88 protein-coding genes, 4 pseudogenes and 1 other annotated feature (1 of these 93 cut by a window edge) are annotated in these 86,745 nt (G+C 45.4%); of the genes and pseudogenes, 22 read left to right on the top strand and 70 right to left on the bottom strand.

Translation table 11 applies throughout. The features are described 5' to 3' along the window. The 13 genes from urtA to ACY3LV_RS00625 all read right to left on the bottom strand — a co-directional run. Positions 1 to 91: the beginning of an urea ABC transporter substrate-binding protein gene (gene urtA / locus ACY3LV_RS00565; RefSeq protein ID WP_464863186.1), read on the bottom strand. It extends 1,166 nt beyond the left edge of the window; 91 of the gene's 1,257 nt are visible here — the first part of the coding sequence; it begins with the start codon at positions 89 to 91; its stop codon lies off the left edge, out of view. Positions 92 to 309: 218 nt separating this feature from the next. Next, positions 310 to 495 carry a CsbD family protein gene (locus ACY3LV_RS00570; protein ID WP_087992681.1) on the bottom strand — a complete coding sequence of 62 codons (186 nt, stop codon included), beginning with the start codon at positions 493 to 495 and terminating at the stop codon, positions 310 to 312. A 70-nt stretch (positions 496 to 565) separates the two neighbouring features. Beyond that, on the bottom strand, positions 566 to 1,045 hold the full coding sequence (locus ACY3LV_RS00575; RefSeq protein WP_333561066.1) for a hypothetical protein: 480 nt from the start codon (positions 1,043 to 1,045) through the stop codon (positions 566 to 568). Between the two features lie 168 nt (positions 1,046 to 1,213). Next, positions 1,214 to 2,347 carry a response regulator aspartate phosphatase gene (locus tag ACY3LV_RS00580; protein ID WP_148962526.1) on the bottom strand — a complete coding sequence of 378 codons (1,134 nt, stop codon included), beginning with the start codon at positions 2,345 to 2,347 and terminating at the stop codon, positions 1,214 to 1,216. A gap of 194 nt (positions 2,348 to 2,541) precedes the next feature. Then, positions 2,542 to 3,567: a GTP 3',8-cyclase MoaA gene (moaA, locus tag ACY3LV_RS00585; RefSeq protein WP_333561067.1), complete on the bottom strand. Its 1,026-nt coding sequence runs from the start codon at positions 3,565 to 3,567 to the stop codon at positions 2,542 to 2,544. A 14-nt stretch (positions 3,568 to 3,581) separates the two neighbouring features. Further along, positions 3,582 to 4,370, bottom strand: a complete 789-nt coding sequence (gene fdhD, locus ACY3LV_RS00590) for a formate dehydrogenase accessory sulfurtransferase FdhD (RefSeq protein ID WP_333561068.1) — start codon at positions 4,368 to 4,370, stop codon at positions 3,582 to 3,584. A gap of 244 nt (positions 4,371 to 4,614) precedes the next feature. Next, positions 4,615 to 4,776 (bottom strand): hypothetical protein, encoded by a 162-nt coding sequence (locus tag ACY3LV_RS00595; protein ID WP_087992686.1) that lies wholly within the window; start codon positions 4,774 to 4,776, stop codon positions 4,615 to 4,617. Between the two features lie 92 nt (positions 4,777 to 4,868). After that, positions 4,869 to 5,543, bottom strand: a complete 675-nt coding sequence (locus ACY3LV_RS00600) for a vWA domain-containing protein (RefSeq protein ID WP_087992687.1) — start codon at positions 5,541 to 5,543, stop codon at positions 4,869 to 4,871. Positions 5,544 to 5,867: 324 nt separating this feature from the next. Further along, on the bottom strand, positions 5,868 to 6,551 hold the full coding sequence (locus ACY3LV_RS00605) for a vWA domain-containing protein (RefSeq protein WP_148962523.1): 684 nt from the start codon (positions 6,549 to 6,551) through the stop codon (positions 5,868 to 5,870). Between the two features lie 395 nt (positions 6,552 to 6,946). Continuing rightward, on the bottom strand, positions 6,947 to 7,978 hold the full coding sequence (gene spoIID, locus ACY3LV_RS00610; RefSeq protein WP_464863187.1) for a stage II sporulation protein D: 1,032 nt from the start codon (positions 7,976 to 7,978) through the stop codon (positions 6,947 to 6,949). Positions 7,979 to 8,172: 194 nt separating this feature from the next. Beyond that, entirely contained in the window at positions 8,173 to 9,483 is a 1,311-nt protein-coding gene (murA, locus tag ACY3LV_RS00615; RefSeq protein ID WP_333517963.1) for a UDP-N-acetylglucosamine 1-carboxyvinyltransferase, read from the bottom strand. A 33-nt stretch (positions 9,484 to 9,516) separates the two neighbouring features. Then, on the bottom strand, positions 9,517 to 10,257 hold the full coding sequence (locus tag ACY3LV_RS00620; RefSeq protein WP_464863188.1) for a YwmB family TATA-box binding protein: 741 nt from the start codon (positions 10,255 to 10,257) through the stop codon (positions 9,517 to 9,519). Positions 10,258 to 10,390: 133 nt separating this feature from the next. Further along, positions 10,391 to 10,621, bottom strand: a complete 231-nt coding sequence (locus tag ACY3LV_RS00625; protein ID WP_003227691.1) for a DUF1146 family protein — start codon at positions 10,619 to 10,621, stop codon at positions 10,391 to 10,393. A gap of 176 nt (positions 10,622 to 10,797) precedes the next feature. Here ACY3LV_RS00625 and ACY3LV_RS00630 point away from each other — a divergent pair, with 176 nt between their 5' ends. Next, positions 10,798 to 11,271, top strand: a complete 474-nt coding sequence (locus ACY3LV_RS00630; RefSeq protein ID WP_087992692.1) for a hypothetical protein — start codon at positions 10,798 to 10,800, stop codon at positions 11,269 to 11,271. Between the two features lie 32 nt (positions 11,272 to 11,303). Here the strand turns inward: ACY3LV_RS00630 and ACY3LV_RS00635 are convergent, their stop codons facing one another. From ACY3LV_RS00635 to spoIIR, 18 genes are all read right to left on the bottom strand, one after another. Beyond that, positions 11,304 to 11,702, bottom strand: a complete 399-nt coding sequence (locus ACY3LV_RS00635; RefSeq protein ID WP_087992693.1) for a F0F1 ATP synthase subunit epsilon — start codon at positions 11,700 to 11,702, stop codon at positions 11,304 to 11,306. A 23-nt stretch (positions 11,703 to 11,725) separates the two neighbouring features. Further along, a complete protein-coding gene (atpD, locus tag ACY3LV_RS00640; protein ID WP_010328918.1) occupies positions 11,726 to 13,144 on the bottom strand; it encodes a F0F1 ATP synthase subunit beta in 1,419 nt (472 codons plus the stop codon). A gap of 25 nt (positions 13,145 to 13,169) precedes the next feature. Continuing rightward, positions 13,170 to 14,033 (bottom strand): ATP synthase F1 subunit gamma, encoded by an 864-nt coding sequence (gene atpG, locus ACY3LV_RS00645; RefSeq protein WP_148962519.1) that lies wholly within the window; start codon positions 14,031 to 14,033, stop codon positions 13,170 to 13,172. Between the two features lie 76 nt (positions 14,034 to 14,109). Next, positions 14,110 to 15,618 carry a F0F1 ATP synthase subunit alpha gene (gene atpA / locus ACY3LV_RS00650; protein WP_148962518.1) on the bottom strand — a complete coding sequence of 503 codons (1,509 nt, stop codon included), beginning with the start codon at positions 15,616 to 15,618 and terminating at the stop codon, positions 14,110 to 14,112. A 16-nt stretch (positions 15,619 to 15,634) separates the two neighbouring features. Continuing rightward, positions 15,635 to 16,180, bottom strand: a complete 546-nt coding sequence (locus tag ACY3LV_RS00655) for a F0F1 ATP synthase subunit delta (RefSeq protein ID WP_087992695.1) — start codon at positions 16,178 to 16,180, stop codon at positions 15,635 to 15,637. Next, positions 16,177 to 16,689: a F0F1 ATP synthase subunit B gene (gene atpF, locus ACY3LV_RS00660; RefSeq protein WP_003221894.1), complete on the bottom strand. Its 513-nt coding sequence runs from the start codon at positions 16,687 to 16,689 to the stop codon at positions 16,177 to 16,179. The genes ACY3LV_RS00655 and atpF overlap by 4 nt, the downstream gene beginning before the upstream one ends. 161 nt (positions 16,690 to 16,850) lie before the next feature. Beyond that, the gene (atpE, locus tag ACY3LV_RS00665; protein ID WP_003151167.1) at positions 16,851 to 17,063 is read right to left on the bottom strand and encodes a F0F1 ATP synthase subunit C; all 213 of its coding nucleotides are present in this window, start codon (positions 17,061 to 17,063) and stop codon (positions 16,851 to 16,853) included. A 45-nt stretch (positions 17,064 to 17,108) separates the two neighbouring features. Next, the gene (gene atpB / locus ACY3LV_RS00670) at positions 17,109 to 17,843 is read right to left on the bottom strand and encodes a F0F1 ATP synthase subunit A (RefSeq protein WP_464863189.1); all 735 of its coding nucleotides are present in this window, start codon (positions 17,841 to 17,843) and stop codon (positions 17,109 to 17,111) included. Between the two features lie 7 nt (positions 17,844 to 17,850). Next, the gene (atpI, locus tag ACY3LV_RS00675) at positions 17,851 to 18,234 is read right to left on the bottom strand and encodes an ATP synthase subunit I (RefSeq protein ID WP_148962516.1); all 384 of its coding nucleotides are present in this window, start codon (positions 18,232 to 18,234) and stop codon (positions 17,851 to 17,853) included. A 418-nt stretch (positions 18,235 to 18,652) separates the two neighbouring features. Beyond that, complete coding sequence (gene upp, locus ACY3LV_RS00680) at positions 18,653 to 19,282, bottom strand: uracil phosphoribosyltransferase (RefSeq protein ID WP_148962515.1); 630 nt, start codon at positions 19,280 to 19,282, stop codon at positions 18,653 to 18,655. Between the two features lie 133 nt (positions 19,283 to 19,415). Continuing rightward, a complete protein-coding gene (gene glyA / locus ACY3LV_RS00685) occupies positions 19,416 to 20,663 on the bottom strand; it encodes a serine hydroxymethyltransferase (RefSeq protein ID WP_087992698.1) in 1,248 nt (415 codons plus the stop codon). Positions 20,664 to 20,870: 207 nt separating this feature from the next. Beyond that, positions 20,871 to 21,413: a TIGR01440 family protein gene (locus ACY3LV_RS00690; protein ID WP_333561072.1), complete on the bottom strand. Its 543-nt coding sequence runs from the start codon at positions 21,411 to 21,413 to the stop codon at positions 20,871 to 20,873. A 12-nt stretch (positions 21,414 to 21,425) separates the two neighbouring features. Next, positions 21,426 to 21,875 carry a ribose 5-phosphate isomerase B gene (gene rpiB, locus ACY3LV_RS00695; protein WP_464863190.1) on the bottom strand — a complete coding sequence of 150 codons (450 nt, stop codon included), beginning with the start codon at positions 21,873 to 21,875 and terminating at the stop codon, positions 21,426 to 21,428. Positions 21,876 to 22,031: 156 nt separating this feature from the next. Then, positions 22,032 to 22,484: a low molecular weight protein arginine phosphatase gene (locus ACY3LV_RS00700; protein ID WP_253268627.1), complete on the bottom strand. Its 453-nt coding sequence runs from the start codon at positions 22,482 to 22,484 to the stop codon at positions 22,032 to 22,034. A 74-nt stretch (positions 22,485 to 22,558) separates the two neighbouring features. Continuing rightward, positions 22,559 to 23,116 (bottom strand): manganese efflux pump MntP family protein, encoded by a 558-nt coding sequence (locus ACY3LV_RS00705; RefSeq protein ID WP_333561074.1) that lies wholly within the window; start codon positions 23,114 to 23,116, stop codon positions 22,559 to 22,561. 78 nt (positions 23,117 to 23,194) lie between these two features. Further along, complete coding sequence (locus tag ACY3LV_RS00710; RefSeq protein ID WP_148962510.1) at positions 23,195 to 24,235, bottom strand: L-threonylcarbamoyladenylate synthase; 1,041 nt, start codon at positions 24,233 to 24,235, stop codon at positions 23,195 to 23,197. A gap of 157 nt (positions 24,236 to 24,392) precedes the next feature. Then, the gene (locus ACY3LV_RS00715) at positions 24,393 to 24,836 is read right to left on the bottom strand and encodes a GNAT family N-acetyltransferase (RefSeq protein WP_148962509.1); all 444 of its coding nucleotides are present in this window, start codon (positions 24,834 to 24,836) and stop codon (positions 24,393 to 24,395) included. Positions 24,837 to 24,902: 66 nt separating this feature from the next. Continuing rightward, positions 24,903 to 25,580 carry a stage II sporulation protein R gene (gene spoIIR, locus ACY3LV_RS00720; protein ID WP_464863191.1) on the bottom strand — a complete coding sequence of 226 codons (678 nt, stop codon included), beginning with the start codon at positions 25,578 to 25,580 and terminating at the stop codon, positions 24,903 to 24,905. 140 nt (positions 25,581 to 25,720) lie between these two features. Between spoIIR and ACY3LV_RS00725 the strand changes: the two genes are divergently transcribed. Beyond that, on the top strand, positions 25,721 to 26,083 hold the full coding sequence (locus ACY3LV_RS00725; RefSeq protein WP_087992705.1) for a UPF0715 family protein: 363 nt from the start codon (positions 25,721 to 25,723) through the stop codon (positions 26,081 to 26,083). A 16-nt stretch (positions 26,084 to 26,099) separates the two neighbouring features. Here the strand turns inward: ACY3LV_RS00725 and ACY3LV_RS00730 are convergent, their stop codons facing one another. The 3 genes from ACY3LV_RS00730 to prfA form a co-directional block, all read right to left on the bottom strand. Beyond that, positions 26,100 to 26,387, bottom strand: coding sequence for a DUF5316 family protein (locus ACY3LV_RS00730; RefSeq protein ID WP_087992706.1), 288 nt, complete (start codon positions 26,385 to 26,387; stop codon positions 26,100 to 26,102). A gap of 61 nt (positions 26,388 to 26,448) precedes the next feature. Next, on the bottom strand, positions 26,449 to 27,315 hold the full coding sequence (gene prmC / locus ACY3LV_RS00735) for a peptide chain release factor N(5)-glutamine methyltransferase (protein ID WP_464863192.1): 867 nt from the start codon (positions 27,313 to 27,315) through the stop codon (positions 26,449 to 26,451). Between the two features lies 1 nt (position 27,316). After that, a complete protein-coding gene (gene prfA, locus ACY3LV_RS00740; RefSeq protein WP_087992708.1) occupies positions 27,317 to 28,387 on the bottom strand; it encodes a peptide chain release factor 1 in 1,071 nt (356 codons plus the stop codon). Positions 28,388 to 28,512: 125 nt separating this feature from the next. Between prfA and gloA2 the strand changes: the two genes are divergently transcribed. Next, positions 28,513 to 28,899 carry an SMU1112c/YaeR family gloxylase I-like metalloprotein gene (gene gloA2 / locus ACY3LV_RS00745; RefSeq protein ID WP_333561113.1) on the top strand — a complete coding sequence of 129 codons (387 nt, stop codon included), beginning with the start codon at positions 28,513 to 28,515 and terminating at the stop codon, positions 28,897 to 28,899. Between the two features lie 121 nt (positions 28,900 to 29,020). Next, positions 29,021 to 29,575 (top strand): chromosome-anchoring protein RacA, encoded by a 555-nt coding sequence (racA, locus tag ACY3LV_RS00750; RefSeq protein WP_464863193.1) that lies wholly within the window; start codon positions 29,021 to 29,023, stop codon positions 29,573 to 29,575. Positions 29,576 to 29,610: 35 nt separating this feature from the next. On the opposite strand, the gene ACY3LV_RS00755 is transcribed toward racA, so the two are convergent. The 11 genes from ACY3LV_RS00755 to spo0F all read right to left on the bottom strand — a co-directional run bounded on the left by ACY3LV_RS00755 (position 29,611) and on the right by spo0F (position 40,142). After that, positions 29,611 to 30,567, bottom strand: a complete 957-nt coding sequence (locus ACY3LV_RS00755; RefSeq protein ID WP_148962504.1) for an AEC family transporter — start codon at positions 30,565 to 30,567, stop codon at positions 29,611 to 29,613. 80 nt (positions 30,568 to 30,647) lie between these two features. Beyond that, positions 30,648 to 32,345, bottom strand: a complete 1,698-nt coding sequence (gene malS / locus ACY3LV_RS00760) for an oxaloacetate-decarboxylating malate dehydrogenase (RefSeq protein ID WP_187441503.1) — start codon at positions 32,343 to 32,345, stop codon at positions 30,648 to 30,650. A gap of 287 nt (positions 32,346 to 32,632) precedes the next feature. Then, positions 32,633 to 33,220 (bottom strand): thymidine kinase, encoded by a 588-nt coding sequence (locus tag ACY3LV_RS00765; protein ID WP_148962503.1) that lies wholly within the window; start codon positions 33,218 to 33,220, stop codon positions 32,633 to 32,635. A gap of 85 nt (positions 33,221 to 33,305) precedes the next feature. Beyond that, positions 33,306 to 33,506, bottom strand: a complete 201-nt coding sequence (gene rpmE, locus ACY3LV_RS00770) for a 50S ribosomal protein L31 (RefSeq protein WP_003151132.1) — start codon at positions 33,504 to 33,506, stop codon at positions 33,306 to 33,308. A gap of 118 nt (positions 33,507 to 33,624) precedes the next feature. Then, positions 33,625 to 34,908 (bottom strand): transcription termination factor Rho, encoded by a 1,284-nt coding sequence (gene rho, locus ACY3LV_RS00775; protein WP_010328939.1) that lies wholly within the window; start codon positions 34,906 to 34,908, stop codon positions 33,625 to 33,627. A 30-nt stretch (positions 34,909 to 34,938) separates the two neighbouring features. Next, positions 34,939 to 35,100: a hypothetical protein gene (locus ACY3LV_RS00780; protein ID WP_141113417.1), complete on the bottom strand. Its 162-nt coding sequence runs from the start codon at positions 35,098 to 35,100 to the stop codon at positions 34,939 to 34,941. Between the two features lie 212 nt (positions 35,101 to 35,312). Then, a complete protein-coding gene (gene glpX, locus ACY3LV_RS00785; protein ID WP_148962502.1) occupies positions 35,313 to 36,278 on the bottom strand; it encodes a class II fructose-bisphosphatase in 966 nt (321 codons plus the stop codon). Between the two features lie 30 nt (positions 36,279 to 36,308). Beyond that, positions 36,309 to 37,598, bottom strand: coding sequence for a UDP-N-acetylglucosamine 1-carboxyvinyltransferase (locus ACY3LV_RS00790; protein ID WP_087992715.1), 1,290 nt, complete (start codon positions 37,596 to 37,598; stop codon positions 36,309 to 36,311). A 376-nt stretch (positions 37,599 to 37,974) separates the two neighbouring features. Continuing rightward, entirely contained in the window at positions 37,975 to 38,613 is a 639-nt protein-coding gene (gene fsa, locus ACY3LV_RS00795) for a fructose-6-phosphate aldolase (RefSeq protein ID WP_148962501.1), read from the bottom strand. A 118-nt stretch (positions 38,614 to 38,731) separates the two neighbouring features. Next, on the bottom strand, positions 38,732 to 39,589 hold the full coding sequence (locus ACY3LV_RS00800) for a class II fructose-bisphosphate aldolase (protein ID WP_087992717.1): 858 nt from the start codon (positions 39,587 to 39,589) through the stop codon (positions 38,732 to 38,734). A 178-nt stretch (positions 39,590 to 39,767) separates the two neighbouring features. Further along, positions 39,768 to 40,142: a sporulation initiation phosphotransferase Spo0F gene (gene spo0F / locus ACY3LV_RS00805; RefSeq protein ID WP_003227621.1), complete on the bottom strand. Its 375-nt coding sequence runs from the start codon at positions 40,140 to 40,142 to the stop codon at positions 39,768 to 39,770. Positions 40,143 to 40,307: 165 nt separating this feature from the next. Between spo0F and ACY3LV_RS00810 the strand changes: the two genes are divergently transcribed. Then, positions 40,308 to 40,829 (top strand): DUF2529 domain-containing protein, encoded by a 522-nt coding sequence (locus ACY3LV_RS00810; protein ID WP_148962500.1) that lies wholly within the window; start codon positions 40,308 to 40,310, stop codon positions 40,827 to 40,829. Between the two features lie 83 nt (positions 40,830 to 40,912). Here ACY3LV_RS00810 and pyrG read toward each other — a convergent pair whose 3' ends face one another. From pyrG to ACY3LV_RS00830, 4 genes are all read right to left on the bottom strand, one after another. Next, positions 40,913 to 42,520, bottom strand: a complete 1,608-nt coding sequence (gene pyrG, locus ACY3LV_RS00815) for a glutamine hydrolyzing CTP synthase (RefSeq protein WP_464863194.1) — start codon at positions 42,518 to 42,520, stop codon at positions 40,913 to 40,915. Between the two features lie 238 nt (positions 42,521 to 42,758). Further along, on the bottom strand, positions 42,759 to 43,286 hold the full coding sequence (gene rpoE / locus ACY3LV_RS00820) for a DNA-directed RNA polymerase subunit delta (protein WP_148962498.1): 528 nt from the start codon (positions 43,284 to 43,286) through the stop codon (positions 42,759 to 42,761). Positions 43,287 to 43,468: 182 nt separating this feature from the next. After that, positions 43,469 to 44,608 carry an acyl-CoA dehydrogenase gene (locus tag ACY3LV_RS00825; RefSeq protein ID WP_464863195.1) on the bottom strand — a complete coding sequence of 380 codons (1,140 nt, stop codon included), beginning with the start codon at positions 44,606 to 44,608 and terminating at the stop codon, positions 43,469 to 43,471. After that, complete coding sequence (locus ACY3LV_RS00830) at positions 44,605 to 46,722, bottom strand: heterodisulfide reductase-related iron-sulfur binding cluster (protein WP_464863196.1); 2,118 nt, start codon at positions 46,720 to 46,722, stop codon at positions 44,605 to 44,607. The genes ACY3LV_RS00825 and ACY3LV_RS00830 overlap by 4 nt, the downstream gene beginning before the upstream one ends. A 154-nt stretch (positions 46,723 to 46,876) precedes the next feature. Here ACY3LV_RS00830 and cls (ACY3LV_RS00835) point away from each other — a divergent pair, with 154 nt between their 5' ends. From cls (ACY3LV_RS00835) to ACY3LV_RS00845, 3 genes are all read left to right on the top strand, one after another. Then, complete coding sequence (cls, locus tag ACY3LV_RS00835) at positions 46,877 to 48,073, top strand: cardiolipin synthase (RefSeq protein ID WP_464863197.1); 1,197 nt, start codon at positions 46,877 to 46,879, stop codon at positions 48,071 to 48,073. Positions 48,074 to 48,085: 12 nt separating this feature from the next. Then, positions 48,086 to 49,048 carry a UV DNA damage repair endonuclease UvsE gene (gene uvsE, locus ACY3LV_RS00840; RefSeq protein ID WP_464863198.1) on the top strand — a complete coding sequence of 321 codons (963 nt, stop codon included), beginning with the start codon at positions 48,086 to 48,088 and terminating at the stop codon, positions 49,046 to 49,048. A gap of 79 nt (positions 49,049 to 49,127) precedes the next feature. Next, positions 49,128 to 49,400 (top strand): hypothetical protein, encoded by a 273-nt coding sequence (locus ACY3LV_RS00845; RefSeq protein ID WP_010328953.1) that lies wholly within the window; start codon positions 49,128 to 49,130, stop codon positions 49,398 to 49,400. Between the two features lie 147 nt (positions 49,401 to 49,547). Here ACY3LV_RS00845 and ACY3LV_RS00850 read toward each other — a convergent pair. From ACY3LV_RS00850 to ACY3LV_RS00890, 9 genes and pseudogenes are all read right to left on the bottom strand, one after another. Beyond that, a pseudogene (locus tag ACY3LV_RS00850) lies at positions 49,548 to 50,031 on the bottom strand (dihydrofolate reductase family protein). 9 nt (positions 50,032 to 50,040) lie between these two features. Further along, positions 50,041 to 51,768, bottom strand: a complete 1,728-nt coding sequence (locus ACY3LV_RS00855) for an ABC transporter ATP-binding protein (protein WP_464863199.1) — start codon at positions 51,766 to 51,768, stop codon at positions 50,041 to 50,043. A gap of 87 nt (positions 51,769 to 51,855) precedes the next feature. Continuing rightward, positions 51,856 to 53,358, bottom strand: coding sequence for a cardiolipin synthase (cls, locus tag ACY3LV_RS00860; RefSeq protein WP_464863200.1), 1,503 nt, complete (start codon positions 53,356 to 53,358; stop codon positions 51,856 to 51,858). A gap of 91 nt (positions 53,359 to 53,449) precedes the next feature. Then, positions 53,450 to 54,079 (bottom strand): YitT family protein, encoded by a 630-nt coding sequence (locus ACY3LV_RS00865; protein WP_464863201.1) that lies wholly within the window; start codon positions 54,077 to 54,079, stop codon positions 53,450 to 53,452. Between the two features lie 137 nt (positions 54,080 to 54,216). Further along, positions 54,217 to 54,888 carry a respiratory nitrate reductase subunit gamma gene (gene narI / locus ACY3LV_RS00870; RefSeq protein WP_333561086.1) on the bottom strand — a complete coding sequence of 224 codons (672 nt, stop codon included), beginning with the start codon at positions 54,886 to 54,888 and terminating at the stop codon, positions 54,217 to 54,219. Further along, a complete protein-coding gene (gene narJ / locus ACY3LV_RS00875; RefSeq protein ID WP_333561087.1) occupies positions 54,885 to 55,439 on the bottom strand; it encodes a nitrate reductase molybdenum cofactor assembly chaperone in 555 nt (184 codons plus the stop codon). Before narJ ends, narI begins: the two co-directional genes overlap by 4 nt. 26 nt (positions 55,440 to 55,465) lie before the next feature. Next, positions 55,466 to 56,929 (bottom strand): nitrate reductase subunit beta, encoded by a 1,464-nt coding sequence (gene narH, locus ACY3LV_RS00880; protein ID WP_087992730.1) that lies wholly within the window; start codon positions 56,927 to 56,929, stop codon positions 55,466 to 55,468. Continuing rightward, a complete protein-coding gene (locus ACY3LV_RS00885; RefSeq protein WP_464863202.1) occupies positions 56,919 to 60,605 on the bottom strand; it encodes a nitrate reductase subunit alpha in 3,687 nt (1,228 codons plus the stop codon). The genes narH and ACY3LV_RS00885 overlap by 11 nt, the downstream gene beginning before the upstream one ends. A gap of 218 nt (positions 60,606 to 60,823) precedes the next feature. Next, a complete protein-coding gene (locus ACY3LV_RS00890) occupies positions 60,824 to 61,300 on the bottom strand; it encodes a Crp/Fnr family transcriptional regulator (RefSeq protein WP_333561089.1) in 477 nt (158 codons plus the stop codon). 143 nt (positions 61,301 to 61,443) lie between these two features. On the opposite strand from ACY3LV_RS00890, the gene ACY3LV_RS00895 reads away from it, so the two are divergent. After that, entirely contained in the window at positions 61,444 to 62,163 is a 720-nt protein-coding gene (locus ACY3LV_RS00895; RefSeq protein WP_333561090.1) for a YwiC-like family protein, read from the top strand. A gap of 32 nt (positions 62,164 to 62,195) precedes the next feature. Here the strand turns inward: ACY3LV_RS00895 and fnr are convergent, their stop codons facing one another. The 4 genes from fnr to ACY3LV_RS00915 all read right to left on the bottom strand — a co-directional run bounded on the left by fnr (position 62,196) and on the right by ACY3LV_RS00915 (position 66,429). Continuing rightward, positions 62,196 to 62,912, bottom strand: a complete 717-nt coding sequence (gene fnr / locus ACY3LV_RS00900; protein ID WP_087992734.1) for a fumarate/nitrate reduction transcriptional regulator Fnr — start codon at positions 62,910 to 62,912, stop codon at positions 62,196 to 62,198. 99 nt (positions 62,913 to 63,011) lie between these two features. Beyond that, a complete protein-coding gene (narK, locus tag ACY3LV_RS00905; protein WP_464863203.1) occupies positions 63,012 to 64,199 on the bottom strand; it encodes a nitrate transporter NarK in 1,188 nt (395 codons plus the stop codon). 134 nt (positions 64,200 to 64,333) lie between these two features. Continuing rightward, positions 64,334 to 66,004 carry an arginine--tRNA ligase gene (argS, locus tag ACY3LV_RS00910; RefSeq protein WP_464863204.1) on the bottom strand — a complete coding sequence of 557 codons (1,671 nt, stop codon included), beginning with the start codon at positions 66,002 to 66,004 and terminating at the stop codon, positions 64,334 to 64,336. Then, positions 66,001 to 66,429 carry a YwiB family protein gene (locus ACY3LV_RS00915; RefSeq protein WP_464863205.1) on the bottom strand — a complete coding sequence of 143 codons (429 nt, stop codon included), beginning with the start codon at positions 66,427 to 66,429 and terminating at the stop codon, positions 66,001 to 66,003. Before ACY3LV_RS00915 ends, argS begins: the two co-directional genes overlap by 4 nt. 308 nt (positions 66,430 to 66,737) lie before the next feature. Between ACY3LV_RS00915 and sboA the strand changes: the two genes are divergently transcribed. The 9 genes and pseudogenes from sboA to ACY3LV_RS00960 all read left to right on the top strand — a co-directional run bounded on the left by sboA (position 66,738) and on the right by ACY3LV_RS00960 (position 73,666). Continuing rightward, the gene (sboA, locus tag ACY3LV_RS00920; RefSeq protein WP_087992738.1) at positions 66,738 to 66,869 is read left to right on the top strand and encodes a subtilosin A; all 132 of its coding nucleotides are present in this window, start codon (positions 66,738 to 66,740) and stop codon (positions 66,867 to 66,869) included. Further along, a pseudogene (locus ACY3LV_RS00925) lies at positions 66,826 to 66,977 on the top strand (bacteriocin-like protein SboX). Before sboA ends, ACY3LV_RS00925 begins: the two are co-directional and overlap by 44 nt. Before the next feature lie 24 nt (positions 66,978 to 67,001). Continuing rightward, positions 67,002 to 68,340: pseudogene (gene albA / locus ACY3LV_RS00930) on the top strand (subtilosin maturase AlbA). A gap of 12 nt (positions 68,341 to 68,352) precedes the next feature. Then, positions 68,353 to 68,514: an antilisterial bacteriocin subtilosin biosynthesis protein AlbB gene (albB, locus tag ACY3LV_RS00935; RefSeq protein ID WP_148962483.1), complete on the top strand. Its 162-nt coding sequence runs from the start codon at positions 68,353 to 68,355 to the stop codon at positions 68,512 to 68,514. Next, positions 68,511 to 69,230: an ATP-binding cassette domain-containing protein gene (locus ACY3LV_RS00940; RefSeq protein WP_087992741.1), complete on the top strand. Its 720-nt coding sequence runs from the start codon at positions 68,511 to 68,513 to the stop codon at positions 69,228 to 69,230. Before albB ends, ACY3LV_RS00940 begins: the two co-directional genes overlap by 4 nt. Beyond that, the gene (albD, locus tag ACY3LV_RS00945) at positions 69,223 to 70,533 is read left to right on the top strand and encodes an antilisterial bacteriocin subtilosin biosynthesis protein AlbD (protein ID WP_333561094.1); all 1,311 of its coding nucleotides are present in this window, start codon (positions 69,223 to 69,225) and stop codon (positions 70,531 to 70,533) included. The genes ACY3LV_RS00940 and albD overlap by 8 nt, the downstream gene beginning before the upstream one ends. Continuing rightward, complete coding sequence (locus ACY3LV_RS00950; protein ID WP_333561114.1) at positions 70,523 to 71,683, top strand: pitrilysin family protein; 1,161 nt, start codon at positions 70,523 to 70,525, stop codon at positions 71,681 to 71,683. The genes albD and ACY3LV_RS00950 overlap by 11 nt, the downstream gene beginning before the upstream one ends. Before the next feature lie 4 nt (positions 71,684 to 71,687). Further along, positions 71,688 to 72,968, top strand: a complete 1,281-nt coding sequence (locus ACY3LV_RS00955) for a pitrilysin family protein (protein WP_333561095.1) — start codon at positions 71,688 to 71,690, stop codon at positions 72,966 to 72,968. Then, positions 72,965 to 73,666: a bacteriocin biosynthesis protein AlbG gene (locus ACY3LV_RS00960; RefSeq protein ID WP_464863206.1), complete on the top strand. Its 702-nt coding sequence runs from the start codon at positions 72,965 to 72,967 to the stop codon at positions 73,664 to 73,666. The genes ACY3LV_RS00955 and ACY3LV_RS00960 overlap by 4 nt, the downstream gene beginning before the upstream one ends. A 5-nt stretch (positions 73,667 to 73,671) precedes the next feature. Here ACY3LV_RS00960 and ACY3LV_RS00965 read toward each other — a convergent pair. Both ACY3LV_RS00965 and ACY3LV_RS00970 read right to left on the bottom strand, forming a co-directional pair. Continuing rightward, a pseudogene (locus tag ACY3LV_RS00965) lies at positions 73,672 to 75,047 on the bottom strand (YncE family protein). Between the two features lie 39 nt (positions 75,048 to 75,086). Next, positions 75,087 to 76,448, bottom strand: coding sequence for a YncE family protein (locus ACY3LV_RS00970; protein WP_464863207.1), 1,362 nt, complete (start codon positions 76,446 to 76,448; stop codon positions 75,087 to 75,089). Positions 76,449 to 76,674: 226 nt separating this feature from the next. On the opposite strand from ACY3LV_RS00970, the gene ACY3LV_RS00975 reads away from it, so the two are divergent. Further along, a complete protein-coding gene (locus ACY3LV_RS00975) occupies positions 76,675 to 77,820 on the top strand; it encodes a response regulator aspartate phosphatase (RefSeq protein WP_148962477.1) in 1,146 nt (381 codons plus the stop codon). Beyond that, positions 77,804 to 77,923, top strand: a complete 120-nt coding sequence (locus tag ACY3LV_RS00980; RefSeq protein WP_014665774.1) for a PhrC/PhrF family phosphatase-inhibitory pheromone — start codon at positions 77,804 to 77,806, stop codon at positions 77,921 to 77,923. Before ACY3LV_RS00975 ends, ACY3LV_RS00980 begins: the two co-directional genes overlap by 17 nt. Positions 77,924 to 77,991: 68 nt before the next feature. On the opposite strand, the gene speB is transcribed toward ACY3LV_RS00980, so the two are convergent. Both speB and speE read right to left on the bottom strand, forming a co-directional pair. Next, a complete protein-coding gene (speB, locus tag ACY3LV_RS00985; RefSeq protein ID WP_464863208.1) occupies positions 77,992 to 78,864 on the bottom strand; it encodes an agmatinase in 873 nt (290 codons plus the stop codon). 60 nt (positions 78,865 to 78,924) lie between these two features. Continuing rightward, the gene (gene speE, locus ACY3LV_RS00990; protein ID WP_464863209.1) at positions 78,925 to 79,755 is read right to left on the bottom strand and encodes a spermidine synthase; all 831 of its coding nucleotides are present in this window, start codon (positions 79,753 to 79,755) and stop codon (positions 78,925 to 78,927) included. 201 nt (positions 79,756 to 79,956) lie between these two features. On the opposite strand from speE, the gene ACY3LV_RS00995 reads away from it, so the two are divergent. After that, positions 79,957 to 82,032 carry a transglycosylase domain-containing protein gene (locus tag ACY3LV_RS00995; protein WP_464863210.1) on the top strand — a complete coding sequence of 692 codons (2,076 nt, stop codon included), beginning with the start codon at positions 79,957 to 79,959 and terminating at the stop codon, positions 82,030 to 82,032. 319 nt (positions 82,033 to 82,351) lie between these two features. Here ACY3LV_RS00995 and ACY3LV_RS01000 read toward each other — a convergent pair whose 3' ends face one another. Both ACY3LV_RS01000 and ACY3LV_RS01005 read right to left on the bottom strand, forming a co-directional pair. Beyond that, positions 82,352 to 82,870 carry a YwhD family protein gene (locus tag ACY3LV_RS01000; protein ID WP_464863211.1) on the bottom strand — a complete coding sequence of 173 codons (519 nt, stop codon included), beginning with the start codon at positions 82,868 to 82,870 and terminating at the stop codon, positions 82,352 to 82,354. Positions 82,871 to 82,882: 12 nt separating this feature from the next. Beyond that, complete coding sequence (locus tag ACY3LV_RS01005; protein ID WP_464863212.1) at positions 82,883 to 83,542, bottom strand: site-2 protease family protein; 660 nt, start codon at positions 83,540 to 83,542, stop codon at positions 82,883 to 82,885. Between the two features lie 108 nt (positions 83,543 to 83,650). Here ACY3LV_RS01005 and ACY3LV_RS01010 point away from each other — a divergent pair, with 108 nt between their 5' ends. Continuing rightward, entirely contained in the window at positions 83,651 to 83,839 is a 189-nt protein-coding gene (locus tag ACY3LV_RS01010; RefSeq protein WP_003222038.1) for a 2-hydroxymuconate tautomerase, read from the top strand. A gap of 42 nt (positions 83,840 to 83,881) precedes the next feature. Here ACY3LV_RS01010 and ACY3LV_RS01015 read toward each other — a convergent pair whose 3' ends face one another. Both ACY3LV_RS01015 and thrS read right to left on the bottom strand, forming a co-directional pair. Then, a complete protein-coding gene (locus tag ACY3LV_RS01015; RefSeq protein ID WP_148962473.1) occupies positions 83,882 to 84,301 on the bottom strand; it encodes a MarR family transcriptional regulator in 420 nt (139 codons plus the stop codon). A 119-nt stretch (positions 84,302 to 84,420) separates the two neighbouring features. Then, entirely contained in the window at positions 84,421 to 86,337 is a 1,917-nt protein-coding gene (gene thrS / locus ACY3LV_RS01020) for a threonine--tRNA ligase (protein ID WP_464863213.1), read from the bottom strand. Between the two features lie 52 nt (positions 86,338 to 86,389). After that, positions 86,390 to 86,611 (bottom strand) — a binding site (T-box leader). Between the last annotated feature and the right edge of the window lie 134 nt (positions 86,612 to 86,745).

Raw genomic sequence — 86,745 nt, forward strand, 5'->3', positions numbered from 1 at the left:
ACACTTTCTTCGGCGCAGCGCATCCCGTCATCAGAACCATGAGCAGAAACAACAGAAAAACAACCTGTATTCCAACCCCTTTGTTTTTCATTCAAAACCTCCCTTTGTGTGATTCCACCAGCTTATGTAATAAAAGTTAACATTTCATGTCATCATTATATAGAAGAGGGCCAATAATTCAAAGAATATTTTTAAAATTTAGATACTTTAACCAAATTGATTGCTTTTTTTGTTACATTTATTAACACATCCAAACAAGCGCACAAAAAAAAGGCAAGAAACATATCGTTTCCCGCCTCTTCCGTATGATTAATCTTTATTGAATTTATCCTTCGCTTCCCCGATATCCTTTTGGATCTCGCCTTTTGCCTTATCTTTTTTGCCTTCAGCCTGCATATCCGCTTTATCGGTCATATCTCCGACTTTATCCTTCGCTTCTCCTTTGGCTTTATTGAAGCCGCCTTTCATTTTATCTTTTACACTATCGTTACCCATGTTGATTCTCTCCCTTCATATCTGTGTACTTGTTACCTTCCCGATCTAAGAGGCGGTAAACATTTGAATGTTAATTATCGATCTCATAGCGCTCTCCGTAGCGAAGCACCTTATAAATCGCCAGCCCGTCTGATGTCTTTTTCTCAGAATATCGAACCGGCAGCAGGGCGAAGAACACATAATACGTAGAAAAATAGACAAACTGATAGAAAAACAAATTCGGTTTTAATACACTGTGTATAATCAGCAAATTGACCGCGAAAATCGTTATCAGGTTAAACAGGCTGCCCCCGGCATACACGAGTGCATGTGAGAACCGATTGTCGGTTTTCAGCTCACCAAACCTGCAAAAAGAATCGATGAAATAAATCGCTCTGATCCGTATCGGCCCAATCTTAAACAGCGTTTTGCCCATCCCAATATCCAATGATCCTTTTCCGCCAAAAATAAAAGCCATAAAGCTGTGCCCTGAAACATGTATGATCTGTACAAGCGGCAGAACAATGAGGAAAGACCATAAAAACTTCACCATATCATTGAAACCAAACATCGAATTCCCCCTCACGCTTGTCAATGACTCAGGCACCATCTGAACCCGGCCATTTTAAGTTGTTCAAAAGCATATGTAGCGATTTTTCCTGTTTCGTCCGGAAATAAACGTTCGGATACTCTCCTTATTTTGTATATAAAAAACCATCTGGCAGCAGATGGTTTCGTCTTACACTTGATATAAACAGTCGTTCCTTTGGATCATCTCTCTCATGCTGACCGCTTTTTCATAAAAATACACCGCTTCTTTGTAATGTTCGCGATGACTGAAATAGGCGGCAGCATCCAAAGCGAATTCTTCAATATATACATACAGGGCTTTTTCTTCCATATAGTCAAATACTTCATGAATCATATCCACATTGACACATTCCACATATAAAGCCTGCAGAAATTTATATTTTGCCAGACTGAAGAAATCGTTTCGTTTTTGAGCGATGGCAATCCCTTTTTCATAGTACCGCATCGCAGCTTGGGCATCTTCTTTTTTGAAAAGAACGCGAGTCAGGCTGAAGAGCGCTTTCGGAAGCTGTTCCAGCTGATGCTCCTCAAAGACAGGCAGCGCTTTTTCAAAGAATGCCGCAGCTTGATCCAGCTCGCCTTTATCGTCATAGCAATTCCCCATATTGTAGAGGGCAGATCCGATCAAACGGGGCTGTCCTTCCAATAAAGCCAGGCGATACGCGTCATCCAAATGCTCAAGCGCCTTTTCATAATTTCTGTAGTCAATGTAGTTTCCTGATATCACGAAATGGCATTGAATTCTTCTGACTCTGTAAAAATCGTGATCCTTGTATGTCTCAAGCGCCTGTATGGCATGGTTCATGGAAAAGTGTGTCTGCTTCATGACATAAAAAACTTCAGCCACTTTAAAATGATATTCCGCTCTTTCAATTTCATCTTCCACAAACGCAAGCATCTTTTCAGCTTTCCGATAAAAGGATATGGCTGAAATATAATTGTTCTGTTCAAATTCGTACATTCCCCTGAACAAGTGAAAATAATACTCAGATAACCCGGAGATACTGTTCTGATTGCTTTCCAGCGTTTTGATCAATTCACGATATTGAAGCTGAGATTCCTCGTGCAGGTCAGGTTTTACATAATCCAGCATAATTTGGTGACGGTAACTGATCAGCTGATAATACAGCAGAAGCAGCTGATCCTCTTCCATATGTTCGATGTTCTGATCAATCTCTTTCTTCAGCTTAACGGCATCAGCCACTTGAAATGCTAAAATGTGCTTATACCACTTATTGATTTTCACTCCTACTTGAGATGACGGGATCTCGTACGCGGCCATGCCCCTCCAACCCTTTCTATTTTCTAATTGGTTATATTTTATCATAATGTATGGCATTGGAATTAAAAATTCTTACAATGATTCCTTCTTTATGCCTATCCTTATATATTTCGGTGTTTGTAACTATTTTTTGCCCTTGGAATCTTATAAAAAAAGCTTACCGGACAGTGCCGATAAGCTTTTTCACATGAAATTCAGCCGCCAATATAAGACATTTCCACTTTCTTTTTGCCTAATGCTTTTGATAGAGTACGATCGACCGAATACTGATCGATCCGATTTTTCCATACTGTGCCGATCATCTCCGCCAGTTCATCATCATTTAACTCCTGCCGTACCGGCGCTCTGAGGTCAAACCCGCCTGCAGCGAATAAACAGGTAAACAGCTCCCCTCTCGCAGAAAGACGGGCCCTGTTGCATGATCCGCAGAACGCATCAGATACAGATGATATGACGCCGATTTCTCCTGATCCGTCCAAGTAGCGGAATCTGGAAGCCACTTCGCCTATATAATTAGGCGCTATCGGTTCTACCGGCATGTGTCCATTGATCAAATCAATGATTTCCGCCTTTGTCATGACGTCCTTCTTTTCCCATTGGTTGGTGTTGCCCACGTCCATAAATTCGATGAATCTCAGGATATGCCCTTTTTCTTTAAAATAACGCGCCATAGGCATTATATCTTTTTCATTTACGCCCTTTTGGACGACCATGTTGATTTTAACACCGAGCCCCGCTTGCTTCGCCGCTTCAATGCCTTCCAGCACCTTGCTGACAGAAACCCCGCGCCCGTTTATCTTTTTAAACCGCTCGTCCTCTAAGGAATCAAGGCTGATCGTGACCCTTTTCAGCCCGGCTTCCTTGAGCCTCTCCGCATAAACAGGCAGCAGTGATCCATTTGTCGTCATCGCAATATCACGGACACCCGGAATGCGGGCCAGTTTTTTGATTAATTCGGGCATATCCTTTCTCATGAGGGGCTCTCCGCCGGTTAAGCGGATTTTTTCAACGCCGAACCTTGTGACAAACAGCGTCGCAAGCCGTTCCAGCTCCTCAAATGAAAGCAGCTCCTCTTTCTTTAAAAAAGGATAATCCGGGCCGAATAATTCGGCGGGCATACAGTACGTGCATCGGAAGTTGCAGCGGTCTGTAACAGAAATGCGAAGGTCTCTCAGCGGCCTGTTCCTTTTATCCAACATCTGACGCGATTCTGTATTCATAGCTACAGCCCCTCCTATCCCCCGATTCTCTCAGGGTGTGTATATACATTAAATGATCCGTTCCTGACAAATCCGATCGCTGTGATATTTAATTCTTCCGCCATTTGAATCGCAAGCTCCGTTGGGGCCGATTTGGAAATCACAAACGACACGCCGATTTTTGCCGCTTTTAACAGGACTTCTGATGAGATTCTGCCGCTAAACACAATCAGTTTGTCGCGGACAGATATCCCGTTCAGCAGGCAGTGTCCGTATAATTTATCAAGCGCATTGTGCCGGCCGATATCTGCGCGCATCAGGAGCAGCTTCTCTGTGTCGCAAAGCGCCGCATTGTGGACGCCTCCCGTATCCTGAAACGTTTCGCTCCCTTTCTGTAAATCTTTCATAAGCGCCAGACATGCTTCAGGCGATATTTTCATTTGGCTGACAGCCGTTTTTGCGGTTTTGACATCCTGCTGAAAATAAAAATGACGGCCCTTTCCACAGCATGAGCCGATCACCCGTTTTGTATAATCCTTTTGATCCAATGCCTCAGGATGAATGAGATCGACATAAACAAAACCGAGACTTTCATCTATTGTAAACCTTTTAATCTCTTTTTGAAATCGTATAACACCCTCTGATGCGAGAAATCCGATGACAAGCTCTTTGATATGCTCCGGCGTACAAACGAGTGTCACAAATTCACTCCCGTTCAGTATCACTGTCAAAGGATATTCCGTCACTATCCGGTCTTCAATTTTGCTTATTTCCCCTTGTTCATAGCGCCATACATCCCTGACCGCAGTTACTTTATCGTTCAATTTCTCTTCCCCTCCGCAATGTTCCTGCCTTTATATTTTTTCATACTCCCCGGATTTTGTCGAATTCTGAGACATAAAAAGAGCCCTCTATATAAAGGGCTTTCACAGGATGTGTTGACGGCGGTGTTTAGGCAGGACGCCTAAGCATTTAGCCGCCGTTCGTTTCATAACACGTGAGCACCGAGGTGCGTTGACAATAATGCGGGGTTTGTCGACACGCTGAGAGCCCTCTGTATAAAGGGCTCTATGTTTGATTATGCTGATTCTTTTTCACGATCACAAACAGCACAACAGCTGCGATCAAGGTGAGAATGCTGACAAAAAAGAAGGCTGCCAGTTTTAGAAAAACACCGAGCAAGACAAACGCCACGGCGGCTATAAGAAAAATCATTCCTAATAATCTCATATGTTCAACCCCTTTTAAGGGTATCTTTCCCGCACAGATCGTTTTTAAACCAATAGAAAAAGGCGCCTGGGGGAGCGCCTTCATACAAGCGATTACTCAGTAAATTTTTGTGCTTCTTTTTCCCAAGTCTGTTCGAACTCATCCGCGCTGTTCGCTGAAATATATTCTCCACCGCCAGCAACAGCCGCCTGTTTCATCTCTTCGTTTCCTTTCACATCAAAGTTAAATCCAATAATGTTTACAATCGTATCCACATTCGCTTCACGAAGCTTTTCAATTTCAGCCGCTGGATCTCCGCCGCACGTTTCTTCACCATCAGTGATTAAATACACCACGTTTTTTCCGTCTGCGTCAAATGCTTCAAGTTCTTTTCTTGTATCTGAAAGTGCTTTGGCAATCGGCGTCCAGCCAGTTGGCTTGATCTCGCTCAATGAATTGTCAAACAGTGATCCTTCATATGGATGAAGGCCGTAAATGGTTTCCGTCGTGCTGCATGAAAGAGCTTTTCCGGACAGTTTATTGTTTCCAGCATGTCCGAAAACGCGCAGCATGAGATTTGTATCCTTCGGAAGCAGCTCGGCAAAAGACTTGACGGAATTTTTGGCAATATCTATTTTGCGCTCTCCTCCTGTTTTTTGAACCATGCTTCCGCTTCCGTCAAACAAAACAGCCACATTTGTGTCCGCCTGTTTCTCAGCGGCAAAAGACGGGGAGGCAAAGGAGACAGTCAGCAATCCAATGATACCGGCAGCCAGCAATTTTTTCACGTTTAATCTTCCTTTCTTTATCATATTTTCCAACTTTATGTTGGATTATCCTTTATGCTAGAATATGAAAATGCAAAAAGATATAGGGCAAGCTGCCTTTTGTACCGCTTTCACTTTCTGTACAAAATCGCTTGATATGCCGGTGATTTTTAGCTATTTTCGCCCATAAAGTATATACAGACTGTAACACCATTCATTCTTTTTTCTCCTTGGTCAAGAAAGAGAAACGGAAATCTGCTACTATGCTACAGGCTGACAGCGAATCACATTTGAACATTTTGTTACATACAAAAAAGAGGCTGACCATTATCAGCCTCTTTTTTCTTATTCAGATAACATCAATGATTGCTGAGTGAAGATTTTCTCAACATCTTTTTGAGTATACGCAGGGAAGTATTCACCGCCGCCTACTTTCGCAATCGCGTTCAGCTGGCCTTTGTATCCCTCTTTATAATCAAAACCGATCACATTAACAGTGATATTGTCTTTGTGCAGTTCTTTTGCTGTTTTAATCGGATTTCCTCCGCACGTTTCCTCACCGTCTGTCAGCAGATACACTACTTTTTCTCCTTTCGTATCAAGCTGATCAAAAGAAGACTTCGCCTCGTTCAGCGCTTTGGCAATTGGCGTCCAGCCAGTCGGCCCGATTGCATTAAGAGAATTGAGGAAGCTTTGTTCGTTAAAGCTTTGGAAGCCGTATACGTTGCGGATAGATTCACATGACTGAACCTTTCCGGAGTTTTTATTGTTTCCTTCTGAACCAAACACGCTCATTTTCACCTGAGTGCCTTCCGGCAGTGAGCTTGCAAACTTTGAAATTTCTTTTTTAGCTGAATTAAATTTAGATACACCGTCTATTCTTTTCGCCATACTTCCGCTGGCATCAAGCAAAACTGCCACGTTTGCCGGAGCTTCAGCCTCCGCTTCTTTCTTTTCAGCTGCAAAAGCAGGTGAGGTTAATCCAAATAACAAGCCTGTCATCATGATCAGTGAAAATCTTTTCTTCATGCTCGTACCCCTTTACAAGTTTGTTTCTGCGTGCAGATGTTCAACGCTGAACATCATTAATCGTAATCGACAAAAACAGAGAAATAAATAGGGCGGGCTTCCCCATTGCTGTTGTTTACTTTTGCATAGAAACCTTTGTTTTTATTAGTGATTTCCGCCTAACACTATTAAGAAAAAAGAAGATTGTCGGCCTTTCGGCTTTCGTTATATGAGTCTGTCGAAGTCTGTCGATATATGTGGATTACTTTACCACAATCTCAAAGTGAGCAATCAGGAAAAAGGAACTGATTCCCTTGTCGCCCTAAAGGCTGTCAGGAGCTTCTCTCAACCATTTCAACCGCTCTTAGATAAAAGATATTTAAGAACAGAAAAAGACGCTCAATGAGCGTCTTTTTCTACTTCTTCGCCATATATTTATTCAAAAACGAATCTGCTTCAGAAATTTGTGTACCTTGATAATAGTACTTCACAATGTCATCAACCGTTTTTCCTTCTTTCGCCATAAAATTCGCGCCATATTGGCTCATCCCGACACCGTGGCCAAATCCTCTCGTCGTGACTGTAATCGAGTCTCCGCTTCGCTTCCATTCAAAATCGGCTGAATTGAGGCCCAGTTTTTCGCGTATGTCTCTTCCTTTCAGCGTCTTGCCGTTAATAACGGCTGTTGCGACCTGGCGGCCCGGTGTTTCTCCGGTAATCTGTCCGACTGTGCCAGACCCATCCAGCTTGACGCCAAGCTTTTGCTCAAATTCTGAGGCTGTAAAGGTTTTCGTTGCCTTATATTTAGGAGACTTTTTATCCCAAGCGCTTTTGACGCTTTTTAAATATGGTATGGCACTTGTCCAATAGGCTTCAGCATTTTCTGTGTAGCCGTTGCTTGTGGAGAAAAAGGAGGCTTCAATCGGCTGGTTGTTGTACGTTAGGATTTTGCCTTGCGTGCTGGCAACCGCATCTGTGATTTTCTTCAGCTTTCCCTCATAGCTCGCGCCCCACTGTTTTTTCAGCTCCGTTTTGCTTTTATACACCTGAAACATCTGTGTATCATCCACCAGTGAACCTTTAGGAGCCTCTACCGCTGAATTTGAGACCATCAGTCTGACAATAAACGTTCTGGCGGCGAGAGCCTGAGCTTTCAGCGCTTCAGATTCAAAGGTTGCCGGCATTTCGGAGGCGACGACTCCAATCACATACTCTTCAAGCGGAATGTTTTCTACGGATTGATTTGCGGTTCGATAGACGGGAATAGAAACAGGCGATGCTTTCAACGTTTCCGCTCCTTTTGATGCCGATTTCATGCTGACTGCTGTCTTTCCTGATTCTACACTGGCCCCCGCCTCTTTGTTATGCTGGAATGGTATGACCAAGAGTGTGGGAACCAAGAGAATCAATGCACATAGTATGGATAGTGTGATTACGAATTGTTTCATATTCAGCTGCCTCCTGCTCGGAATTCGACTCTAGTCTAGTCTATGGGCAGGGACAAGCTAATATGACTCTCGTTTTGGACAGAAACTTTATTTGTCATTTACGTATTCTTTTTTGCTATTTTGCGCATAATGATGATAATACACGAAAAATAAAAACCAGTATGCCAAAGTGACATACTGGTTTTTAGGTAAGTTTATGCGTTTAAGTCAGAAACGACTTCTTTGTTCTCTTGCTCAGAAGCAGACTCATCATTTACACGTTCGATGTCTGCGCCAATACCCTCAAGCTTCTTATGGAAATCGACGTAACCGCGGTCTAAGTGCTTCAGTTCAGTAACACGCGTATGACCTTCAGCCACTAACCCCGCAAGAATCAGCGCTGCACCTGCACGCAAGTCAGTCGCTGCAACTTCAGCTCCCTGAAGCTGTACAGGACCGTTAATGATGACAGAACGTCCTTCAATCTTGATATCACCATTCATACGGCGGAATTCTTCCGCATGCATAAAACGGTTTTCAAAAACAGTTTCTGTAATCATGCTTGTGCCGCTTGCACGAAGCAGAAGCGCCATCATTTGTGACTGCATATCAGTCGGGAAGCCCGGATGAGGCATCGTTTTAATGTCAATCGGTTTGAGTTCTTTCGGGCCGATGACACGCAGGCCTTCACCTTCATCCTTAATCGTTACACCCATCTCTTCCATTTTTGCAATTAAAGAGGTGAGGTGTTCAGGAACCGCTCCTTTAACTAATACGTTTCCTTCAGTGATTGCAGCAGCAACCATAAATGTGCCCGCTTCAATGCGGTCAGGAATAATATGGTGTTTTACGCCGTAAAGCTTTTCGACACCTTCAATTTTGATGGTGCCGGTGCCAGCTCCGCGGATTTTTCCGCCCATGCCGTTGATATAGTTTGCTAAATCAACGATTTCGGGTTCTTTCGCCACGTTCTCCAGCGTTGTTGTTCCTTCAGCCAGAGCGGCTGCCATAATCAGATTCTCAGTAGCTCCTACACTTGGGAAGTCCAGATAGATTTTTGCGCCTTGCAGACGGCCGTTTACTTCAGCTTCGATGAATCCATTGCCGACTTTGATTTCTGCGCCCATTGCTTCAAAACCTTTTAAATGCTGATCGATCGGTCTGGAACCAATTGCGCATCCGCCCGGAAGCGCAACTCTTGCATGACCTGTACGCGCAAGAAGCGGCCCCATAACAAGCACGGACGCACGCATTTTACGAACATATTCAAAAGGTGCTTCAGTTTGCAAAGCGTATGAAGCATTTACAGTCACTTCATTATTTTCAAAATGCACATCTGCTCCTAAATGACGCAACACTTCGTTAATTGTATATACATCGGAGAGCGTAGGTACATCACAAATTACGCTTTTTTCTTCACTTGCTAATAAAGATGCAGCGATAACAGGTAAAACGGCATTTTTAGCGCCTTCAACTTTGACTGTGCCGTTTAACTTTTGACCGCCGCGGACGATGATTTTTTCCAAGGTATTCCCCTCCGCGTCCCTAAATTCTCTATATTAATATTCAGTCGTAACGATTGGTGTGCCAACCGTAACGGTATGTTTTCCGCCCATTCCTGCACTTCTAAGTGCAATTTGCAAATTCATTTTATGTTTCGAGGTCATGATGGACTCTTTCCACTCATCTGTAAACGCAGAAATAGAAACGAAATTTGGCTCAACTACATGTTCTACAGTTCTTGCTTGAAATTCATTTAATAACTGATTTGCTTTTTTTTGCAAAACAATATTCATATTATCATCTAAATGACCATTTAGACAAGTAAAAATAACTACTTTTTCTTGGAATATCCCGAGTGACTCACGTTCAAACTGTTCATATGTATCATTCCAGCTATTCGGTGTCTCAAGACTCATTTGCTCATATAATAAATACGAAGTTGGGTTGTGTTTTTTGAGGGTTGTGACAAGCTGCAGCCTAAAAGAAGTGCGATTTTTTTTGTCAGTATATGTGCCCATTGCCTTTACGACCTTATCTTCCTGTGCAAGTGTCCAATCATATTGACGATATTTTGTTTTTAAACGTTGCACTTTTTGATAAAATTCTTTTTCGGTCAGCGATATGTTTTGTTTGGCATGCAATGTCCATTTATCTATTGACACATCTTGGCGTTTCATCCCCTCAGCGATTTGCGCTAACGGCGTTAACTCACTCGCATGAATGGTATGAAAAAAAGCTATGACGAAGCTTAACATCACGGAAATGATAATGGCGCGGCTTACTTGTTTTTTGTACATGTTCATCTCTCCCCCTTATCCCCAGTTTTACCGGAGGCGAGAGGCGCCATACGTAAAAATCTTCGTCAAAACTCGAGCTATTCGCTTATACCCCTTCCCCAACCATTCCCGTGATTATGATGTTCAAAACCTATTAAAATAGATAGGGAAGCTGCTGTGAATAATTGAGGTAATCTAAAAAGAAATTTGCAACGGCCGTTCCAATAGCGATTGTCAGCAAAATCATCAGGAGTCTAGCCTGCACAACTTTGCCTTTTTTGATTAACGGATCGATATTGACGGCTTGCAGTGCCCACCAAGTCACCGCTATAAAAATCAAGTGAACGACAATGCCGATTGCAGCCTGCTGTCCTAATACACTCATCTATTCCACTCCTTTCATCCTTTCTCCGCGTTTTACCCTTTCTTATTATATAAGAAGCACAGATAAAGATGATACCTTTTATACAGAACGGAATAATCAGCCAAATCTAGGGTTAATCCCCGCTTAAAGTACGATTCTCTTACATGGTATACTTTGTTGGAAAGGAGCTGGCAAACGTGAATCATTCTTTTTTTCAGCCTGAAAAGCAATACGGTGAGGATCTGCCAATTTTTGAACAGGAATGGGAAGCAATTGCATTCTATTATGATTATAGACAGTCACAGATTGAAGAACTGAATGAATTGTGTCAGTTTTATAACATTTCTCTTACCTATACGAGAGAAAGCCTTGAAGAGCTTGAAAACCTTTATTTTCAAAGTATACAAGAGCTTTTGCTTGCTGATTGGAATCTTCCTATTGAAGAATTCGAGAAAATGATCAGTGTGTATCTTATAGATTGCGTGATTGCCCATCATGAAGATGCGGAATGGATCGTAAAGCCTTACCCATACACAGACGGCGCTTATACAATGGGTTTCAGAAGACATCGTAAATCATGGCATACCGTGAATTGCTGTGATCGTTTATACTTGCGGCAAAAAGAGAGTCAGCCGCTGCTGTCGCTGTTTGATTCTCTTATGCGGTCATAAAAAAATCCTTCTCATAAAGAGAAGGATTTTTTCTATTTCCCTGCTACATCCAATCTGTTCAAAGCCCGCTGTAACGCAAACTCAGCCCGACGAATGTCAGTATCACCTGATTGAGAATTCAAACGCTCCTGCGCCCGCTGGCGTGCAGCTTCAGCGCGCTCTTTATCGATGCCTTCCGCTGTCTCCGCAGTTTGGGCAAGGATGGTCACATGATCAGGACGGACTTCTACAAACCCGCCGCTGACGGCAACCAATTCAGTCTGTCCGTCTTTTTTCAGACGGACAGCGCCAATTTTAAGAGGAGCCACGGTTGGAATATGACCTGGCAAAATACCGAGATCGCCGCTTTCGGCTCTCACACTCACCATTTCAATATCCGCATCGTATACTGGGCCGTCGGGAGTAACGATATTGACTTTAACGGTCTTCATGCTTTTACCCTCCTAGGACCAGATTAAACTTCTACACCCATTTCTTTTGCTTTCTCAACAACTTCTTCGATACGGCCTACAAGACGGAACGCATCTTCAGGAAGATGGTCGTATTTGCCGGCTAAGATTTCTTTGAAACCTTGAACCGTTTCTTTTACAGGCACGTAAGAACCTTTTTGTCCAGTGAACTGTTCAGCCACGTGGAAGTTTTGAGAAAGGAAGAACTGAATGCGGCGTGCGCGTTGAACGACAAGCTTGTCTTCATCACTCAATTCATCCATACCGAGAATCGCAATGATATCTTGAAGCTCTTTGTAACGCTGAAGCGTTGATTGTACTTCACGGGCAACTGCATAATGCTCTTCTCCGACAATTTCAGGAGCAAGGGCGCGTGATGTAGAAGCCAACGGATCAACCGCGGGGTAAATACCCATTTCTGTTAGCTTACGCTCAAGGTTTGTTGTCGCATCCAAGTGAGCGAACGTTGTTGCCGGCGCCGGGTCAGTGTAGTCATCGGCAGGCACGTAGATCGCCTGGATAGATGTAACTGATCCAACGTTTGTAGACGTGATACGCTCTTGAAGCTGACCCATTTCAGTCGCAAGCGTCGGCTGATAACCAACCGCTGAAGGCATACGGCCAAGAAGGGCTGAAACCTCGGAACCCGCTTGTGTGAAACGGAAAATGTTATCGATGAAGAACAGTACGTCCTGTCCTTGTTCATCACGGAAGTGCTCAGCCATTGTAAGGCCTGTCAAAGCAACACGCATACGGGCGCCCGGCGGCTCGTTCATTTGTCCGAATACCATGGCTGTTTTGTTGATTACGCCAGAGTCGCTCATTTCGTAGAACAGGTCGTTCCCTTCACGAGTACGCTCCCCTACACCGGCGAATACAGAGATACCGCCGTGCTCTTGCGCGATGTTGTTGATTAATTCCTGGATTAATACGGTTTTACCTACACCGGCACCGCCGAACAAACCGATCTTACCGCCCTTGATGTATGGAGCAAGCAAGTCAACAACTTTAATACCTGTTTCAAGAATTTCAACTTCTGTTGAAAGCTGATCAAACGAAGGCGCCTGTCTGTGAATCGGATCCTTTTTCGCATCCGCGGAAAGCGGCTCATTCAAATCAATATTTTCTCCGAGTACGTTAAATACACGGCCGAGTGTTACATCACCAACTGGTACTGAGATTGGCGCTCCTGTATCAATAGCTTCCATTCCGCGCTGAACACCGTCCGTAGATGCCATTGCGATTGTACGGACTGTATCATCGCCTAAATGAAGAGCGACCTCAAGCGTTAAATCAATACCTACTTCGTTTTCACTTGCTGGCTGTGAAACTTTAATCGCATTATAAATTTCAGGCAAATGACCGTCTTCAAAACGCACGTCGACGACCGGCCCTAATACCTGGCTAACGCGTCCTTTCTTCATCGCTATCCCTCCTGACAAAATCTTTCTATTCTAAAGCGGCTGCTCCGCCGACAATTTCCGTAATTTCTTGTGTGATGGCTGCTTGGCGAGCGCGGTTGTAAGAAAGCGAAAGTGAATCGATAAGTTCCTTCGCGTTGTCTGTCGCGTTTTTCATCGCCGTCATTCTTGCAGCGTGCTCACTTGCTTTACTGTCAAGAAGTGCACCGAAAATTAAGCTTTCCGCGTATTGAGGAAGCAAAACCTCCAGAACCTCCTCTTCAGACGGTTCAAATTCATAAGACGCCGTTCTTTTACCGCCGCCGCTGCCCAAATCAGATAACGGCAGAAGTTTTTTCTCCGTTACTTCTTGAGAAATGGCGCTGACAAAATGGTTATAAACAAGGTGCAATTCATCATACGCACCATCTGTAAACATTTGGATCGTTTGTCGGGCAAGATCCTTAATTTGTGTAAACGTTACTTCATCTCCAAGCCCTGTTAACTCGGAAATGATCGGAATTTCACGTTTCTTAAAGAAATCACGGCCCACTCTTCCGATGACGATCACCGCGTACTCATCCTTAGACTGATGACGTTCTTGCATGGCCTGATAAGCACTTCGTAAAACCGAACTGTTAAAAGCGCCGGCAAGACCGCGGTCAGACGTAATGACTAGGTATGCTGTCTTTTTCACTTCTCTGCTGACAAGCATCGGATGCTTCACGTTGCCGGAAACTCTTCCGACGTTTGACACAACCTCTTGGATCTTATCCATATATGGCACAAATGATTTTGCATTGTTTTCAGCACGATTCAGCTTAGCCGCAGATACCATCTGCATGGCTTTTGTAATCTGGCTTGTTTTTTTCGTTGACGTGATCCTTGACTTAATATCGCGTAATGAGGCCAAAGATTTCACCACCTTTTCTCTTCATCTGCGTAAAAAGAGAGAAAAAGAGAACCTTTTTCTCTCATCAGCATTCGAGTTAGTTGCTTGGTGCAAATGTGCGTTTGAAGCCTTCGATTGCAGCTTTGAAGTCTTCATCAGCAGGAAGGTTTCCTGTTTTCGCAATTCCATCAAGCAGTTCTTTATGGTTTTGGTCAAGGTACATGTAGTACTCTTCTTCAAAACGTCTGATGTCCGCTACAGGAATATCATCAAGATGTCCTTTTGTCAGCGCATAAAGAATGGCTACTTGCTTTTCAACCGGAAGCGGCTTGTTCAGGTCCTGCTTCAGCACTTCAACTGTACGCGCACCGCGGTTCAGTTTCGCCTGAGTCGCTTGGTCGAGGTCAGATCCGAATTGAGCGAATGCTTCCAGTTCACGGTATGACGCAAGATCAAGACGCAACGTTCCTGATACTTTTTTCATCGCTTTGATTTGCGCTGAACCGCCGACACGGGATACAGACAATCCGGCGTTGATCGCTGGACGTACGCCTGAGAAGAACAAATCAGATTGCAGGAAGATTTGTCCGTCGGTGATAGAGATAACGTTCGTCGGAATATAAGCAGAGATATCTCCGGCTTGTGTTTCTACGAACGGCAGAGCTGTAATTGATCCTGCGCCTTTCGCGTCGCTAAGCTTTGCTGCACGCTCAAGCAGGCGGGAATGAAGATAGAATACATCCCCAGGGAACGCTTCACGGCCCGGCGGACGGCGAAGAAGCAAGGACAGCTCACGGTAAGCAGCCGCTTGTTTAGAAAGATCATCGTATACAACAAGAACGTGCTTGCCGTTGTACATAAATTCTTCTGCCATTGTAACCCCCGCATACGGAGCCAGGTACAGAAGCGGTGCCGGCTGTGACGCAGACGCCGTTACAACGATTGTATAATCAAGCGCGCCGTGCTTACGCAATGTTTCTACTACGCCGCGGACTGTTGATTCTTTTTGACCGATCGCAACGTATACGCAGATCATGTCTTGGTCTTTTTGGTTCAGGATCGAGTCGATCGCAACAGAAGTTTTACCTGTTTGACGGTCACCGATGATCAGCTCACGCTGGCCGCGGCCGATTGGGATCAGTGCGTCGATCGCTTTAATACCTGTTTGAAGCGGTTCATGAACGGATTTACGGTCCATAACGCCTGGTGCATTGCTTTCGATCGGACGTGTTTTGCTTGTCAGGATCGGGCCAAGTCCGTCTACCGGCTGACCTAATGGGTTCACAATACGGCCGATAAGTTCTTCACCGACAGGAACCTCCATGATGCGGCCTGTTCTTTTTACTTCGTCTCCCTCACGGATCTCACTGAAAGGCCCTAAGATAACGATACCTACGTTTGATTCCTCAAGGTTTTGGGCCATACCCAGAACGCCGTTTGAAAATTCGACAAGTTCACCGGCCATACAGTTGTCAAGACCGTGCACACGCGCAATACCGTCACCGACTTGGATGACTGTACCTACGTCTTGAACTTCAATATCAGATTGATAATTTTGTATTTGCTGTTTTATCAGCGTGCTAATCTCTTCAGCTTTGATGCTCACTTAGGTTTCACCCCTTCTATCGATTTTCCCCGGCTAGTTGACGTTCAATGCGCTGAAGCTTTCCGCTTACGCTGCCGTCAAAAATCCGGTTTCCAATGCGGACTTTAATGCCGCCTATTAAATCCGTCTGCACTTCATTTTTGATTCTCAGTGAAGCGACTCCGGCTTTTTGTGCAAACACTTGTGATAATGATGAAATTTCCGTATCCGTCAGCGGTTTCACTGAATATACGATTGCGTCTTCTGTTTGACGGGCCTCATTTGCGAGTTTGATAAACTCATCTGTGAGATCAGGCACAATCGCTGCCCGATGGCGGTCAATCAAAAGAAAAATCGTATTGAGCACGGTCTGTGACAAAGAGCCAAATACATTTTGAATCAACTCTTTTTTCTTCGCAGCCGGCACCTTCGGATGGTTTAACACATCATTAAGCGCTTTTTCATTTTGAAATACTTCTTTTACAACGATTAGCTCTTCTTCTACTTGATTCAGCTGAGCGGACTCATTGGCAATATCAAAAAGAGCTGACGCATATCGTTTAGAGACAGCTGATCCACTCATCGGCTTTCTCCTACCTCTTTAAGATAGTCCTGAATCAATTTCTCTTGAGCCTGTTCATCCAGTTCTTTTTCGATTACTTTCGACGCAATCATGACAGATAGAGACGCTACTTGCTCACGGAGAGCAGAAACCGCCTGTTCTTTCTCCTTCACGATTTCAGTTCTTGCTGCTTCTTTCAGACGTTCAGATTCTGCACGTGCAGCCTGAATAATCTCTTCTTTTTGCTTATCTCCCAGTTTCTTTGCGTTTTCGATAAGAGTTTGGGATTCCTGTCTTGCTTCTTTTAAAAGAACGCGCTGCTCTTCAATCAGCTGCTGCGCTTCTTTATTTTTTTCTTCAGCAGACGTAATTTCTCCAGCGATATGGTCTTCACGCTGTTTCATTATGTTTAATAGCGGCCCTAAAGCGTATTTCTTCAGAAGCGCTAATAAGATTAACATAGCTAACAGTTGGAACAGAATATCTCCGCCGTTAAACGACAATCCTAGTTCAAGTGGTAATTGAGACATCTACTACGGCAACTCCCTTCTGCAGGTTTTCTTTGCTGATCCAGCAGCCGCACTTGTCTCTTTTCAGCCGGCAAGGCGGGATGCTTATCAGACATAAAGCAATGGCGAAGGTTCTCTTGGAATGATCTTCGCCATTTTTAGTTCATATAAGGCTTTTATGCTTAGCCAAAGAACGCTAAGAATGCGATAACGACAGCGATAATTGGAAGGGCTTCAACTAATGCGATACCCATAAACATAAGAGTTCTAAGTTCTTTACCTGCTTCCGGCTGACGGGCAATCCCCTCTACCGTACGTGAAACAATCAAACCGTTACCAATACCTGCACCAAGTGCGCCTAAACCAATTGCAATTGCAGCTGCTATTAAATTCATGAAAAAGTTCCTCCTTTTAAATGTTATCCGTTTGGATATAATGTTTTAATGATCATGACTGATTTTATGAGACATGTACACCATCGTGAGCATTGTAAAGATAAAAGCTTGGATGGCACCTATAAATAAACTGAATGCTTGCCATGCCAGCATCGGCAGAATAGCGCCGATTGTACCGACAAGACCGAGAGCCACGCTTTGCGAATAATGGCTTGTCGCTAAACCCGCAAGCAGGCCGAGAAGAATCTCACCGGCGAAGATGTTACCATAAAGCCGCAATCCGAGAGTCAGCGTATTCGCAAACTCTTCGATAATTTTCATCGGGAGCATGAATGGAACAGGTCTTAAATATTCTTTGGAATATTCCTTGAGCCCTTTCATCTTCACACCATAGTAGTGGGTTAAAGCGACAACCATCACGGCTAGCGTTAATGTAATGGCAGGGTCGGCTGTCGGAGATTTCCACCAGAGCTCATGTCCGATTGTAATAGAGAACGGCAGCCCCAGCATATTCGACACAAATATGTACATCAGCAATGTGACACCAAGTGCCAAGAAGTTAGCCCCTGTTTTCAAATCCATTGTACTGCCGATAATATTGCGGACGAAATCCACAACCCATTCCATAAAATTCTGGGCTTTTCCGGGACGGATCGAAAGCGTTCTTGTCGTTAATATCGCAATCAATAAAACAATCACACTCGCCACAGTAATCATCAGAATGTTTGTCAGATTAAAAGTAAGACCTAGAAATTCAATAGTTCTGTATTCATGATTCAAAGGGTTTTCACCTCTCTTCCATTGATGAACGTTTAAGCTGGATAATAGAATCTATCATAATGACAGGATATATTGTCATTAATCCAATAATTGTACTTGCCATATGAAAATGCTCGGGATATTTATAGGCGACAGCCACAGCAAGAATCGCATTGCACCACCGCGCTGCGCTCCCCAAAGATCGTATGGACTTTCCTTTCTCAACAGCTCTGTCAAAAGCGTTCATTCTTCTGATGAGCAGTAACAAATTAAACAAACTGAAAACAGTTCCCAGAATAAGGCCTAAAAAAACGGTTTTATACGCTGTTAAACCATAACCCAGTACATACACTGCCAAAATGCATAATAGATATTTTCGTTGTCTGCTAAATGTAAGCTTGGGATCGTCCATCAACTATCTGTCTCCTGATGAAAAAATAATGTATTTCTTAGATACGGCAAAATCAGCGGTTAACCCTAGTAGAAGACCTTTTTTGACCGACAAAACGGGCCTGTTCGAAAAAATCATTCATCCGCAAGCCTTGCAAGGATGCTGTTTCATTCGCTTAAATAAATCCTCATAATACGGGTTTACTGAGAGGATTTATATTGAGGATGAGGACTATAATGAAAGCTATGAAAACCTTCTCATAATACCCTCGTTTAGCATACAATAGCCCCTAACAAGTGTCAATCTGTTTAAAGTTAAAAAACTTTTTATACCGTGAGCCTCCACAGAATGTTCACATTTTCACCTATAATTGTATACGAATTGACCGAATATCAAATAACTGGATAAAAAAAGAAAACCCCTTTCGGGAGTTTTCCTTTTATTTTGTTCCAAACATACGGTCTCCCGCGTCTCCGAGACCGGGAACAATATAACCTTTTTCATTTAATTTTTCATCAAGAGCCGCGATGTAAATATCCACGTCCGAATGATGCTTCTGCAATTCTTCCACACCCTCCGGCGCCGCTACAAGGCACATGAAACGGATATTTTTCGCACCGCGTTTTTTGAGGCTGTGAATCGCTTCTACAGCAGAACCGCCTGTAGCCAGCATCGGGTCAACCACGATGAATTCACGCTCTTCCACGTCAGAAGGAAGCTTGACATAGTATTCCACGGGTTTTAAGGTTTCAGGATCACGGTACAGGCCGACATGTCCCACTTTTGCTGCAGGAATCAGCTTTAAAATGCCGTCAACCATTCCCAATCCCGCTCTGAGGATAGGAACCACTCCAAGTTTTTTTCCTGCGATGACTTTCGATTTCGCAGCCTGAACCGGTGTATTGATATCCACTTCTTCTAAAGGAAGATCGCGGGTAATTTCAAACGCCATAAGAGTGGCTACTTCGTCTACAAGCTCTCTAAAATCTTTCGTACCTGTATTTTCATTCCGTATATATGTCAGCTTATGCTGAATTAAAGGATGATCAAATACATAAACCTTTCCCATACTGTGTTTCAGCTCCTTTTTTATTGTCCCATCAACAATTACACACTTCTATTGATTCTACAAAAAAAGACATTGAGTTTCAAGAACATCGTCAAAAAACCCGCCGGCCAAAGCCGAGCGGGTTTTTAGGATCTTAGTAATCTAATTCTTTATATAAAGGAAATTGATCAGTCAGAGCAGCTATACGCTGTCTTGCTTCTTCAAGTTTCCCTTCATCTTCGTGGTTCTTCAATGCAAGCGCAATGATGGAACCGACTTCATCCAATGCATCTCCGTCAAAACCGCGGCTTGTCACAGCAGCTGTACCAAGACGGATACCGCTTGTCACGAAAGGTTTTTCTGGATCGTATGGAATCGCGTTTTTGTTAGACGTAATACCGATTTCATCAAGCACGTGCTCCGCAACCTTACCTGTCAGTCCGAGAGAACGAAGGTCAACAAGGATCAGGTGGTTGTCAGTTCCGCCTGAAACGAGCTGGATGCCCTCTTTCGTTAACGCTTCAGCCAGACGTTTTGCATTTGAAATGACGTTTTGCGCATATGTTTTGAAATCGTCCTGCAATACTTCGCCGAATGAAACAGCTTTTGCGGCAATAACGTGCATCAGCGGGCCGCCTTGAATTCCAGGGAAGATCGATTTATCAATTTTCTTGCCGAACTCTTCACGGCAAAGGATCATACCGCCGCGAGGTCCGCGAAGTGTTTTATGTGTTGTTGTTGTCACGAAATCAGCGTAAGGAACCGGGTTTGGATGAAGGCCTGCCGCAACAAGTCCTGCGATATGCGCCATATCCACCATGAAGTAAGCGCCGACTTCATCAGCAATTTCACGGAATTTCTTAAAGTCGATTGTACGAGGATACGCACTTGCTCCTGCTACGATAAGCTTCGGTTTATGGGCAAGGGCTTTTTCACGCACGTCATCGTAATCAATATATTGAGTTTCTTTATCTACGCCGTACTCAACAAAGTTATATTGAACACCGCTGAAGTTGACTGGACTTCCGTGTGTTAAATGGCCGCCGTGGGAGAGGTTCATCCCAAGTACAGTATCGCCTTGCTCCAAAATCGTGAAGTACACTGCCATGTTTGCTTGTGCGCCTGAATGCGGCTGAACGTTTACATGCTCCGCTCCAAAGATCTCCTTCGCGCGGTCACGAGCGATATCTTCAACGACATCGACGTGCTCACATCCGCCGTAGTAGCGTTTGCCCGGATATCCTTCAGCGTATTTATTTGTCAAAACAGATCCTTGTGCTTCCATAACCGCTTCACTTACAAAGTTCTCAGAAGCAATCAATTCGATCTTAGTCTGTTGGCGTTCACGCTCATTTTTAATGGCGTTAAACACTTGTTCATCTTGCGCAGGTAAATGTTTCATCAGCGAGATCCTCTCCTATCCGTATCCTGTTCTTTGTTTTTACCATCACTATTGTACATGGTTTTTTAGGCCGATGTAAAAGATTATTTTTAAAAAATCAAAATTTTTATTGGTAAAAACGAATATTGATAACTTAAATTTAAGTTAAAGTTCGGGATTTATTTTACTGCCTTAAAAATAAAAGAAAAGACTGGCCACGCAGTCCTTTCATTCACATTCATAAATCGCCCGCACTCCGCCGATCAGTTTCGGCCGCGTACGCGCTAATGTCACATGTGCTGCCCCGAGACTGTTTTGAGGCACACGCACAGGTACAGCTACCGGCTTCAGATGCATGCCGATAAACGTATCGCCGATGTCGATTCCGGCATCAGCCTGAATGGTTTCGACAAGAACAGGAGACTTCATCTGCTTAAACGCATAAGCAGCCATCGCCCCGCCCGCTTTTGAAACGGGTACGGCAGAAACAGTTGGAAGCCTGAACAGCCGGGCCGTTTCTTCCTCGACGACAAGCGCTCTGTTCAAATGCTCACAGCATTGAAACGCGAGATGGATTCCCGTTTTTTCCTTAAGCTCGGCAAGTCCGCTGTAGATGCTTTCCGCGATGTCTGCACTGCCCGATGTTCCGATCCGGCTGCCGGCCACTTCGCTCGTGCTGCATCCAAGAACAAAGAACTGATCCTGTTTCAATCCCGCTTGTTCCTGAAACTCAGACAACATCGTATTCCACGTTTGCTTGATCTCATTCATTGAACAGCACCCCTACAGGTTTTTCTCTTCATAATCTGAGATTTTTCCAATACGGGTTTGATGTCTTCCGCCGGTAAACTCAGTGGTCAGCCAGATTTTCGCGATTTCACGCGCCAAACCGGGGCCGATGACCCGTTCACCCATCGCGAGGATGTTTGTGTCATTATGCTCTCTCGTTGCCTGTGCGCTGAATGTATCGTGCGCCAGCGCGCAGCGAATGCCTTTGACCTTATTAGCGGAAATACTCATACCGATGCCTGTCCCGCAAATTAAAATGCCTCTGTCAACTTCGCCGCTAACGACTTTTTCGGCCACCGGAAAAGCATAATCCGGATAATCGACAGATTCGCTTCCGCAGTCACAGCCCATATCAATATATTCAATTTGCAATTCGTCCATTAACTCTTTGATTTCATTTCGAATGTGAACGCCGCCATGATCCGATGCTATGGCTACTTTCATCAGCTTTTCCTCCCAGCGTGTGTGATGCGGCCCGCCCGCTTTGTTGACCGTGCAGCCTGTCCGCTCTTAGATTCACACCATATGATGTGCTTTTCACTATATTCTACTCCTTCACGAAGGATTTGCAAATGACCTGTTTGCAGATTTTCTGACAACTTACCTGCCGTCTTTTTTCAGTTGTTTTGCCAGCTGCTGAAGAAGCTCTTCAAGCTCATCTCTCGTTTGTTTATAGATATCAATTGTGCCGCCGAACGGATCGATGACATCCCCGCGGCTGTCTGTGACATATTCTTTTAGCGTAAACACTTTATCACGATAACGTCCGAATTGGCTGGCAATGATCTGTTTGTGCTGCTGGGTCATAGCCAGAACCAAATCAGCCGATACCATATGTTCTTCAGTCAATGGAGAAGACAAATGATTAAGGGCAATATGTTTTTCAAACAGCGCTTCGACAGCATGAGGCGTCGCTCTCCCATTAGGCGAAGCAAACACACCTGCCGAGCGGACACTGACATTCAGCCCTTCCGTTTCTGCAATTGATTTAAAAAGCGCCTCAGCCATGGGGCTGCGGCACGTATTTCCAGTACAGACAAAAATAATGTTCATGTCAGTCACCCCTTATTTTCTCTATTATATATGAAGAAAAAAGAAACGGCGACTTCGTTTCTTTTATTGGTTTATTAAATTGGCAAAAGCAGCTTTAGGCCGAATGCGATTAATATGATGCCCCCGAGCGCTTCACTGTATGTGCCAAGCCACGACTGTACTTGTTTTCCGATCAGCAGGCCCAGCCATGTCAACATCATGCTGAACAGCCCGAACAGGGTAATTGTGAGGAGCGGATGCGAGCCGTATATCCCCAAGCTCAAGCCGACGGAGAAGCTGTCAAGGCTGACGCCGACGGCAAACAGCAATAAGCCCGGTCCTGCCGGCGACATGAGTCGTTCTTCTGACTGTTTAAAAGAAGACATAAGCATTTGAACACCAAGAACAAAAAGCAGCGAACCCCCGATATAAACCGCTAACACGCCGAGGAGCCCCGACAGCATGTTACCGGCCGCCATCCCTCCGAGAGGCATGATGACGTGAAAGAGGCCGATGATGAAACCAATATAGAATATCTGCTTTTTTGTGAGTTTGATCATGCCCATTCCGAGACCGACAGAAAAAGCATCCATCCCTAAAGCAAACGCCATGATGCTTAATGTAATCAGTTCGCCTATAAACAAATCCGACATACATGAATAACCCCCTTGGACACGCCCCGCTTTTTTAGCCTATGCGTGTCCAAAAAGGGTTAGAACATCTGACTGCGTTCAGCGAATCACTCTTCCTCCAGCGGCTTTCATCAGCCTGTTCATAATGGCGAGTCCGACGCCCGTGTCCGGAAAGGATTCCGCGATAATAAAATCCACCTTCTTCTCATCAAAGCTGCGTAAAGCATCATATAGCCCTGCCGCAACAGTCTCAAGCTGAGCCCGTCTGCCGCAGCTCTTCACGTAATCAGCGGAATACACGTCCGCATTTTCTTCTGTCGTCAGGACACCGACCCGTCTTCCGTCCTGTTGATATTCTTGAATGAGGTGCTGAATGCGCTCAGGGCTGCCTTCGCAAATGGCAAGCGGCGCTGTCGGCGCATAATGTGTATATTTCATCCCTGGAGAAATCGGCTTCTCATTTTGATCACTGAGCCCTTTATCCACAAGGATCGGTCCAATCTCCGCTTCAATTTGTTCTTTCGTAATGCCGCCCGGGCGCAGGAGAACGGGGATGTCTCCCTCACATGAAAGGACGGTCGATTCGACCCCAATCCCGGTAGGGCCTCCGTCCATCATTCCAGCTATGCGGCCATCCAAGTCGTGAGCCACATGTTCCGCCTTTGTCGGACTTGGCTTGCCTGATAGATTGGCGCTCGGTGCCGCAATCGGCAACCCCGACGCGCGAATCAATGCAAGGGCAAGCGGATGATCCGGCATCCTAATGGCAACCGTTTCAAGCCCTGCCGTTACACGAGGTGAGAGCGCACCAGATTTGCAAGGCAGGATGAGCGTAAGTGCTCCCGGCCAAAACCGGTTCATCAATGTTTTCGCCTTTTCTGGCGCCGGTCCTGTTAAATCGTCTAGCTGGCTGATGTCCGCAATGTGGACAATCAGGGGATTATCACTCGGACGCCCTTTTGCTTCATATATTTTTTTGACAGCATCTGTGTCTTTCGCATTTGCGCCGAGGCCGTATACCGTTTCTGTCGGGAACGCAACGACCTCATTTTCCCGGAGCAAAGCGGCTGCTTGTGCAATTTGTGGATCATTTGTGGATAACTGGTCAGTTGCGTCCACAAACCATCTTTTCGTTTTCATTATCTGACCAAACTCCTTATTCACAACAATAAAACGATTGTTTTACGCGTGTAATTCTTTTGAAAGTATAAAAGATGTCCTGTAATAAAACAAGCGTTATCCACAAATTGTGGACAACGCTAATGAAGAAGTGGATAAGTATGTGTATAAATCACACTTATCCAGACGCTTTTTTCATCAAGACAGCCCCTTCTGTTTGCCGGGATTCACGGAAATGGCCGGAAGAAAACAGCTCTTCAGGTACACTTTCAGCTGGTTCAAACCCCATAGCCGTCAGGAAATCGGCAGAAGAATGCTGATTCGCAATTAAATATACTGTTTTGATCTGATGCTTTTCACACAGCAGCTCCATACTCTGAAAGAGCGTCACAATATGGCCTTGGTGAAGCTTGTCCGATATCACAAGTGATCGCAGCAGCCCTTGGTCACAGCTTATTTTTTCAATTCCGAGACAGCCGGCAATGTTTTTCTCACTGTCCTCCAGCATCAGAAACTGGGTGAAGCCTTCTTTCACGCCTTCATGATTGGTTTTCGCCTGTTTTAAAAATTCCTCGAGCACGTCTCCGTCTTTTTCCCTTGCCACCCGCAGTTGATAAAACATCCGTTCACCCCGTTTTTGCATTCTTTCTTCCAATCTATGAGGCAAATCTATTTTTAGACCAGGTGATTAGGAAAAAAGGCCGGAAATCCATTCGACTAAAAAGAATTTCACTTCTGTGCCGCCGTCTTCCTTCTCTTCTTTATCTTCTTTTGTGGCTTTTTCCGCTTTAGCGGTTACGTCCTCAAGCACTTTTTCAGTCTGCTTTTTTGAAGCTTCTTTATCTTCTTGTTCTTTTACGGCTTCCCCGTTAGAAAAATCGAGAAAACAGAGCGGCGGGAACAGCACACACCACCAATTGGCGCCGTCGCCGTTTCCAAGCGCAATCAGAATCGCTTCATATTCACCAGCGGGATATACCATGTTGCCGTAAAGCTTTGTCGGAAATGAGATTTTGTCAAAATCAACGGAAATCGACTGGTTCGCTCCTTCTTTCTCCATTGTTTCCTTTGCAATTTCTTTGATTTCGGGCAGCTTTGAGCGAATCACACGCCGCGCTTCTTCTATAGAAGTAATATCCTCTACCCAAGTCGTGATTTCTTTATTGACCGCGTCTCTGATATGCCGTTTTAATTGCTGGTCCTGATCCCTATCGCTGTTTGCCAATATTCTCAGGCGGATCGCCTCGTCCGGAATCACCACCGGCTGATTTTCTGATTGCTGCGCCGTCTCTTCTGTTGCCAGCCCTACAAGCGCACCGGATAATAAAAGAAAGATATATATACAAATGATTACTGTTTTTTTCATCGGTCCCCACCGTTCCTCTCCGTGCTTTGTTTCTAGCCCTATTATGGACAAGAAGAGCCTGGGGTAAACGTGCAGGGTGAAAAAAATCTAGCAAGCTGTTAATCTTATTTATGGTACGATAGTGTTTTAGGAGGTTTAAGATGAAATATAATTATACAGTGCTGTTATCAGCATTCACGATGTCGGTTCTTTATTCGATGATTTATATTCATTCATTTATCATTGCCGCTCTCGTAACGATGGCATTTTATTTTCTATTTCCTTATTTGATATTCGCACTTCCGCTTCAGTTCATGATGAATAAAAAGCCGAAGCGGTTCAACCCTTTGTATCTGCTGTATTACTTTGCCGCGTCTATTGTTGCCAACGCGATTATTTTCGGCTTGCTGCAGCCTTCGGGACAATCCCTGTTTCAAAATAAAGCCTTCTATCTTTTCGCTGTATTAACAGCTCTTGTCTATTGGATATGGGATTCTGTGTTACTGCAAAAAAAGGAAGCCTAGGAGGCTTCCTTTTTCATTAGAACAAAATCGTCAGCAGATAACAAAGAATAGAGGGTATCCCCGCAACAAAGAAAGCTGCCGCCATTTTCATGCGGGATGTACGGCCTTCTTTCGTTTCTGAATGGTAGTTTGCCCGCTGATCGCTTCCGCTTACGGCCAAACCCGATGTGATGATCGCGAGCCCAATCAAAATAAGAGACGCAATGCCAAAAATCGACTCAAATGGAAGTGCCTGCGGAACAATGGTGCCGATCATACTTTCAATCGCAATGAGCAAGATTCCTGCTGCCAGGGCCTTTTTCATCTTTCACATCCCCTTTGCTGGTGTTAAAACAGCTTGATTCATCAACTCGCCAGCAAGCTGCTTATATATTTTTATGAATCACAGCGCATATGGTTCTGTCTTTTCCATTAATATCTTTCAGCACTTCCACTTCCGCACCCTTAAACGTCTTGAGGATCAGTTCTTTGACCGCTGCTCCCTGATTCCATCCGATTTCAAAAACGACAAACACTTTATTCTTCATGACAAGCGGGATGTCTTCCATAAACCGCTTATAAAATTTGAGCCCGTCTCCGCCATCGGTGAGAGCGTGCAGCGGCTCATGAAAACGGACAATCTCTGATAGATCAGCCATTTCTTCTTCTGAAATATAAGGAGGATTCGAGACGATAATATCCGCTTTTTTTCCTGCTGTAATCAAAGGCTCAAGCAGATCGCCCTGATAAAAGCGCACATCAGCTCCAAGCTTTTCCGCATTAGCAGAGGCGACTTGCAGCGCCTCTTTTGAAATATCGACCGCCGACACAGAAAAATTTTTGTTTTCAAGCGCAAGCGTGACGGCTATCGCACCGCTCCCTGTACCGACGTCAACGACATCAACCCGGCCGTCTTCCGAAAAGACACGCCGATATTTTTCAAGCAAATGATAGACAACCTCTTCTGTTTCCGGCCGCGGAATCAGCACATCATCATTCACCATAAATTCCCGCCCGTAAAAAAACTCTTTTCCTATAATGTACTGAACCGGCACGCCCTCTTTATGCATCTCAACGTGACGCTGAAAGCGATACAGTTCGTCTTCGCCAATCGGTTCCTGTAAGCTGGCGAGCAGCTTGCTTCTGTCCATTCCGGTATCATAAAGCAAAAGAAGCTCGGCAGCGTTTTCTTCTCTTCCCGCTTCGGTTAAATAAGAAGAAGCCCATTTCAGGGCTTCAAATATCGTCTTCATCTTAACCTTCCGACTGTTGAAGCTTGCTTGCCTGATCTTCAACGATCAGTGTTTCAACCACTTCGTCAAGTTTTCCTTCAAGAATCTGATCAAGCTTTTGAATCGTCAGGCCGATTCTGTGATCCGTCACACGGTTTTGCGGGAAGTTGTATGTGCGGATACGCTCAGAGCGATCACCTGATCCTACGGCTGATTTCCGTGTTTGATCATATTCAGCCTGGGCTTCCTGCTGAAATTTATCATAGATTCTGGCACGGAGAACCTTCATTGCTTTTTCTTTGTTCTTGATTTGAGATTTTTCATCCTGGCATGATACCACAACACCTGTCGGCAAGTGCGTCAGACGCACGGCAGACATTGTGGTGTTCACGCTTTGTCCGCCCGGTCCGCTTGAAGCAAACGTATCAACTCGGATATCCTTCTCGTGGATGTCTACCTCTACCTCTTCCGCCTCAGGAAGACACGCTACTGTTGCAGTCGATGTATGGATACGGCCGCCTGATTCTGTTTCCGGAACACGCTGTACGCGATGGGCGCCGTTTTCATATTTGAGTTTAGAATATGCGCCGCTCCCCGTAATCATAAAGATGATCTCTTTGTAGCCGCCCGTTCCGGTTACACTCGCTTCCATGACCTCTGTTTTCCAGCCTTGAAGCTCAGCGTAACGGGAATACATTCTGTACAGGCTGCCCGCGAATAAAGCGGCCTCTTCGCCTCCCGCAGCTCCGCGGATCTCCATAATAACGTTTTTGTCATCATTAGGATCTTTCGGGATCAGAAGCACTTTGAGGCGTTCAGACAGTGTTTCCGTTTCCTTCTGGAGTTCAGAAATCTCTTCCTTCACCATCTCGCGCATTTCAGCGTCCAGCTTCTCTTCAAGCATCGCTTTTGCATCAGTCAGCTGTTCTGACGCATCTCTGTATTGTCTATATACGTCAACTGTTTCTTGTATATCAGATTGCTCTTTTGAATATTCTCTTAGCTTTTTCGGATCGTTGACTACTTCTGGATCGCTTAAAAGCTCATTTAATTTTTCGTATCGTTCTTCGATTGACTTTAATCGGTCTAACACGGTCTTCACCTCTGTTTTCCTGTGCGTAACATTCTCATTATAGTATAGTGATTAACCCCAGTCAAAAGCATTTCAATCCGAGTTGGAAATGCCTCCTCTGCTATACTGGGAATCGAGGAGGGATCATCATGCTAAAATCCATACATCATATTGCAATCATATGTTCAGATTATGAAAAGTCGAAAGCTTTCTACGTACATAAGCTTGGTCTTCAAGTCATTCAAGAAACGTATCGAGAAGAGCGGGGCTCCTATAAGCTTGATTTGTCACTTAACGGCACGTATGCTATTGAGCTGTTTTCGTTTCCCGATCCGCCCGCACGCCAAACCCGGCCTGAAGCGGCAGGCCTGCGCCATCTCGCCTTTACAGTCAGCAGCTTGGATGAAGCGGTTCAAGAGCTTCATAAAAAAGGAATCGAAACAGAGCCCATCAGAACAGATCCACTGACCGGCAAGCGTTTCACCTTCTTTTTTGATCCTGACCAGCTTCCTTTAGAACTGTATGAACAATAACGGTTTTTGAAGAAAAAAAGAAGATACCCACTTTCTTTGCCGAATCTTTTCTTGTTTTGTCTAACAGGAAGGGAACCGCATTCTATGGTCGAATACCTAGCTAAAAAGGAGGTATGGGATCATGAATACAAATATGGTAGCAAGTGAACTCGGCGTCTCCGCAAAAACGGTGCAGCGGTGGGTTAAGCAGCTGAATCTTCCGGCCGAACGCAATGAGCTCGGACACTATTCGTTCACGGCAGAAGACGTGAAGATTCTAAAATCTGTACAGAAACAAATCTCTGAAGGCAAGGCGATTCAGGATATTCATGTGCCTCAAAGCACTAAAAAGCGCACAGGCATCCTTATTCAAAATACAAATGGCGACACAGAACGAAGAATCGAGCAGCTCGAACAGAAGCTGAACACCCTATTACTGCAAAAGCAGGACGAAAACGAACTGCTGGCAAGGATCGAGGAACTGGAACGCCAGCTGAAGCAAAAAGCGGATGAGGGTGTATCTTATCAGCTGCTTCAGCACCGCAGGGAAATTGATGACATCCTTGCAGACATGCAATCACTGACCTCACAAATGAAAGAATTCACCGCCCAGCCGATCCCCGAGACCGCTGCCGCTTCCGAAAAAAACAAAACAAGAAAAAAACCGCTGCTGTCACTGTTCAAATTTCAAACCTAATATAAAAAGCTCCCCGTAAAGGGAGCTTTTTTGATTTACGCAGTAAGCGCAATAATAATTGGAAGTGAAATCAATGACAGAATCGCACTGATTACAAATGCAGAAGCCGTTTCTTCCTCTTGTTTTTCGAAACGAGTTGCAATCATGGCTGCTACGGCAGAACCAGGGAATGCAACAAGAAGGATCGCTTTTGTCATTTGGTCAGCTGGAAGTCCGACTGCAAGAGCAATCAAGAACATTAACGCAGGCTGAACCGCAACTTTGAGCAGCGCAATACCAAATGCCGGTACGCTGAGTTTGATACTGCGGATACCAACAGTAACACCGACAGCAAAGAGAGCCACACCAGATGTTGTGCTTCCAATCTGGTCAAGCATTTTAACACCCAGCTCAGGTAGAGTCACACCGCAAAGCACTAAGATCATACTGATTAACGGAGCAGCTGCAAGCGGCTCAGAAAGACCGTGCAGGATTGATTTTCCTGTCATCTTCCAGAAGTTGTCGCCGCCCTCTTCGTTTTTCTTAGAAGACACACCGACAGTAGCGACAATAATCGCAAGCGGATCAAGAATCGCATTAACAACAATACCTGTAACCGCGATCGGAATCGCAACCTCTTGCGCACCGAACAAGCTTCCCAGTACAGGAATTCCCATAAATGCGAATGTCGGCTGTGCAGAGTTCAAAGAAAATACGGATGAGTTCGTTAAATCATATTTAAACACAAATCTGCAAAGCAATAAAATAACAATATAGAAACCAACAATCCCAATAATTAAAGAAACCATTAATGGAATTTGAGATAAAAATTCACTTCTGGAAGTAGTCAAAATACCAGCGATAAAGTGAGCTGGAAGTGCGTATTTCGTTACTAACGTACTTACCCCTTTTGCCGACTTGGCATCATAACTTCCAAAATGTCCTGCAAACCATCCCAGCACGATAACAAAGAAGATCGGTGCCAGGAGGATTAAGATATCTAAGATGCTCAAAATATTCTCCTCCAAATCCTATGTCCGTATACTTTAGCTTTCCAAAAAGCTTTCCCTCGGACGATGTATTTAATCGCTAATTATTTTGCGATGACTTTTTTGTATTCCGGTGTCCACATTGCATCAAGAACCGCTTGTTTCACATCTTCAGGCTGACGATTTGCTACGCCTTCTTTAATAGCTGCTTCAGCAACGGCAATCGCAACTTGAATAGAAACTTCTTGAAGCTTATCAATGCTTGGAAGCAATCCTGCTCCAGGTGTTTCAAAATCAACCATTTCAGCAATCGCATCAGCAGTTGCAGCAAACATAGCAGGCGTAATCACACGCGCTTCAGCTACAATTGAACCAAGTCCAAGACCAGGGAACGCAAATGCGTTGTTAGATTGTCCGATTTCATAAGAAACACCGTTGTATTCCACATTTTCAAACGGGCTTCCTGTTGCTACAAGCACTTTTCCGTCAGTCCATTTGAATAGATCTTCAGGAGTCGCTTCCGCAAGGTGAGTCGGGTTTGACATCGGCATGATCACCGGACGGTCTACGTGAGATGCCATTTCTTTTATAATTTCCTCTGTAAACGCGCCTGATACGCCTGAAGTACCGATTAAGATCGTTGGTTTCGCTTGGCGAACCACTTCATCGAATGGGATTTGGCCTTTTTCATCGCGTTTCCAATCTTTCACTTCATCTACACTGCGAAGGTAAGGTTTTTGGAAATCAAGGATGCCTTCGATTTCTTCAGTCAGCAAGCCTCTGTAATCAATTGTGCAGAAGCGTTTGTTCGCTTCTTCTTCTGATAATCCCGCAAGCACCATTGTGTCACGGATTTGGTCGGCGATTCCGATACCTGCGGAACCTGCACCGAAGACAACAACACGCTGGTCTTTAATAGATGCGCCTGTTTTCTTCATAGCAGCAAGCACACCAGCAAGTGTAATCGCGCCTGTACCTTGAATATCATCGTTGAATGTCAGAATGTCGTTGTTGTATTTCTTCATGATATTACGCGCGTTTTTATTACCAAAGTCTTCCCAGTGAAGAAGTGCTTTAGGGAAGAATTTCAGCGCAGCTTTTACATACGCATCAACGAATTCTTCATAACGTTCATCTGAAATACGCTCATGATGGTTACCGATATATAAAGGATCATTTAAAAGTTTTTCGTTGTTCGTACCGACATCAAGCACAACCGGGATAACACGGCTTGGGTCAATACCAGCTGCTGCAGTGTAAACAGCCAATTTACCGATCGCGATGTTAATACCGCCTACACCCCAGTCACCGATTCCGAGGATGCTTTCAGAGTCAGTTGCAACAATAAGATCAATATCGCCTGCTGTCGCATGAAGGTTTTCAAAAGCTTTTTCAATACCCTCAATATTGTCGATTGACAAGTAGATACCTTGAGGTCTTCTGTACTCATGGCTGTATTCTTGAATCGCTTCGCCGACTGTCGGTGTGTATACAACAGGAAGCATTTCGCGAAGATGGTTTTTCAGCAATTTATAGAAAAGAACTTCGTTACGGTTTGCCAAATCATTTAAGTAAACATTTTGACGAAGGCGGTCTGGCTGAGCTTTAAACTGCTCATATGCGCGTTTTGCTTGTTGATCTAGAGAAAGTACAGTTGGCGGAAGAAGTCCTTCTAAACCAAGTTCTTGTCTTTCCTCTAATGAGAAAGCAACACCTTTATTTAAAGTAGGAATAGATAAAACTTCTTTTCCTCTAAGAGTTGTTTCTAAATGGCCTTCCTTCGTTTTTTTTATGTTATTCAAGCAAATCTCCTTCTTTCTTGAAATAGTTAACAAAGTTAAGTAATAACCCATCTTGAAAATCCGATCATGATCTTTATGCGACTTTATGACAATTATTCGAACAATGTCTAAAAACTATTTACATTACGTAAGCTATTGTATGCCTGTGAAAATCAAAATTCAAGGGAAGAAAATTACTTAATTTTTTAATACACTTAATTAAATTTTTTAATTAATTATTATCAGAATATAAAAAAAACACCGGTGTTTTTAGCCGGTGTTTTCTATCTTTATACCCATGCTTCGGGCTATTTTTTAGATTTCCCTGGAACTTCGTGATGGTGTCTGCATCTCGCTTCATACGATTCGGATGCGCCCACCAAAATGACCGGATCATCGTAGGAAACAGGTTTGCCGTCAATCAGACGCTGTGTTCTGCTCGCCGGCGATCCGCAGACGGAACAGACGGCTTGCAGCTTCGTCACACTTTCCGCAATCGCCATAATATCCGGGACGACACCGAACGGCTCTCCTCTAAAATCCATATCAAGACCCGCTGCAATCACACGGTAGCCTTTATCGGCAAGGGATGATAAAACCTCCACAATTTCCTGGTCGAAAAACTGCACTTCATCAACCGCAATCACATCCGTACGCTCACTGATATGGTCCCAAATATCTGCAGCAGAAGAAATGGCATAGCTCTTCATGGATGTTCCATTATGGGAGACAACAGCATCTTCGCTGTATCGATTATCAATCACAGGCTTAAATACCCTGACTTCCTGCTTGGCGTAAGTCGCTCTCTTCACTCTTCTGATCAGCTCTTCAGATTTCCCCGAGAACATGCTGCCGCAAATCAGCTCAAGCCAACCGCTTTGTTTCATTATGTACATAGGCTCTGTTCCCCTCTTTCTGCCAGCTGTGTTTTAGACAATATAAAAAACAGGCAAGACTGCTTGCCTGTTGAAAAATCTATTATTACTTAAGACCGTATTTTTTGTTAAAGCGATCAACACGACCATCAGCAGAAGCGAATTTTTGGCGGCCAGTGTAGAATGGGTGGCACTCAGAGCAAATCTCAACGCGTACCTCTTCTTTTACTGAGCCTGTTTCAAATTCATTTCCACAAGCGCATTTAACTGTTGCTTTTTTGAAATTAGGATGAATTCCTGCCTTCATTGTATCCATCTCCTTCCGCCCTGAATCCAGTGTGGAAACAGAGTTATTATTTCGGAGCATTGTCCGAAACGCATATAAGAAAATTATATCAGTGATTTACTTCTTTTGCAAATACTATTTACCTTCTTGCAGATGATAGATTTGCCTGTTTCCATTCTTGATTGAGAATGTCGAAAAATTCTTGGTTTGTTTTGGTTTTTTTCATTTTTCTCATGAATTTTTCCGCAAAATCAGGTGAATCAGACATCGTTTTGCGGATCGACCATAAACGATCAAGATGCTCTTTAGGCACAAGCAGCTCTTCCTTGCGCGTTCCTGAACGGCGGATATCGATGGCCGGGAAAATGCGGCGCTCAGCCAAAGAGCGGTCAAGGTGAAGCTCCATGTTGCCTGTTCCCTTGAATTCTTCATAAATAACATCATCCATACGTGAGCCTGTATCGACAAGAGCCGTAGCAAGGATAGTTAAGCTTCCGCCCTCTTCGATATTTCTCGCAGCCCCGAAGAAGCGTTTCGGACGGTGGAACGCCGCAGGGTCAATCCCCCCGGAAAGCGTTCTTCCGCTTGGCGGAATCACTAAGTTGTAAGCTCGGGCAAGGCGTGTGATGCTGTCCATCAGAATGATAACATCTTTTTTGTGTTCTACAAGACGCATCGCGCGCTCAAGCACAAGCTCGGCCACTTTGATATGGTTTTCCGGCACTTCATCAAACGTTGAACTGACGACATCCCCAGCCACAGAACGCTCGATATCAGTTACTTCTTCCGGTCTTTCGTCAATCAAAAGCACGATGAGCTCTGCTTCTGGCTGGTTCGCTGTAATACTGTTGGCAATTTCCTTCAGCAACATTGTTTTTCCGGCTTTTGGCGGTGCAACAATCAAACCGCGCTGTCCAAATCCGACCGGCGCCATCATATCCATAATTCTTGTAGACAAGAAGTTAGGTTTTGTTTCTAGCACCATTTGACGGTCTGGATAAAGAGGTGTAAGAGCCGGGAAATGCACACGCTCTTTTGCAGATTCGGGATCATCCCCATTTACCGCTTCAACGTGCAAAAGTCCATAGTAACGCTCATTTTCTTTTGGCGGACGAACCTTGCCTGATACTTTGTCTCCGTTTCGCAAATCGAAACGGCGGATTTGGGAAGCTGAGATGTAAATGTCTTCTGAGCTTGGAGAGTAGTTGATCGGTCTCAGGAAGCCGAAACCTTCAGACTGGATGATCTCAAGAACGCCTTCCATAAACAGCAGATCTTCTTGTTCTGCATTTGCTTTCAGAATGGCAAAAATGAGTTCTTTTTTTGTCAGTTTGCTGTAATAGGAGATTTTATAATGTCTTGCAAGTTCATAAAGCTCTTTCAATTTCATATTTTCCAAAGAGGAAATAGATACGTTTTTCATAAAAACACCACGCTTTTCATAGTCAATATCTTACTCTGTACATATAACCTGCTGCTTTTGCACAACATCCGCCAAAGCACATTCTTTTTTTAACATAAAGGAACTTCTATCGGTAACACTTCCACCCATGATCGGCGCTTTTGTTAAAAGGATTGTCTTAATGAGTTTTGAAGGAAGCGAGGACAAAAACATGAGAAGATCAATACTTATATCGTCTGTATGCGGTAGAAATTAAAACTTTCCCAGTGCTTAAAAGAAGGAATTACGCAGTAAAATTCGCAGCACTCTTTATTTTTACCTTATTTCAGAAAATTATTCAACTGAAATAAGGTTTTGACACTGAATTGATAGAGTTGACTCTTTTTTGCAAAAGAAAAGCAGGCTCACACCCGCTTTTCTGTTTGTTATGGACGGATTACAAGATTTGGTTTCTTTTTCAAGCTGTGTCTGCCGTCAACAAAGCGGACAGTGCCTGATTTTGCACGGATCACTATGCTTTCAGTTGTGCCGACAGAACCTTTAAATTGAACACCTTTTAACAGCTCGCCGTCAGTTACACCGGTAGCTGCAAAAATCGCGTCATCACCCTTCACAAGGTCTTCCATACGAAGGACTTTGCTTAAATCAAGGCCCATCTTGTGACAGCGCGTGATTTCTTCTTCATTTTGCGGAAGGAGTTTACCAATTATTTCTCCGCCCAGCGCTTTTAGCGCAACAGCAGAAAGCACACCCTCAGGAGCTCCGCCTGATCCGAACAGGATGTCAACGCCCGTGTGGTCGAAAGCCGTATTGATGGCGCCTGCGACATCGCCATCATTGATCAATTTGATTCTGGCGCCTGCCTCACGAAGCTCAGAAATAATTTTCGCGTGTCTTTCACGGTTTAAGATAGTGGCAACAACGTCCTCAACGTCCTTGTTTTTCGCTTTTGCCACCGCTTTAAGGTTATCAATGGCAGGTGCTTCAATGTCAATGCAGCCCACCGCTTCCGGGCCTACTGCGATTTTTTCCATATACATGTCAGGGGCGTTCAGAAGCGTGCCGTGGTCTGCGACCGCAATAACCGTCAGCGCGTTCCAGCCGCCGCTTGCCACGATGTTTGTGCCTTCAAGAGGGTCAACTGCGACATCCACGCGCGGACCGTACCCGTTTCCGAGTTTTTCCCCGATATACAGCATCGGCGCTTCGTCCATTTCCCCTTCACCGATCACAACGGTTCCTTTCATCGGAACTGTATCAAAAACATCTCTCATTGCGCTTGTTGCCGCTTCATCAGCCTCGTCTTTTTTTCCCCGGCCCATCCATCTTGCAGATGCCAATGCCGCAGCTTCGGTCACACGTACCAATTCCATTGATAAACTTCTTTCCATTTCAACACGATCTCCTCTCACAAGAAACCATTATGAATTTTGAAGCTGTTCTATTTCTTCGTCAGTCATTCTTTCACGCCAGATTGTCGCTCCAAGCCCCTCAAGCTTCTTCTCAAGGGTGCTGTATCCGCGGTCAATGTGCTCCAGGCCCGTAATTTCCGTGACGCCGTCAGCCATCAGGCCGGCTACCACCAGACAGGCTCCGGCACGCAGGTCGCTCGCCTTCACTTTTGCACCTTGAAGCTCGACAGGACCTGTGATGATGGCGGATCTGCCTTCTACTTTCATATTGGCACCCATCCGTCTCAGCTCATCAATGTGCTTGAATCTTGCCGAGTAAATGGTGTCCGTTACGACGCTTGTCCCTTTTGCTCTTGTCAGGAGCGCCGTCATCGGCTGCTGCAAATCAGTCGGAAAGCCCGGATATACGAGGGTTTTGACATCAACCGGCTTTAAGTGTTTCTGCCCGCCGACAATGAGAAGCTGGTCATCGCTTGTTTCAATATGATAGCCCATTTCTCTCAGCTTTGCTGTTAAGGACTCCAGATGAGTGGGAATCACATTATCGATCATGACTTCCTTGCCCATTGCAGCAGCCGCAATCATAAATGTACCTGCCTCAATTCTGTCCGGAATGATTGTGTGTTTGCAGCCGTGCAGTTCCTTCACGCCGTCGATTCGGATCACATTGGTTCCCGCACCTTTGATTTTGGCGCCCATGCTCGTAAGCAGTGTCGCAACATCAATGATCTCAGGTTCCTTCGCAGCGTTTTCGATGAGCGTTTTCCCTTCTGCCAAGACAGCGGCAAGCATAATGTTAATGGTTGCCCCTACACTCACGACATCTAAATAAATGCGTGCGCCTCTCAGCCTTTCAGCACGCAAATAAATGGCGCCTTGTTCATTGGTCACTTCAGCTCCAAGCGCTTCAAAGCCTTTGATATGCTGATCAATCGGCCTGGGGCCTAAGTGGCAGCCGCCGGGCAATCCGATGACGGCCTGCTTGAAGCGGCCGAGCATCGCCCCCATTAAATAATAAGACGCGCGAAGCTTTTTTACTTTTCCGTTAGGAAGCGGCATGCTGATCATCGACGTGGGGTCAACAACCATCTCCCCATTCTCGAAATGCACGTTGCCGCCGATTTCCTTTAACAGGTCACGCAGCGTTTCAATATCTGAAATCTCTGGAAGCCCTTCAATTGTCACCTCGGAATTTGCCAAAATGGTTGCAGGTATTAATGCAACAGCACTGTTTTTAGCGCCGCTGATATGTACTGTACCGTTTAACGAGTCACCGCCGGCAATATTCAACTTTTCCATGATAGTCTCCTTCCATAAGAAGATAGCTGCGGAGCTAAATAAAATGTCATTTTATTCTGTCTCTGCAAATAAAGCTCATGTCCAAAATCTAGCCAATTCGAAGAGAAAGAATACAACACATTGTAAAATATCAGGAAGAAAATAGCGAAGCTTTGCGGGGCACAGGTTTCGAAAATGCACAGAGACCCGCCGGCTTGAAAAACAACGTCGTCATCCGGCAAAAGCAGTACGCAAACACTTCATTCCGATATCAGCTTCTGCAGCCCAATGATTCCTTCTCTGTAAAGCGGCGTCAGCATCTGAAGGTCCGCTGTATCAGGACGGTGAAAAACAAAGGCCGCGGCAAACAGGCATAAGCTGTTTGCCGCCCTTTGAATTATTTATTCCAGTCTGCCAGGAATTGTTCAATTCCTTTGTCTGTTAACGGATGCTTAGTGAGTGAATGAATGACTTTCAGCGGCATGGTGCCGATATGAGCCCCTCTTAGAGCGGCTTCTGTCACGTGCTGCGGATGGCGGATTGACGCCGCAATGATTTCCGTGTCAAGACCGTGAATGTCAAAAATCTGCTTGACTTCTGAAATCAGGTCAAGTCCGTTGTGGCCGATGTCATCTAAACGTCCCAGGAAAGGAGATACATACGTTGCCCCTGCTCTGGCAGCAAGAAGCGCCTGGTTTGCATTGAAGATCAATGTGACATTTGTTTTGATGCCTAATTCAGTAAGTGCTCTTACCGCTTTTAGACCGTCGGACGTCATCGGGATTTTCACCGTGATGTTCGGAGCGATTTTCGCCAGTTCTTTTCCTTCCTCGATCATCTCTTCAGCTTTTAAAGAAATAACCTCAGCGCTTACAGAACCTTTCACAACGTCTGTAATCTCGCGAAGACGGTCGTGGAATGATACGTTAGCTTCTTTTGCTACTAAACTAGGGTTCGTCGTTACACCGGCAAGAATTCCTAATTCATTCGCTTCTCTAATTTCATCGATATTGGCTGTATCAATAAAAAATAACATGTTCAAAAAGCCTCCTTGAGTAAGAATTTTTCTGAATTGCGAATATGATTGCGCTTTCTAAAGATAGACGGAAAACCGCCTGTCAAGCTGTCAGGCGGCTATAAAAGTTCCAATTAAATTAAGCTTGGTTTGAAGAACCAAATTCACGCATTTTACCGATAACTGTTTCTTTAATCGCTTCACGAGCAGGTCCAAGGTATTTACGAGGATCGTATTCGTTAGGCTTAGCTGCCAATGTATCGCGAACAGCTTTTGCAGAAGAAATTTGGTTTTCAGTATTTACGTTGATTTTAGCTGTACCAAGTGAAATTGATTTTTTGATGTCAGCAGTCGGAATTCCAGTACCGCCGTGAAGAACCAATGGAAGACCAGTTGTTTTACCGATAGCTTCCATTTCCTTGAAACCAAGGTTTGGTTCGCCTTTGTAAGGGCCGTGAACAGAACCTAATGCAGGTGCAAGGCAGTCGATGCCAGTGCGCTCAACAAGTTCTTGGCACTCTTTAGGGTCAGCGTAGATTACGCCTTCAGCGATAACGTCATCTTCTTGTCCGCCGACTGTTCCAAGCTCAGCTTCTACAGATACTCCGTGGAAATGAGCAAGCTCAACAACTTTAGAAGTTGTTTCAACGTTTTCTTCAAATGGATGGTGAGAAGCGTCGATCATGACAGATGTGAAACCTGCATGAATCGCTTTCGCACAAGATTCAAAGCTTGAACCGTGGTCTAAGTGAATCGCAACAGGAACTGTCACTTTGTACTCTTCCATAAGTGCTTTTACCATAGCTACGACTGTTTTGAAGCCGCCCATGTAGCGTCCCGCACCTTCGGAAACACCAAGGATCACTGGAGATTTTTCTTCTTCAGCTGCTTGTAAAATCGCTTGAGTAAACTCAAGGTTGTTTAAGTTAAATTGTCCTACAGCGTACCCTTTTTCTTTAGCTGTATTCAACATTTCCGTCATAGAAACTAAAGGCATGTCGAATGTCCTCCTTATGTAGCCTGATTGTCTTCTAGCGAAAAAAGCTTTCCACCCTAGCATGACCCATATATTGCTGTCATATGTAAATACTCAGATCGCTTTTTCTCCATAACTAGAATACCAACTTTTCGACAAATGGGCAACACAATGACATCATTCATTTGTATCTTCTTTGTTAATTAGACTTCAGGGGCAGATATTTTTTCACGGCATCTCTGATTTCATCGATATCAAAAGGCTTCGCAAAATGCGTCAAAGCGCCCAGTTCCTTTGATTCCTGGATCATGTCGAGTTCTCCGTATGCCGTCATGATGATCACCCGAATGTTTTCGTCAATGACCTTCATCCGTTTTAAAATTTCAATTCCGTCCATCCCGGGAATTTTCATGTCCAGAAGCACAAGGTCGGGCCGTTCTTTTGTCACGATGTCAAGCGCCTGCAGGCCGTTTGCAGCCTGAAACGTCTGGTAGCCTTCTTTATTGAATACTTCGTTAAGCAAAATACGTATGCCGTATTGATCATCAACGATTAAAATTTTTTCATTCATCATTTTACACCCCAATATTATGATTTTCGTCAAAAGTAAGCAGTAGTGTATGTATTCTGTTTGATTTTCCTATTTCCTTTAATTATAATAGTCTACTTTACGACATTTTCTGAGCATTTTCTCTTTTGTTGTATAATGATATTGTACGTTATAAAGGAGGATTCACTTATGTTGAAAATATTTACGACGCAGTTAACAGGTATTTTTTCCCGCATTCAGGATAAGGAATCTGACGCGATTGAAGATGGGGCACGGCTGCTTGCTCAAGCGGTGATCAGCGGGCATTCCATATATATATACGGAGCAAATGAGCTTCAGGGCGTCTTATATGAGGCTGCCGAAAGCACAGAGCCGCTGCCTTCCGTCAAACCCTTTCCAGAAAGCGCTGATGAAGTGACAGAAAGCGACAGGGTGCTGATGTTTTGCTCAGGGGCGGGCACTGCCGAAGAGCAGGCGCTCGCGAAAGAGCTTTATGAAAAGGGTGCGGGAGTCGTATGCGTATCGCCGGCAGCTAAAGACAGCGCGGGAATTGAACAATATTGTGATGTGCATATTGATTCTAAATTAAAAATGCCGCTCGTTCCCGATGAAAACGGCACCCGTTACGGATTTCCCTCTTTAATGACGGCACTGTATGTCTACCATGCTTTATCGTTTACATTAAAAGAAATTTTGCAAGAGTATGCATAATACCTTATTGTACATGCTGTATCTTGCCGGAAACAAATAAAAAAGACTTGCCCGCTTTTAATAAAAACGGCAAGTCTTTTTTATTACTTCTGATTTGCAGCTTCGACAGACGCTCCGATGAAGCCTTTGAATAGAGGCTGAGGTCTTGTCGGTCTTGATTTGAACTCTGGGTGGAACTGAGATGCCACGAACCAAGGGTGGTCTTTCAGCTCGATGATTTCAACAAGGCGTCCGTCAGGGCTTGTGCCTGAGAAAACGAAGCCTTGGTCTTCCATTTGCTGTCTGAATTCGTTGTTGAATTCATAGCGGTGGCGGTGGCGCTCGTACACCACTTCATCCTGATACACTTCATAGGCTTTTGTGCCTTCTTCAAGCTTACAAGGGTAAAGGCCGAGACGAAGCGTTCCGCCGAGATCCTCAACATCCTTCTGTTCAGGTAGAAGGTCGATGATCGGGTATTGAGTTGACGGATCAATTTCCGCTGAGTGAGCGCCTTTTAAGCCCAATACGTTTCGTGCGTATTCAATAGACGCAACCTGCATGCCCAGGCAAATGCCCAAGAACGGAATGTTGTTTTCGCGCGCGTATTTAGTTGCGATAATTTTGCCTTCAACACCGCGGTCTCCGAATCCGCCCGGCACGATGATGCCGTCCGTTCCGCTTGTAAGCTCTTCAATGTTGCTTTCTGTTACTTCTTCAGCGTTGATCCATTTCACTTTTACATCTGTGTCGAACGCATAGCCCGCATGGCGGAGTGATTCAACGACAGAGATGTACGCGTCAGGAAGCTCAACGTATTTACCGACAAGGCCGATCGTGATCGTTTGAGACAGATTGCTGACCTTGTTAACAAGCTCTTTCCACTCGGACATTTCCGCTTCTTTGCATTCCAATCGCATGTGCTCGCAAACAAGCTTATCAAGCCCTTGTTTTTGAAGCTCAAGCGGAATGGAGTAAAGGTTGTCCGCATCCTCACACTCGATAACAGCTTTTGTATCAATGTCGCAGAATAGCGCGATTTTATCTTTCATATCTTGAGAAATCGGCATTTCTGTACGAACGACGATGATGTTTGGCTGAATGCCCAAGCTGCGCAATTCTTTTACACTGTGCTGTGTCGGTTTTGTTTTTAATTCGCCCGCAGCTTTAATGTAAGGTACAAGCGTACAGTGGATGTACATGACATTTTCACGGCCGATATCGCTCTTCATTTGGCGGATCGCTTCAAGGAATGGCAGTGATTCGATGTCCCCGACAGTTCCGCCGATTTCTGTAATAACGACATCTGCGTTTGTTTCTTTCCCCGCGCGGTAAACACGGTCTTTCAGCTCATTTGTGATGTGCGGGATAACTTGTACAGTTCCGCCAAGGTAGTCTCCGCGTCGTTCTTTTTTAAGAACTGTTGAATAAATTTTACCTGTTGTCACATTGCTGAATTTATTCAGGTTAATATCGATAAAACGCTCATAGTGACCAAGGTCCAGATCTGTTTCAGCGCCGTCATCCGTTACGAATACTTCACCGTGCTGATACGGGCTCATTGTTCCCGGGTCGACGTTGATGTATGGATCGAATTTTTGAATTGTCACGTTCATTCCGCGGTTTTTCAGCAAACGTCCTAATGAAGCTGCTACAATACCCTTTCCAAGTGAGGATACGACTCCCCCTGTTACAAAAATATATTTCGTCATTTCGTTTGCTCCTCTCTTCGCTCTTGGCTACATTTTTAAAATGTACTGTTTTATAGAAAATCATTTAGCCTTTTAAATGATTTATTAAGAAAAATGAGGGGTGAAAATAAGAAAGCTCCCTTTCAATTTCTTGAAAGGGAGCATAAACGCACTATGTTCTCTCTTCGTTTTTGAAGAGCCCAAAATACATACTACATAGTTCGACTTTGAAAGTCAAGATTGTTTTAAAGATGAGCTTTTACGATTTGAGATCCTTATCGTCGTCTTCTTCTTCGTCTTCTTCATCTTCATCAACCAGGTCTTCTTCGATCTCAAGTTCGTCGTCGTCTTCATCAAGATCTTCATCGTCAAAATCATCGGTATCAAGATCAAGTTGTTCCTCGACTTCATCCAAATCAATGTCGTCTTCGTCGATCTCTTCAAACTCGTCAAGATCAAGATCTTCTTCGACTGCTTTCTTCGCTTTTTTCTTTTTCGCTTTTACGGTCGGCTGCGTTTCTTCGTCAAGCTGATCATACGGATACCAGCTGCGAAGCCCCCAAGTCTGGTCAGAAAGCGCGAGGAAGCGGCCGTCAATGTTTAAATCTGTATAAAATTGAGCGATGCGGTCTCCAAGCTCTTCTTTTGTCACGCCGAGCAAAGATGCAATTTCATTTAAAAGCTCCTGAAAAGGAACTGGTTTTTTATGTTCTTCAAATAATTCGTGAGCGATTTCGACTAAAGCCATTTCCTTTAGCTCTTCCTGTGAATATTGTTTGATACCCAAGGTCGGACACTCCCTTTCTATTACTTATATGTATCTGTTTTATCAATAATGAAAGCGTTTTTGTATCGTTCTTATACAAACCATACCTCTCATTATAAACAAAATAAAACAGAATATGCTACCCTTAACAGCGTTAATTTAAATAATTTTACAAGAGTGATCCGCCTGACAGATGTTTTGCGTCAATCCGCGAGCATTCTGGAGATGACCAGTCTTTGAATTTCTTGAGTGCCTTCATAGATTTGCGTGATTTTCGCATCACGCATATAACGTTCAACCGGATAATCCTTTGTATAGCCGTAGCCGCCGAAGATCTGCACGGCTTCGGTCGTCACCTTCATCGCCGTATCCCCCGCCAGCAGTTTGGACATGGCGGAAGCTTTTCCATATGGAAGGCCTGACGATTCAAGCCACGCCGCCTGATAGGTCAATAGCCTTGAAGCTTCTGTCATTGTAGCCATATCCGCGAGTTTAAAAGCGATGCCCTGATGCTCGGCGATCGATTTGCCGAATTGCTTTCTCTCTTTTGCATATTGAACCGAGGCATCAAGCGCCCCCTGAGCGATGCCTACGGCTTGAGCGGCAATGCCGTTTCTGCCTCCGTCAAGCGTCTTCATGGCGATTTTGAAGCCTTCCCCTTCTTCTCCAAGACGGTTTGCTGCGGGCACAACACAATCTTCGAATGTGATTTCCGTTGTCGTAGACGAACGGATGCCCATTTTCTTTTCTTTCTTGCCTGCAGAAAATCCTTCGAAATCCTTTTCTACAATAAAAGCGGAGATGCCTTTTTTCTTTTTCACGGAATCCGTGACTGCAAAAACAATGTAAATATCCGCGATACCGCCGTTTGTAATAAACACTTTGGAGCCATTTAACACATAGTCATCACCGATTCGTTCAGCAGTTGTTTTCATGCCGCCGGCGTCAGAACCGGACCCCGCTTCAGTCAAAGCGAAAGCGCCGATCTTCTCTCCGAGGGCCAGCTGTGTTAAGTGCTCTGCCTTCTGTTCTTCCGTCCCAAAGGCAAAGATCGGCCAGCTGCAAAGAGAGATATGGGCGGAAAGCGTCACACCAGTGGAGGCGCACACTTTTGACAGCTCCTCCACCGCGATGATGTAGGCCAGATAGTCACTTCCGATTCCTCCGTATTCTTCAGGCCATGGAATTCCCGTCAGCCCTAAATGCGCCATCTCCCGAAACAGCTCGCGATCGAAGCGTTCTTGTTCGTCGCGTTCTGCGGCTGACGGGGCCACCTCATGCTTCGCAAAATCGCGCACCAATTTCCTTATCATCTCGTGTTCTTCTGACAATGAAAAATTCATTGCTTCTCCCCCATTTTCATATCAGCGCCTAAGACAGATTGGGCCAGAAGCTCTGCGACATCATACGTTTTGACCCGGTCTTCGGCTTCTTTTGCCTTTGTGCCGTCCCCAAGCATCGTGAGACAGTACGGACAGCCGGAGCTGATCACCGATGGGGTGACCGCGAGCGCTTGCTCTGTCCTGGCGACGTTAATCCTGTTGCCCGTTTCTTCCTCCATCCACATTAATCCTCCGCCGGCGCCGCAGCACATGCCGGTTTCCCGGTTTCTCTCCATTTCAATCAGCTGCACGCCCGGAATGGCTTTCAAAATCTCCCTCGGCGGATCATAGACTTCGTTGTACCGTCCCAAGTAGCACGAATCATGGAAGGTAATCGCCTCTTGAAGAGGATGCTGCGGTTTTAATTTCCCGTTCTTCACCAGATCAGCCAATACTTCTGTATGATGAAAAGCCTCGCCTTCAAAGCCGAAATCCGGATATTCATTTTTAAATAAATTGTATGCGTGCGGGTCAATCGTAACGATTTTTTTAACATGATTTTTTTCAAATTCAGAGATATTCTTTTCAGCCAGCTCTTGGAACAAAAATTCATTTCCGAGGCGGCGCGGCGTATCCCCTGAATTTTTTTCTTTATTGCCGAGGATCGCGAAGGACACACCCGCGTGATTGAGCAGCTTGGCAAAGGAGACCGCGATTTTCTGGCTTCTGTTGTCGTAAGACCCCATGGAACCGACCCAGAAAAGGTACTCAAATTCCTTTCCCTCTTTTTTCATTTCTTTTACAGTCGGAATCTCGGTATCCGGCGCCGCGTCACGCCAATTTTCACGTTCCTTGCGGTTGAGTCCCCACGGATTTCCCTGCCGCTCGATACTGGTCATAGCGCGCTGTGCGTCACTGTCCATTTTCCCTTCTGTCAGCACAAGGTAGCGGCGGAGGTCGATGATTTTATCCACATGTTCGTTCATGACCGGGCATTGATCCTCACAGTTTCTGCAAGTCGTGCACGCCCAAATTTCTTCCTCTGTGATGACGTCGCCGATCAAGCTCGGATGGTATTCAAGCGCGGCGGCGGCTTCCTGCGATCCGCTTCCTGATGAGGCCGCCGCCAGCTGATTGCCTTTCGTGTGCCGGAATGCTGCCGCGGGCACCCATGGCGAGCGTGAGGTGACGGCGGCGCCTTTTTCTGTGAGATGATCCCTGAGACGCAAAATCAAGTCCATCGGCGACAGCATTTTTCCGGTGCCTGTTGCCGGACACATATTGGTACAGCGGCCGCACTCAACACACGCGTACAGATCAAGCAGCTGGGACTGCCTGAAATCTTCAATTTTTCCCGCGCCGTAGCTTTCTTTCGTTTCATCGGTAAAATCGATTTTTTCAAGCTTTCCGGCAGATTCCATCCTATTGAAAAAGACATTGGCAGGGCCGGCGATTAAATGGGCATGCTTTGACTGCGGCACGTATACCAAAAAGCTCAGCAAAAATAGAAGATGCATCCACCATGCGATATAGAAAATCACCGCCGCCCCTGTTTCTCCGACTCCGCCAAGCAAAAACGCAATACCTGATGCAATCGGCTCGCTCGATGAAAGCCCATGCCCATGCCAGATCAGATTCATCCCGTTTCCAAGCAGAACCGTCAGCATTAATCCTCCGATAAAAATGAGAACAAGTCCTGCTTTGAAGCCGCGTTTCAGCCTGACGAGTTTTTCAATATAACGTCTGTAGAATGCCCAGACCACAGCGATTAAAATGAGAAACGTAACGATTTCCTGAAAAAAGGTGAAGGCGGGATAGACAGGGCCAAGCGGCAGATTCCGATCGGGAGCCAGTCCTTTAATAATAAAGTCAATTGCTCCGAACTGAACCAATATAAACCCGTAGAAAAACATGACATGAATGATTCCGCTTTTCTTGTCCTTCAGCAGTTTTTTCTGTCCGAATACATTCACCCATATGGCGTGAAGCCGTTCCCTAATCCGTTTATCAAAATGTTCTTTCTGCCCGAGTCTGATGTAGGCCAGTCTCGTTTTAACCAAGTAGACAAACAAATAAACAGCGTAAGCGGTTACAACCAGAAATAACAATGCATTTGCGATGAGAAAGCCGCTCATTCCAATTCCCCCTTTTTACTGATAAAGACCGCGATCCCCTACCTCCGAATCTGTATAAGATTATCTTTATGATAAATAATGAATGAGTGTTCAGTCAATAATTAAATTCCCGCTGTTAGGGCACACTACCCTTACTACAGAAAGGAGTGCCGGGATGAAGATATTTTTCGTGATTCTTATCATTGGCATTATACTATTGGCTTTCATACTGCTTGATATCTTCATGGGGCGTGCCGTTTACAAAAAAAACGCGTACGAGCCTGTTTTTTCAAAAAAGAAGAGTGATATCGAATTGATCCACTGCGGTGCTGATCTTGTGGAACGGATGATGAAAGATATCAGCCAGGCCGCTTCCTCTGTTCACGTGATGTTTTTTATTATGAAAAACGATGAGGTCAGCCACAATATGTTTACGCTGCTGAAAACAAAAGCCCAAGCCGGTGTTTCAGTTTATTTGCTGCTGGACTGGTCCGGCTGCCAAAAAATCAAAAAACCGGCGCTGGAGACGATGAAAAATGCCGGGGTTCATGTGCATTTTCTGAACAAACCTCGTTTCCCTTTTTTCTTTTTTCATATGCAGAAACGGAATCACCGGAAAATCGCTGTGATAGACGGAAAAATCGGTTATATCGGCGGGTTTAACATCGCTGAGGAATACCTTGGAAAGAAGGCGAAGTTCGGCAATTGGGAGGATTATCATCTGCGTATGAAAGGAGAAGGGGTGCATGATCTTCAAACGCTTTTTGCTTCCGATCTGAAACGAAATACCGGAATCGAACTTTGCACGGATGTTTGCCCGGATCTTCCGCAAGGGAATATCTCTCATAAGATTTATGCGACTGACGGTTATTCTCTTGAAAAAACGTATTTGGCAAATATCGCGCAGGCAAAAGAGCGCATTACCATTTGCACACCTTATTACATTCCGACAAAACCGCTTCAGCAGGCCTTGGTCAAAGCCAGAAAAAACGGTGCAGCCGTTACGATCATCGTGCCGATGAAATCAGATCATCCGCTGGTCCGAGAAGCAGCTTATACCTATTATTCGGAGCTCTTGGATGCCGGCTGTCTGATCTACCGTTTTTATCAGGGGTTTTATCATGTGAAAGCCCTGATCATTGACGATCATTTCAGTATCATCGGAACCGCCAATTTTGATCAGCGAAGCTTTTTTTTAAATGAAGAAGTGAATGTTGAAATCGATAATGAGGCATTTACAAAAGAAGTCTATGCCACGATTGAAGAGGATATGAAAAGGTCGGAGCTGCTGACAAAGGACAATTTCAAAAAGCGCACGTTCAGGCAGCGTCCGGCGGAATGGCTTGGCAGAGCATTATCTTATTTTTTATAAAGGAGAGTTCCTATGATTTTTAGATTCGGGTTCGTTTCAAACGCGATGAGCCTTTGGGATGCGTCTCCCGCTAAAACACTGACATTCGCGCGTTATTCCAAGCTTGCAAAAGATGAAAGAAAAGAAGCCCTGCTGTCCGTGACAAAAGCCAATTTACAAAATACACTGAGAACCCTTCACTATATCATCGGCCACAGCATTCCTTTGTACCGTTTTTCCAGTTCGATTGTGCCGCTGGCCACGCATCCCGATGTCATGTGGGATTTTGTAACACCGTTTCAAAAAGAGTTTCGGGAGATCGGAGAGCTTGTCAAAAGACATCATCTGCGAACAAGCTTCCATCCAAACCAATTCACTCTGTTCACGAGCCCGAAGGAAAACGTCACAAAAAATGCGGTAACCGATATGGCCTATCACTACCGCATGCTTGATGCCATGGGCATTGCTGATCGCTCTGTTATCAACATTCATATCGGCGGCGCTTACGGAAATAAAGACACCGCCACTGCACAATTTCATCAAAATATAAAGCATCTGCCAAAGGAGATCAAACAGCGGATGACGCTTGAGAATGATGATAAAACATATACGACGGAAGAAACGCTTCAGGTTTGCGAACAAGAAGATGTTCCGTTCGTCTTTGACTTTCATCATTTTTACGCCAATCCAGATGATCACGCCGACCTAAATGAAGCACTGCCACGGATGATCAAGACGTGGGAACGGATCGGACTGCAGCCGAAAGTTCACCTGTCCTCTCCAAAATCGGAGAAAGCCATACGCAGCCATGCCGATTATGTTGACGCCAACTTTTTGCTGCCGCTCTTGGAACGCTTCAGGCAATGGGGGACCAATATTGATTTTATGATTGAAGCAAAACAGAAAGACAAAGCGCTTCTCCGCCTGATGGATGAATTAAGCTCCATCCGCGGCGTCAAACGCATCGGAGGCGGCACACTGCAATGGAAATCATAAATGTGCATTATCAGGTTTAAGGTTCGTCCGCCCTGGGAACATACGCTATATAAGACAACAATGATGGAGGAGAAAGAACATGAAAAATATCAAGTCTCTAAAAGTAGCCGCACAGGCATTTACTTTAAGAAATTTGATTCATCTTTATAAAATGTGCCATTCCGGCAGCCACGAGGTCTATATTTATTCGAAGAAAACGATGTGCAAAATCAAAAACTTAATTGAGCTTGAGACGTTCCGCATGGCTCATGATGAGAAAGAATATCTCATTGTAGTAGAAGGCACAAAAGCGTCCCAGCTGGTTGAAAAGTTTCAAAATATCATCGAGCCTGCTGAAAAAGAAGCGCTCTGACTTACATATAAAAAGGATAGACATGTTTTTGTCTATCCTTCAGATTGTTGATAAAATCCTAAAACAGTTTTCGTTTTAGGATTTTGTCATCTTTTCAGCGTGATTGAAAACCCTTGAAGTCTAGGAAAGGAGAGCATCGGAGCACAGCTAATGTTGAAATTCGTGAGCACCGAAGCGCAGCCTTGACAACGAATGCGAGGGTTTGTCGAAACGCTGAACCGCCTGTCCAAATTGTTTCAGCCCTTTTAACCGCAGCTTTTTTTCATTCGTCAGCTCGTGAAACAGCGGAATGCCGCTCCCTAAAACGACTGGAATCATGGTAATGATGAATTCATCGATGGCGGCTTCTTTCATAAAGGCATTCACCAGCTCTGCCCCGCCGGCTATCCAGATGTTTAAGCCTTTCCTGTTTCAAACAGTCAGTGAAGGCCTTGGCTTCCTCATTGATAAACGTCACGTGTTCATATGTGCTCCGGCCTAAGATGACGGTATCAACAGTCTGATAAAACCCCGATGTATCCGTTATCGCCTTCACCTTCAAATTCATCCAGCCAATCGATGCTTCCATCTTCTCTTGCGATCATCCCATCCAATGAAACAGCAATGTGTACAGCACATTTTTTCGATCCATATTCTTCTCCTATTGCTGTACCATTTGCCCGAATTGCGCCTGATGCAGCCTGCTGTAAAGACCGCCGGCTTCAATCAGGTCATGATGGCGCCCTTGCTCTTCAATTCCGTTCTTTGTGACAACCACAATTCTGTCCGCGTCTTTAATCGTCGCCAGCCTGTGAGCGATGACGAGCGTGGTGCGCCCCTCGGACAATTCTTCCAGCGCCTTTTGGATCGCCGCTTCTGTTTCTGTATCAAGGGCCGAGGTCGCTTCGTCGAGAATCAGGATCGACGGATTTTTCAAGAACATCCGCGCAATTGACAGACGCTGCTTTTGCCCGCCGGAAAGCTTCACGCCCCTTTCGCCGATGAGGGTATCCAATCCATCCGGCATGCTATGGACGAGCTCTTCCAGATGCGCCTGCCTCACAGCCTGCCAAATGTCTTCTTCTGATGCGTCTAATCGGCCGTAGGCGATATTTTCTCTAAGCGTGCCAGAGAACAAAAAAACGTCCTGCTGCACGACGCCAATTTGCCCGCGCAGCGAAGACAGCGTCATGTCTTTAATACTGATGCCGTCGATCGTAATGTTGCCCTCCGATGCTTCATAAAAGCGCGGAAGCAGACTGCAAAGCGTTGATTTCCCCGCACCTGACGGACCGACGAACGCAACTGTTTCCCCCGCTTGAATGGATAGGTTTATGTCATCGAAAACACTGTGATGGTCGTCATAGCCAAACGAAACATGTTCATAGCGGATATTGCCCCCCAGAGCGGAAACGTCTCTCGCATCAGGGGAATCCTGAATATCCGGCTCTGTCTCCATCAGTTCCATATAGCTTTTGAAACCGGCGATTCCCCTTGGATACATTTCGATAATGGCGTTAATTTTATCAATAGGCCTGAACAGCACGTTCGTCAGGAGCACAAACGCCACGAATTCCCCGTACGATAAGGAGCCGCGAATGACAAACCATGTTCCGCACAAAAGGACAAACAATGTGACAAACCGAGTCAGCATGTAGCTGATTGAACCGTTTTTCGCCATGATTTTGTATGAGGAAAGCTTTGTGATACGGAAACGCTGATTGTTGACGGCGAAGCGTTCTTTTTCAAACGCTTCATTGCCGAACGCCTGCACGAGCCGGATGCCGCCGATATTATTTTCCACACGCGCGCTGAAGGCTCCGATATCTTTGTTCAGCGCGGTAAACGCTTTGGTCATTTTTTTGTTGAAATAAAGCGCGAGCCATATGACAATCGGCATGATGATAAACGTTAGTAATGCCAGCTGCCAGTTAATAAACAGCATCACCCCGAACGCCCCGAGAATGGTCATGATGGCAATGAATAAATCTTCCGGGCCGTGATGGGCAACTTCGCCGATGTACATTAAATCGTTCGTCAGCTTCGACATGAGCGTTCCCGTCTTGTTGTTGTCGTAAAATTTGAATGAGAGCTTTTGCAAATGGTCAAAAAGCGATTTTCTCATATCGGTCTCGATATTGATCCCGAGCATATGCCCCCAGTATGTCACGATATACTGGAGAGCCGAGCTGAGCGCGTACACCGCAAATAAGCCGATTGAAGTCGCGATGATCAGGCCCCAGTCCCTGCCCGGAAGCAAGGTATCAATAAAATAATTGACGATCAAAGGAAAACTCAGCTCCATTAAGCCTCCCGCGATCGCCGAAAAAAAGTCGAGAAAGAACAACGTTTTATATGGTTTATAGTATGAAAAAAATTGCCGCAGCACCCTATCTTCCTCCAATGCATAAATAACTGATAACTTTTCTCAATTATACTATACACTGTCTGTATTTAAAGATCAGATTTCTTTTTCTTACAGAACGCCTGAAAATAGACGGGCAAAGGATTCTTTTGTCCGGTCGGTCACCCCTCTTTTGTAAAAGGCGACAGGGGTGAGTTTTTCACTGTCCAGCATATCCTCTTCAAAATGGTCTTCAAGGGTGCGTATCGCTTCGGCATCCGTGAAGAACACGTTCACTTCAAAGTTGAGCTGGAAGCTGCGCATGTCCATATTCGCTGTGCCGACCGAGGCGAGATCGCCATCAACAATCATCACCTTTTGATGCATAAAGCCTTTTTGGTAGGAGTACACTTCAATGCCCTCAAGAAGCAGCTCCGGGAAATAGGATCTCGACGCGTATTGCGTCAAAAAGCTGTCGTTCGTCTCCGGCACCATGACCCTTACTTCTACTCCTTTTGTCGCCGCTGCTTTCAGCGCCGTGCGAATGGACTCATTCGGGACAAAATAAGGCGTGGCGATCCAGATTGATTTCTGGGCTGAAGTAATCATTTCATAATAGAGGTCGCTCATGCTTTCCTTCATGTCAGGGCCTGTCGCGACAATTTGATATATGCCACCTCCCTCCACGGGAACCGGCGTATTGTACTCCTCTTGATCTATTAACACTTCATCGGAGACGTATTCCCAATCCAGCATAAAGATGGCGTGAAGCGTTTGCACAATTTCTCCTTCCAGCCGGAGGTGAGTGTCTCTCCAAAACCCGATATACGGATCTTTGCTGATATATTCCTTTCCGACATTTAATCCGCCCACAAAACCGATTTTTCCGTCGATGACCACAATTTTCCGGTGATTTCTGAAATTCAATTTCTGGTTGAAAAACCCGTATTTCAGCGGAGAAAACGGAACGATGTCCACTCCCGCTTGTTTCATTTTTATGATATCTCTTCTTGCCAGCTTGATGCTTCCTGCGGCGTCGTATAAAAACCGCACCTCGACACCCTGACGCGCTTTTTCCATCATAATGTCCATCATGCCGCGGCCGAGCATGTCCGACTTGAACATGTAGTATTCAATATGTATATAAGATTCCGCTTTCCGCATCGCTTTGAAAATATCGGGAAAGGTTTCTTCGCCGTTTTTCAGCACTTTGATATCGCTTTTCGTATTGATATTCATATGGGCAGCCCTGATGGAATACGTAAAGAACCTTTCCTGATTGTCTTTAAGACCTGTCACTTCAGGCGTTTCCTCCCTGTCAAACAGCTTCCTGAGCTTTTCCCGGTTGTACATTCGTTTTGTTTTAAACAGCTTTCCCTTCACATAAAGCTGTCCGGAAAACAGGTAAAACATGTAACCGATGATTGGAAAAAAGACGAGAATGTGGATCCATAACAGCGTGTGCTGCGAGGTGCGGTTTTCAAGAATTAACGAATAGATGCTGAACAAAATAATGCTTACATAGCAAAGCAATCCTCCGTAAAACTCAAACCTGGAAACCGGAAAAAACCATATGATATATGCCCCGATGAGCATGATATATAAAAAGAAAAATTCCAGTCTCCTTTTCAGCATCCTCACTCTCTCCAATCTGATTCGATTACCTCCGTATTACCTCTTTTTTCTAGTCTGTAAACCTTTAGCCCCTCCGCAAGAAGCGGAAGGTTTATGATGAGGCTTCCTGAGATTGGCCGGGTGTGATGTTCCGGAGTAACCCGGGCTTGAGTGAATAGCTGCTTTTGATTTTATTTTTGAAGAAGCCGACGATCAAACCCGTCGTCGCAATCGACACTATGGAGAAGAGGCCTTCCAGCAATCCAACGGAGAAAATGCCGGCCAGCACTACGCCGAAATCGAAGAGAAAATTAACTGTACCCGGATTCCATCCGTAGCGCTTTTGCAGAAATAAAGCGAGGATATTGGCACCCCCGAGCGATGCCTGATGATAAAACATGAGCGACAAGCCAAACCCGATCAGCGTCCCGCCGCAAATCGCCCCGGCAAGCAGTGAAAATGAGACAGACGGCAGCCAATGATCCGCGCTTGTAAACAGAGTCAGCGCTGTGACTGCAAATACAGTGGATAAGGTGAATTTGATGCCCATTCTGATGAGAGAAAATACATAAAACGGAATATTGACCAGAAAGAAGATCATGGCAAACGAGGAATGAAACAAGTATGACAGGCTTAGTGACAATCCGGCTGTGCCGCCGGTTAATACGTGAGAATGTCTGAGTGTCAGGACTCCGGCGCTTGTCATAAGACAAGCAGTTAAAATGAGTAAAATTCGTTTCATTCTTCACTCTCCTTTTTAGATGATGTCATTTCCACCTACAAACATAACAGGATACCCGGCCGCCCAGCCATTACCTTGGCAGAAAACATCTTATGTTTTTATGTTTTCAAAAAATCCCCCTCTTTCAAGGGGGATTTTCACGAGCGTTTCCGATACACGACAAAGCTTCGTGTCAGATATTTGAGCGGGAGACTGAACACATGAACCAGTCTCGTAAACGGCCACAGGATAAAAACGACGTATCCGATGATGATATGAAGCTTAAACCATAGCGGGACATTCTCCATCAAAGAGGCGTCAGGCCTGAACAAAAAGATCTCCCTGAACCACGGTCCGACTGTTGTCCGGTAGTCAAATCCTTTCGAATCAATGTTGAGAAATGTGGCGGCAAGACCCGACAGCATCATAAACAGCAGCAGAATAAGCGTAAGGATATCCGATGGCGAGCTCGTTTTGCGGATTCTTTTGTCAAACAGCCTTCTGTACGTCAGGATGAAAAGTCCGGTACATGCCGCGATTCCGGCAGGCAGGCCCGCGCCAATCGCCATTTTGTGATACACATGCTCTGAAATGCCAATGGAAGCGTACACGGCTTCCGGGATCAGAATGCCCATGACATGCCCGCCGATAACGCACAGCATGCCCCAGTGAAAAAGGGTGCTGCCTGCCGCAAGTTTTTTCTTTTCTAACAGCTCGCTTGATTTCGCCGTCCAGCCAAATTGGTCATGCTGATAGCGGTAAATATGGCCGCCGATGAAGATCGTCATGACAATGTATGGCATCACGCCCCACAGGATCTGCCCGCTCATGGCTGAACAGCCCCTTCAACGCCTTCACGTACGCCGATGTTTTCCAGCGCGGCCAGCAGCACGTGCAACAGCTCCGCATAGATACTGTCATTTTTTTCGAGGCGGGTTGCCAGCTCCCTCACATTGGACAAATATTTTTCAAACACGCTATTCGCAGCTTCAATCTCCGCAACCGCGGCAAATTCCAGCATAAGCGGGAGATAATCAGGCAGCTCTTTGTCTGTCGGCAGGAAACCGGATTGCTGGTAGGTGTTTTTTAAATGCAGCAATTCAATACCGCGTTCCCTTTGCTCGCCTGAGTTAAAGTAGGTGACGTACATATTCGTTTTTTTCCCGAAGTCGAACGTATAGACATAGTGTTCAATTAGCGCTTCATGAGAAAAGCTGGCTGACGCCTCGAAAAAGTGCAGCAGCAGCTCCCGGATTTTCCGGTTGCCAATTTCATGGGTAAGAGCCTTCCAATCGGGAAGCTCGGCTCTCCACTCTTCGTCTGGATAAGACAGAAGACAAGAAAGAGCGGAGAACGTGATTTGCCGGTCTATGGTGTTCATCTAGTTACACCTCGTTTATCTAAAAATTAAAAACAAGAGCCGGGGCCGCCTGAAAATGATAAGCCGCAGCTCCCTTGTTCAGCGTATAAATCAGACACTTCTTCTCGGTGGCTGCTTGGAATCACAAAGCGATCATCATATTTTGCGATCGCAAGCAGCCGATACATGTCTTCAATTTGCTGTTCTGTTAAGCCGACGCTGGAGATCAGTGCCGGGTCGATGGATTTATTCGTCTGGACCGCTCTCATATACTGCCGCATGACAGACATTTTCTTTAACGTTGACCGAATATGATCCGTATCACCAGCCGTTAAAAGCTGCGCCAAATAGTCAATCGGAATTCTCATTTGGTCGATAGCCGGAAAAATATCTTCCGCAGATTGCTGGCTGCCTTTTCCTTCAAAGAGATTCATAATCGGGCTCAGCGGCGGAATGTACCAAACCATCGGCAATGTGCGGTACTCAGGGTGAAGCGGCAGCGCAATCTTCCAGTCAATGATCATTTTATAGATCGGCGATTGCTGAGCAGCCTCTATCCATTCAGCCGGGATGCCTTGTTCTTTTGCCAGCTTGGCAACCTCAGGATCATTCGGATCCAGAAAAACGTCCAATTGGGAATGGTAGAGATCCTTTTCATTTTCAACAGATGCCGCTTCCTCCACTTTGTCCGCGTCATACAGCATGACGCCGAGGTAGCGGATTCTGCCTACACACGTCTCGGAGCAGATGGTCGGCAGTCCAGCCTCCAGGCGCGGAAAGCAGAGGGTGCATTTTTCAGCTTTGTTCGTTTGCCAGTTAAAATAAACTTTTTTATAAGGGCAGGATGAGACGCAATATCGCCATGAACGGCACGCGTTTTGATCCACAAGCACAATGCCGTCCTCCTCGCGTTTGTACATGGCGCCCGATGGACAAGAAGACACGCACGCCGGGTTGATGCAGTGCTCACAAATACGCGGCAGATACATCATAAAGACCTCATCGAATTCTGTTTTGATTGATTCCTCCATCTTTTGCACGTTTGGATCTTCAAGCCCTGTAATATGGCCGCCTGCGAGGTCATCCTCCCAGTTCGGGCCCCATTCGATATTCATGAAATCCCCCGTCAGCGACGATTTCGGGCGCGCCACCGGCTGGTGTTTTTTCTGCGGGCTGTTTGTTAATGTTTCATAATCATAGTTCCAAGGTTCATAGTAATCATCAATCGACGGCTGGTTTGGATTATAGAAAAGGCCTGCAAGCCGATTCGTTTTCGGGCCGGATTTCAGCTCGAGCTTTCCTTTTTTCAATGTCCAGCCGCCTTTATATTTGTCCTGGTCTTCCCATTGCTTCGGGTAGCCGATGCCCGGCTTTGTTTCTACATTATTGAAGTACATATATTCCGCACCGGCACGGTTTGTCCACGTGTTTTTGCAGGTGACGCTGCACGTGTGGCAGCCGATGCATTTATCCAAGTTCATGACCATACCGATTTGCGCTTTAATCTTCAAGCCAATCGACCTCCTTCAGCTTGCGGATGACGACATTCAGGTCGCGCTGATTCCCTGTTGGACCGTAATAGTTAAAGCCGTAGCTGAGCTGGGCATAGCCCCCGATCATCTGTGTCGGCTTGACGTGAATCCTTGTCGGGCTGTTATGGGTGCCTCCGCGGTTATTCGTCAGTTTTGTGCCGGGTACGTTGATGTGGCGGTCTTGGGCATGGTGCATAAACGCCATTCCTTTAGGAATCCGGTGAGACAGAACCGCTCTCGCGACGACAACGCCATTTCGGTTGAAGCATTCAATCCAATCGTTGTCCTTGATATCCGTGTCCTCAGCATCATCTTTATTCATCCACACGGTCGGCCCGCCGCGGAACAGCGTCAGCATCGGTAAAGAATCAAAATACATGCTGTGGACGGACCATTTATTATGCGGTGTCAAATAATTAAGGACGATTTCTTTGCCCTCTTGATCTGGCCGCTTGCTTAGAAACGGACGATGTTGGAGGATCGGTTTAAATGTTGCCATCGTTTCACCGAATTCCATCATCAGTTCATGATCGACATAATAAGATTGTCTGCCGGTCAGTGTTCGCCACGGGATTAATTTTTCTACGTTTGTCGTAAACGGCGAGTACCTGCGTCCCCCTTTTTCCGAGCCGGTAAATGCCGGAGACGTGATGACCGTTTTTGGCTGAGCTGTAATTTGTTCGAACGTAAAGCATTCTTCCTCTCGTTCTTCCGCCAGGTCTTTCAGCTTCAGGTTTGTGATGTTTTCAAGTGATTCCCAGGCTTTCACAGCGACTTTTCCATTTGAAGTGGATGATAAGGTTAAAACTGCCTCTGCCGCCTGCTTCGCTTCACTTATATTCGGACATCCCTTGGCAACGCTGTCCGTTGTGATTTCTCCCAGTCTCTTTTTGAGTGATTCATATTCATCGGCTATCGACCAGCTCATCCCTTTTGTTCCGCTCGGTTTTAGGGCGGCTTGAGGACCCAGCGCTGTCATTTTGGCGAAAATTTGTTTATAGTCCCGCTCAACAACATGGATGTTCGGCATCGTTTTTCCCGGAATGGCTTTGCATTCGCCCTTGCTCCAGTCATTGATTTTGCCGAACGGCTGGGCCAGTTCCTGCATGGTGTCGTGAAGGAGCGGCGTCGCGACCACTTCTTTCACCGGCTCCATATCGACTTCTTCTGCCAAATCTGAAACGGCTTTTGACAGTACTTTGAAAATATCCCAGTCTGACTTCGATTCCCACGGGGCCGAGATGGCCGGAGCGAAAGGATGAATGAACGGGTGCATATCTGTGCTGCTGAGATCGTGTTTTTCATACCATGTCGCCGCCGGCAGTACGATATCAGAATAAAGTGCCGTACCAGCCATTCGAAAATCAAGATTGATTAACAAGTCGAGTTTACCTTCCGGTGCCTGCTCCCGCCATTTGATTTCTTCAGGGCGGATGCTGTCGCTGTCGTCATTCATTAATCCATTTGTCGTCCCCAGCAGATGCTTGAGAAAATATTCATGCCCTTTTCCTGAACTCGAAATCAGATTTGCCCGCCATACGAAGAGATTCCTCGGGAAATTGGCTTCATTGTCTGGATCTTCAATCGCGAATTTCAGCTTTTTCTCTTGAAGCTGTGAGGCCACGTACGCCCCAACGTCTTCAGGTATTGCTGCCCCCGCTTGTTCAGCTTCTTTGTATAGGTCAATTCCGTTTTGATTGAATGTCGGATAAGACGGCAGCCACCCTAATCGCGCTGCCAGCACATTGTAATCGGCATGATGCTTGTAGCGGGATGACGCAGCGATCGGCGAAGCCAAGTCACTGATCGGCTGGTCCTCGTATCGCCACTGGTCTGTTGCAAAGTAGAAAAATGAGGTGCCGTTTTGCAGCTTGGGCACGCCCTCCCAGTCCTTTGCATTTGCAATCGTCTGCCACCCTTCAGCAGGGCGGAGCTTTTCCTGCCCCACATAGTGAGCCCAGCCTCCGCCGTTTACACCTTGGGCGCCTACCAGTAAAACAAGATTTAACACCGCCCGGTAAATCGTGTCGGAGTTGAACCAGTGGTTAATCCCCGCTCCTACGATAATCATGGACCGGCCGTCTGTATCGATCGCATTTTGGGCAAACTCTCTGGCAATCTTCATGACGGCTTCTTTTTTGATTCCTGTCATCTTTTCCTGCCAGGCAGGCGTGAACGGCTCAGGATCATCATAGGAGACAGCTGATTGTTCTCCGATGCCCCGGTTCACGCCATAGTTGGCCAGTATCAAGTCAAACACGGTCGTGACACAAACCTCTTCGCCGTTCAGGTTCAGTTTTTTTATAGGAAGATCCCGCTTAAGCACTTTGTTTCCGTCATCTGAAAAATACGGGATGCGCACCGTGCCGATTTCGTCCTCTATTCCGAGTACGGAGAGACGGGGTTCTATCGGTTCCCCGGTTTCTTCATCGATCATGTGCAGGTTCCATTTCTGCTGCCCGTCCCAGCGGGAGCCCATTGTTCCTTGCGGTATGGCAAATGTGTTTGTCTGTTCATTCCAGACCGCAGGCTTCCACTGGTCATGCTCTGCCTTGCGGCCAATGTCCTTCGCATGCAGAAACCGCCCCGCTGTGTATGCGCCATTTTCTTTCGACAGGGTGACGAAAAATGGAAAATCCGTGTATTGCTTTGCATAGTCAATGAAACGTTCTGTCTCTTGGTTCACGTAAAATTCCTGCAAAATGACGTGACCCATGGCCATTGCAAGCGCCCCGTCAGTCCCTTGGCGGATACTCAGCCAGTCATCCGCGAACTTTGAGGATTCCGCAAAATCCGGACTGATCGAAATGACCTTCGCGCCTTTATAGCGGGCCTCAGCCAAAAAATGCGCGTCAGGTGTTCTTGTTAACGGAACGTTGGAGCCCCATGTGATGATATAGCCTGAATTGTACCAATCACTGCTTTCCGGAACGTCTGTCTGGTCACCCCAAATTTGCGGGGATGCCGGAGGAAGATCCGCATACCAATCATAAAAACTGAGCATAGGGCCGCCGATTAAAGACATAAACCGGGAGCCTGAGGCGTGGCTGAGCATGGACATGGCCGGAATCGGAGAAAAGCCGACATTCCGGTCTGGACCGTATTTCATGACTGTATAGAGCAGAGAGGCTGAAACCAGCTTCAGCACCTCCGGCCATTCAGCGCGCACAAAACCGCCTTTCCCTCTTGCTTGTTTATAAGACTTCGCTTTTTCAGGGTTTTCAACGATTGATTTCCAGGCTTCCAATGGATTTTGATGAGCCTGCAGAGCTTCCCGCCATAAATTGATCAGCACACCGCGCACGTATGGATATTTCACACGGAGCGGGCTGTAGATATACCAAGAAAAACTGGCCCCCCGCGGACAGCCTCTCGGTTCAAAATCAGGCATATCAGGGCCTGTTGATGGATAATTCAAGTTTTGTCCTTCCCACGTGACAATTCCGTTTTTCACATATATATTCCAGCTGCATGACCCCGTGCAGTTGACACCGTGGGTGGAGCGCACGACTTTGTCGTACTGCCATCTGTTTCTGTATACATTCTCCCAATCGCGATCTTCGCGGGTGGTTTGGCTATGTTTATTTGAATGGTGTTCGATAGGAGAGAAATAGTTTAATCTCCTAAACAACGGACTCATTTTCTTTTTCTTCATGAGCGTTCACTCCTTCCGAGTCAGGTGATGCTAAGTTCACTATAAACAGAGACAGCGTGTTTTCTTGTGAACTATGTCACACACTCTGCTTTTTTCACAAAATGTTCACACTGAGAAGAAGGAACAGACTTTCACAGGAAGTGATGAGGGCGGCGTTCAGGCAGGACGCCTGAGTCATTAGCCGCTTTTCATTCAAAGATCAAAAAAACCGGTTCTTTTTAAGAACCGGGCTCGGCGTTTTTATCTTGTGATGTATGCAGATAACGCAAAAATAGTTGATAGGAACAAAAGACATTTTGCTGAAGTACCGCCAAAAAATTCATTTGCAGCTGTGGGTTGTAAGTCATCATTTTTTTAAATATATAAAAAGGGATTTTGAGAATAAGAATGTCCGAAGAGGCATTGACTGAGATAAAAGGCGATAAATACAGCCCGCCTTTTTCATCAATCGGAAACACATCGCCTTTTTCCCACAGCGCAACGGTTTTCGATCCTTCAGGGAGCCTGCTGTCCATAAAACGGACACTGCCTTTTAATACAATATAAACGGATTGAGAATGAAGAAAGGATGAAGCCAGATCAGATGAGCCGCCGATAAACGTCCCGTTTTTCAGCAAAGTTTCGACAATGGATAGAGGCACTTCATTAAACATAGGGAGTTGTTTCAGAAACAATAAATAGTCACACTGATTCATAGGAAAGCCTCCTGTGCTAAGGATAGCTTTAGTGTAACTCGATTGAGCCTGTACAGCAGTGATGTATTTCACAGCCTGTATGATGTATGTCACTTATCGGGAGAGTGACTGTATTTATAATGAAATAAAAAAGGAGGATTTCGATGAAGGCACTGATTCCGAAGCAGCACGGCGCATGGGCGATGCTGCTGATTCCATTTTTGCTTGGGATGGTCAAGGGAGGTCCCGTTTTCTGGCATCTTCCGCTTTTCCTAGGCTTGCTTTTCCTTTACTTGATGGTCTACCCCATCACACTCGCCATGAAGAAGAAACAGATTAAATCCTATCAAAAGTGGATATGTTATTACGGTGTTCTGGCCTGCTGCTTTTTGATGATCCCTGTCTTTTATAAGCCTGCGCTCATCTGGGTTGGCGTTTCTTTATTTCCGCTTTTTCTCATTCATACGTATTATGCCCGCCGAAAAAACGAACGAGCACTAGTGAATGATATTGCGGGTGTCTTGTTCTTTTGTTCAGGCGGGCTTGCGAGCTGCTGGCTGGGGGCGGGAACCCTTGACGGCTGGGCTTGGTTTATTTTCTTGCAATCTGCTTTATTTTTTATCGGGAGTTCTTTTTATGTAAAGTCGGTGATCCGGGAGAGAAAGAACAGGTTTTTTGCATACTGTTCTTGGGGATATCATCTGCTGCTCCCCTTTTTATCCGCTCTTCTCGGAGCAGGATGGGCATTTCTTGCTTTTATCCCAAGCAGTTTGCGGGCATGGTTTTTTCACGGAAGGGATTGGCCCGTTAAAACGATCGGCATTCTGGAAATCGTGAATGCCTGCTTCTTTTTTGCCGTCATGTGTTTGTTTATCACTAGATAAAAACCAAGGACCGCCGGCGGCCCTTGGTTTTTTCAGTCAATATTGCAAATCTCCAGCGGACAATTTTCACACTCAATCTCGCATCGTAAATAGTCCCGCTTGTGCAAAATAATTTTTCCGGATTCGTCTATCGAAATCACCCCTTGTTTGCGGAGGTCTCCGAGCATACGGTTGACGCTTTCCCTTGCCGCCGCGCAAAACTTTGCTAAATCTTGATTTGTCAGCGCGATGTTAATCAGAATGCCGTCGCTTCGTTCCACCCCGTAGCTGTTCGATAAACGGATAAGAGTGGAGTAGAGCGCCCCCTTTTTGCCGTGAAGAAGCAGATCCCTGATTTTAGACTGGATTTTCCGGAGGTGGGTGCTCATCCATTTCATAAATTCAAATGTCAAAGCACCGTTTTGGATGAGTTCCTTTTCCAGCTTGTTTTTATTAATGACGAGCACCTCGCCATCCTCTAGCACCTTTGCACTGAGCATATATCTCGGTTCTTCAGTGAAAAGTGTTAATTCCCCGACAATATCATTTTTTTGGCAGATTCTAAGGGTCAGATCTTTTCCGTCAGATGTCAGTTTGCCGATTTCAATGAGTCCTGATTGAATAAGATATAGCTCTTCTGCATCCATTCCTTCCCGAAACAAATACGTGTGTTTTTCCATTTTTCTTTTCGTACTGATCGATTCCAGCAATTCATGCAGATCGCTGGAAATAAGATCACTATCAGATGGTCGGACAGAGAGAAAATTCATGAGCTCACCTCGAAGAAAGTCACGTTGCGTATGTTTATTGTAACGTGAATTGTTTTGCACCCATCGAGAAAAAACTAACAATCTTGTGAATGACCAGTGTTAGCTGACGCTCTGACTGTTTCTCTCCGTGTGCATTTTCATTCTTTCCTGCCAATACATCCAAATGACAAGGACAAAGCTGGCTAACGCCACTTCCGAAAGCGCCATAAAGCCGATCGCGTATTGGCCTGTTGCCTGAAATACACTCGCCAATATCAGCGGAGGGAAAAAACCGCCTAATCCCCCCATGGCAGACACAATACCATTGGCAATCCCCGCTTGCTTTGAAAAATAGAAAGGCACCAGTTTAAAAACGGTTCCGTTTCCTATACCTGAGCAGACCGCCACCGTTATTGACCCAAACGTATAAAGGCCGATCGTCGGCGAGAACGATAAGATAATGCCTGATAATGTAAGTCCCGCAAAAACGAACATCAGGATGCGGAGCGGGCTCAATTTGTCAGCCAAGAATCCGCCCACAGGCCTGAGCAGCGTGGAGACGGCAATAAAGCCGGCCGTCCGCAAACCGGCGTCCGCAGGATTAAGACCAAAGTGCGCTACCAGAAAGTTCGGGAGATAGATGGTGAAGGCGACAAAGGCGCCAAACGTAATAAAATAAAACAGGCTTAGAAACCAGAGGACGTGATTTCGGTAAACGGTTTTGATTTGAGCTTTTACGGAAACATTTACTTTCTTCTCATGCCGGTCGCCAAACAAAACGTGCAGCAATGCGAAAACAGCCAGCAGAACCATATACATCTGCACGGTTGCTTTCCATCCCGCAGTCTGGGCGATAACCGGCGCCGCAAATGTGGTAATCGCGGTTCCGATGTTTCCGGCACCGTAAATTCCATTGACGAAACCGTGCTTTTCTTTCGGATAATACTTCGGAAGGGATGTCACCCCAATGGAGAATACTGCCCCCCCGATCCCTAAGAAAAAACCGCCTGCGATTAAATCAAACAAAGAATCCGCGATACTGATCCAAAACACCGGAAACAAAAGCAGGATGAAGCTGATCATAAACATCAGCCGCGCACCAAACCTATTCGTTAAATACCCTAAAGGAATGCGGAGAAGCGACCCGAGGATCACGGGAATCGCCGTCACTATAGAAATCTCGCCTTTGCTTAAATGAATATCTAATGTGATTTGGCTAATGAGTGATGAAATCAGCACCCAAACCATAAACCCTGCCACCAAGCTTAATGACTGTAACGATAATTGAATATGTTGACGGTTGAACATTCGGCTTGCTCCTTTCAATGATTCAATAATCAGTCCTATCATACAAAAACTCGGCAAACAGGTTTGTGAATTACATCACACGTTTCACATATAAAAAAAAGACAAAGCCCGAAGACTTTGTCTTTTCATCATGATTACATTTTTTCCGGAGCCGATACGCCGATCAGCTGAAGCGCATTGTTCAGCGTAATTTGCGTGGCCTTCATTAAAGCCAGGCGCGCGCGGCTCTTCTCTTCATATTCAGGATCGATGACTTTCTCTGCGTTGTAGAAGCTGTGCAGAGCAGAAGCCAGATCATAAATATAGTTTGTGACACGGTGCGGAATTCGTTTTTCCGCCGCTTCCGCCACTGCCTCTGGGAAGCCGCCGATCGTTTTCAGCAGGTCATATTCTTTTTCTGATTGAATATGGCTGAAATCAAGATCTGCCGCCGGCTTTAGTCCCTGCTCTTCCCCTTGGCGAAGCATGCTGCAAATACGGGCATGTGCGTATTGCGCGTAATACACAGGGTTTTCGTTAGATGTTGATACAGCTAGATCTAAGTCAAAATCCATATGCGTATCCGCACTGCGCATTGCAAAGAAGTAACGCACGGCATCCAAGCCGACTTCTTCAATGAGATCGCGCATCGTTACCGCTTTACCCGTCCGTTTGCTCATTTTCATTTTCTCGCCGTTTTTGTAAAGGTGAACGAGCTGAATGATTTCTACTTCAAGTGTTCCTTTTTCATAGCCCAGCGCTTCGATCGCCGCTTTCATGCGCGGGATATAGCCGTGGTGATCGGCTCCCCAAACGTTGATCAGCTTATCAAAGCCGCGATCAAGCTTGTCCTTATGGTATGCGATATCAGGCAGAAGGTACGTGTACGTGCCGTCCTTCTTGATCAATACGCGGTCTTTATCATCGCCAAACGTCGTAGAGCGGAACCAAGTCGCACCGTCTTCTTCATAAACATGGCCTTTTTCGCGGATCGCTTCAAGCGCCTTGTCGATTTTTCCGTTTTGATACAGTGACGTTTCGGAATACCACACATCAAACGGCACACGGAAGTTTTCCAAGTCCTTGCGAAGCTTTTCCAGCTCGTATTTCAGACCGTATTCACGGAAAAACGCGAGGCGTTCGCTTTCGTCTTCATTAACGAAACGGTCGCCGTATTCCTCAGCGAGACGCTTTCCGATCGCAATGATATCCTCGCCGCGGTAGCCGTCCTCCGGCATCGGTTTTTCCAAGCCGAGCGCTTCAAAGTAACGGACTTCAACAGAAAGCGCAAGATTGTTGATTTGATTTCCCGCATCGTTAATGTAGTATTCGCGGCTCACATCGTAACCCGCTTTTGAAAGCACATTGCACAAAGAATCGCCGACAGCCGCACCGCGCGCATGGCCAAGGTGAAGGTCTCCCGTCGGATTCGCTGATACGAATTCGACCTGAACTCGCTCACCGTTTCCGATATTCGTTTCCCCGTACGCTTCCCCTGCTTTTAACACAGATGGAATCAACTTCGTTAAATAGTGATTGTTCATATAGAAATTGATAAAACCCGGACCGGCGATATCCAGTTTTTCAATCGAAGCCTTTCCTTTATCAAAATGAGCGACAATCTCTTCAGCGATTTGGCGCGGCGCTTTTTTTGCGACTCTCGCCAGCTGCATCGCCATATTTGTTGAATAATCGCCGTGTGTTTTATCTTTCGGTGTTTCTAAAACGACATTCGGAATCTGGCTTTCTTCAGCCAGCCCCGCTTTCAGAACGGCCGCTTTGATTTCTTCTTTCAGCACGTCCTTCATTTGTTCCGCAATGTTCATGCTTGAGTTCCTCCCTCATACGTGATCGTCATATGATGTAAATGCTGCTGCTCGTCTCCGACATGCATGTCATATGCGATGCTGATACGGCCTTTTTCTTCACCGAGATCAGATTGAATTGATTTTGTGCTTGTTTTCAGCTCAAGCTCACCAAATGACATTTTATATTTGGCAATTGTGGAAGCTCCCGTTACGAAACGCTGATTCATTTTGACCGCGCCTGACCTCATGACCAGCACTTCGCCTTCGCTTACTTTCACAATCGTTTTTACTTTGCCTAAGTCGTGTTCTTCATAATAAGATAGATACACTTTATTTTGTTTAACATAGTAAAATCCGGTGGTGCGGAATTCGATGACTTCCTGGTTTCCGTCATCCCCGATCACAGACTTCACATGGAGTGTTATCGGTGTCTCTTGCTTCATTTTGACACGTCCTTTTCATCATTCCACTTTGACTTGAATAGTATAATCATTCGGTTTGTAAACTTCAACTGCTTCTATCTTACCATCATTGCTCATCAGATTTGAAGATAAACCTCATAAAAGCATTTCCTTAATAGAAGAGAAAATCATATTATTAGTTACCTTTAGGAAATGTTACACTTTTCCGAAATCTACCGTTTCTATTTCACATTTTCTTCAATATATATGTATTGAATTGGTAATTTATTAGTTTTATGATAAAAGTACAACATAGATCTGCTAGAAAAACAAAAAGGGAGGATCCAATGATGAAAAAAGCAGTCATTGTAGAAAACAAAGGTTGTGCGACATGCTCGATCGGAGCCGTTTGTCTAGTGGACGGTCCTATCCCTGATTTTGAAATTGCCGGTGCTACAGGTCTATTCGGTCTATGGGGATAAGGTTCTCCAAAAGGGCATAGTCTTTCTGCTATGCCCTTTTTAAGTAAATTACAATTTTTAACTAAAATATACCTCTTAGTTATACATACAAAATCGTTTTTCATTTGAATCATATGTATAGGGGATGGTATTTTGTTTACAGAGCAAATATTTCCATTTATTAATGAAAGTGTAAGAGTTCACCAGCTTCCTGAGGGCGGCGTGCTAGAAATCGACTATTTGCGGGATAATGTCTCCATTTCTGACTTTGAATATTTGGATCTTAACAAAACAGCTTACGAGCTTTGCATGCGAATGGAGGGGCAAAAAACAGCTGCTCAGATTTTGGCGGATCAATGCGCAGTGTACGATGAATCACCGGAAGACCATAAGGACTGGTATTACGACATGCTCAACATGCTCCTCAACAAGCAGGTCATCCAGCTTGGAAATCGGCCCAGCAGCCAAACCATCACCACGAGCGGAAGCAACGAATTTCCGATGCCGCTGCACGCCACCTTTGAGCTGACGCACCGCTGTAATTTGAAATGCGCCCACTGTTATTTGGAAAGCTCGCCGGAAGCGCTCGGCACCGTGTCGATTGAGCAATTCAAGAAAACGGCTGATATGCTGTTTGACAACGGTGTATTGACATGCGAAATCACGGGCGGAGAAATTTTTGTCCATCCGAACGCCAATGAGATCCTTGACTATGTGTGCAAAAGGTTCAAAAAGGTCGCTGTCTTAACGAACGGAACACTCATGCGAAAAGAAAGCCTCGAGCTTTTGAAAGCGTATAAGCAAAAAATCATTGTCGGCATTTCTCTCGATAGTGTGAACTCCGAGGTCCATGACTCCTTTAGAGGGAGAAAAGGCTCTTTTGCCCAAACTTGTAAAACGATAAAATTGTTGAGTGACCACGGTATATTTGTCAGAGTCGCCATGTCCGTTTTCGAAAAAAACATGTGGGAAATCCACGATATGGCCCAAAAGGTTCGGGATCTTGGGGCGAAGGCGTTTTCTTACAATTGGGTTGATGATTTCGGAAGAGGCAGAGATATTGCCAAAAGATGCCGAGCAGCACCGCAAATTTATGGAATACGAGCAACATGTCATTGATGAGTTTAAAGAACTGATTCCGATTATTCCTTATGAGAGAAAACGAGCGGCAAATTGCGGCGCTGGCTGGAAGTCCATTGTGATCAGCCCGTTCGGAGAAGTACGTCCATGCGCGCTCTTTCCGAAGGAATTTTCATTGGGAAATATTTTTCATGATTCATATGAAAGCATCTTTAACTCCCCTCTCGTCCATAAACTGTGGCAAGCGCAGGCGCCGCGGTTCAGCGAGCATTGCATGAAAGACAAATGCCCGTTTAGCGGCTATTGCGGAGGCTGTTACTTAAAAGGGCTGAACGCTAACAAATATCACCGGAAAAACATTTGCTCTTGGGCGAAAAATGAACAATTAGAAGACGTGGTCCAGCTTATTTAGGAGGGAAACGATTTGTCACCAGCACAAAGAAGAATTTTACTGTATATCCTTTCATTTATCTTTGTCATCGGCGCAGTCGTCTATTTTGTCAAAAGCGATTATCTATTTACGGTGATCTTCATTGCGATTGCCATTCTTTTCGGGATGCGCGCGCGGAAGACTGATTCGCGATGAGCATTTTGGATATACACGATGTATCCGTTTGGTATGAACGGGACAACGTCATCTTAGAACACGTGGATTTACACTTAGAAAAAGGCGCCGTTTACGGATTGCTTGGGGTAAACGGCGCCGGCAAAACAACACTGATCAATACACTTACAGGAGTGAACCGCAATTACAGCGGGGGCTTTACGCTGTGCGGCATTGAAGCGGAGGCCGGTATGCCGCAGAAAACATCAGATCAACTGAAGATTCACCGTTACTTCGCCGCCGATTATCCGTTGCTGTTTACAGAAATTACGGCGAAGGACTATGTGTCTTTCGTCCATTCGCTTTATCAAAAGGATTTTTCAGAGCAGCAGTTCACCAATTTGGCTGAAGCCTTTCATTTTTCAAAATACATCAACAGGAGAATTTCGGAGCTGTCCTTGGGAAACAGGCAAAAGGTTGTGTTGATGACAGGCTTATTGCTGCGGGCTCCCCTGTTTATTTTGGATGAGCCGCTCGTCGGTTTGGATGTGGAATCGATAGAGGTCTTTTATCAGAAAATGCGCGAGTACTGTGAGGCAGGCGGAACCATTTTGTTTTCTTCCCATCTGCTCGATGTTGTGCAGAGATTTTGTGATTATGCGGCCATTCTGCACAACAAACAGATCCAAAAGGTCATTCCGATTGGAGAGGAGACCGATCTGCGGCGGGAATTTTTCGAGGTGATCGGACATGAATAACTTATTCCCCATCATGTCTTTGCTGTTCAAACAGCTGTATAGCCGGCAAGGGAAAAAGGACGCCATCCGCATTGCCGCAGGGCTTGTGATTCTCGCTGTGTTTGAAATCGGGCTGATCCGCCAGGCCGGTATTGACGAATCGGTATTGGGAAAAACATATATCATACTCGCGCTTCTCTTGATGAACGGATATATGGTGTTTCTTTCCGTGGCATCTCAATGGAAGGAATCTTATATGAAGCTGAGCTGCCTGCTGCCGATTTCTTCACGAAGCTTTTGGCTCGCCCAGAGTGTCGTTCTGTTTGTGGACACCTGTTTGAGAAGAACGTTATTCTTTTTTATTTTACCGCTGTTCTTATTTGGAAACGGAACGCTGTCAGGGGCGCAAACATTGTTTTGGCTCGGCAGATTTTCGTTTTTTACCGTTTATTCGATTCTATTCGGTGTTGTGCTGAGCAACCATTTCGTCAAAAAGAAGAACTGGATGTTTCTCCTGCATGCGGCGGTATTCGCCTGTGTATGCCTCAGCGCCGCTTTTATGCCGGCCGTCACGATCCCGCTATGCGCGGTTCACATGCTATGGGCGGTGATTATTGATTTTCCTGTCTTTCTGCAGGCGCCTCCGCAGCAGAGCAAGATGTATTCTTTTATGCGGAGATCTGAATTTTCGTTTTACAAGAGAGAATGGAACCGATTTATGTCTACTAAAGCAATGCTGTTAAATTACGTGGTGATGGCGGCGTTCAGCGGCTTCTTTTCGTTCCAGATGTTGGACACCGGCATCTTCAATCAGCAGGTGATTTATATTGTGATTTCCGCCCTTCTGCTGATCTGCTCGCCGATCGCCCTTTTGTACTCTATTGAAAAAAACGATCGGATGCTGCTGATCACGCTTCCGATTAAACGGAGAACGATGTTTTGGGCAAAATATCGCTTTTACTCAGGCCTATTGGCAGGCGGATTTCTCCTTGTCGCTATGATTGTGGGCTTCATCAGCGGCCGCCCGATTTCAGCCCTCACTTTTATGCAGTGTATTGAATTGCTGCTGGCGGGAGCGTTGATCCGGTTAACCGCTGATGAAAAAAGGCCGTTCTTCGGCTGGCAAACGGAGCAGCAGCTCTGGAGCGGATTCTCAAAATACCGGTCTTATCTATTTTGTCTTCCCCTTTTCTTAGCCACATTAGCCGGCACCGCTGTCTCCTTGGCGGTCATTCCGATTGCCGGGCTGATCATAGTCTATTACCTGCAAAAACAGGATGGTGGTTTCTTTGATACAAGCAAAAGAGAACGGCTTGGAAGTTAATCTGCTGAAGACTCATCAATTTTCAACAATCTCAATCGCCGCCAGCTTTCTGAAACCGATCGAAAGCGCGGCGGAACCAGAAGAAGAAACGATTTATTTTTACGGCGCCGCCGGACACCTGAAGCAGCAAATCATTGACGCTTTCGGTTATGCTGCCGGAAGCCGCTTTATGTATTCAGCAAATCTCTTTTTTGATCAGCAGCTGAAAACCTGCGGAACCCGTTTGATTCACCCGCTATATAACAGGAATCTTCATGTTGATGCCCTGTTAAAAACATTTGCAGACATGTCCCTCCCCTCTTCTCTTTCAGCCGCCGGCGTTGAAAAGGCAAAGAGTGAGCTGCTGCTGAAAATCGAAAAGAAATTCGCAGATCCCTTCTCCTACTCGGCGGCCCGTTTGGTCGAGGAGACCTTCGGAAACCCGATGTACGGCACAAGCATGTTTGGCAGGAAAGACAAGATACAGGCGATCCATCCTAAACGGTTTCTCGACGCAACGGACTTCATCATTAATTTATTGTCCCAGCAAAAACAGCTGAACATATTGGGAGATATACAAGCTTGTGATATTCCGGGACATGCCCCGCAAGCGTCTGCCGTGACAGCCGGAAGAATACCCGTGAACCGGCATGTTTTTGAAACAGAAACACGCAGCGCAGCAGGTCCTTCCGTCTTGACACTCGGGTTTAACTGCGGAGAGCTGAAAGATAAGAGCGATTATATCAACATTCAGCTGCTAGACGGATTGCTCGGAAAGTACGGGCATTCCGCTTTATTCAAGCATTTCCGCGAGAAGGATCTGGCAGTCTATCATGTCATTACCCGTTACGACATCATGAACAATCTGCTGCTCGTTTCAATATGTACGAACCAGCTTCATGAAAAAGAAATTCCCCCGCGCGTTTTGGAAGCTGTCTCACATTTTCAAACGGATGAGCGGGAACTGGAACAGGCAAAACAATTTTTACGCAATGAAATGCTGCTGCAATTCGATTCTCCCGAAGGGCTCTTGGCCTATATGGAGATCCTGCGCCGCTTCTCCTGTGAAAAAGAAGACTTGCTGGATGGCATCTCCGCGGTTACGTGCCGCGATCTATTGCAATTCATAGCAAATATCAATTATATCGGAGCTCATGTAGTAAGGGGATGAAGAGATGGAAAAGAAAGCATTCTTTCAACAGCTGGATGAACGAACCGATATCAGATACACAGACAGCGGGCTGAAAATATTCAGATTGAAATTCCCCCGCGCCCATCTGCGGCTGTGCAATGTGAAAATTGATTTTGGAAGCCGTGATGTCTGCTTACAAGAAGATTCTGGCGACAAGCTGCTCCCGTATGGCACAGCGCATTTTTTAGAGCATCTTCTCTTCTGGCATAATGGCCGCAATCTGTATAGTGATTTTTTTGCGCATGGCGCGCTTTTAAATGCATTCACCACCTACACTGATACTAATTTCATGTTTACCTCATTGCCGGATCGGCTCACGCAGACAGTCCCCATCCTGCTTGATGCGTTATGGAATCACTCATTCGACAAGAGGATTGTCACTCAGGAAAAAGCTGTGATTACAAGCGAAATTGAAACAGCACACCTCAATCATCAACTCTCTTACCGTTATCAGCTGATCAGCATGCTTTCTCCCGCCTCACCTGCTGCCGTCTATCCCGCAGGCAGAATCGAGGACATTGAGGCGATGACCATCCGTGATTTACAGAAAGCCTACAATGCCGCTTACCAGCCCGAGCGGATGACGTTGTTTTTGATTGGAGGCTCAGAAGATACGGAAGACCTTTTGCCTTCTCACCATGGGCTGAAAAAACGTTCAGTTCATAAAGCAGAAAGGAAAATGATACCCGCGTCCCCTCCAACCCTCTCACAAAAAGTGGTGCTGGGTGATGAGAAGCGGATGGAAGACACATGGACCGGCTTGCAGATCGGCGCACTTCCCGGGCAAAACGATCTGTTGACGGTAAAGCTTTATTGGGACATTGCGTCTCGAATTCTATTTCAATTAGATTCACCGTTTTTTCAAGAGATTCAGCAGACGTACCGGCTGGAAATCAATCGCTTGTCAGCCGAGGCTCACCTGTATGAGGATGGCGGTTTTTTGATGCTACACAGTCAAGGGGTTCATTCTTCAGCTTATATCGATGTCGCTTCCTACTACGTCACACAGCAGAAAGAACAGATTGCGGCCTGGCTCCAATACGGCAAGGGCTCTTTGACGGATGCGATCATCTATGACAGCGATTATGCGCGTAAATGCTTCGAATGGGCGGCCGAGTGTGACAGGTGCGATTGCACGTTTCTCGACGTTTACCGCATCATTCGCGATATGAATAGTCAGGATTTCTTGTCTCTCATTGATGTATTGGCATCTTCTAAAAAAGCGGTCATTCACGTTTCACAGAAAGAGGCGATCGGACAATGAAAAAAAGCACTGTCTTTACCGTGTTGTTGCTGCTCGTGGGTATGGCGGCTTATTCCTTCGGCTGGGTTCAGGCCCTCGCCAAAGCCGCGGCCCAATATGTACAGATGATCGACAATGATGCTTTGCGGCTCGGACTGCTGGCTTGTATTGCTTCCGTTCTGATGCTGCCCGCTTTTCTCTACCTACACTATGTCACCCAATCCGTAAAAAACATGACAGCAGCTTTTCAGAAACTCACACAGTCCCATCAAAGCTGCTGTGACTTCCAGCATCACAGATTGTGCAGCCGCTATACAGAAGATGTCAAAACGCTGCGTGACAGCTATAAAAACGTCCGCCAAACATATGTGATGGCTGCTGTATTATGCCAAGTCACCATATTCGGCTGCATGTTCGAAATCGTCAAAGCCGTCCCTTTCCGCCTTCACACGCCTCCCGCTGTTTCAATAGGACTTGCGGTGTTGCTGATTTTGTATTTATTGTTTTACATGCGAACGTACTTGCTGCAGCTTTTCCAGCATGGCACCCTGTTCAAAAAAATGCTTACGGGAGTGCTGACAGGAGCCGGGATTTGGTGGATGCTCAGTTTTACCATAAGTGAACTGTTGTTTCTGATCATTCTGGCTGCGATCCAGCAGATCGGATCATTTATTTATAACCGATTCTCTTATCGCAGCACCGCTTCTCTTGATCTATAAAATAGCTACATCGCAATCGCAGACGGACCCGTACCAACCGGAATCACCGTCACGGCTGCATAATCACTCGTGCGGTACACAGTCACAGTATTGTCGTTGGGCTGTGCCGCATAAATGTACTGATTGTCGGGTGTTACTGCGAGGTCAAAGGCGCCGGGCACAGAAACACTCGCAATAATTGCGTTTGTGGCTGTATTGACGACAGTGAGATTATGAATGAGAGACGGATCAAAATATGGTTCTAGAAAATAAGCTCGTGTACTGTCAAATGAAAATACAATTGTCCTCAAAGTTTCAAATAAACGATTAAAGTCACCTTCTCTGCTCAAGGGTGACAAACTAATCTCCGCTACACCCTTCGGCCATAATTCACCAGTCATCACATACGCAAAGTCTCCGGCATATGGCGTTTCAATTAAACTTGGATATTCAAACTGATTCACGAGGCTGTCAACAAGCTGGCCTGTATTCACATCATATTGATCAATTGACCAGAAAATTGTATTAGCAGTAAAGACAAATTGCCCGTTCGGATCAAGTGCAAAGTCTGCGGCGTCGGGTACTGAAAAAACATCACTGACTGCCTGAAGCGCAAGATCAATGATATAAATAGAGCCAGAAGCCATCACGTACGCAAACTCTCCTGCAGGATCAAATTGAATCTTTCTCGGCCCAGTGCCGACGGTTATTGTATTTGCCACGGTTAATGTTTGATTATCAACCACAGAAACTAGATTAGTATTTCCATGGAGGACATACGTATAAGCTTTATCTAGCGTGACCCCCAGATCAGTTGGCACAGACGTAAAAGGAATAGTTGCAACAACAAGGTTTGCTGCCGCATCAATAACCGAAACTGTGCTGTCCCCTGAATTCGCTGTAAAGACATACGATTGAGGATCTGGCGATGGTGGGAAAACGATTGTCCCGGTCACAGTGAGCGGACTTTCGTAGAATGGCGGAACAATGAGAAGATCTTCCACTGTCATTTGACTGAAATCAGGACAGCGGTCAGACTGTGCTGCATAATAAACAACTTGATCAATCTCTTCAGTATGAATCACAGAAACCGACCCATTCCCTTGTCCATATTGATTTCACACAGGCGACACACTGACAAGAAGCGGAACGGCCCCTTGTATTCTCACAGCATATCGAACACCGATATCTTCTGTTTCCGGTCCAGTCTGGATTAAGCAAGCTCACTGATACATGATAAATGATCTGTACTCCATGTAACCGCCGCAGCTGCTTCGGCAGAATCAACAGTGAACCCCTCGGGAATGTCAATCGGCACTTGAAACGGCGCTTCTCCGCTGATTTCCTCATCACAAAAACAGAAACAATTTTCCTGTAAAGCAGAAAGATCATTCTTTTTCATGATTTCACGTCCTTTTAGAAATGCACAGCATGCAGTTGATTAAATCGCAATAGCTCCCGGTGAAACCCCAAGAGATATGACAGTCTCCACAGAGTAATCATCCGTGTTGTAAACAGTGATGCTCTGCTCTAGAACATGAGTTGTATACAGAAATTCGCCATTCGGGGTAAACGCATAGTCTCTTGCTGATTGTGGAACATTTCCTATAACGCCTGCTCCATTCGGACTGACAGAATATAAATTGCCAGTGAAGCTGTCATGTAAATACACCTCTGATCCACTCGTAAACATTACATATTGGCCGTCAGGCTCCAGCTCTTGGGTATTGCTGAGCGTAAACGAATTTAAATCAATAACCGTCAGATAATTGAATAAGAATTCTTGTTCTAATACATACGCATACCGCTCCGGAGAATCTGTTTCTATGGATGATACGATAAGCTCTCGTTCAATCGTTCCTATGACTTCACCGGTGGATAGGTCCACTTTTTGCACTATACCAAAATTAAGAACATAGGCGAATAACCCATTGGGATCAATTGCAACATCATACCCTTCCACAGGAATCGACCTATCCACAGCTAACGTATCAATTCCAATCACATAAATCACAGTACCGGCGAAAACATAAGCAAATTCATGATTAGGGATAAATCTAATCGATCGAGGCGGCTGATCCAGCAAAATAGATGCTGTTACTGTTAATGTGTCATAATCGATGACAGAAATCACATTATTGTTGGGATGTAAGACAAACACAGAGCTTTTATCTGGAGTTATTTCAATACCTGTCGGCCGGTACGGAAGAGCAATCGTCGTCACAACAGTATGAGTGTTTGTATCAATCACAGAAACTGATTGATCACTTGGATTCGCTGTAAACGCATAAACGGGTTCGGGTTCCGATTCCGGTACAAGCACAATCGTTCCCGTCACAGATAAAGGACTGCCGTAAAAGGGCGGAACAACAACAAGGTTCTCGATCGTGATGTCACTGAAATCCGGGCAATCCTCCGGTTCATCAGAGTAATAGACGATTTGGTTGATCTCCGCATTGTGAATGACGGAAACAGCCCCTTCCCCTTGTCCATATTGATTTCGCACAGGCGACACACTGACAAGAAGCGTAACAGTTCCCTGCAGGCGTACTGCAAATTGAACAGCGATTTCATCAGGCTCAGCCCCCGTCTCAATTAAGCAACGTTCACTGACACAAGAAAGGCTGTCTGCATTCCACGTGACATTTGCAACAGCTTCAGCCGGATCAACGATAAACCCCTCAGGCAATTCAATCGGTGCTTGAAACATTGCTTCGCGGCTTGTTTCTCCCTCACAAAAACATAAACATTCTTCTTGTGCGGCTCCTGCTTTTTCTTTAAAGGAAAGCTTGTTTTTTCTCATACCTTCACTTCCTTTTTAGAAATACACTGCTCACGCAGATATAACAGAATATGGAAAGATGTTGTGTTTGCTTGTACAAATTGCCGAGGGTAAAAGCTTCTTTTTGAAATATATCCCAACATGCGGGGTAACGAAAGAAAAGATTGCGGTTTTTTTGCGCTTCTCATAAGAATGATGATGATAAAATATGACATATATAGAATAATGAAGGGAGGGATTTGCAAACGTGACAGGTGTCATATCTTCTTCTTCCGTCGGAGAAAAGATTAACGAATGGTATATGTACATACGCCGATTCAGCATACCCGATGCAGAGTATTTACGAAGAGAAATCAAACAAGAGCTGGACCAAATGGAAGAAGATCAGGATCTTCATTTGTACTTTTCACTGATGGAATTCCGGCACAACCTGATGCTTGAGTATCTTGAACCACTAGAGAAAATGCGGATCGAGGAACAGCCGCGGCTGTCTGATTTGCTGGTTGAGATTGATAAAAAACAGGCTCGTTTAACTGGGCTTCTTGAGTACTACTTTAACTTCTTCAGAGGCATGTATGAGCTGGATCGCCGTGAATATGTATTAGCCATTCAATTTTTTAAAAAGGCAGAGAGCAAACTGATTTTTGTGAAAGACAAAATTGACAAAGCTGAATTCTTTTTCAAAATGTCAGAAGTCTATTACTATATGAAACAAACTTATGTCTCCATGGACTATGCACGTCAAGCATTCGAACTCTACAGTGAACAGACTACATATGATATCAGAATGATTCAATGCCAGTCCTTATTCGGAGCCAATTTTTTGGATCTAAAACAATATGAGAAAGCCATTGCCCATTTTCAAAAAGCTTATATACTTGCCGAAGCAGAGCAGCAGCCTCAATTAATGGGAAGAACGCTTTATAACATAGCGCTTTGCAAGCAAAATCAAAATAGTTTTGAATCAGCGATAGAGTATGTAAAAAAATCTATTCAAGTATTTGAAGGATCTAAAATGATCCCTTCTCTGCCACAAGCCTTTTTCCTCATTACACAAATTTATTTTAAATTAGGTAAGATGGATGACGCTTGTGAATATCATAAAAAAGGAATAGAATATTCAGCAACAGCGGGAGACACCGTGTACTTAACGGAGTTTGAATTTTTGGAATCTTTATACTTATCTGGACCAGATGAGGAACGGATAGAAAAATGTTTTGTTTTTCTTGAAAGTAAAATGATGTATGCTGATATTGAAGACTTCGCACTTGATGTTGCTAAGTATTATCATCAGAAGGAAAATTACAAAAAAGCATCTCATTACTTTTTAAAGGTTGAAGAAGCAAGACAGCACATTCAAGGGGGGGTGAATTTATATGAAATGGAAGTATAAATTATTACTCGCTTGTTTAGCTGTGAGTGCTGTATTTATCACAGTCGAGGTATCAAATTCATCAACAGAACATTTTGATGTTGCACAACGCGCCATGATCTAAAACCGCCGTCCATCGGCGGTTTTTTTTTTCACAATAAAAAAACATCCAGACAAGGTCTGGATGCTTCCTTATTTCACAAACCCAAGCAGCATCTCACGGATGACTTTACTGGCTGTGTTTGCCGTTTGTTCTGAGTGGTCGTACACCGGTGCGACTTCCACTAAATCAGCGCCCTTCACGTTTACTCCTGAACGCGCGATTTCATGGACGGATGCAAGCAGTTCTTTAGACGTGATGCCGCCGGCGTCAACCGTTCCTGTTCCCGGTGCGTGCGCAGGGTCTAATACGTCAATGTCGATTGTGACGTATACCGGACGGCCCGCAAGCTTCGGAAGCACTTCTTTCAGCGGTTCAAGCACTTCAAATTTTGAAATGTGCATGCCGTTTTCCTTCGCCCATTCAAACTCTTCCTTCATGCCGGAACGGATTCCGAAAGAATATACATTTTGCGGTCCGATCAATTCTGCCGCTTTGCGGATCGGCGTGGAGTGAGAAAGCGGTTCTCCCTCATAATCAACGCGAAGATCTGTATGTGCGTCAAAATGGATAATCGCGAGGTCTGGGTATTTCTTGTGCATCGCTTTTATGACAGGCCATGACACGAGGTGCTCCCCGCCCATGCCCATTGGGAATTTCCCTTTTTCCAGGATGCTGTCCACGTATTCCTCAATCATATCAAGGCTTCTCTGCGGATTTCCGAACGGCAGCGGAATGTCGCCGGCGTCAAAGAAGTTCAGATCAGCCAGATCACGGTCTAAATACGGGCTGTATTCTTCAAGGCCGATTGACACCTCGCGGATTCTGCTCGGGCCAAAGCGTGAGCCCGGGCGATAGCTGACCGTCCAGTCCATCGGCATGCCGTAAAGGATGGCGTCCGCCCCTTCCCACTCGGGACGGCTCGCGATAAATACTTTTCCTGAATATGCTTCATCAAATCTCATCTATAATACCCTCGCTTTCCTGTAAAAAAGCGCAAGATTCGCTCCTGCGCCATACCCTCATTATTTAATCAGGTCACTCACAAATTTCGGCAGAACAAACGCCGCTTTATGAATATCTTTTGTGTAATATTTCGTCTCAATATCGAAGAAACGGCTGTCTTCCACTGCAAGCGGATCATATTTTTTCGATCCGATTGTAAATGTCCACAAACCGCTTGGATATGTCGGAATGTTCGCCGTATACAGCTTCGTAATCGGGAAGATTTCCTTCACGTCGCGCTGTACATTTGTGATTAATTCCGGCGTAAACCATGGGTTGTCCGTCTGAGCGACGAAAATTCCGTCTTCTTTCAGCGCTTTTGCGATTCCTGCGTAGAATCCTTTTGTAAACAGGTTTACAGCCGGTCCGACAGGTTCAGTTGAATCCACCATGATCACGTCGTATTGATTTTCAGATTTCGCAATGTGCATAAATCCGTCATCCACCTGCACGTCAACGCGCGGATCGTCCAGTTTGCCCGCGATAGAAGGAAGGAACTTTTTAGAGTATTCGATAACCTTGCCGTCAATATCAACAAGTGTCGCTTTTTTCACGCTCGGATGCTTCAGGATTTCTCTGATGACGCCGCCGTCACCGCCGCCGACAACAAGAACGTGCTCCGGTTTCGGGTGTGTAAACAATGGGACATGCGCCACCATTTCATGATAAACGAATTCGTCTTTTTCAGATGTCATGACCATGCCGTCCAAAAACAGCATGTTGCCGAACTCTTCCGTTTCCACCATTTCTAAATGCTGAAACTCCGTTTGTTCTGTATGTAATGTTTTATTAACCTTCATCGTAATGCCAAAGTTTTTCGTCTGCTTCTCTGTGTACCAAAGTTCGCTCAATTGTCATCTCCCTTTCAAGGCTGTATTCATGTATTGTAAGCGTCTTTTCAGCTTTTATTCCCGGTTGAAATCTCTTTTTCACCTAAGGAAAAAGTATAGAGGATGGCGGGAAAAAAGTAAAGATGCGTCGTGTTCTGCGATGTTTAAAAACGGTCTTTTTTCCTCATAATAGTAGAAACATAAAAAAAGGGGGAACCCATTGTGGATGCAATGACAAATAAACGGCTGAGACTGACGCTGAAAACCGTCCGCGCCTGTATCTTTTTAGGGGCTCTTGCGGCCTTAGCGGCAGCTGCTGTGTTTATGACTGTCATTTTGATAGCCAAATACCAAGGCGCTCCCTCCGTGCAAGTGCCGCAATCCACGATTTTGTATGCGAGTGACGGCTCAAAGCTCGGGGAAACGAATTACGGTGAAAAGCGCTATTGGGTCCCCTTAAAGGACATGAATCCGACAATTGTAAAAGCGACAGTGGCGGTTGAAGACCAGAATTTCTACGATCATCACGGCTTTGATTATAAACGCATGGCCGGTGCGGCGCTTGCTGATTTGAAAGCATTTGCCAAGGTTCAGGGCGCAAGCACCATCACCCAGCAATATGCGAGAAATTTATACCTTGAACACGATAAAACGTGGAAACGAAAATGGAATGAGGCGTTCTACACGATCCGTTTGGAACAGAACTATTCTAAGGAAGAGATTTTAGAAGGCTATTTAAATACGATTTACTACGGCCACGGCGCCTACGGCATTGAAGCCGCTTCCCGCCTGTATTTCGGCAAGCATGCGAAAAACCTGACGGATGCGGAGGCCGCTTTATTGGCGGGGATCCCAAAAGGCCCTTCCGGCTATTCGCCGTATATCAATGAAACGAAGGCCAAGGAGCGCCAGAAAACGATTGTGCGAATGATGGAAAAGCAGAGGATGATCAGCCAGAAAAAAGCGAATGAACTGATCAAGGAACCTCTTTCCTATCAGCCTTTGAATAAACAAATTTCCAAGAGAAAGGCCCCTTATTTCTATGACAATGCGATGAGAGAGGTGGAGAAAAAGCTCGGCATGACGCGGGAGCAAATTGAAACGAGCGGATTAAACGTCTATACAACGGTAGATAAACGGATGCAGCGCATCGCCGAGGAGACCATTACCGAAACAGTTAACGCCGGCTCTAACATTCAAGTCGGGTTTTCAGCCATTGATCCCCGCACAGGAAGTGTTCTGGCCCTTGTCGGCGGCAGGGATTATCAAAAAAGCCCGTTTGACCGGACGACACAGGCGAAACGCCAGCCCGCTTCGACGATTAAGCCATTGCTGTACTACAAAGCGATTCAGAGCGGATTTACGCCAGTCACCTTGATGAAAAGCGAAGAAACCGAGTTTCAGATTGATGCACAGGGAGAAACGTATTCTCCAAGCAACTATAACGGATACTACGCCAACAAGCCGATTACGCTTCTGCAGGCGCTGGCGCTTTCCGACAACATTTACGCTGTGAAAACACATCTCTTTCTCGGCATGAACAAGCTCGTACAGGCGGCAAAAGAGTTCGGCATCACTGCTCATTTTCAAAAACTGCCGTCCCTGGCACTCGGCACCGAACCCGTGCGCCCGATTGAGATGGTCAACGCCTATGCCATGCTCGCAAATGGCGGGAAGCAAATCGAACCGACTTTTATTTCGAGGGTCACGGACGCGGCGGGACATGTGCTGTACGAAAACCCGAATCAGCATAAACAGGTGCTTGATGAAAAAGCCGCTTTTGTCACGGCAAGTATGATGACAGGCATGTTTGATACGGATTTAAACGGCTATACGTCGGTAACCGGACGGACGATCGCCAACCGCCTGACAAGAACGTATGCAGGAAAATCAGGAACCACCAGCGCAGACAGCTGGATGATCGGCTTCAATCCACAGCTGGCCGCAGGTGTTTGGACGGGCTATGACAAAAACAGCACCATCGACTCGGTCGAAGAAAAAAGCTACGCCAAAACGATTTGGGCTGACTTCATGGAGGATGCGCTCAAAGGAGAACCGGAAACTGCTTTCAAACCGCCAAAAGGCGTAACCGGCGTGTACATTGATCCGGCAACAGGCTACACGTCCGGTCCCGGCTGCGCAGCCAAGCACTACACGTATTTTGTGAAAGGCACTGAACCGTCGAACGTGTGTTATGGGGCAGAACCTGCAAAACCAACAAAAGACCGGCTTCCAGCCAAAGAAAGCCCCGCTTCCCCGAAGAAGTGGTGGGACAAATGGCTGGGGCGGAATCATTAAAAATAACCCGGCTCCTCGGAGGCCGGGTTATTCGTATGGTTTCTTCATAATCCATGGAAGCAATGTGACGCAATCAAGCTGAACAATCGGTTTCGGGAATCTTTCGGGGATAAAGTGGTCACTTCGCGTTTATTTCATCGGCTTTAATCACCCAATCACCGACTCGAATGGTTTCGTACATCCTATCACCCTAAAAATGAAAAACCCCGAGTCTTGGTTCGGCTCGGGATTTTCCATGTCCTATTTCTGTATCATCAGTTTACTCAATGTTCACGAAAAATAGTACTAATTTTCTAAAAGTTCACATAACGTCCACAAACTAATTATCTTCCGGAAAAAGGCCTGTTTTTAATTCATCTGGTGACCGATCCCATAGTCCCTGATCATGATTTTTCAGAAACTCGCCGAGCACACGCTTCGAGCTGTCGTCCATTTTATCAATGATAATGTTCCGTTTCATGGATTTATCCATCAGATTCACATGCTCAGGCAGCGATTTGTAGCCTCTTCTGATGCTTCTGTCGACCGTCAGTTCACAGGCAGTCACACCAGCGTAATAAGGCCCCTCTTCTCTTCTGTCAATCGTCACCCAGACAAGCCAGTATGGTTTGCCGTTCGGAACATCTTCTTTGTTCGGCAGAAATTTAATTCCTTTTTCAACGGTGCTGCGGGCGTGCATGGCGCCGATGTCAACGAACGCTTCTTTTTCCTCTACATCGACGAATACGGGGGAAATGTTATCTAAGCTGAGTGCCCCTACGCCAAAACCGCCGTGTCCGTCTGTCGGATCACTTTTGATAATATTAAACCCGATTGATTTTTTCTTTTTTTCTTCCATGAGTTCTACCTCCTACAAAAGCGGTTGAAATATCGCTGAAAACAGCTGTAAAATCTGATCTCTTCCGGCGTTGAGCATCGGCCAAAGCACGTAAGATCCGAGCGGTGTCACAAACAGAACCAAAAAGACAATAAAGCCGTAGCTCTCCGCCTGCGTCATCTTGGCACGAACCCCCGGAGGGACGAGATCTTCAATGATTCGATAGCCATCGAGCGGAGGAAGCGGCAGCAGATTAAATAAAAACAAGACAAGGTTCAGCTGAATCCAAATGGAAAAGAACTGATCAAGTCCCGTGCTGAATGCCGCAAGCTGCTCCATTCCGTATGCATGCATCAACACTAACAAAAAGAAACCGATAAACGCAAGAATCAGGTTACTGACGGGTCCGGCAATAGATACGAGCACGCCGGCAAGCCGAGGTTTCTTAAAGAAGCGGCGATTGACAGGAATAGGGCGCGCCCATCCGAAGCCTGCCACCAGAATCAAAATGGTTCCGAACGGATCAAGGTGTTTAATAGGATTCAGTGTCAGTCTTCCTTGTCTTTTCGCCGTATCGTCACCGAATTTGTATGCGACATAAGCATGGGCAAGCTCGTGTATCGTAAACGACACAATTAACGTGATGACGAGGTATGGCATTAAAGATAACGGATAATATAAAAAACGGTCCAAGTGAGATATCCCTCTTTCTAAAAATGCAAGAATTTACTTTATTCAGTATACTATAAGAAGCCTCTTTTTCTAAAGAGAGGAAACGAGATAAAGGAGGATTCAGCACCCATGCCATACGTAACCGTCAAAATGCTCGAAGGCCGTACAGACGAGCAAAAACGCAATCTTGTCGAGAAAGTAACAGAAGCGGTAAAGGAAACAACCGGTGCTTCTGAAGAAAAAATTGTTGTGTTTATAGAAGAAATGAGAAAAGACCATTATGCCGTCGCAGGCAAACGTCTGAGCGATATGGAATAATCTCTATAAAGCCGGCGCTTCGCGCACCGGCTTTTTCTATCCCTATTGGGTCAGCTTCGCAACAATCGCTAAGAACGTCTTTTTCTCTTCGGCTGTTACACGTTCAAACATGCCGTCAATCAGCTGCTGGCGGTTTTCGATCATTTGCTCAGCCGCTCCCCGGCCCGACTCAGAAAGCGTAATCCATACAGTGCGGCGGTCATTTTTATTTCTCGATCTCTCAATAAAACCCTCCTGCTCTAAATGATTGAGGGCGGTGGTTGTCGCAGAGGGAGACAGTGTGACCTCCTTTAGTATATCCTTTATGGTGCAGCTCCCATGTCTGTATATGATCCGCAGAATAAATCCTCTTACATTATTTACGTGTTTCGGAACGGTAGCTTCATCTATTTGCTTCGTGGTTTTCAAGTATTTTGTAAGTGCGTGATCCAGCAAATTTGCTTCCAGTTTGTCATGGTCCATGTCAATTTCCCCATTTCGAGATGCATTCATAACATACGAACGATATGATTTACTTATTATTTTACTGATTCCGGATAGGGAAAGTCAAAAAAGCAAAGTGAGAATCCGCAGCTTTTCTCCTACATGCCTCGATTTTTCACCTGTTTGACAAGTTTATCTTTAAAAATTTGAAAAGAAACGTGTTTATTCTCTTGATGCCCGAATTGGCGAACGTTTACCGCATCCTGCTGCTCTTCATGATCTCCAAGCACAAGCACGTATGGGATTTTCTGTACCTGCGACTCTCTGATTTTGTATCCAAGCTTCTCATTGCGCTCATCAATGCCGACTCTTATCTCCACCTGTTTAAGCTCTGCCTGCACCTTTCTGCAATAGTCCAAGTGAACGTGTGAAACCGGTATGATTTGAACCTGAATCGGTGCGAGCCAGACTGGGAACGCCCCGCCGAAATGCTCGATCAAAATACCAAAGAAACGGTCGATCGAGCCGAATATCGCTCTGTGTATGACAACAGGACGAACCTTTTCATTGTGTTCATTGATATATGTTAAATCGAATTTTTCCGGCATTTGAAAATCAAGCTGAATTGTCGCACATTGGTGGCTTCGTTTCAGGGCATCTTTTATGTGAAAATCAATTTTTGGTCCGTAAAACGCCCCGTCGCCTTCATTTACCTCATAAGGCAGGCCGAGTTCCTCAAGGACATGTGCTAAGGCGCGTTCCGATGCTTCCCAAAGGCTATCATCGCCTAATGAATCCTCCGGGCGAGTCGAAAGCTCAACCGAATACTCAAAGCCAAATGTGCGATATACCTCGTCAATCAGCCCAATCGCTTCTTTGATCTCGCTCTCAATCTGATCCTCCCGAACGAAGATATGCGCGTCATCCTGGCAGAACGTCCGGACGCGAAGCATGCCATTTAAAGCGCCGCTGTATTCGTGGCGATGGACCTGGCCGAACTCCGCCATTCGAATCGGCAGATCACGATACGAATACAGGCTGTTTTTAAAGATGAGCATATGTCCAGGACAATTCATCGGCTTCATTGCGAATCTTGTCTCATCCACTTCTGAAAAATACATATTGTCGCGATAATGATCCCAGTGGCCTGACTGCTCCCATAACCGCTGATTCATCATAAACGGTGTACGCACCTCATCATAGCCGGCATTTGTTTGCAGCTCACGCGAGAAGCGTTCCAGTTCATTGCGGACAATCTGCCCTTTCGGCAAATAAAACGGCATCCCCGGCGCTTCTTCAGAAAACATAAACAGCTCTAACTGTTTGCCAAGCTTGCGGTGATCACGTTTTGCCGCTTCTTCCAGCATATGCAGATGCGCATCCAAATCTTTTTTCTTGTGAAACGCAACCCCGTACACCCGCTGCAGGACTTCATTTTCATTGTCTCCGCGCCAATAAGCGCCCGATACTCTTGTCAGTTTGAACGCCTTGATCATCCCTGTAGAAGGAAGGTGCGGCCCCCGGCACAGGTCAACGAATTCTCCCTGCTGGTACAGCGTGATACCCTCTCCGCGCGGAATATCCTTCAAAATCTCCAGCTTAAACGGCTCGCCTTTTTGAGCAAACAGTTCTTCAGCCTCTTCGTAAGAAACCTCAATTCGTTTAATTTCAAGGTTTTCATTTATAATGTTCTTCATTTCTTTTTCGATGGCTTCTAAGTCACCTGATGTCAAACTGTGCTCCAGCTTCATGTCATAGTAGAAGCCGTCTTCAATCACTGGACCTATCCCCAATGATACTTCTCCATACAGGCGTTTCACAGCTTGAGCCAATACGTGCGCTGATGTGTGGCGGAGCACCTGCAAGCCTTCTTGTGAATCAAGTGTGATAATCGAAAGCTCAGCATCCTCTTCCAGCTGAAAGCCAAGATCAACGAGCTTGCCGTTGACCTGACCCGCAGCCGCCTTCTTTTGCAGACTGGAACTGATAGAACCAGCCGCTTCTTTGATTGTAATACCTTTCGGATATTCCTTGATCTGTCCGTCTGGAAGCTGAATGTGTACATGTTTACTCATTTTAAACACTCCTTATCAATTGTTGTATATAAAAAAACACACCCATCCCTCTGAAAGGGACGAGTGTGTGATTAACCCGTGGTTCCACCCAAATTCCCGACAAACGCTATGTTGTCGGCTTGGTGCTGTAACGCAGCATAGACGGCATTGGATACTTCAGTTCCCCAATGCTGCTCCAAGGCGGTAAATGATCATCCTAAGCTGGGAAGCTCTCACCTTTTCTTCCCTCTCTGAAAACCGTAACGATCATTCATGTCCTTTTCTTCGCATGTATTCAATTCATATAAAAAAACACATTCATCCCTATAAAAGGGACGAATGTGTTTATCATCCGTGGTTCCACCCAAATTCCCGACAAACGCTATGTTGTCGGCTTGGTGCTGTAACGCAGCATAGACGGCATTGGAT

Source organism: Bacillus sp. 11C, assembly GCF_055486375.1.

Bases quoted from the DNA above. Each gene is read 5' to 3' on its own strand.
- sboA (WP_087992738.1), top strand. From the start codon at position 66,738: ATGAAAAAAGCAGTCATTGTAGAAAACAAAGGTTGTGCGACATGCTCG.
- ACY3LV_RS00890 (WP_333561089.1), bottom strand. From the start codon at position 61,300: ATGAATCAGTGTGACTATTTATTGTTTCTGAAACAACTCCCTATGTTT.
- albD (WP_333561094.1), top strand. From the start codon at position 69,223: ATGAATAACTTATTCCCCATCATGTCTTTGCTGTTCAAACAGCTGTAT.
- racA (WP_464863193.1), top strand. From the start codon at position 29,021: ATGAATACAAATATGGTAGCAAGTGAACTCGGCGTCTCCGCAAAAACG.
- argS (WP_464863204.1), bottom strand. From the start codon at position 66,004: ATGAACATTGCGGAACAAATGAAGGACGTGCTGAAAGAAGAAATCAAA.
- spoIIR (WP_464863191.1), bottom strand. From the start codon at position 25,580: ATGAAAAAAACAGTAATCATTTGTATATATATCTTTCTTTTATTATCC.
- ACY3LV_RS00955 (WP_333561095.1), top strand. From the start codon at position 71,688: ATGGAAAAGAAAGCATTCTTTCAACAGCTGGATGAACGAACCGATATC.
- ACY3LV_RS00725 (WP_087992705.1), top strand. From the start codon at position 25,721: ATGAAATATAATTATACAGTGCTGTTATCAGCATTCACGATGTCGGTT.
- narI (WP_333561086.1), bottom strand. From the start codon at position 54,888: ATGAGCGGGCAGATCCTGTGGGGCGTGATGCCATACATTGTCATGACG.
- ACY3LV_RS01000 (WP_464863211.1), bottom strand. From the start codon at position 82,870: ATGGAAGAAAAAAAGAAAAAATCAATCGGGTTTAATATTATCAAAAGT.
- atpF (WP_003221894.1), bottom strand. From the start codon at position 16,689: ATGTCTCAATTACCACTTGAACTAGGATTGTCGTTTAACGGCGGAGAT.
- ACY3LV_RS00940 (WP_087992741.1), top strand. From the start codon at position 68,511: ATGAGCATTTTGGATATACACGATGTATCCGTTTGGTATGAACGGGAC.
- ACY3LV_RS01015 (WP_148962473.1), bottom strand. From the start codon at position 84,301: ATGGACCATGACAAACTGGAAGCAAATTTGCTGGATCACGCACTTACA.
- cls (WP_464863197.1), top strand. From the start codon at position 46,877: ATGAAGATATTTTTCGTGATTCTTATCATTGGCATTATACTATTGGCT.
- narJ (WP_333561087.1), bottom strand. From the start codon at position 55,439: ATGAACACCATAGACCGGCAAATCACGTTCTCCGCTCTTTCTTGTCTT.
- ACY3LV_RS00845 (WP_010328953.1), top strand. From the start codon at position 49,128: ATGAAAAATATCAAGTCTCTAAAAGTAGCCGCACAGGCATTTACTTTA.
- glpX (WP_148962502.1), bottom strand. From the start codon at position 36,278: ATGGAAAGAAGTTTATCAATGGAATTGGTACGTGTGACCGAAGCTGCG.
- ACY3LV_RS00895 (WP_333561090.1), top strand. From the start codon at position 61,444: ATGAAGGCACTGATTCCGAAGCAGCACGGCGCATGGGCGATGCTGCTG.
- ACY3LV_RS00825 (WP_464863195.1), bottom strand. From the start codon at position 44,608: ATGAATTTTTCATTGTCAGAAGAACACGAGATGATAAGGAAATTGGTG.
- atpI (WP_148962516.1), bottom strand. From the start codon at position 18,234: ATGGACGATCCCAAGCTTACATTTAGCAGACAACGAAAATATCTATTA.
- uvsE (WP_464863198.1), top strand. From the start codon at position 48,086: ATGATTTTTAGATTCGGGTTCGTTTCAAACGCGATGAGCCTTTGGGAT.
- ACY3LV_RS00605 (WP_148962523.1), bottom strand. From the start codon at position 6,551: ATGAAGAAAAGATTTTCACTGATCATGATGACAGGCTTGTTATTTGGA.
- ACY3LV_RS00595 (WP_087992686.1), bottom strand. From the start codon at position 4,776: ATGAGATTATTAGGAATGATTTTTCTTATAGCCGCCGTGGCGTTTGTC.
- narK (WP_464863203.1), bottom strand. From the start codon at position 64,199: ATGTTCAACCGTCAACATATTCAATTATCGTTACAGTCATTAAGCTTG.
- cls (WP_464863200.1), bottom strand. From the start codon at position 53,358: ATGCTGAAAAGGAGACTGGAATTTTTCTTTTTATATATCATGCTCATC.
- rpmE (WP_003151132.1), bottom strand. From the start codon at position 33,506: ATGAAGGCAGGAATTCATCCTAATTTCAAAAAAGCAACAGTTAAATGC.
- glyA (WP_087992698.1), bottom strand. From the start codon at position 20,663: ATGAAACATTTACCTGCGCAAGATGAACAAGTGTTTAACGCCATTAAA.
- ACY3LV_RS00865 (WP_464863201.1), bottom strand. From the start codon at position 54,079: ATGAAACGAATTTTACTCATTTTAACTGCTTGTCTTATGACAAGCGCC.
- ACY3LV_RS00575 (WP_333561066.1), bottom strand. From the start codon at position 1,045: ATGTTTGGTTTCAATGATATGGTGAAGTTTTTATGGTCTTTCCTCATT.
- upp (WP_148962515.1), bottom strand. From the start codon at position 19,282: ATGGGAAAGGTTTATGTATTTGATCATCCTTTAATTCAGCATAAGCTG.
- spoIID (WP_464863187.1), bottom strand. From the start codon at position 7,978: ATGAAACAATTCGTAATCACACTATCCATACTATGTGCATTGATTCTC.
- ACY3LV_RS00710 (WP_148962510.1), bottom strand. From the start codon at position 24,235: ATGAAAACGAAAAGATGGTTTGTGGACGCAACTGACCAGTTATCCACA.
- ACY3LV_RS00715 (WP_148962509.1), bottom strand. From the start codon at position 24,836: ATGTTTTATCAACTGCGGGTGGCAAGGGAAAAAGACGGAGACGTGCTC.
- pyrG (WP_464863194.1), bottom strand. From the start codon at position 42,520: ATGACGAAATATATTTTTGTAACAGGGGGAGTCGTATCCTCACTTGGA.
- ACY3LV_RS00780 (WP_141113417.1), bottom strand. From the start codon at position 35,100: ATGTTTTTGTCCTCGCTTCCTTCAAAACTCATTAAGACAATCCTTTTA.
- atpD (WP_010328918.1), bottom strand. From the start codon at position 13,144: ATGAAGAAAGGACGCGTTAGCCAGGTATTAGGGCCGGTCGTCGACGTG.
- spo0F (WP_003227621.1), bottom strand. From the start codon at position 40,142: ATGATGAATGAAAAAATTTTAATCGTTGATGATCAATACGGCATACGT.
- ACY3LV_RS00620 (WP_464863188.1), bottom strand. From the start codon at position 10,257: ATGTACAAAAAACAAGTAAGCCGCGCCATTATCATTTCCGTGATGTTA.
- ACY3LV_RS00810 (WP_148962500.1), top strand. From the start codon at position 40,308: ATGTTGAAAATATTTACGACGCAGTTAACAGGTATTTTTTCCCGCATT.
- rpiB (WP_464863190.1), bottom strand. From the start codon at position 21,875: ATGAAAGTAGCCATAGCATCGGATCATGGCGGCGTTCACATTCGAAAT.
- thrS (WP_464863213.1), bottom strand. From the start codon at position 86,337: ATGAGTAAACATGTACACATTCAGCTTCCAGACGGACAGATCAAGGAA.
- ACY3LV_RS00800 (WP_087992717.1), bottom strand. From the start codon at position 39,589: ATGCCTTTAGTTTCTATGACGGAAATGTTGAATACAGCTAAAGAAAAA.
- ACY3LV_RS00980 (WP_014665774.1), top strand. From the start codon at position 77,804: ATGAAATGGAAGTATAAATTATTACTCGCTTGTTTAGCTGTGAGTGCT.
- atpE (WP_003151167.1), bottom strand. From the start codon at position 17,063: ATGAATTTAATAGCAGCTGCAATTGCAATTGGTTTAGGCGCACTTGGT.
- ACY3LV_RS00580 (WP_148962526.1), bottom strand. From the start codon at position 2,347: ATGGCCGCGTACGAGATCCCGTCATCTCAAGTAGGAGTGAAAATCAAT.
- ACY3LV_RS00625 (WP_003227691.1), bottom strand. From the start codon at position 10,621: ATGAGTGTATTAGGACAGCAGGCTGCAATCGGCATTGTCGTTCACTTG.
- ACY3LV_RS00700 (WP_253268627.1), bottom strand. From the start codon at position 22,484: ATGAACATTATTTTTGTCTGTACTGGAAATACGTGCCGCAGCCCCATG.
- prmC (WP_464863192.1), bottom strand. From the start codon at position 27,315: ATGAAGACGATATTTGAAGCCCTGAAATGGGCTTCTTCTTATTTAACC.
- ACY3LV_RS00970 (WP_464863207.1), bottom strand. From the start codon at position 76,448: ATGAGAAAAAACAAGCTTTCCTTTAAAGAAAAAGCAGGAGCCGCACAA.
- ACY3LV_RS00915 (WP_464863205.1), bottom strand. From the start codon at position 66,429: ATGAAGCAAGAGACACCGATAACACTCCATGTGAAGTCTGTGATCGGG.
- ACY3LV_RS00635 (WP_087992693.1), bottom strand. From the start codon at position 11,702: ATGAAGACCGTTAAAGTCAATATCGTTACTCCCGACGGCCCAGTATAC.
- ACY3LV_RS00830 (WP_464863196.1), bottom strand. From the start codon at position 46,722: ATGAGCGGCTTTCTCATCGCAAATGCATTGTTATTTCTGGTTGTAACC.
- ACY3LV_RS00960 (WP_464863206.1), top strand. From the start codon at position 72,965: ATGAAAAAAAGCACTGTCTTTACCGTGTTGTTGCTGCTCGTGGGTATG.
- ACY3LV_RS00655 (WP_087992695.1), bottom strand. From the start codon at position 16,180: ATGAGTGGATCAGCTGTCTCTAAACGATATGCGTCAGCTCTTTTTGAT.
- fnr (WP_087992734.1), bottom strand. From the start codon at position 62,912: ATGAATTTTCTCTCTGTCCGACCATCTGATAGTGATCTTATTTCCAGC.
- ACY3LV_RS01010 (WP_003222038.1), top strand. From the start codon at position 83,651: ATGCCATACGTAACCGTCAAAATGCTCGAAGGCCGTACAGACGAGCAA.
- fsa (WP_148962501.1), bottom strand. From the start codon at position 38,613: ATGTTATTTTTTATTGATACAGCCAATATCGATGAAATTAGAGAAGCG.
- ACY3LV_RS00705 (WP_333561074.1), bottom strand. From the start codon at position 23,116: ATGTCGGATTTGTTTATAGGCGAACTGATTACATTAAGCATCATGGCG.
- speB (WP_464863208.1), bottom strand. From the start codon at position 78,864: ATGAGATTTGATGAAGCATATTCAGGAAAAGTATTTATCGCGAGCCGT.
- ACY3LV_RS00570 (WP_087992681.1), bottom strand. From the start codon at position 495: ATGGGTAACGATAGTGTAAAAGATAAAATGAAAGGCGGCTTCAATAAA.
- ACY3LV_RS00765 (WP_148962503.1), bottom strand. From the start codon at position 33,220: ATGTACATAATGAAACAAAGCGGTTGGCTTGAGCTGATTTGCGGCAGC.
- ACY3LV_RS00885 (WP_464863202.1), bottom strand. From the start codon at position 60,605: ATGAAGAAAAAGAAAATGAGTCCGTTGTTTAGGAGATTAAACTATTTC.
- ACY3LV_RS00690 (WP_333561072.1), bottom strand. From the start codon at position 21,413: ATGAATGAGATCAAGCAAACGTGGAATACGATGTTGTCTGAGTTTCAG.
- ACY3LV_RS00790 (WP_087992715.1), bottom strand. From the start codon at position 37,598: ATGGAAAAGTTGAATATTGCCGGCGGTGACTCGTTAAACGGTACAGTA.
- rho (WP_010328939.1), bottom strand. From the start codon at position 34,908: ATGAAAAACGTATCTATTTCCTCTTTGGAAAATATGAAATTGAAAGAG.
- moaA (WP_333561067.1), bottom strand. From the start codon at position 3,567: ATGAATACAGAATCGCGTCAGATGTTGGATAAAAGGAACAGGCCGCTG.
- ACY3LV_RS00730 (WP_087992706.1), bottom strand. From the start codon at position 26,387: ATGAAAAAGGCCCTGGCAGCAGGAATCTTGCTCATTGCGATTGAAAGT.